A 112,195-nucleotide genomic window follows, 5' to 3' on the forward strand; every position below is an offset into this window, starting at 1 on the left:
GTGCGTCTCGATGCAGCAGGCGCTACGGTCAGCGGGAAAGCGGGATTCGAACAGGGCGAACAGGTTGGCGTTCATGGCGAGGGTCGAACGAAAGGCTAAGAAAACGAAGCAAGCGAGATGGGAAGCAGTGCCGGCGGCGCGCCCTACTCCCCGCGGAATTGCGGTGGCCGCCGTGCGAGGAAGGCGGCGACGCCTTCCGCGTGGTCCGCGCCTTCGGCATAGGCGAAATGCGCGTCCAGTTCCGCCGGTGACAGCGGCGCCGGCGACGGCGCCAGCCGGTGGATGGTGGCCTTGTTGATACGCGCCGCGGCAGGCGCCCCGGCGGCGATGCGGCGCACCGCGGCGTCGACCTCGGCGGCCAGCGCGCCAGGTTCGACCACGCGCGTCAGCAGGCCCTTTTCCCGCGCCTCGGCGGCGTCGAAGACGCGGCCCTCGAGCAGGATCTCCAGCGTCGCGGCGCGGCCCGCCAGCGTCAGCAGGCCTTGCAGCTCGCCGGGCGCCATCGGGAAGCCCAGCCGGTTGATCGGCACGCCGAAGCGGCTATCCGACGCAGCGATGCGCAGGTCGCAATGGCAGGCAATTTCCAGCCCGCCGCCGACGCAGACGCCTTCGATCATCGCCACGGTGGGATGCGCGCAGTGCGCTACCGCCGCCAGCGCGGGTGCGATGGTGGCCATGTGGTAGTGGCGCACCGCGACGGCGTCGCCGCGCTCCGCGGGAAACTCGGCAATGTCGGCGCCGGCGGCAAAATTGCCGTCGGCGCCGCGCACCACCACGCAGCGCAGCGAGGTATCGGCCGACAACCGCGCAAAGCCCGCCGCCAGCTCGCGCCACATCTGCGCGGAAATGGCGTTGAGCTTGCCGGCGTGCGACAGCGTTACGGTGGCGGTGGTGCCCTGCGTGGCAAAGCGCACGGTGCCGCTCATGGGCGCTTCCCCTGGCTACGGATCGGCATTGGCATGGCCTTGCGTCAGTCGATCTTGGCGCCGGACTGCTGCACCACCTGGGCCCAGCGACGGATCTCGGCATGCTGGAACTGGCCGAACTGTTCCGGCGTGAATGCCGGGGTCTCGGAGCCGTTGTTAAGCCAGACTTGCTTGAGCTCCGGCGTGTTCAGCGCCTTCTCGGTCTCGGTGTAGAGGCGGTCGACGATGTCCTTGGGCGTGCCCTTGGGCACCCACATCGCGTACCACGTGGAGACGTCATAGTTGGGCACGCCGGCCTCGGCCGCGGTCGGCACGTTGGGGAAGGCGGCCGAGCGCTTGCTCGAAGCCACTGCCAGCGCCTTGATGCGGCCGGCGCGGATATGCTGCGCCGATGAACCCAGGCCATCGAACATCAGGTCGACCTGGCCTGCGATCAGGTCGGACAGTGCCGGGCCGGCGCCCTTGTAAGGGATATGGGTGATGAAGGTCTTGGTCTGGAGCTTGAACAGCTCGCCCGCCAGGTGGTGCGACGAGCCATTGCCGGCCGAGCCGTAGTTCAGCTTGCCGGGGTTGGCCTTGGCGTAGGCAATCAGCTCCTGCAGCGTATTGGCCTTGACGCGGTTGGGATTGACCACCACCACCTGCGGCGGCTGGGCGATCACCGTGACCGGGATGAAATCCTTCTCGATGTCGTAGTCCAGCTTCTTGTAGAACGACGGCGCGATGGCGTGGTGGGCGCCGCCGATGAACACCGTGTAGCCGTCCGGCGCGGCCTTGGCCGCAATGCTGGCGCCGACCGTGCCGCCGGCGCCGCCGCGGTTGTCGATCACGAACTGCTTGCCTAGCTGCTTGGACAGCTGCGCGGTCAGCGGGCGCGCGAAGGCGTCGGTGCCGCCGCCGGCGGGGAACGGCACGATCACGGTGACCGGCTTGGACGGCCAGGTATCGGCATGCGCGGCGGGGACGGCGAGCATGGCACCGGCACTGATGCCGGCCACGCCGAGGGCCATGCCGGCTGCGCGCGCGCAGGCGGCCAGGCTGAACTGACGACGATTCATCTTTGTCTCCTCTCTCTTCTGGAAAGTCAATCCGGTGGCCGCGCGCCGCCGGGGGCGCTGCGCGGCTGGCTTTGCTTCTACGACATGGTTCCCGACAAAACGACGCGGCGCGCGCGGCGCCGCGGGTGCGCGGGCGATTCCCGTGACCGGACCAGGGTCACAGCAGCTTCCCGACGCTACGGCTGATGCGCGGGTTGCCCGCGCCCAGGCGTGCCAGATTGTCATCCAGCGCCTCGGGCACGTAAAGGTAATTGACCATCATGCCGCAGCTCTGGCTGCGGCCCTTGCGCGACAGGTCGGCGCCCCAGTTGAGCCGCTCCACGCAAGCACCGTTGCCCAGGTGGAAACGCGCTACCGGATCGGCCGGCATCGACTGGCTGCGTTCGCGCACCAGGAAATGCGCGGCCAGCGTCAGCGCGGTGTCGCGCACCACCGCATCGGCGGCGTCGGGCGCCAGCGCCTCGAGCCACGCGGCGCCGTCGGCGGGTGCGTTGCCGTGCCGCTCGCTCCAGCGCGCCAGCCGCTTGTCGCCCAGCATGCGCGCCACGGCGTCGCCGTCCTGCTTGCGCAGCCAGTCGGCAAACCCGGGAATCGGCGACAGCGTGGCGAACTGCTTCACCTTCGGGAACTCGCGCTGCACTTCCTCGATCACGCGCTTGAGCAGGAAGTTGCCGAAGCTGACGCCGCGCAGCCCCGCCTGCGTATTGCTGATCGAATAGAAGATCGCCCACTTGACGCGGCGCAGGTCTTCCAGCGGCGCGGCTTCGTCCAGCAGGGTGTGGACGTCGGCAGCCATCTCGGGGGCAAAGGCCACCTCGACAAAGATCAGCGGCTCGCGCGGGATGCGCGGGTGGAAGAAGGCGTAGCAGCGGCGGTCGGAATCCAGCCGGTTGCGCAGGTCGGTCCACGAGGCGATCTCGTGCACCGCCTCGTAGCGAATCAGCTTTTCCAGCAGCGACGCGGGCGAGTCCCAGGTGATCGGCTGCAGTTCGAGCAGGCCGACATCGAACCAGTTGGAGAACAACGCCTCGAGGTCTTCGTCTAGCGGACGCAGCCCGGGCATGCGGCGCTGCCAGCGCAGCATGTCGGCACGCAGCTGGATCAGGAAATGCAGGCCGCACGCACTGTTGCCGCGCTGGCCATGCAGCGCCGCCAGCCGCTTGAAGAAGCGGATGCGGGCGTTGGACTGGGCCTGGCCCGGACCCGCCTGCGCGCGGCCGGCGCGCGCACCCTTGTCGCCATCGGCCGCGGCCGCCTCGCCGCTGCTGCTGGCCACCTCGGCCAGCACTGCCAGCATGCCGCGCCGCGTGGCTTCGCCGGCGGCTTCGTATTCGGCCTGCCAGGCCTGCGCGGCGGCATTGGCGGCGCCGTCGGTCAGGCGCGCATCGAAGCACAGGCGCAGCTGCTCGCGCTGGCGGCGCGCCACGCGCGCCGCCAGCGGCGCCTCGCCATCGACCGGCGTGGCGGCCTTGGCATCGCTGGCATTGGCCTTGGCGTCGCCATCACCCTTGCGCCCCCACCAGCGGCCCAGCCGCGACAGGATATTGGAGCCCGACGGCTCGCTCTCGCCCAGCGGCGCGCTGATCTTCTGGTCACCCGTGTCGAAGGAGTTCATGCGGTACCTGCCTTGGTGCATCGATCGGAACGTGGGGGAAAAATTCGGACTGGCATAGCGCGCTCGGGAGCTAATCTTCCGCGCCCGCCACGTGCAAGGCCGGCGGCGCGCGCACGGCCTTTACGTCTTCCGCGATCGCGGCGCCGCCGGCATCGAGCGCCTGCAGCGCGGCGCGCTGGCGCAGCAAATGGGTCTTCATCATGGCTTCCGCGCCTTCCGGGTCGCGCGCCTTGAGCGCGGCAAACACGGTCAGGTGCTCGGCGCAGGATTCCTGGATCCGCCCCGGCAGCTTCAGGCTCTTGTGGCGCGACAGCCGCAGCACCTTGCGCAGGTCGCTGATCAGCCCGGTCAGCCAGCGGTTGCCCGCCAGCCGCTGGATCGCTTCATGGATCTGCGCGTTGGTCTCGTAGTAGGCGTCGATATCGCCGGCCTGCGCATAACGGGCCAGGTCGGCGTGCAGGCCGTCGAGCGCGTCGAGGTCGGCGCGCGTGGCGTTGCGGGCCGCTTCATAGGCGCAACGCCCTTCCAGCAGGGCCATCAGCGGGAAGATCTCGTCCAGGTCCTGCTCGGACAGTTCATTGACGAAACAGCCGCGGCGCGGCTCCAGCCGCACCAGGCCCTCGGCGGCGAGGACTTTGAGCGCCTCGCGCAGCGGGGTGCGCGAGATGCCCAGCGTTTCGGCCATCGCGCTTTCATCGATCCATGCGCCGGGTACCAGCGTATGCGCGTCGATCATGGCGCGCAGCCGGTCTGCCACTTCCAGGTACAGCGCCTGCTGGACGATGCGCATGCCATCTCCTGTATCTCGCGGACCAACGGGCGTGTGCCCTCAGGTCATAATTCATAATTATGGATTAGGGCGCGAACGATACAAGGAATTTCGATGCTGCACCGCAAGGTTCGGCATGCAGGGCAACTGAGGGATGCGGGAATGAGGTGCGGCGGGCGTTCCTTGCCTCCCCGCAAGGAACGCCCGCGCCTGAAAGAACTGCTAGTACCGCTTGATCATCGCGGGCGGACACGAATGCATCCGCCGCGTGGGTCCATGGATTGACCTGGCGCTGGCCCTGCGCCACCCCTGTTGCAAACGCGCTAAGCGCGTGGATTTTCCCGTGCCCTTTCATCCGTGCAGCGCGGCTAACGCAACTCGACCCCAAAAGCCGTACTCCCCCCTGGGCACTGCCGTGGCGGCTGTGGCTCGCCGCTCATCTTGTAACAAGAATACTAGCGATTTACGTGCCAATCGGGCTAAGCCCTTGATTTTATGGATGGCACTGGCTCGAAATTTGTTACAGGACGAGATCAGTGTAACAGAATGTTTCTGAAGTGTTACGAGGGTTTTCCATGGTGAGGACCTTGCGGCATAGGCCGAGCGCAAGCTCCGATGCAATTTGTGCCGTCGGCGGTATTTATCGGTGTCAAAATGTGAGGCCGTCGCCGCAATTGCCCTGGGTGGCATCGTTGCGATTTTGAAACAGCGCCGGCCACCGCGATTTTCTCGCTGGTTTCCCTGTATCAATCGCACATCCCTGGAGTTCACGCCATGCAAGCTGGCAGCAGCGATTTCACACTGGCCCCCGCCCGGGCAGAACCGACAACACCCGCCGGCCCGCGCGCGGCCCCACTGCGGCCGCTCGGTCTTCGCTTCACCGGGTCGGGCTCCGAGTATTTCCGTATCTGGATCGTCAATGCGCTGCTGACCATCGTTACCTTCGGCGTCTATTCGGCCTGGGCCAAGGTGCGCACGCTGCAGTATTTCTATCGCAATACTCAGCTGGACGGCGCCAGCTTCGACTACCACGGCAAGCCCTCGACCATCCTGAAAGGCCGTGCCATCGTGTTTGCGCTGGTGCTTGCCTTCCAGTTTGCCTCGACCTTCTCGCCCTTCCTGGCGCTGGCGATGCTGCTGGTGCTGCTGGCGGTGTTCCCGTTGTTGCTGGTGCGCTCGCTGCGGTTCCGCATGGCCAACTCCAGCTACCGCGGCCTGCGTTTCGCCTTCACCGGCGGCGATGCCGCGGCCTACCAGGTGTTTGTGCTGTGGCCGCTCGCGGCGGTGGCCACGCTGGGCTTGCTCGGGCCGGTGGCGCACCAGCGCTTCAAGCGCTACCAGCACAACCACACCCGCTTCGGCACCGCACCGTTCGGCTTCCACGCCGGTGCGGGCGATTTCTACCGCGCCTATCTGCGTGCCTTCGGCGTGGTGCTGGCGGCCACGCTGGTGGCGGCCGTGGCCGGCTTCGTGATGGCGCCGGGCATCGGCAATTTCGGCGCGGCGGCGCTGCTTGGCTTAGGCATCGCCGGCTTCTACCTGGGCATGCTGGCGGTCAGTCCCTACCTGAGGGCGCGGCTGCAGAACGTGGTGTGGAGCCACACCACGCTGGCGCCGCACGCCTTCCGCAGCGAGGTGGGGGCCGCCCGCCTGATCTTTATCTTCGTCACCAACCTGATTGCCACCGTGCTGACACTCGGCCTGTTCCTGCCGTTCGCGCGCGTGCGCACCGCGCGCTACCGGCTGCAATGCGTGACCATGCTGACGGCCGGCTCCCTCGACAGTTTCGTCGCCGGCGAGGTCCAGCAGGTGGGGGCACTGGGAGACGCGGCGGTAGACTGGTACGACATCGACATCGCGCTCTGACGCGCCATGATCCCGGTCACCTTCTTCGACGGCCGCTCGTCACGCGCGCATCCGGCCACGCTGGCGGTGGAAGCGCAGCAAGCCGTGCTGCGCGACGCCGACGGCGCTGAACTGCGGCGCGCGCCGCTGTCGCAGCTGCGCGTGTCGGAACGCGTGCGGCGCGCGCCCCGGCTGGTCACGTTTGATGACGGCGCCTTCTGCGAGGTCACGGACCATGCCGCCTTCGACCGCCTGCTGGCCGCCACCGGCCACCGCGACGGCCTGGTGGCGCGCGCGCAGAACAGCTGGCGCCTGGCCGGCCTTGCCGTGGCGGCGCTGGTGGCGCTGCTGGTGCTGGGCTACTACATCTTGCTGCCGTGGGGCGCGGGCATGATGGCACGCGCGGTGCCACCCGACCTCGAGGCCCGGCTCGGCCAGTTGACGCTGGCGAGCCTGGACAACGGCATGGTCGGCCCGACCCAGCTGCCGGCCGCCGAGCAGGCGCGCATCCGTGCCAGCTTTGCGGCCCTGCGGCGCCCGCGCGACGCCGCACACGACTACCGGATCGAATTCCGCCAGGGCGGCGAAATCGGCGCCAATGCGCTGGCCTTGCCGGGCGGCACCATCATCGTCACCGACGAGCTGGTGCGCCTGGCGGGCACGGGTCCAGGCCTGATGGGGGTGCTGGCCCATGAAGCGGGCCACGTCGCGCGACGCCACGGGCTGCAGCAGGTGATCCAGGGGTCGGCACTGGCCGCGCTGTCGGCCTATCTGTTCGGCGATATCTCGTCGGTGCTGGCAGGAGTCCCCGCCGCCATGCTGACCTTGCGCTATTCACGCGACCACGAGCGCGAGGCCGACGCCTATGCCATCGACATCATGCAGCGCAACGGCCTGCCCCCGGCGGCGCTGGCCGACGTGCTGGTGGCACTGGAACAACGCGCAGCCAAGCCGGCCGACGCGCAGGCGGGACGTAGCGAAGAGTTCCTGTCGACGCATCCGCACACCCAGGCGCGCATCGACGCGCTGCGCCGCGCCGACAAGTAGCTGGGCTCAGGCCGCCGGCTGCGGCGCGCCGGCGCCAGGCTGGCGGCGGTAGGCCCAGATCACCATGGCAATGCCCGCCAGGATCATCGGCAGGCTCAGCCACTGCCCCATCGACAGCTTCAGCGCCAGCAGGCCCAGGAAGTTGTCGGGCTCGCGCGCGAATTCCGCGGCGAAGCGGAACGCGCCGTAGCCGATCAGGAAGACGCCCGACACCGCCCCCATCGGGCGCGGCTTGCGCGCGAACAGCCACAGGATGATGAACAGCGCCACGCCCTCGCCGGCAAACTGGTAAAGCTGCGACGGATGGCGCGGGATGTTGTCGCCGGCCTGCGGGAAGATCATGCCCCATGGCAGGTCGGTGGCGCGGCCCCACAGCTCGCCGTTGATGAAGTTGCCGATGCGCCCGGCCGCCAGCCCGCAGGGGATCATCGGCGCGATGAAGTCGGTCACTTCCATCCAGTGGCGCCGGCGCAGCCTGCCGAACAGCCACATGGCCACCACCACCCCGAGGAAGCCGCCATGGAAGGCCATGCCACCTTCCCATACCTTGAAGATCTCCAGCGGATGCGACAGGTAGTAGGAAGGCTTGTAGAACAGCACGTAGCCCAGCCGCCCGCCCAGGATCACGCCCAGCACACCGAAGAACAGCATGTCGTCCAGGTCGCGCGTGGTCCAGCCCTTGGCGGCGATGTGCGGCTGGCGGATGCGCAGGCGCCCGAACCACAGGAACATGACGAACCCGGCCAGGTACATCAGCCCGTACCAGCGGATCGCAAGCGGGCCCAGATGGATGGCAACCGGGTCGAACTGGGGATGAATCAGCATGTTGGCGTGAATGGTGGTTGTGAAGGTCGCGACTGGATTCAGCCAGACCAGGCCAGGTTCGACGTCCGGGTGCGGCGAAGGTTGCACCGCGACGCCGGCACCAGGCCCGCGCGCGCATCGTAGCCCGTAATGATGTCACAAAACCCCACCCGCCTCGGCGGCCAGCCCACCAGCCTGGGGCGCGATCACGGCCGAATAATCCATTTGACACACTAAAACGCAGGCGTCATTCTTGGCCCGCAACATCGCCTGCCATGCCGTTGCGTGGCGGCATAGAACGAAAATTCCGGAGACTCCACCATGGCATTCAACAAGCGCTCCCGGCATATCACGCAAGGCGTGGCGCGTTCCCCCAACCGCTCGATGTACTACGCGCTCGGCTACCAGAAGGAAGACTTCGACAAGCCGATGGTGGGCATCGCCAACGGCCATTCGACCATCACGCCGTGTAACGCCGGCCTGCAGCGCCTGGCCGACGCGGCCATCGACGCGATACGGGCCGCTGGCGCCAACCCGCAGGTGTTTGGTACCCCCACCATCTCGGACGGCATGTCGATGGGCACCGAGGGCATGAAGTACTCGCTGATCTCCCGCGAAGTCATCGCCGACTGCATCGAGACCGCGGCCCAGGGCCAGTGGATGGATGGCGTGGTAGTGATCGGCGGCTGCGACAAGAACATGCCGGGCGGCATGATCGCGCTGGCGCGCACCAACGTGCCGGGCATCTACGTCTATGGCGGCACCATCAGGCCGGGCCACTGGAAGGGCAAGGACCTGACCATCGTGTCGTCGTTCGAGGCCGTCGGCGAGTTCACCGCAGGGCGCATGAGCGAGGAAGACTTCGAAGGGGTGGAACGGAACGCCTGCCCGTCCACCGGCTCGTGCGGCGGCATGTACACCGCCAACACCATGAGCTCTTCGTTCGAGGCGCTGGGCATGTCGCTGCTGTACTCGTCGACCATGGCCAACCCGGACCAGGAAAAGGTCGACAGCGCCGCCGAATCGGCGCGCGTGCTGGTCGAGGCCGTCAAGCGGGATCTGAAGCCGCGCGACATCATCACGCGCCGCTCGATCGAAAACGCAGTGGCGCTGATCATGGCCACCGGCGGCTCGACCAACGCGGTGCTGCACTACCTGGCAATCGCGCATGCCGCCGAAGTGGAATGGACCATCGACGACTTCGAGCGCATCCGCCGCAAGGTGCCGGTGATCTGCAACCTGAAGCCCTCGGGCCAGTACGTGGCCACCGACCTGCACCGCGCCGGCGGCATCCCGCAGGTCATGAAGATCCTGCTCAAGGCGGGCCTCTTGCATGGTGATTGCCTGACCATCACCGGCCGCACGCTGGCTGAAGAGCTGGAGAGCGTGCCCGACACCCCACGCGCCGACCAGGACGTGATCCTGCCCATCGAACAGGCGCTCTACGCCGAGGGCCACCTGGCCATCCTGAAGGGCAACCTGGCCGAAGAAGGCGCGGTGGCCAAGATCAGCGGCCTGAAGAACCCGGTGATCACCGGCCCGGCGCGGGTGTTCGAGGACGAGCAGAGCGCGATGGACGCCATCCTGGCCGACCGGATCAACGCCGGGGACATCCTGGTGCTGCGCTACCTGGGGCCCAAGGGCGGTCCCGGCATGCCGGAAATGCTGGCGCCAACCTCGGCCATCATCGGCAAGGGGCTGGGCGAGTCGGTCGGCTTCATCACCGACGGCCGCTTCTCGGGTGGCACCTGGGGCATGGTGGTCGGCCACGTCGCGCCCGAAGCTTACGTGGGCGGCACCATCGCGCTGGTGCAGGAAGGCGACTCGATCACCATCGACGCGCACCAGTTGCTGCTGCAGCTGAACGTGCCGGACGAAGAACTGGCCAGGCGCCGCGCCGGCTGGAAGGCGCCGGCACCGCGCTATACGCGCGGGGTGCTGGCGAAGTTTGCGCGACTGGCGTCGACGGCGAGCAAGGGGGCGGTGACGGACTGATCAGGGAAGCGGTGGATGGCGAAAAGCCTGCGCGAGCCGCAGGCTTTTTTGTTGACTCGCGGCTTATAGCCAGGCCACCTGTTTTCTCCCCTCTCCCTCTGGGAGAGGGGAGAAAACCGCAGGTGCAGGACGGGGCAAGGGCTTGCTTCAATGCCCGTCCGGCGCCTTCTCCATCTCTTCCAGCGTCGCATCCAGCCACTCCACCAGCCGCGCTTCCAGCGACTGGGTCAGCTCGCTGGCCAGCTGCGCCGTCAGCGGTGCCAGCCGCGCTTGCAGCGTGGCTTCGGTGTGGGCCGCGACCACCTGCGGCCATTCGGTGCGAAAGCGCATCATCACGCGGCTCAGCAGTTCCGTGCGCACGGCGCGCAGGTCGTCCTCGCCGGCGTCCGTGGCTGGGGCCGGTTCCGCGTCGGGCTGGGCCGTCGCCAGCGCGTCGTCGAGCGCGGCGTCGCCGGTATCGCCCACCTGCATCACCAGCCCGGCATCGTCCATGCCGAAGGTGTCGATCACGCCATCGTCGGCCGTGGCGCCCGCTGGCGCCGGCGCCACGCTGTCGGCATCCGGCAACTCCACGACTTCCGTCAGCAGCGGGATGCTGTCGTGCGGTTCCGGCCGCGGGATCACCCGCGAAGTGGTGCGTTCGCTCATGCGGCGTCTCCCTTGGGCTGGCCGATGTCGTGGTGCGTCAGCGGATAGCCGCGTTCGCGGTAAAAGCGATAGCGCTGCCGGCCGGCCTCGCGCGCGCCCTCGCCCGCGCCCACTACCTCGATCAGCCGCTCGAAGCTGGCGAACTGCGCCGGGGCTTCGTCAGCCAGGTTGATCAGCAGCTGGTGGTGCGGCACGCCGGCGGTGGTGGCGGCGAGCAAGATCGGCGTGACCGCCGCGTTCGGGCTTTCCAGCCCGCAATGCGGCAGGAAATCCAGCGCGGAGAAGGTCCACAGGCGCGCGTCCAGGTCGGCCAGCTGCGCCGGCGCGCCGTGGATCACCACCTTCTGCCCGGCGCCGTAGGCCTTGCGGACCAGGCGGCAGACATAGCCGAGCATGTCCGGCACGTTGCTGTGGAAGTCGATGCGCGTCATGGACGGTTGCTGCTCCTTGCCGTTGGCGCCGCGCTCAGGCGGCGCGGTCCATCAGGAACTGCGTCAGCAGCGGCACCGGACGGCCGGTGGCGCCCTTGGCCGCGCCGCTCTTCCAGGCGGTGCCGGCGATGTCCAGGTGGGCCCAGTCGTACTTCTCGGTGAAGCGCGCCAGGAAGCAGGCCGCGGTGACGCTGCCGGCCGGGCGGCCGCCGATATTGCCCATGTCGGCAAAGTTGGACTTGAGCTGGTCCTGGTATTCGTCGTCCAGCGGCATGCGCCAGGCGGTGTCCATGGCGCGGCGGCCGGCCTGCAGCAGCGCGTCGGCAAGCGCGTCGGAGCGCGCGTACAGGCCGCTGTTGACGTGGCCGAGCGCGATGATGCAGGCGCCGGTCAGCGTGGCGACGTCGATCACCGCGGCCGGCTTGAAGCGCTCGACATAGGTCAGCGCATCGCACAGGATCAGGCGGCCTTCGGCGTCGGTGTTGAGGATTTCGATGGTCTGGCCCGACATGCTGGTGACCACGTCGCCCGGCTTGGTGGCGATGCCGCTGGGCATGTTCTCGCAAGTGGGGACCACCGCGACGACATTGAGCTTCAGCCCCATCTCGGCCACGGCCTGGATCGTGCCCAGCACCGAGGCGGCGCCGCACATGTCGTACTTCATCTCGTCCATGCCCTCGCCCGGCTTGAGCGAGATGCCGCCGGTATCGAAGGTGATGCCCTTGCCTACCAGCACCACCGGCGCCTGCTTGGCGCCGGCGCCGTCATAGCGCAGCACGATGAACTGGGGCGGTTCCTCGCTGCCCTTGGTCACGGCCAGGAATGCGCCCATGTTCAGGGCCTCGATCTGCTTGCGCCCGAGGATCTCGGCCTTGAGCTTATGGCGCTTGGCGATGCTGCGCGCGGTGTTGGCCAGGTAGGTCGGGGTGCAGATATTGGACGGCAGGTTGCCGAGGTCGCGCGTCAGCTCCATGCCGTTGGCGATGGCGGTGCCGCGCACCGCGGCCTGCGTCGCGGCGCGGGCGTCGCCGCTGTCGACCGCGATCACGACCTTGCGCAGCGATGCCTTGTCGTTGCCATTGGGCTTGCCGCTGGCGGCATTCTGGGCGTTGGCGCGCTTGAGCCCCGGATGGCGCTCCAGCAGGCGGTAGCCGGCCTCGCGCACCAGCGTGATGGTAGTGATCACGGCCCAGGCCACGTCGCGCTGCAGCGGCGCCTGTTGCGCCAGACACCACAAGGCCGAGGTCGCGCGCGTGGACGACAAGGCACGCACCGCGGCGCGCACGGCATCGGCAAAGGCCTTGTCCGAGAACTCGGCTTCCTTGCCCAGGCCCACCAGCAGCACGCGTGCGGCGCCCACGCCGGCCACTTCATGCAGCATCAGCTGCGTGCCGCGCTTGCCCTCGAAGTCGCCCTGCTTGACCAGCCGTGCCACCAAGCCCTTGGTGGCCACATCCAGGGCCTTGGCCACGCCGCCCAGGTTCTGGCCTTCGAACAGGCCGACCACCAGGCAGTCGGTCTTGGTCGCCAGGAAACCATTTTGGCCGGCTTTGCTCAAATCCAGGGCTTTTGTGCTAAATTCCATCGCGCTTCCTTCCAGGGGCTCGTTAGACACGAAAGCCTCCATTATCCGCGATTTTTACCCCGCGACCTGCCGCCGCTGATACGCCCCGGTCACGTTGACAGCACGCTGTGCCGTCAGCCAGCTGTTCTGCCAGGCACCTCGCACGGCACATCGCCCGCTCCGGCCGGCAGCCCGGAACCGAACCCGCATGATCCTTCAACAAGCCCTGCGACGCGAGCTTGCCTACACCGCCGGGGCGGTGTTCCTGGTGATGCTGACCTTCATGCTCACCTCGCTCGTGATCCGCATCCTGGGGATGGCCGCCAACGGCAAGGCCAGCCCCAACGACGTGCTGATGCTGATCGGCCTGGCCACCATCGGCTACCTGTCGATCCTGCTGTCGGCGACCCTCTTCATTTCCACCCTGATCGTGCTGACGCGCTGGTACAAGGATTCGGAAATGGTGGTGTGGTTCTCGGCCGGCATCTCGCTGCGCGACCTGGTCAAGCCGGTGCTGCAGTTCGCCGCGCCCTTCATCGTGCTGGCGCTGCTGCTGGGCATGTTCGCCTGGCCGTGGGCCAACCAGCAGAGTGCGCTGTTCCGTGACCGCTTCGAGCAGCGCGGGGTGATGTCGATGATCGCCGCCGGACGCTTCATCGAGCCGGCCAAGGCCAACTACGTGCTGTTCATCGAGGGCATCGACGCCGACATGAAGCATGCGCGCAATGTCTTCGTCGCCAATGCCGAAGCCAACAAGATCGGCGTGGCGCTGGCGCACCAGGGCCAGTTCGAGACCATGCCCAACGGCGACCGCCTGGTGGTGATGGAGCACGGCCGGCGCTATTCCGGCACGCCCGGCCAGATCGACTACCGCATCGTCGAGTTCGAGCGCTATGCGGTCAAGATCGACAACAAGCCGCCCGAGTCCGAGGCCAGCCTGCCGCCCAAGAGCCGCGACACCATCGACCTGACCCGCAATCCCACGCGCGAGAACCTGGGCGAGCTGGTGTGGCGCATCTCCCTGCCGATCCTGGCCTTCAACTTCGTCATGATCGCGATCCCGCTGGCCTATGTGAACCCGCGCCTGGGCCGCTACACGCCGCTGGTGTTCGCGGTGCTGATCTACCTGACCTACAGCAACCTGATCAACCTGTCGCAGTCCTGGGTACGCAATGGCTCGATCCCGTTCTGGCTGGCCTGGTGGCCGATCCACCTGACGGTGTTCCTGGGGGCGCTGCTGCTGTTCCGCTATCGCCAGAACCGCAGCCTCGGCGGCTGGCGCGCCGTGTTCGGCATGCGCGGGCGCGATAGCCAGGCACGCGCTGCAACCGGAGGCCGGGCATGAGGATCCTGCGCGTCTATGAGCGCTATTTCGGCCGGCTGGTGTATGGCGTGTTCGCCTTCATCCTGTTCGCGGTGCTGTCGCTGTTCGTGTTCTTCGACATGCTCAACGAGCTGGAGAACGTCAACGCCCAGTACACGTCGCTGATCGCGCTGTTCCACGTCCTGCTGCAAGCGCCCACGCGGGTGTACGAGGTGCTGCCGATCGCGGTGCTGATCAGCGCCATCTACGTGTTCTCGCAGCTGGCCAGCCAGTCCGAGTACACCATCTTCCGCGTGGCCGGGCTGAACACGCGCCAGGCGCTGTTCTCGCTGTTCAAGCTGGCGGTGCCGCTGGCGCTGGTGACCTTTATCTTCGGCGAGTTCATCGGCCCGCGCGCCGAGCAATATGCGCAGAAGGTCAAGCTGGAAGCGATCGGCGCCACGGTGTCTGCGGGGTTCCGCTCGGGGGTCTGGGTCAAGGACCGCGACAAAAATGACGACGCCGGTGGCGAGATCACCCGCTTCGTCAATGTGGCGGGGCTGCGGCCGGACCAGACCATCACCGGCATCACCATGTATGAGTTCGACCCGCAATACCGGCTGCGCGTGATCCGCGTGGCGCAGGAGGGGCGCTACCAGGGCGGCCAGTCATGGGAGCTGCAGAACGTCAGCGAGACCCGTTTCGTCGAACTGTCGCCGCAAGCGCAGGGCCCGCAGCCGGCGGCCCCCGCCGCGCGCGACGCGCTGGCGCCGGACTTCCGCGCCGAGCAGGTCAAGTTCCCACGCGTGGCCATGCACTCCGAACTGACGCCGCAGATCCTGTCAGTGCTGCTGGTCACGCCGGAGCGGATGTCGACGCTGGACCTGTTCCGCTATATCCGCCACCTGCGCGACAACAAGCAGGACACGCAGCGCTACGAGATCGCGTTCTGGAAAAAGGTGATCTACCCGCTGACGCTGTTCGTGATGGTGGCGCTGGCGCTGCCGTTCGCCTACCTGCACGCACGCGCCGGCGCGGTCGGGGTGAAGGTGTTCGGCGGCATCATGCTGGGGCTGTCGTTCCACCTGTCGAATACGCTGTTCTCGCACGTCGGCCTGCTGCATACGTGGCCGCCGATCATCTCGGCGCTGGTGCCGGGCACGCTCTACCTGATGGTGGCGCTGCTGGCGTTGCGTTGGGTGGACCGGCACTGAGAACGGCCATGGCAACGTGCAATCGCGCCCTGGTTCTGTTTGCGCATGGCGCACGCGATGCGCGCTGGCGCGAGCCGTTCGAGCGGCTGCAACAGAAGCTGGCGGCTGCCCTGCCCGGCTGCGACGTGCGGCTGGCGTTCCTGGAGCTGATGTCACCGCTGCTGCCCGATGCGCTGGCCGAACTCGCCGCGCGTGGCGTGGCCGAGGTCACGGTGGTGCCGGTGTTCTTCGGCCAGGGCGGCCATATCCGGCGCGACCTGCCTGCCCTGATTGACCAGTGCCGGCAGGCGCATCCCGGCCTGCGCATCGATTGCGCGGCCGCGGTGGGCGAGTCGGATGCGGTGCTGGAGGCGATTGCGGCTTATTGCGTGGCGTCGTTGCCTGGAGCTGCGCCGGAGGGCTGAAGTCCCTGCAACATCAAGGAAAAAAACCCCGTGCCGGAGTATCCGCCACGGGGTTATTTTTTTGCAAGGCATCGATTACGGCTGGTGTGCTCCCCTCTCCCGCTTGCGGGAGAGGGATTGGGGGAGAGGGAAGAAGAACCTCAGGCGGCGCGCGGCGTGCGCACTTCCGTGACGCCAGCATCCTCCCGCGGCGCTTCGGTCGCGCGTGCGGCCAGCGCGGCGCCGATCATCAGCAGGCTGGGCTGCACCGGATCGATCCACTCCGCCGCTTCCCCGGCCGCCATCTGGCCGAGCGTGAACTCGCGGCTGCGCTGGCGCGGCGTGGTGGCGGCTTCCACCACCCATGCCGGCGTCGATGCGGGCTTGCCATGCGCGATCAGCTGCGCGGCAATTGACGCAGCCTGGTCGCGGCCCATGTAGTAGACCAGCGTATCGGCCTTCACCGCGGCTTCGATATCGGCCGAACCCTCGCCGTCCGCCGCCTTGGCCTGCGTGGCAAACGCCACGCTGCGCGACACGCCACGCTTGGTCAGCGGCTTGCCGATGGCCGACGCGGCCGCCAGCGCGGCGGTGATGCCGGGCACCACTTCATACTCGATGCCGGCCGCTTCCAGTGCCTGCAGTTCTTCGTCGGCACGGCCGAACAGCATCGGGTCGCCGCCTTTCAGGCGCACCACGCGTTCGTACTTGCTGGCCAGGTCGACGATCTGGCGGTTGATGAACAGCTGCGCGGTGGAGCGCTGGCCGCAGCGCTTGCCGACTTCGACCAGCTCCGCCTGCGGACACCAGGCCAGCATCTCCGGCGCCACCAGCGCATCATGCAGCACCACCTGGGCTTCGCCCAAAAGCCGTGCACCACGCACCGTAATGAGGTCGGCCGCACCGGGGCCTGCCCCGATCAGGGTCACCTTGCCGTAAGCCTTCTGCGCCTGCTTGTCCATCTGCTGCCCCTTCCTGTCAGTTACCGATCAGGAGAACGCACGGATCATGCCTGCCGCGACCGTGTGGTTGGTGGCTTCGTCGATCAGCACGAAGGCGCCGGTGGCCGGATTGTCGCCGTAGGCATCGCACACGATCGGCTTCTGCAGCGAGATCTGTACCGAACCGATGTCGTTCAGGCGGATGTCGTGGCGGCCGGTCTCGTGCGACAGCGTGTGCACGTCCAGCACGCGCTCCACCGCCGACACGCGCGCGAACACGCTGGCCGTGGTGTGCTTGAGCACGTACTTGCGCGACGGGTTCAGCGACTCGTCGTCGAACCAGCACAGGTCGGCCTGCAGCTTCTTGGCGGAAGCCGCGGTCGCATCCGCGGCGACGAACATGTCACCGCGTGATACATCGACGTCCTCGTCCAGGCGCACGGTGACGGTATCGCCGACGTTGGCCGATTCGGCAGCGCCGTTGGGCGTCAGCACTTCAGCCACTACCGCTTCGCGGTTGGCGGGCAGCACGCGCAGCTTCTGGCCGACGCGCACGGTGCCGGCTTCCACGCGGCCGGCATAGCCGCGGAAATCATCCGACTGCGAGCCGTCCTGGCGGATCACCAGCTGCACCGGGAAGCGCAGCGCGGCGTCGTCCTCGGGTGCGGCTTCTTCCACCGGCAGGTCTTCCAGCAGTGGCAGCAGCGGCTCGCCCTGGTACCACGGCATGGCGTCGCTCTCGTGCACGATATTGTCGCCGCGCAGCGCCGAGACCGGCACGTAGCGCACGTCCTTCAGGCCCAGCTGTTCGGCCAGCTCGGCGTAGGCGGTGCGGATCTCGTTGAAGGTCCGCTCGCTGTAGTCGACCAGGTCCATCTTGTTGACGGCGACGATCACGTGCCGGATCTCCAGCAGCTTGAGGATCGCCGAATGGCGCTTGGTCTGCGCCAGCAGTTCGGCGCGACCGTCCGTGACAGTCACGCGGGTGGCATCGACCAGCACGATGGCCGCGTCGGCGGTCGACGCGCCGGTGACCATGTTGCGCGTGTACTGCTCGTGGCCCGGCGTATCCGCGATGATGAACTTGCGGCGCGCGGTCGAGAAGTAACGGTAGGCCACGTCGATGGTGATGCCCTGCTCGCGCTCGGCTTCGAGGCCGTCGGTCAGCAGCGAGAAGTCGATCTGCTCGCCGGCGGTGCGCTTGTTCTTGGCGTTGGCCAGCGCGGTCAGCTGGTCGGACAGCACCGCCTTGCTGTCATACAGCAGGCGGCCGATCAGCGTGCTCTTGCCGTCGTCGACGGAGCCGGCGGTGATGAAGCGCAGCAGGCCTTGATGGGTTGCTTGGTGAGTCATGTTGAATTCCTTTGCTGCGTCCGGGATCAGAAATAGCCTTCTTTCTTCCGGCGTTCCATCGAGGCTTCGCTGGTCTGGTCGTCCATGCGGGTGGCGCCGCGCTCGGTGATCTCGGTCACCGCGGTCTCGGCAATGATCGCTTCGGGCGAATCGGCAACGCTGGCCACCGGGCAGGTGCAGCTGATGTCGCCCACGGTCCGGAAGCGCACCGACAGCACTTCGCTGACGTCGCCGTCCTGCTTGGGCGTGATCGGCGTGACCGGCACCAGCAGACCGTTCTTGCGCACCACTTCGCGCTGGTGCGCGTAGTAGATCGGCGGCAGCGCCAGGTTTTCGCGAGCGATGTACTGCCACACGTCCAGTTCGGTCCAGTTCGAGATCGGGAACACGCGCATCTGCTCGCCCTGCGCCATGCGGGCGTTATACAGGGTCCACAACTCGGGGCGCTGCGCCTTCGGGTCCCACTGGCCGAACTCGTCGCGGAACGAGAAGATGCGCTCCTTGGCACGGGCCTTCTCTTCGTCGCGGCGGGCGCCGCCCATCAGCGCGTCGAACTTGTGCGCCTCGATGGTTTCCAGCAGCGTCACGGCCTGCGCGGCGTTGCGCGAATCGGTGTCCTTGCGCAGGCGCACGGTGCCGCGCTTGATCGAGTCTTCCACATGGCCGACCACCAGGCGCGCGCCCAGTTCGGCCACGCGCTGGTCGCGGAACGCGATCACTTCCGGGTAGTTGTGGCCGGTGTCGATATGCACCAGCGGGAACGGCAGCTCGATCTTGCGGTCGCCCAGGCGGAACGCCTTCAGCGCCAGGTGCAGCATCACGATCGAATCCTTGCCGCCGGAGAACAGCAGCGCCGGGTTGCGGCACTCGGCCACCACCTCGCGGATGATGTAGATCGATTCCGCTTCCAGGCGGTCGAGATGGTCGTTCTGTACCTGCAACAGGTGGGCCACGCTACTGGTGGCTTCTGCGATGTCGTTCATGATGCCCATTTTGTTCCGGCCTCAATGCTTGATGTTCTGTTCGTGGAGCCCGCACTCTTTCGAGTCCTTGCTCTCCCACCACCAGCGCCCCGCGCGCACATCCTCGCCCGCGCGCACGGCACGCGTACAGGGCTCGCAGCCGATGCTGGGATAGCCCTTGGCATGCAGGTCGTTGACCGGCACGTTGTGGCGCTTCAGGTAGGCCCACACCTCGGCCTCGCTCCAGTCCGCCAGCGGGTTGAACTTGGGGATGCCGCGGGCTTCGTCGAGTTCCTCGAACGGCAGCTCGGCGCGCGTCACGGCCTGCTCGCGGCGCTGGCCGGTCATCCAGGCGTCGGCGTGCGACAGCGCGCGGTTCAGCGGCTCGACCTTGCGGATGCCGCAGCACGACTTGCGCGCGTCGATGCTGTCGTAGAAGCCGTTCAGCCCGTGCTTCTTCAGGTAGTTATCGACGGCCTCGGCGTCCGGCGTGTACTGCTCGATGCTGTAGCCGTAGTGCGCCTGCACCTTGTCCAGCACTGCCAGGGTCTCGGCGTGCAGCCGTCCGGTCTGCAGCGTGAACACGCGGATGCCGGCACGCACGGCTTCGCTGCCGCGCAGGATCGCGTCGGTCAGCACCATGTCCTCGGCGGCCAGGCTCGAGGCAAAGCGCGCACGGAAGAAGCGCGCGGCAATGCCGGCCAGGCGCTCGCCCAGCTCGCGCTCTTTCTGCGCCAGCGCCTCGACGCTGCCGGTGTACTGCGGCGCCACCCACAGCGCGGGCGGGCGCAGGCCCGACACCGCGCCAGAGCTGGCCTCCGCCACCACCGGGATCTCGTTGAGCACCGCGCTCATGCCGTTTCCTTCGCCTGCGCGCCAACCTCGGCTCGCGCGCGGCGGAACAGCGGCAGCGGCTCGTCCACCGACGCCTGGTAGGTCACGGTGAACTCGGTGAAGCCCTTGATGGCGTCGTCGATGTTCTTGTCGGCGCGCACCGCGAAGGCGTCGAAGCCGCAGCGCTTCATGAAGTTGAGCTGGTCGCGCAGCACGTCGCCGATAGCGCGTAGCTGGCCTTGCCACTGGTAGCGGGTGCGCAGCAGGTACGCCGTGGAGAAGCCGCGGCCATCGCGGAACACCGGGAAGTCCACCGCCACCAGCGACACGCGGTCGAAGTACGCGGCGGCGTCGCCCGGCTCGTCTTCCGGGGCCAGCCATACGCCGGTGCGGGCGACGTCGCGGCCCGCCAGCAGCGCTTCGTTGGCCTGCCACACCGACAGCGGGAACAGCACCGCGTCCTGGCTTTGCGCCGCGGCGGCGATCTGCTCGTCGGTCAGCGCTTGTTCCGCGGTGCCGCGCAGCACGGTCCAGGCGTCATCGACGATAACGGGGGTCACGTTGGCGCCGTCGCGTTGCAGTTGAATGATCTTTGCCATGTTCAGTCTCCGGTCCTCAGGCTTCGGCGCGCTCGCGCGGCTGCTTGTCTGCATACACGCGCTCCTTGAACGGGGCGATGCCGATGCGGGACAGGGTTTCGATAAAGCGCTCGTCCTCGATGCGGTTGGCAACGAAGGTGTCGATGATGCGGCTCACCACGTCGGGCATTTCCTCGGCGCTGAACGACGGGCCGATTACCTTGCCCAGCGCGGTCTGGTTGCCCTGCGCGCCGCCCAGCGTGACTTGGTACCACTCGGAGCCGTCCTTGTCGACGCCCAGCACGCCGATATTGCCGACGTGGTGGTGGCCGCAGGCGTTGATGCAGCCCGAGATGTTCAGCGAGATCTCGCCGAGGTCATAGACGTAGTCGAGATCGTCGAAGCGGTCCTGGATCGCCTGCGCAATCGGGATCGACTTGGCATTGGCCAGCGAGCAGAAATCGCCGCCCGGGCAAGCGATGATGTCAGTCAGCAGGCCGATGTTCGGGGTGGCCAGGCCGGCCTTCTTCGCCAGCTGCCACAGCGCGTACAGATCCTGCTTTTTCACGTCCGGCAGCACCAGGTTCTGCTCGTGCGCCACGCGCAGCTCGCCGAAGCCGAACTGGTCGGCCAGGCCGGCCACGGTTTCCATCTGCGCGTCGGTGGCATCCCCCGGCGGCGACACCAGGCCCGGCTTGGTCGACAGCGTCACCGCGGCGTAGCCCGGCACCTTGTGGCCGTGCACGCTGCGGCTGACCCAGCGCGCGAAGGCCTTGTCCTCGAGCAGGTGCTTCTCGTACGAGGCGTCGGTGTCGGCCAGCTTTTCATAGGCCGGCGGCGTGAAGTACTGTGCCACGCGGTCGAACTCGGCCTGCGTCAGCGTGGCCGGGCCGTCCTTGCTGTGCTGCCATTCTTCCTCGACTTCCTGCGCGAACTTTTCCGCGCCGATCGCCTTCACCAGGATCTTGATGCGGGCCTTGTACTTGTTGTCGCGGCGGCCATAGCGGTTGTACACGCGGATGGCCGACTCGATGTAGGTCAGCATGTGCTGCCACGGCAGGTCGTCCTTGATGATCGTGCCCAGGATCGGCGTGCGGCCCAGGCCGCCGCCGGCCAGGATGCGCAGGCGCACTTCGCCGTCGGCATTCTTGTAGGCGTAGACGCCGATGTCGTGCATCTGCACCACCGCGCGGTCGTCGGCCGAAGCCGAGATCGCGATCTTGAACTTGCGCGGCAGGAAGGCAAATTCCGGCTGGAAGGTGCTCCACTGGCGCAGCAGCTCGGCCAGTACGCGCGGGTCCACCGACTCGTCCGGCGCGACGCCGGCAAAGTGGTCGGTGGTGATGTTGCGCACGCAGTTGCCCGAGGTCTGGATGGCGTGCATCTCGACGCTGGCCAGCTCGGCCAGCACGTCGGGCACGCGCTCCAGCTCCATCCAGTTGTACTGGATGTTCTGGCGGGTCGAGAAATGGCCGTAGCCGCGGTCGTATTCGCGCGCGATATGGGCCAGCTTGCGCATCTGCTTCGACGACAGCAGGCCGTACGGAATCGCCACGCGCAGCATGTAAGCGTGGCGCTGCATGTACAGGCCGTTCTGCAGCCGCAGCGGCAGGAATTCTTCCTCGGTCAGTTCGTCCGACAGGCGGCGGCGCACCTGGTCACGGAACTGGGCGACGCGCTCGGCGACGATGCGCTGGTCATATTGGTCGTACTGATACATGGCGGGGTCCGTTCAGTATTCGTTGAATTCAGGAGACGAGCTTGATGGCGACGAGCGTCAGCGTGGTCGCCAGGGCGGCGCGCACCAGCCGCTCGGGCAGCGCCCGCGACAGTTGCGCGCCCAGCCAGATGCCGGGGATCGAACCCACCAGCAGCGCCAGCAGCAAAGTCCAGTTGACCGTGCCAAGCCACACGTGGCCCAGCCCGGCCAGCGCCGTCAACGGGACGGCGTAGGCGATATCGGTGCCGGCCACTTCGGCCGGCTTCATATGGGGATACAGCAGCAGGATCAGCGTCGCGCCGACCGCGCCGGCACCGATCGACGAGACCGTGACCAGCACGCCGATCACCGCGCCGACCACGACGGTGGCGATGACCTGCTTGCGGCCGTGCAGCTGGAAGCGCGGATTGCGTTCCAGCCAGGCCAGCATCTGCCTACGGAACAGCAGCGACAATACGGTCAGCAACACCGACACGCCGATGGTCACGCGGATCGCATGCAGCCACTGCGCGTTGAGCTCGCCGGCGCTTTTCAGCACCAGGATGGCGGCCACGGCCGCCGGCAGGCTGCCGATGCAGAGCCGCCGCACCACCTGCCACTGCACGTGGCCGTGGGCGCGATGCGCGATGGTGCCAAAACCCTTGGTGATGGCCGCGAAGGCCAGGTCGGTGCCGACCGCGGTGGCCGGCGAGAAGCCGAACAGCAGCGTCAGCAGCGGCGTCATCAGCGAGCCCCCTCCCACGCCGGTCAGTCCGACGAGGACGCCTACAAACAAACCGGAAACGGTATAGGCCAGGGACATGGGGACTCGGTGGGGCCCTGCCTGTGAGGCTCGCATCACAATCCGGGGGCTGCGAGCGGACGCACTGAGGGCAGGACGTTCATTAACAAAGTTCGAGAATCGTAATAAACTGGCCTCATACCTCAAACTAATAAGAAGTTGTTTGTTTATACGATGCGAGTTATATGAACCTGCACCAGTTTCGCTTCGTGCGCGAGGCCGTCCGCCAGAACTACAACCTGACCGAAGCCGCCAAAGCGCTCTACACGTCACAACCCGGCGTGTCCAAGGCCATCATTGAGCTAGAAGAAGAGCTGGGTGTGGACATCTTCACGCGCCACGGCAAGCGCATTCGCAGCCTGACGGAGCCGGGCCGGCGCATTCTCGGCTCCGTTGAGAAAATCCTGCAGGAGGTTGAGAGCCTGAAGCGGGTCGGCATGGACTATGCCGCACAGGACCAGGGCAACTTCACCATTGCCACCACGCATACGCAGGCACGCTATGCGCTGCCGCGGGTGATTGGCGAGTTCACCAAGCGCTACCCCAAGGTCCGGCTGTCGATCCAGCAAGGCAACCCGTCGCAGATCGCCGACATGCTGCTGCATGACCACGCCGATATCGGCATCGCCACGGAAGGCATCACCGACGATAAAAACCTGGTGTCGCTGCCGGGCTACCAGTGGACGCATATGGTGATCACGCCACCCGACCATCCGCTGCTGGACAAGAAGCACCTGGCGCTGGAAGACCTGATGGGCTACCCGCTGATCACCTACGACCCGAATTTCGCCGGCCGGCCCAAGATCGACAAGGCCTTCGAGCTGCGCCACCTGAAGCCGGACATCGTGCTCGAGGCGATCGATGCCGACGTGATCAAGACCTATGTGGAGATCGGCCTGGGCGTGGGCATCGTCGCCGGCGTGGCCTATGATGCCGAGCGCGACCGCAACCTGCGCGGAATTTCAGCCGGGCACCTGTTCGGCAGCAATGTGACGCACCTGGCGGTCAAGCAAGGCGCCTACCTGCGCAGCTTTGTCTACACCTTTATCGAGCTGTTCTCCCCGACGCTAAACCGCAAGCTGGTCGAACAGGCCATGTCGGGCGAGCACGAAGCCTACGAACTCTGAGCGCGGCAGCCCGCCGCCTCGCTATATAAGAAAGCAGGACCCACTATGCATTCCCTATCCGTCACGCCGCGCCGGCCGGAGGCGCTGTGAGCGAACCCATGAACGAACCCATGAGCGAAGCCCCCAGCGAACTGCCCCGCATCCACTGGACCGAGGACGGCACCGAGCGCAGCGCCGCCTGGCGCTCCGAGGCCGGCAACCCGCCGCCGCGCCGCGTGGTGGTCGCCGACGACACCACCAGCGCCGACACCGCCTACCGGCTCGCCTGCGAAGGCACGGCGCTGCTTTGGCGCGGCGACTTCCAGAACGCGCGCCAGCTGCTCAACGCCATGGCGCGGCGCACCGAGCGCAAACCCAAGAAGGCAAGCCGGCCGGGCCACAAGGCCAAGGACGCGCCTGGGTCCGTCACCGAGGCCTTCCACCTGCACCGGCTGGCACAGTCGCAGCGCGCCCGCACGCTCGGCATGCTGCTGCTGCCGTTCGAGGCCGACCACAGCGTGCCGCTGCGCCGCGCGCCCGATGTGCGCGAAGCCTGCGAACAGGTCTACGGCGCGGCGGGCGAGCCCTATGTGGCCTCGCTGCGCGAACTGCTGGGCATGATCGGCGCTTTCGAATGGCGTAGGAAGGGCGTGGAGATCGCCGCGCTGGAAGACCGCATCCACCCGTGGTACGGCGTGTTCTCGCCGGTGCGCGGCGAGTACGTCGACCTGGTCGCGGCCGAACCGCTGCCGGCCACGACGCTGGCCTTCGATATCGGCACCGGCACCGGCGTGCTGGCCGCGGTGCTGGCCCGCCGCGGCGTGCAGCGCGTGGTGGCCACCGACCAGGACCCGCGCGCGCTGGCCTGCGCGCGTGAGAACATCGCCCAGCTGGGCTACGCCGCTCAAGTCGAGGTGGTCGAGGCCGACCTCTTCCCCCCCGGGCGCGCACCGCTGGTGGTATGCAACCCGCCATGGGTGCCGGCACGACCAAGTTCGCCCGTCGAGCGCGCCGTGTATGACCCCGACAGCGCCATGCTGCGCGGCTTCCTGCAAGGGCTGGCCGACCACCTGGAACCCGGCGGCGAAGGCTGGCTGCTTCTATCCGACCTCGCCGAGCACCTGGGCCTGCGCCAGCGCGGCGAACTGACGGGCTGGATCGAAGCCGCCGGCCTGAAGGTGCTGGGTCGCTCCGACATCCGCCCGCGCCACCCGCGCGCGGCAGATGCCGCCGACCCATTGCACGCGGCGCGCTCCGCCGAAATGACCTCGCTCTGGCGCCTGGGCGTACGCTAAAGCCGCTGCGGCGGGACAGGGGTGCCCCGCCCGCCGAGTTCGGCTATCCTTTCCGTCACATATAAGAACGGAGGAGACGATGCTGAAACTGCCCCTGTGCCCCCTGCTGCTTGCCGGCGCACTGCTTTTCGCCGGCGCCGCGCAGGCCGACATCCGCGTCGGCATCGATGTCTCCACCACCGGGCCGGCCGCCTCGATCGGCATCCCGTCCAAGAACACCGTGCTGATGTGGCCGCAAACGCTGGGCGGGCAGAAGGCGCACTACATCATCCTCGACGACGGCACCGACCCGGCCGCCGCGGTGCGCAACGTGCGCAAGCTGATCTCCGAGGAAAAGGTCGACGTGATCGTCGGCCCCAACATCACGCCCACCGCCATCGCCGCGCTCGACGCCGTAGCCGAGGGCGAAACCCCGATGGTGGCGCTGGCGGCCTCGGCCGCCATTGTCGAGCCGCAGTCCGACGCCAAGCGCCGCTGGGCCTTCAAGATGCCGCAGAACGACTCGCACATGGCCACCGTGCTGACCGAGTACATGAGCAACCACGGCGTCAGGACGGTCGGCTTTATCGGCTTTGCCGACGCCTACGGCGAAAGCTGGTGGCGCGAGTTTTCGAAGCTGGCCGAAGTCCGCAAGCTCAAGGTCGTCGCCAGCGAGCGCTTCTCGCGCAACGACACCTCGGTCACCGGGCAGGTGCTCAAGCTGATGGCGGCCAACCCCGACGCGATCCTGGTCGCCGGCGCCGGCACCCCCTCGGTGCTGCCGCAGAAAACGCTGGGCGAGCGCGGCTACAAGGGCAAGGTCTACCAGACCCACGGCATCGCCACCTGGGATTTCCTGCGCATGGGCGGCAAGGACGTGGAAGGCACGCTGTTCCCGACCGGTCCGGTAGTGGTTGCGCGCCAGCTGCCCGAGAGCCACCCGGTGCGCAAGGTGGCGCTGGACTTCGTCAACCGCTACGAGGCCAGGTACGGCGCCGACAGCGTGACGCAGTTCGCCGGCGATGCCTGGGGCGCGTGGATGCTGCTCGACGACGCCGCCCGCCGCGCGCTGAAGCGCGGGGCCCAGCCCGGCACGCGCGAGTTCCGCTCGGCCATGCGCGACGCGCTGGAAACCACCACCAATCTCACCATCCCCAACGGCGTGATGAACCTGAACCCGAAAGACCATCAGGGCTTCGACCAGCGTTCGCGCGTGATGGGGGTGATCCGCAACGGCAAGTTCGCCTATGCGGGCGACCAGTAGCCCGCCGCATCAACGCATCAACAAAGGAAGCATTGGCATGAGCACCACTCCCACCCCCGTCACCGTCGCCTTCATCGGCCTGGGCGCCATGGGCTCGCACATGGTGCGCCACCTGCTGGGCGCCGGCCACACCGTGCGCGCGTTCGTGCGCCGCCCGGAGGCCGCGGAGGCCGCACGCGCGCTGGGGGCAGAACCGTTCTTCACCCCGGCCGAGGCGGCGCGCGGGGCCAGCGTCGTCTTCACCAACGTGACCTCGTCCGAAGACGTGCGCGAGGTGCTGCTGGGCGCGCAGGGCGTGATCCATGGGGCCGCCCCCGGCACCATTTGCGTGGACCACAGCACCATCTCGCCCATCGTCACACGCGAGATCGCCGCGGCGCTGGCCGCGCGCGGCATCGAGGCGCTGGACTGCCCGGTGTCGGGCGGCACCATGGGCGCCGAGGCCGGCACGCTGACCATCATGGTCGGCGGCAAGCCCGAGATGCTCGAGCGCGTGCGGCCGCTGCTGCAGCGGCTGGGCCAGACCATCACCCATATCGGCGACCACGGCGCGGGCCAGGTCGCCAAGCTGTGCAACCAGATCGCCCAGGTGGTCAATATCGAAGGCATTGCCGAGGCCATGCGCTTCGCCGCCGCACAGAATGTCGACACCGGCCGCGTGTTCGAGGCCATGGCCACCGGCATGGCCGGCAGCCGCATGCTCGACCTGATGGGCCCCAAGATGGTGGCGCGCAACTTTGCCGCCGGCATCGAGGCGCGGCTGCACGACAAAGACTTCGGGCTGGCGCGCGATATCGCCGAGGAAATCGGCCTGGAGCTGCCGGCGATGCAGGCCACGTCGGCGCAACTGCGCGCGCTGATGGCCAAGGGCTGGGGCAAGGACGATACCTCGTCGCTGCTGCGCGTGCTGGAAGGTTGAAGCTCTGGCGCGCGGTGGCTGCTTAGCGCTCCATCAGCCGCAGCACCGCGCGCGTGAGTGCGCCGTCCGCACGGGTCAGGCTGTCCAGTACGTTGAAGTGATGGCAATCCGGCAGCACCAGGTCGCTCGCCGCCGGATGCGCGACCTTGGCCGGCCACGCCGCGCGGATCAGCGCATGCTGCCGATGGTACTCGGCGGCCTCCAGCTCACCCACCGCGATCGCCAGCGGCGCATCGGTGGCCGGCGCCATGTACGCGGGCGACAGCCGCGCGACATCGTCTTCCGAGAAGCGCAGGTCGCACTGCAAAAAGGCCGCGCGCCGCAGCGGCTCCATGTCGTACAGCCCGCTCACCGAGAGCCCGCCCCGGACCAGGCCGGCGGGCAGGTCCGCCCCCAATTGCGGCCAGCGCGCGGCCATCAGCATCGCCACGAGATGGCCGCCGACGGAGTGCCCGGCCACGAACATCCGGTTCGGGTCATGGCCCAGCCGGTCCGCCTGCCGGTACAGCCAGGCGACGCTGCGCAGCACCTGCCGCACGATCTCCGGCACCGTCGCCGTCGGCACCAGCGTGTAGTTGACCACCGCCACCGACACGCCCAGCGCTGGCAGCGCGCTCGCGACGAAGCTGTGGTCGTGCTTGTCCAGGGCGCGGTAATAGCCGCCGTGGACAAATACCAGCAGCGGCGGCAGGGCCCCGTTGGCGCGTTGCGCGGGGAAATAGTCCAGCGTCTCGCCCTGCGCATGGCGCGAGTCCTCGCCGGCATAGCTCAGGTCCGCCAGAAAGGGGCCGCGTGCGCGTACCTGCGCCGACCACTGCGCCCAGCGCGCCAGATGCGCCGGGTTGTCCGGCACATTGGCGCGGTTGTTGTACTCACGGTCATAGAAGGCCGGATCCTGCGAAGGCAGGCTGGCAAGGCACGCAAGCAAGTGCGGGTCGGTCATGGCGGTCTGGGGTGCGGTCGGGGATGCCGTCCGTGCGGCCGGGAGCGGCAAGGCTGGCCGCCATGCTACCGGATTTGCGCGGCGGCCAAAGCCCGCGTCTGCGGTTGTCCGGCGGCGCGATTTCCGGCATAATCCCCGGCTCAGCCAGGCGCCGGTTCCGGCGCCCCACACCTGCCCGGGTGGTGAAACAGGTAGACGCAGGGGACTCAAAATCCCCCGCCGCAAGGCGTGTCGGTTCGAGTCCGACCCCGGGCACCATCTCCAGATCCCCCAAAAGTCCGCGCCCCGGCTCCGCGAGTGCACGGCAAGCCTCGTCGCCCCCCGCATCAGGCCACATTTGACCGCGCCAGCCTGTGCCGCGATCCGCGCCCCTGTCGGACTGCGTCCACTGGCACGCCGCCGCCGCGCTTCCTATCCTATGGCATTGCCTTCGACCGGAGCCCGACATGAAACAACCACGCTTTCCACTTGCCGCCCTCGCCCTTTGCGCCCTCGCCGGTTCCGCGCTGCTGGCCGGCTGTGCCGGCGCCAACATGGAAAGCCTGACCCAGGCCGGCGGCAGCCTGTTCACCGCCGCGACCCTGTCGGACAGCAACGTCAAGACGCTGTCTGACCAGTCCTGTGCCGAGATGGACAAGAAGAACACCATCGCGGCGCCAGACAGCACCTACGCCCGGCGCCTGGCCACCGTGATGAGCGGCCTGGGCAATACCGGGCTGCCGCTCGACGCCAAGGTCTACATGACCAAGGACATCAATGCCTGGGCCATGGCCAACGGTTGCGTGCGGGTCTACAGCGGACTGATGGACCTGTTGAGCGACGACGAGGTGCGTGGCGTGGTTGGCCATGAGATCGGCCATGTGGCGCTGGGCCACACCAAGGCGGCGATGCAGGTAGCCTACACCGCGGCCGCGGCGCGCGGGTTGCTGGGGTCGACCGGCATCGCCTCGCTGACGGCGCTGTCGTCGTCGCAGGTCGGCGCGCTGGCCGAGCAGTTCGTCAATGCGCAGTTCTCGCAGCGCCAGGAGTCCGCGGCAGACGATTATTCCTTTGACCTGCTGACCAGGAATGGCGCCAACCGCCAGGCGCTGGCGTCCGCGTTCCGCAAGATGTCGACGCTCGACGGCGGGCAATCGAGCATGCTGAGTTCGCACCCGGGCTCGCTTGAGCGCGCCAAGCATATCGAGGCGCGCCTCGCCGGCGGGCGCTGAGACCGGCGCATTCGCTGTTGCCGCCGCACCCGTCCGGGTGAGGCGGTTCTTCCCTGCGCCGGGTGCGCATTCACGCGTCGCCCACCGCCGCGTCACACCGCACGCGCAAAGTTGACGGCGTTTAATTCGCCGACAAAACCTTTCAGTACGCCCGCCCCAACGCGGCAGAGATAATCCCCTACGCCGCCTCGACATGGCCGCTGCGGATTACCACGCGCGACATGCGTGCCGCTCCCCCCGCTGCGCGCCCCCGTCGTCGCCATGGCAGTGAGGCCGTGACCGCCTTCATGCGAAGGGACAGCCGGCCCCGCCAGCTCATGGAGAGAGACGAGCCCACTGCCCCACGCAGCCGTGCCCAGCGCCCCCACGCATCGGATGCAACAGCTGCCCCAACCCGCCTCACTCGCTTCACTCGCTTCAGGAGCCTTCGATGGATTGGTTGCACGAGATTTTCCAGAAGTCGCCCGAATCCGCACTGTTCCTTGCCCTGTCGGTCGGCTACGCGATCGGCAAGATCACCTTCGGGCGCTTCCAGCTGGGCGGCGTGGCCGGCTCGCTGCTTGCCGCGGTGGTGATCAGCCAGGTCGGGGTCGAGATCGACAACGGCGTCAAGGCGGTGATGTTCGCGGTCTTCATCTATGCGGTGGGCTATGAAAGCGGGCCACAGTTCTTCAACTCGCTGAACCGCAGCTCGTTGCGCGAGATAGCCATGGCGGTGTTCATGGCGGTATGCGGGCTGGTCACGGTGGTGGTGCTGGCCAAGCTGTTCCATCTCGACAAGGGCCTGGCCGCGGGCCTGGCCGCCGGCGGCATGACGCAGTCGGCCATCATCGGCACGGCGGGGGACGCCATTACCAAGCTGGGCCTGCCGCCCGACCAGGTCAAGACGATGCAGGCCAACGTGGCGGTCGGCTATGCGGTGACCTATGTGTTCGGCTCGCTCGGCGCGATCATCGTGTGCGTCAACATCTTGCCGCGCTTCATGAAATCGGACCTGAAGACCGATGCCAAGAAGGTCGAGGCCCAGCTCAACGGCGGCCTGCCGCAGTATGGCCCGGGCCAGCGCGGCGCACTGGCGCGCGTGGTCGGCCGGCTGTATCGCGTCAACGATGCTTCCGGCCAGACCGTCGCGCAGCTGGAGCTGGGCGGCGAGGACCTGGTGACCGTCGAAAAGGTGCAGCGCGCCGGCAAGCAGCTCGAGGTGACGCAAGACCTGGTGCTGCAGCATGATGACCTGGTGCTGCTGGTTGGCCGCCGCGATGCGATGGTGCCGACGGCGGCGCAGATCGGCGAGGAAGTGGCCGATGCCGACGGCATGGGCGCGGTGATGCAGTCGCGCAACGTGGTGTTTACCGCCAAGGGCATGAACAACAAGACCGTGGCGGAGATCGTCGACATGGTCGGGCGCGACATGCGCCACGGCGTCTATATCGAGCGCATCGAGCGCTACGACCACCCGCTGCCGCTGCTGCCCGACCTGAAACTGCAGCACGGCGACATCATCACCATCTACGGCACCCCGGCCGACACCAGGCGCGCGGCGCAGACGGCCGGCTATGAACTGGTCCCCAGCGAAAAGACGGACTTCGTCTACTTCGGCGCCGGCGTGCTGGTGGGCCTGCTGGTGGGCCTGCTGGTGTGGCGCGTCGGCTCGATTCCGCTGACGCTGGGCGCCGGCGGCGGCGCGCTGCTGTCCGGGCTGGTGTTCGGCTGGGCGCGCTCCAAGCACAAGATGTTCGGCGCCATGCCGACCGCCGCGTGCCAGCTGCTGAAAGACTTCGGCCTGGCCGCGTTCGTCGCCATCGTCGGCATCAATTCCGGCCTGCAGGCCGTGACCACGCTGCGCCAGAGCGGCCTGACCATCTTTATCCTGGGCGCGGTGGTGACGCTGCTGCCGCTGTTCCTGACCATGCTGTTCGGCCGCTACGTGCTGAAGTACGACAACGCCGCGGTGCTGGCCGGCGCGCTGTCGGGCTCGCGCAGCGCCAACCCGGCCTTCGGCGGCATTCTCGACAAGGCCGAAAGCCCGGTGCCGACGGTGCCGTTCGCCATCACCTATGCACTGGCCAACGTGTTGCTGACGCTGCTGGGACCCCTGGTGGTGGGCCTGGTCTAGCGTTCCTCTTTGCCTCTCCGCTGCTGCGCGGGCCATGCCACTGGTGTTGGCCCGCCAACCAACCGACAAGCGTCTACACAGGAGCAAGCCATGAGCAAGTTCGATATCTCCAAGCTGTCCAGCCTCTCGCCGTTCGAACTGAAGGATGAACTGATCAAGCTGGCCAGCAGCGACGCCGAGCGCCTGATGCTCAATGCCGGCCGCGGCAACCCCAATTTCCTGGCGACGGTGCCGCGCCACGGCTTCTGGCAGCTGGGCCTGTTCGCGATGCGCGAATCGGAGCGCTCGTTCTCGTACATGCCGGAGGGCGTCGGCGGTTTTCCGCGCCGCGAAGGGATCGAAGAGCGCTTCGACCTGTTCGCGCGCGAATTTGCCGACACCCCGGGGGTGAAGTTCCTCGCCGGCGCGGTTTCGTACGTGCGCGACCAGCTCGGCCTGAGCGCGGGCGACTTCCTGTATGAGATGTGCGAAGGCATCCTGGCCTGCAACTATCCGGTGCCCGACCGCATGCTCAGGCTGTCGGAAACCATCGTCAGCCAGTACATCCGCAAGGAGATGATCGGCAATCACCCGTTCATTGGCGAGTTCGACCTGTTCGCGGTGGAAGGCGGCACCGCCGCCATGACCTACCTGTTCAACACCATCCGCGAGAACCACCTGCTCAAGGCCGGCGACACCATCGCGCTGGGCATGCCGATCTTCACCCCGTATATCGAAATCCCGGAACTGAACGACTACCAGCTGGTGGAGCTGTCGGTCGACGCCGATCCTGATTCGCGCTGGCAGTATTCGAAAGCGCAGCTGGACAAGCTGCGCGACCCCAAGGTCAAGGCCTTCTTCCTGGTCAACCCGAGCAATCCGCCTTCGGTGCGCATGAGCGACGAGAGCCTGGAATACCTGGCCTCGATCGTCGAGGCGCGCCCTGACCTGATCATCCTGACCGACGATGTCTATGGCACGTTCGCCGACAACTTCGTCTCGCTGTTCGCGATGTGCCCGCGCAACACCATCCTGGTGTATTCCTTCTCGAAGTACTTCGGTGCGACCGGCTGGCGCCTGGGCGTGATCGCCACCCACCGCGACAATATCTTCGACCTGCAGATCGGCAAGCTGCCGGAAGCCACCCGCCAGGATCTGAACAAGCGCTACAGCTCGATCACCACCGAACCGCAGAAGCTGAAGTTCATCGACCGCCTGGTCGCCGACAGCCGCACCGTGGCGCTGAACCACACCGCCGGCCTGTCGACACCGCAGCAGGTGCAGATGGTGCTGTTCTCGCTGTTCTCGCTGATGGATACGCCGGACGACTACAAGAATGCGATGAAGCGGCTGATCCGCAGCCGCAAGGCCGCGCTGTACCGCGAGATCGGCATAGCGCCGGACGCGGACGATCCCAACGCCGTCGACTACTACACGCTGCTCGATCTCGAACAGCTCGGCGGCAAGGCGATCGGGCCCGACTTCGTCAAATGGGTGCTGAATTCGGTCGAGCCCAACGAGCTGCTGTTCCAGCTGGCCGACGAGGCCGGCGTGGTGCTGCTGCCGGGCCGCGGCTTCGGCACCCGCCATCCATCCGGCCGGGTCTCGCTGGCCAACCTGAACGAAGCGGACTACGCCAAGATCGGACGCTCGATCCGCAAGCTGTTCGAGACGTATGTGGAGAAATACAACGAGGTCACCGGCAGCAAGGTGAGCAAGAACGTGGTGAAGAAGTAGGCCTGCGCCAGGCCTGACACGGAGCCCGGCATCGCGCCGGGCTTTTTTTCTTCCTGCCGGTCCTCAACGGGATTCGACAAACCCCAGCACCGTGGCCAGCATGCCGCGCAGCGCCGGCTGCAGCGCCGTCGCCAGCGCCTCGTCGTAGGCGAACGGATAGACCTCGCTCATGTAGGCGCACTGCGACAGCTCCAGCTGCACCGCATGCACACCGTCGGCCGGCTTGCCGTATTGCCGGGTGATGTAGCCACCCTTGAAGCGGCCGTTGAGCACGGCGGTGAGGCCCGGCACCGCACTGGCCTGCTCCAGCAGCTGGCTGGCCAGCGCGGCGTCGCAGCTGTCGCCGTTGGCGGTGCCGAGGTTGAAGTCGGGCAGCTTGCCGTCGAAGAAGCGCGGCAGCACTGAACGGATCGAATGCGCGTCCCACAGCGCGACCGTGCCGTGCGCGGCCTTCAGGCGTGCCAGCTCGGCGGCCAGCGCCTGGTGGTACGGGTGCCAGATCGCGTCGCGGCGCGCGGCGATTTCCGCGTCGTCGGGACCGTTGCCGTCGGCATAGAGCCGGGTCTTGTCGAAGGTATCGACCGGGCACAGGCCGGTGGTGTCCTGGCCCGGATACAGGTTGGCGTTGTCGGGCGGGCGGTTCAGGTCGACCACATAGCGCGAGTGCGTGGCCACCAGCACCGACGCGCCCAATTCGCGGGCGAAATCGTACAGGCGTTCCAGGTGCCAGTCGGTATCGGGCACGGTGCGGGCTTCGGCGGTCAGCCGCTGCGAGACGGATGCCGGCAGATGCGTGCCGACATGCGGCATCGATACCAGCAGCGGGCGCGTGCCCCGGTGCAGGGTGAAGGCAGGGGTATCGGTGGAAAAGGACATGGTGTTTGCGATGCAGTGGGCGTGTGCCCGGTTTCAGTCGGCCAGCAGGCTGGCGCGCGCCGCGATGAACAGGCGTCCGGCGTCCGCCTGCAGCGGATGCGCGCCATGCTGCACGCGGCTGCGGCCGGCGGTGCGGACTTCCGCTAGTGTCTCATGGCCATGGCAGGCAAACACGTGCGTGGCCAGCGCCTGGGGCCCGTCGAGCCCCGCCAGCGTCGGATGCGCGCCGTCCAGCACGACGAAGTCGGCCAGCTGGCCCGCTGCCAGTCCGGCCACCGCGCGGGCCGAGGCGCGCGCGCCGCCGGCCACCGCTTCCAGGTACAGGCGGTCCGCCACCTGCACGTGCGTGTCGGACGCCAGCACGTTGCGCCGCTGCAGCGCCAGCCGCTGCCCGTACTCGAACAACCGCAGCTCTTCCGCCACGCTGACGCTGGCATGGCTGTCCGAGCCGATGCCCCATGCGCCCTGCTGCGCCAGGTAGGGCGCGGCCTCGAACACGCCGTCGCCCAGGTTGGCCTCGGTGGTCGGGCAGATGCCGGCCACCGCGCCGCTGTGGGCGAGGCGCCGGCGCTCGTCCCAGTCCATATGGGTGGCGTGCACCAGGCACCAGCGCGCATCGACTTCGACATGGTCGAACAGCCACGTCACCGGGCGCGTGCCGGACCATGCGATGCAGTCGTCGACCTCTTTCTGCTGCTCGGCGATATGGATATGGACGGGCGCCTGCACGTCGATGGCCCGCAATCCCGCCAGCGCATGCAACAGGCTGGCTTCCGGTACCGCGCGCAGCGAATGCGGCGCCAGCCCGAGGCGCGCGCCGGACTGCGCGCACGCGGGGCGCAGCCGTTCCAGCAGCTTCAGCATCGCATCGGTATCGTGCAGGAAGCGCCGCTGCTCCGCCAGCGGCGGCTTGCCGCCAAAGCCCGCGGCCTGGTACAGCACCGGCAGCAGCGTCATGCCGATACCGGTGCGCTGCGCCGCGCGCAGCAGCCGCAGCGACATCTCGGCGGCGTCCGCGTACGGCCTGCCGCCCTCGTCATGATGCACGTAGTGGAACTCGCACACGCTGGTGTAGCCCGCGCGCAGCATCTCGATATAGAGCTGGGTGGCGACCGCCTCCAGCGTGTCTGGCGAGAGCCGCTGCGCGAAGCGGTACATCAGCGTGCGCCAGCTCCAGAACGAATCGGCGCCGGCCGGATCGTCGCCCTGCGGACGGCTGCGGAATTCCGTCAGGCCGGCAAAGCCGCGCTGGAACGCATGCGAATGCAGGTTGGGCATGCCCGGCACCACCGGGCCTGCCGCCTGCGGCACGCCGGCGGCAGGCGCCGCACCCGGCTGCACGGCGGTGAAGCGGCCGGCCTCGTCCCAGGCCAGCAGCACATCGCGGGCCCAGCCGTCCGGCAGCAGCGCAAACGGTGCAAACAGTTGCCCGCTCATGACGTGACCCCTTCGCAGGCGTGGACACGCCCCTGGCGCACCACCGTCGCGACCGGATTGCGGCCGAACCAGTACGCCAGCTCGGCCGGCGAATCGATGCGCCACAGCGCGAAATCGGCACCGCGCCCCGTCGCCAGCCGCCCATGGCGATCGGCGGCGCCCAGCGCGCGCGCCGCGTGCGCGGTCACGCCGGCCAGCGCTTCCGGCACCGTCAGCCGAAACTGCGTGCAGGCCATATTCATCATCAGCAGCAGCGAAGTCACCGGCGAGGTGCCGGGGTTGTGGTCGGTAGAGATCGCCATCGGCACGCCGTACTGCCGCAGCAGCGCGATCGGCGGCAGGTTGGTGTCGCGCAGGAAGTAGTAGGCCCCCGGCAGCAGCACCGCCACCGTGCCGGCTTCGGCCATCGCGGCCACGCCGGCCTCGTCGAGGTGCTCGAGATGGTCGGCCGAGAGCGCGCGGTGGCGTGCCGCCAGCGCGGCGCCGCCGAGGTTGCTCAACTGCTCCGCATGCAGCTTGACGCGCAGGCCGTGGCGCGCGGCGGCGTCGAACACCCGCTCCGTCTGCGCGATCGAGAAACCGATCGACTCGCAGAAGGCATCGACGGCATCGACCAGGCCTTCGCCGGCCAGCGCCGGCAGCATGGTGTTGCAGACCAGGTCGATATAGTCGTCGGCACGGCCCGCGTATTCCGGCGGCAACGCGTGCGCGCCGAGAAAGGTGGTGTAGACCGCAACCCCGAAGTGCTCGCCCAGCCGGCGTGCCACGCGCAATTGCTTGCGTTCGGCTTCCAGGTTCAGCCCGTAGCCGGACTTGATCTCGATCGCGGTAACGCCCTCGGCAAGCAGCGGCTGCAGGCGCGCCGCGGCCTGCGCGAACAGCGTGTCTTCGTCGGCGGCGCGCGTGGCGCGCACCGTCGAGACAATGCCGCCGCCGGCGCGCGCGATCTCTTCATAGCCCGCGCCGGCCAGGCGCATGGCGAATTCGTCGGCGCGCTGGCCGCCATAGACCAGGTGCGTATGGCAATCGACCAGCCCCGGCGTGATCCAGGCTCCGTTGGCGTCATGGCTCGGTGCGCCGCGCCAGGCCTCGGGCAGGTCCGCCGCTGCGCCCAGCCAGGCGATACGTCCACGCTCGACCACCAGCGCGGCATCGCGAATTGCCTGCGCGGGATCGGCATCCGGCAGCAGGTGGCAGTTGTGCCAAACGCCATCCGCGCTGGGGGCTGGCGGCAAGGAAGTCGGTGTCATTGACCAGGCTCCATGTCGAGGGTGACGCACAGGCACAGGGCCGCATCACCGGCAGGTTCGAAGGCCAGCGTCGCTGCCGCGCCGTCCGCGCGCAGCAGCGCGCCTTCGCCCGCTTGCAGCCGCATGGCGGCGTCCTTTGCCTGCCAGGCACCCCTGACGGCCAGCAGGCACAGCGCATGGCTGTCGGTGCTGGCGGCAAACGCCGCGTGGAACGCGTCGACGCGCGCGCGGCAATGGCCGCGCCGCGTCATCACGTTGAAGTCGCGCGTGGCGCCGCCGAGCAGCGCCGCCTGCAGGCTGGTATCGCCGGAGAAGGCGAACGGCTCGCCGACGCGTTCCAGGCGATGGCTAAAGCTGCCGTCGTCCGCGCACAGCGTCACGCCGGCGCCGTCCAGCAGTACGATCTGGCGGTCGATGCCCGGGAACGCCGAAAACGGGCCGTCGCGTTCGATGTCGGCCACGCTCAGGCGCCAGATAAAGTCGTCCATGCCGGCGGCCGGCGGCCACACCGCGATCTCGCGCGTGTTGCCGCCGCCGTTCTTCCAGCGCGTGGGCGCGATGTCGGCCAGCGCGAATGGTTGAGATGGCGCCGGGCTCATGCGCCCTTCACCATCGGCAGGTCCAGGCCCTTCTCGTGCGCGCACTCGATGGCGAGCGCGTAGCCCGCATCGGCATGGCGCATCACGCCGGTGGCCGGATCGTTCCACAGCACGCGCTCGATGCGCTTCGCCGCCGCGTCGGTGCCATCGCACACGATCACTACCCCGGCGTGCTGCGAGAACCCCATGCCGACGCCGCCGCCGTGGTGCAGGCTGACCCAGGTGGCGCCGCCGGCGGTGTTCAGCAGCGCGTTCAGCAGCGGCCAGTCGGACACCGCGTCGGAGCCGTCGCGCATCGCTTCGGTCTCGCGGTTCGGCGACGCCACCGAGCCGCAGTCCAGGTGGTCCCGGCCGATCACTACCGGCGCCTTCAGCTCGCCCGACTTCACCATCTCGTTGAAGGCCAGCCCGGCGCGGTGGCGCTCGTCCAGGCCAACCCAGCAGATCCGCGCCGGCAGGCCCTGGAAGGCGATGCGGTCGTGCGCCATGTCGAGCCAGCGGTGCAGGGACTTGTCCTCGGGGAACAGTTCCTTCATCTTGGCGTCGGTCTTGTAGATATCTTCCGGATCGCCCGACAGCGCGACCCAGCGGAACGGGCCCTTGCCGCGGCAGAACAGCGGGCGGATATAGGCCGGCACGAAGCCGGGGAAATCGAAGGCGTTCTGCACGCCTTCGTCAAACGCAACCTGGCGGATGTTGTTGCCGTAGTCGACCGTCGGCACGCCCATCTTCTGGAAGTCGAGCATGGCCTGCACGTGCCTGACGATCGACGGACGCGCGGCGGCCTCGACCGACTTGGGCTCGTGCTGGCGCGCATGCTCCCACTGCGCAACCGTCCAGCCTTGCGGCAGGTAGCCGTTGACGAGGTCGTGCGCCGAGGTCTGGTCGGTGACGATATCCGGGCGCATGCCGCCGGCCTGCGCGCGCTTGGCCAGCTCCGGCACGATGTCAGCGGCGTTGCCGAGCAGGCCCACCGAAATCGCTTCCTTCTTCCGGGTGGCCTCGGCGATCATCGCCAGCGCCTCGTCCAGCGTGGTGGCCTTCTTGTCGAGATAGCGCGTGCGCAGACGGAAGTCGATGCGCGATTCCTGGCACTCGATCGCCAGCACGCAAGCGCCGGCCAGCACGCCCGCCAGCGGCTGCGCGCCGCCCATGCCGCCCAGGCCCGCGGTCAGGATCCACTTGCCCGACAGGTCGCCGTTGTAGTGCTGGCGGCCGGCCTCGACAAAGGTCTCGTAGGTGCCCTGCACGATGCCCTGCGTGCCGATGTAGATCCACGAGCCAGCGGTCATCTGGCCGTACATCATCAGCCCGGCGCGGTCCAGTTCGTTGAACTTGTCCCAGTTGGCCCAGTGCGGCACCAGGTTGGAATTGGCGATCAGCACGCGCGGCGCATCGGCATGGGTGCGAAACACGCCCACCGGCTTGCCCGACTGCACCAGCAGCGACTCGTCTTCACCGAGGCGGCGCAGGCTGTCGAGGATGGCGTCGAAGCATTCCCAGTTGCGCGCGGCCTTGCCGATGCCGCCGTACACCACCAGGTCCTGCGGGCGCTCGGCCACGTCGGGATCGAGGTTGTTCTGGATCATGCGGTAGGCGGCTTCGATCAGCCAGTTCTTGCAGTGCAGCTGGGTGCCGCGCGGGGCGCGGATCTCGCGCTGGCCGCGCTGGAGGGCTTGGGGTTCGGGAGCGTTCATCGGTTGTTCTCCTTTGGGATGGCGCTTGTGGCGCGATCGGTTTCTGTTGCCACTTGATGCGTGATGGCGAGTGGATGCGCTGGCCCTCTCCCCCGCCCCTCTCCCGCAGGCGGGAGAGGGGAGACACCAGGCAGCACCTGAAAGGCCGCCGGTTTGCTCCGCGCTCCCGCGCGTGGGAGAGGGGCCGGGGGAGAGGCCCGGCGCGTCAACCAGCGTTGGTCGGCAAGATTGCCCGAACCGCCGCAGGCCACCCGGCCCCCGCATCGCCCTGCACCACCCACTGCTTCATCGCCTCGATATCCGGCGCCAGGTAGCGGTCGCCTTCGACAAAATCCACCCGCGCGCGGATACGTGCCAGTTCCTGCTCGACCAGCGGCGACGACTTCAGCGGCCGGTGGAACTCGATGCCCTGCGCCGCGGCCATGGCCTCGATGCCGACCACCACCGCGGTATTGGCCGCCATCTCGCCCAGGCGGCGCGCGCCGTAGGTGGCCATCGACACATGGTCTTCCTGGTTGGCCGAGGTCGGCAGGCTGTCGACGCTGGACGGATGCGCCAGCGCTTTGTTTTCCGAGGCCAGCGCGGCGGCCGTCACCTGCGCGATCATGAAGCCCGAGTTCAAACCCCCGTCGCGCACCAGGAACGGCGGCAGGCCCGACAGCCCGGTATCGAGCAGCAGCGCCAGCCGGCGCTCGGAGATCGCGCCGATCTCGGCGATCGCCAGCGCGATGATGTCGGCGGCAAAGGCCACAGGCTCGGCGTGGAAGTTGCCGCCGGAGACCACGTCGCCCTGCGCCGAAAACACCAGCGGGTTGTCGGAGGCCGCATTGGCCTCGATCTGCAGGATGCGCGCGGCGTGCTGCAGGTTGTCCAGACACGCGCCCATCACCTGCGGCTGGCAGCGGATCGAATACGGGTCCTGCACGCGGCCGCAGGCCTTGTGCGAGTCGACGATCTCGCTGCCGTCCAGCATCGCGCGCACCGCGCCGGCCACGGCGATCTGGCCGGCCTGGCCGCGGGCGGCATGGATGCGCGCGTCGAACGGCTTGACTGAGCCCTTGATGGCCTCGAGCGACAACGCGCCCGCAACCAGGCCGGCGGCAAACGCGTCTTCGGCGGCGAACAGGCCCGCCAGCGCCAGCGCGGTCGACACCTGGGTGCCATTGAGCAGCGCCAGGCCTTCCTTCGGGCCCAGTTCGAACGCCTGCAAGCCGGCATGGGCCAAGCCCTCGGCGGCGGGAACGCGCTTGCCGCCGACCAGCACCTCGCCCACGCCAATCAGCGTGCACGACATATGCGCCAGCGGCGCCAGGTCGCCCGAAGCGCCCACCGAGCCCTTGGCCGGGATGCAGGGCGTCACGCCGTGATTGACCAGCGCCAGCAGTGCCGCGATCAGTTCGGGACGCACGCCGGAATGGCCGCGCGCCAGGCTGACCGCCTTGGTGGCCAGGATCAGCCGCACCGTATCCTCGGCCAGGTCCGGGCCGGTGCCCACGCTGTGCGACAGCACCAGGTTGCGCTGCAGTTGCGCCAGCTTGTCGTTGGGGATGCGCGTCTGCGCCAGCTTGCCGAAGCCGGTGTTGATGCCATAGACCACGGCGTCGGCGTCGATGATGTCCTGCACCGTGGCCTGCGCGGCGCGAACGCCCGCCCAGGCCGATTCGGCCATGGCCAGACGCACCTCGCCGCGGTAGATGCGGCGCAGGTCGGCCAGCGTGACTTGGCCCGGCTGCAGTGTCAGCAGCGGACGGTTGGCTTGGTCATGTGGGCTCGCAGTCATTTGTATGTTCCTGTCTATACAGCTTAGATAAAAATCTGGATCGTCAGGCGGATTCTTGTGGAATCAGCCGAAAGCGGGATTGCCGTCGGCGCGGAAGCGGCTGCCGAGGCGGTAGCGGTTGCCCGGATGCAGGCAGCGCACAAAGGTCACCGGCACGCCGTTGGTCCAGGTGCGGCGCGTCAGCATCAGGCAAGCCTGCGTCGGCGGCATTTCCAACTGGGCGGCTTGTTCCGGAGTGGCGGCAATGGCGTCGACCACATGTTCGACCTGGTCGTAGGGCACATGGCGCAGCAGGTATTCGCCGGGCTGGGTCGCGCTGAAATCCTGGCTGATGAAGTCCGGCGCCACGCGCGGGTTGACGTAGCGGTCTTCCAACTGCACCGGCACGCCGTCCTCGCGATGCACGCAGACCGAGTGGAACACCGACTCGCCGGTGCGCAGCTCCAGCGCCGCGGCCACCTCGATCGAGGCCGAGACGCGCTCCACCAGGATCACGTCGCAGGCATAGTCATGCCCGCGCATGCGGATCTCGTCCTGCAGGTTGACCACCGACAGCAGCGTAGACTGCGGCTTGTGCTCGGCGACAAAGGTGCCCACGCCGGCCACGCGCACCACCCGGCCCTGCTCCTGCAGCTCGCGCAGCGCCCGGTTCACGGTCATGCGCGATACGCCGAAGCGGTTCACCAGCTCCTGCTCCGACGGCACCCGGTCGCCCGGCTGCCACGCGCCGCTCTGGATCTGGCGGGCGATGTACTCCTTCACCTGCTGGTAGAGCGCGGTGGGAGAGGCAGAAGCGGAAGTCGGGGTGCCGGCGGCGTGGTTCATAAGGTCTTAGTGCTCGGCCGCGGCCATCGCCTCGGCGCGGATTTCCTCGGTCAGCCGCGCCTTGAGCGCGGAGAACTCCGGCGTAGTCTTGATCGTGTAATGGCGCGGGTGCGGAAAATCGACCGCGATCTCGCTCTTGATCCGACCCGGCCTGGCGGAGAACACCGCCACCCGGTTGGCCATGAAGATGGCCTCGTCGATATCGTGGGTCACGAATAATACCGTCTTGCGCGACGCCTCCCAGATGCCCAGCAGCAGCTCCTGCATCAGCACGCGGGTCTGGTTGTCGAGCGCGCCGAAGGGCTCGTCGAGCAGCAGGATCTTGGGGTCGTTGGCCAGCGCGCGCGCGATCGCGGTGCGCTGCTGCATGCCGCCGGACAGCTGCTTGGGGAAATGGTGCTCGAAGCCGCGCAGCCCCACGCGCTGGATAAAGAAGTCGCTGCGCTCCTTCTGCTCGGCCGCGCTCATGCCGCGCTCGCGCAGGCCGAAGCGCACGTTCTGCTCGATCGTCAGCCACGGGAACAGCGTGTACGACTGGAACACCATGCCGCGGTCGGCGCCGGGCGCGAACACCGGCTGGCCGTCAAGCAGCACGCGCCCGCTGGTCGGGGTGTCGAGCCCCGCGACGATGCGCAGCAGCGTGGACTTGCCGCAGCCCGACGGGCCCAGAATGGTGACGAAGTCGTTGTCGCGCACTTCGAAATCGACCGGCTGCAATGCCAGCGTCTGGCCGCCGCGCGGGTTGGAGAAGGTCCGCGAGACCTGCTGGATGGACAGTGCGCTCATTGGATCGAACTCCACGGGAACAGGCGCTGGTTGGCGCGCTTGAAGACAAGGTCCGAGACCAGGCCGATGCAGCCGATCACGATGATGCCGAAGATGATCTGGCCGGTATTGAGCAGCGCCTGGCTGTCGGTGATCATGTGCCCGATGCCCGACGACGAGCCGATCAGTTCGGCCACGATCACGTAGGTCCAGGCCCAGCCCAGTACCAGCCGCAGGATCTCGGCGATTTCCGGCGCCGCGCCCGGGATCAGCACGCGCCGCACGATGCCGGCGCTGTTGGCGCCCAGCGTGTACGCGGCCTCGACCAGGTCCTTGCGCGCACCGCCGACCGCCACCGCCACCATCAGCACGATCTGGAAGAACGAGCCGATGAAGATCACCAGCAGCTTCTGGGTCTCGCCGATGCCGGCCCACAGGATCAGCAGCGGGATGAAGGCCGACGCCGGCAGGTAGCGGCAGAACGAGACAAAGGGCTCGAAGAAGGCCTCGGCCGCCTTGTACGCGCCCATGAAGATGCCCAGCGGCACCGCCAGCACCGCGGCCAGCACGAAGCCGCCGACCACGCGCCACACGGTCATGCCGATGTCGCCGATGAAGTTGTACTCGGTGAACAGGGTCAGGCCTTCCCTGGCCATCGTCATCGGGTCGGCCAGGAACGTGCGCGGCACGAAGCCGCCCAGCGTCACCACCGCCCAGATGCCGAAGAACAGCACGAAGAAGGACAGGCCCAGCATCCAGCGGGTGTTGGGCGCCACCGGCACCAGCGGTGCCAGCCAGGGATGGCGCCGGCGCACCGGCGCGTCCCCGGCGGCGGGGGCCGCCACGGCGGCAGCCGGGGCGGGTGAACCAATACGGGCTTGCGTCATGACGTCACGCCTCCTGAGAACTGCCGGGTTACTTGAGGAAACGTGCGTCGTACAGCTTGGTCACGTCCGGCACCTGGCGGATCACGCCGATGTCCAGCAGCACCGCGGCCGCTTCCTTGCTGAAGCTGGCGAGCTCGCCTTCAAAAAACTTCTTGTTGGCCTCGCGGTCCTGCCAGCGCAGGTAGGCGGATGACTTGGCGAACTGCTCGCCGGTCTGCTTGACCGCCGCGCCCATGATGTCGTTGGCCTTGGCCGGCTCCTTGCGGATCATCTCGAGCGCCTCGAAGTAGCTGTCGACCAGCGCCTGCGCGGCCTTGGGATTGTCCTTGAGCCACTTGGGCGCGCAGCCGAGCGTGTCGGTCACCATCGGATAGTCGAGCGTGGTCGCCAGGATCTTGCCCTTGTCCGGGTTCTGGCGCACCGTCGACAGGTACGGCTCATAGGTCATGGCGCCGTCGTTCTGCCCCGCCACGAAGGCTTGCGCGGCGGCTTGCGGCGACAGCGTGGTGGTTTTCACGTCCTTGAGCGACATGCCGTTCTTCTTCAGCATCCAGGCCAGGCCAAAGTACGGCGCGGTGCCCGGCGCATCGACGCCGATGGTCTTGCCCTTCAGGTCGGCAAAGGTCTTCACGTCGGTGCGCACGGCCAGGCCGTCGGCGCCGTAGGACTTGTCGAGCTGCACGATCTGGGTGATGGGCACGCCATTGGCGTTCCAGGCCACATGGGTTTCGACGGTGGTCGCCGCGCACTGGATCGCGCCGGAGGCCAGCGCCAGGTGGCGGTCCTTCTGCGGGATCATCTTGATGTCGACGTCGACACCGTGCTTCTTGAAGATGCCGGCCTTGTCGGCCAGTGTCAGCGGCGCGAAACCGGTCCAGCCGCTCATGCCCAGCGTCACCGGAGTGTTATCCGCCTGCGCCGCACCGGCTCCCAATGCCGCCATCAGCATCGCCGCCTGCACTGCCATCCGACCGCGAAACCTGCCTGGATTCCTCATCTGTACGCTCCTTTGGTGTGTCCGTCGACGGCGGGCCATGCATGTGGCCGCACTCGTTTTCGGGCATTAAACAATGCCTGTATATACAAGTCAACGTAGGGCTTCCACCAAGCAACCGGGCGGATAAATACTACGAAATGCGCCATACATCACGCCATCACCACTGGATGGGCACCATTCCAGGCACGCGGGCACCAGCCCGGCGCACAAAAAGTGTTGCTGTATAGACAGGAATCTGACGACGCACTTGGGCAGCAAACCCCATGCCACGGTCGCGTGGCAGCCCGCGGGAAGTTCAGGCGTCGAAGAAGGCGTTGACGGTGGGATATCGCAGCCGCAGCCGCAGTTCGCGCTTGAGCCGGCGGTTGTCGAGCCGGCGCGACTCGCTCATGAAGCTGAGCAGGGTCTTGTCGATCACCTGGAGCGCCTCGGGGCGGGTAATGCGTGGCGGACGCGGCAGCCCGCGGCGCTCGGCGACAAGGTCGAAATAGTCGGCCATGCGCAGTTCGGTATCGTCGCTGGCATGGACCACGCGCTGCGGGCGGCCGCGGAACAGCGCAGCCACCATGATGCGCGCGAGGTCGTCGGCATGGATGTGGCTGGTGTAGACGTCGTCTTGCGGCGCCAGCGCGGGCGTGCCGCGCCGCAGCCGGGCCACCGGCAGGCGGTCTTCGGCGTAGATGCCCGGGATGCGCACCACGCTGGCGCGCCAGCCGGCATCGCGGCCGAACCTGCGCACCGCCTGCTCGGCGGCGACGCGGCGGCGCGCGCGCGCGGTCTGGGGTCGCACTGCATGGAATTCGGCCACGCGCGCGCCCTGGCGGTCGCCGTAGACGCCGGTGGTGCTGGCGTAGACAAACGCAGCGCGGGGCAGGGTACGGTCGGGTAGAATGGCGGGCTCGCCGGGAAGCATGCCGGCAGCCGTGCTGGCACGGCGCCAGGCCGTCCGGCGCAATGCGGCGAGCAATGCACGCGTGCGCGGATCGCCTTCGCCCTGCCCGGGTGGCGGCGCCAGGTCCAGCACCCGCGTGGCCAGCCCGCGCAGCCGTGCCAGCGTGGCCGGCCGGTCCAGGTCCGCCACCAGCGGCACCGCGCCGGCGGCACGCAGTTCGGCGCGGCGCGCCGGCTGCGAGGTCACGGCGAAGACCCGCATGCGCGACGACAGGATACGCAGGCAGCGCGTCCCCACATCCCCGCAGCCTACGATCAGCAGGCGCGGGCGGCCCAGCCGGCGCGACGGCACCGGCAGCCGCGGAAATTGTGGGGGGCGCGCAGGCTGCTGCTTCGACAGAATTTGGCTCATAGACCGATTATGGCTTATCAAGTAACCGTCATGCCCAGCGGCCACAAGTTTGAAGTGGCCACGGACGAAACCATCCTCGGCGCGGCCCTGCGCCACAGCATCGGGCTGCCCTACGGCTGCAAGAACGGCGCCTGCGGTTCGTGCAAGGGCCGCGTGCTCGAAGGCACCATCGTGCAGGGCGACCATGCCCCTTCGGCCCTGACTGCTCAGGAAAAGACCGAGGGCCGCGCGCTGTTCTGCTGCGCCAACGCCGCCTCGGACATCACCATCGAATGCCGCGAAGTCCACGGCGCGGGCGACATCCCGATCAAGAAGGTGCCGTGCCGCGTGACCTCGCTCGAGCGCCTGGCCGACGACGTGATCGCGATCAAGCTGCAGTTGCCCGCCACCGAGCGCATGCAATACCTGGCCGGCCAGTACGTGGAATTCCTGCTGCGCGACGGCAAGCGCCGCAGCTATTCGATCGCCACGCCGCCGCACGAGGACGGCCCGATCGAACTGCATATCCGCCATATGCCCGGCGGCGCGTTTACCGATTACGTGTTCGGCGCCAAGGAAGGCCAGCCGGCCATGAAGGAACGCGACATCCTGCGCTTCGAAGGCCCGCTGGGCAGCTTCTTCCTGCGCGAGGAGTCCGACGCCCCGATCATCCTGCTGGCCTCCGGCACCGGCTTCGCCCCCATCAAGGCCATCGTCGAGCACGCCGCCTACACCGGCATCACGCGCCCGATGACGCTGTACTGGGGCGGTCGCCGGCCCAAGGACCTGTACATGCACGCGCTCGCCGAGCAGTGGGCGCGCGACCTGCCCAACTTCAAGTACGTGCCGGTGGTCTCCGACGCGCTGCCCGAAGACAACTGGCAGGGCCGCACCGGCTTCGTCCACCAGGCCGTGATTGCAGATCACCCCGACCTGTCTGGCCACGAGGTCTACGCCTGCGGTGCGCCGGTGATGATCAACGCCGCGCGCGGCGACTTCACGCGCCAGTGCCAGCTGCATGAAGACGCGTTTTTCGCCGACTCGTTCACCTCCGAGGCCGACATGCACGCGGCCACGCCCGCGGCCTGAGGGCCGTCGGCGCGCCGTTCCGCCAGCGCAACAGTGCCCGGGCCCGCCAAAATTCGTTTTGACACCCGGGCCCATGCGCCTTATATTTGCCCGCATGCACACGACCTTCAACCGACGCCGCAGCTTCCGTACGTCGCTCCCCGCTGGGGTGCCGCGCGGCTGACCGTCGACTGCGTCTGTTCATGTCAACGAGCCACGGGCAACCCCCGTGGCTTTTTGTTTTTGTTCTCGTTGCGTCTTTCGCGCCCGTCCGTCCATCGTTACACGCCGACCCCTGGAGTCCGCCATGGCATTTGCTGAGTATCCCGTCCAATCCCTGATGTACATCACCAACCGGCCCGAGCTCGTGTTCACCGAGGGCAAGGGCTCCTGGCTGACGGATCACAACGGCAAGCGCTACCTGGACTTCGTGCAGGGCTGGGCGGTGAACTGCCTGGGCCATTCCAACCCGGGCATGATCGACGCACTGGTGGCGCAGTCGAAGAAGATCATCAACCCGAGCCCGGCCTTCTACAACGAGCCGATGCTCAAGCTGGCCCGGCAGCTGACCGACCACAGCTGCTTCGACAAGGTCTTCTTCGCCAACAGCGGCGCCGAGGCCAACGAAGGCGCGATCAAGCTGGCGCGCAAATGGGGCCGCAAGCACAAGGATGGGGCCTACGAGATCATCACCATGGACCACAGCTTCCATGGCCGCACGCTCGCCACCATGAGCGCATCGGGCAAGGCCGGCTGGGACACCATCTTCGCGCCGCAGGTGCCGGGTTTCCCCAAGGCCGAACTGAACGACCTGGCCTCGGTGGAAAAGCTGATCACCGACAAGACCGTCGGCATCATGCTCGAGCCGGTGCAGGGCGAAGGCGGCGTGATCCCGGCCACGCGCGAATTCATGCAGGGCCTGCGCGCGCTCGCCGACAAGCACAAGCTGCTGTTCATCGTCGATGAAGTGCAGGCCGGCTGCGGCCGCTGCGGCACGCTGTTCGCCTATGAGCTGTCGGGCGTGGAGCCGGACATCATGACGCTGGGCAAGGGCATCGGCGGCGGCGTGCCGCTGTCGGCGCTGCTGTGCAAGGCCGAGGTCGCCAGCTTCGAAGCCGGCGACCAGGGCGGCACCTACAACGGCAACCCGCTCATGACCGCGGTGGGCAGCGCGGTGATCGAGCAGCTGACCGCCCCCGGCTTCCTCGAGGACGTCAAGGCCAAGGGCGAATACCTGAAGGAGCAGCTGCTGGCGCTGTCGGGCGAGTTCGGCCTCGAGGGCGAACGTGGCGAAGGCCTGCTGCGTGCGCTGCTGCTGGGCAAGGACATCGGCCCGCAACTGGTGGAGGAAGCGCGCGACATGGCCCCGCAAGGCCTGCTGCTGAACGCGCCGCGCGCCAACCTGCTGCGCTTCATGCCGGCGCTGAACGTAACGCGCGAAGAGATCGACCAGATGATCGGCATGCTGCGCACGCTGCTGAAGAAGCTGGGCTGAGCCTTCCGGCAACGCCTGAAAGAGGCCTCGTTTGCGCGAGCCTTCAGATTACTGACAAAGCAACCATCCCGCCGGGCTGCTCCCCTCTCCCGCCTGCGGGAGAGGGGCCGGGGGAGAGGGCAGGAGCATCCATGAAGTGAAGTGCGTCGGTACTGCCAGCGCCTGCCCTCTCCCCCACCCCTCTCCCATAAATGGGAGAGGGGAGACAACACGCGCAGGGCAGACTATGTCAGGAGCAAAAAAGCCTCGCTTGCGCGAGGCTTTTTTGCTCTGCGGCGGGCGCTACGCCGCTTACTCCCCCAGGTACGCTGCCCGCACCTTCGGATCATCCAGCATCTGGCTGGCCTCGCCGCTCATGGTGATCAGGCCGGACTCCATCACGTAGCCGCGGTGCGCGGCCTGCAGCGCCAGGCGCGCGTTCTGCTCGACCAGCAGCACGGTCACCCCCTGCGCCGAGATGTCGCGCACGACCTCGAAGATCTTCTCCACCATGATCGGCGACAGACCCATCGACGGTTCGTCCAGCAGCAAAACCTTGGGCTGGCTCATCAGCGCGCGCGCCATCGCCAGCATCTGCTGCTCGCCGCCGGACATGGTGCCCGCCAGCTGGTTGGCGCGCTCCTTCAGGCGCGGGAAGATGCCGAACATGCGCTCGACGTCGGCCTTGATGCCGGCCTCGTCGTTGCGCGTGTAGGCGCCCATCTGCAGGTTCTCGGTGATGGTCATGCGCGCAAATACGCCGCGGCCTTCCGGCACCATCGCCAAACCCTGCTTGAGCAGCGCGTAGCTGGGCACGCCCTTGATCGACTTGCCCATGTACTCCACGTCGCCGCCGGCCCAGCCCTGCAGGCCGGTGATGGCCTTCATGGTGGTGGTCTTGCCGGCACCGTTGGCGCCGATCAGCGTGACGAGCTCGCCGTCCCGGATTTCCAGGTCGATGCCCTTGACGGCCTGGATGCCGCCGTAGGCAACCTTCAGGCCGGAGATCTTCAGTACTGTCTGTTTCATTGCAGGCTGATTCATTACGTCCGCTCCCGCCATCAGTGCGCCGAGGTGCCGAGGTAAGCCTCGATCACGGCGGGGTTGTTCTGCACCTCGTGCGGCAGGCCCTGGGCAATCACCTTGCCGTAGTCCAGCACCGTCATGCGGTTGCAAAGCCCCATCACCAGCTTCACGTCGTGCTCGATCAGCAGGATGGTCTTGCCGTCGTTCTTGATCTTGTCGAGCAGGCCGCGCAGCTCGACCTTCTCGGTCGCGTTCATGCCCGCGGCCGGTTCGTCCAGTGCCAGCAGCTTGGGCTCGGTCGCCAGCGCCCGGGCGATCTCCAGCCGGCGCTGGTGGCCGTACGACAGGTTGCGCGCGGTGAAGTTGGCGTATTTGCCGATGCCGACGTAGTCGAGCAGGTCATGCGCCATGTCTTCGATACCGTCTTCCTCGCGCCGCACCGAGGGCGGGCGGAAGATCGCGCCGAACACGCCGGCCTTGGAGCGCACGTGGCGCCCGACCATCACGTTCTCGAGCGCGGTCATGTCGCCGAACAGCCGGATATTCTGGAACGTGCGCGCGATGCCGGCCTTGGCCACCTCATGCACGGCGGTCGGCTGGTAGGGCTTGCCGCCCAGCACGAACTCGCCCGAATCCGGCGTGTACAGGCCGGTGATCACGTTGAAGAAGGTGGTCTTGCCGGCGCCGTTGGGGCCGATCAGTCCATAGATCTCGCCCGGCTTGATCTGCAGGCCTACGTCGGACAGTGCCTGCAGCCCGCCGAAACGCTTGTTGACCCCCTGCACCGACAGGAGGAAATCGTTGTTGCTCATGTCTTCCTCCGGTTTACAGACGGCCGATATTGCCCGCGCGGCGCACCACCGGGCGGTCTTCCTTGCGCGGCGACGGCCAGATGCCTGACGGGCGGTACAGCATCACGCCGACCAGGGCCAGGCCGAACAGCAGCTGGCGCAGCACCTCGGCATCGACGATCACATGGCCGAACAGGCCGGTCTGCATCGGCTCGGCGACCACGCGCAGCAGTTCCTGGAAACCCACCAGCAGCACGCCGCCCAGGATCACGCCCGGAATATGGCCCATGCCGCCCAGCACCACGATCGCCAGCACGTAGATCGACTCCCACAGCGTGAACGATTCCGGGGAGACGAAGCCCTGGAACGCACCGAACACCGCACCCGATGCACCGCCGAACGACGCGCCCATGGCAAAGGCCAGCAGCTTGATGTTGCGGGTGTTGATGCCCATCGCCTTGGCGGCGATCTCGTCTTCGCGGATGGCCACGAAAGCGCGGCCGATGCGCGAGTTCTGCAGCCGCAGGCTCACGAACACGATCACGATGACCAGGAACACCAGCAGGTAGTAGTACATGAACACCGGCGTGAACTTGAGCCCGAAGATCTCGTGCGACTTGGAGAAATCGAAGCCGAAGATATGCACCGGGTCGACCGCGGTAATGCCCTTGGGACCGTTGGTGATGTTGACCGGACGGTCCAGGTTGTTCATGAAGATCCGGACGATCTCGCCGAAGCCCAGCGTCACGATGGCCAGGTAGTCGCCGCGCAGCTTGAGCGTTGGCGCCCCGAGCAGCACGCCGAACGTGGCGGCTACCAGGATCGCGATCGGCAACACGAACCACATCGACAAATGGATGCCAGTGGGGAACAACTGGTGGATCCACTCGAACTGGTTCGCCAGATGCGGCGAGCCGAGCAGCGCCATCAGGTAGGCGCCCACCGCGTAGAACGCGATATAGCCCAGGTCAAGCAGGCCGGCAAAGCCGACCACGATGTTCAGGCCCAGCGCCAGCATGATGTACAGCAGCGCAAAGTCCAGCACGCGGACCCAGTAGTTGCCGCCCATGGTCTGGACGAAGAACGGTGCGCACAGGGCGATCACCAGGAAGCCAAGCAGTGCCGCCAGGGTCTTGGCCGGCACCTTCGATGGCGCCGCGACGGCAGCCGTGGATGGAATCGGAGTATTCATGGATTCGCTCTCCTCAGGCGCGATCCGCCACGCGTTCGCCCATGATGCCGGACGGACGGAAGACGAGCACGGTGATCAGCACGATAAAGGCAAAGACGTCCTGGTAGTTCGAACCGAAGACGCCGTTGGTCAGGTCGCCGATATAGCCGGCGCCGAGCGCTTCGATCAGGCCCAGCAGCATGCCGCCGACCATGGCGCCAGCCAGGTTGCCGATGCCGCCCAGCACCGCGGCGGTAAACGCCTTCAGGCCGGGGATGAAGCCCATGTAGAAGTGGGCATTGCCGTAGTTGGTGGCCATCATCACGCCGGCCAGCGCGGCCAGCGTGGCGCCGATCATGAAGGTGGCGGAAATGACGAAATTGGGGTTCACGCCCATCAGGCCGGCCACCTTCTGGTTCTCGGCGGTGGCGCGCATGGCGCGGCCGAGCTTGGTGCGGTTGACCAGGGCCAGCAGGCCGGACATCACCATCACGGCCATGCCGATGATGACCATTTCCTTGCCAGTGATGGTGGCGCCGGTCGAGCCGATGTCGATCGGGCTGGACGGCAGCAGCTGCGGGAACGTCAGCGGGTTGCGCGACCAGATCAGCATGCCCATGGTCTGCAGGATGATGGAAACCCCGATCGCGGTGATCAGCGGTGCCAGCCGTGGCGCATTGCGCAAGGGCCGGTAGGCGATCCGCTCGATCGAATAGGACAGGATCGCGCAGACCGGCATGGCGATCAGCGTGGCGATCACCAGCGTCAGCCATTCAGGCAGGCCGGGGGCGAATTTCTGCAATCCGAGGATGGCTGACAGGGCGGTCAGCGCGCCGATCATCAGCACGTCGCCGTGGGCGAAGTTGATGATGCCGAGAATACCGTAGACCATGGTGTAGCCCAGTGCGATCAGCGCATAAATACTGCCGAGCACCAGACCGTTCACGATCTGCTGGATAAAGATATCCATGAAAACTCCTGCTTCAGTCCCGGACCTTACGGCATGGTGTGGATGCCGGGGGGACCCTGGTGTGTGATGGGTAACGTTGCGGTGGTTGCTTTGCTGGTGAGCGGCCTGCCCTGCTCCATCCATGGTAAGGATGCTTCTACATTAGGCCAGGCTAAAAAGAACGGCACCGCAAAATACTCACGGTGCCGTTCGGATGGGCCGGTAAGCCCAGGTTACATCTTCACGACGTCGAGGACGGACTTCTTCTTGTCCTTGTACTCGTACAGCGTGATGGTGCCTTCCTTCATGTCGCCCTTCTCGTCGAAGGCGATATTGCCGATCACACCCTTGTAGTTGGTCTTGGGCATTTCGGCCAGGATGGCAGCCGGTTCGGTCGAGTTGGCGCGTTTCATGGCATCGACGATGACCATCACGGCGTCGTACGTGAACGGTGCGTAGATCTGCACCGGGGCGTTGAAGCGAGCCTGGTAGCGCTTGTCAAAGTCGGCACCGGTCTCCATCTTCGACAGCGCCAGGCCTGCCTCCGAGCAGATGATGTTGGTCACGGCATCGCCGGCCAGCTCGGCCACCTTGTCGGTGCAGACGCCGTCGCCGCCAACGATCTTGGCGCCGATGCCCAGTTCCTTGGCCTGCTTGGCGAACGGGCCGCCGGTGGCGTCCATGCCGCCGTACATGATGACGTCCGGCTTCTTGCCCTTGATCTTGGTCAGGATGGCCTTGAAGTCGGTGGCCTTGTCGTTGGTGGCCTCACGCGCGACCACGTTCACGCCGGAAGCCTTGGCGGTCTTCTCGAACTCGTCGGCCAGGCCCTTGCCGTAGGCAGTGGCATCGTCGACGATGGCCACGCTCTTGGCGTGCAGGGTCTTGGCGGCGTAGTTGGCCAGCGCCGGGCCCTGCTGGGCGTCGGTGGCGACCACGCGGTAGGTGGTCTTGAAGCCTTGCTTGGTGTAGTCCGGGTTGGTCGACGACGGCGAGATCTGCACGATGCCGGCGTCGCTGTAGATCTTCGAGGCAGGAATCGACACGCCCGAGTTCAGGTGGCCGACCACGGCGACGACCTTGGCGTCGACCAGCTTCTGCGCCACGGCGGTGCCGGTCTTGGGATCGGCCGCATCGTCTTCGCCGACCAGTTCCAGCTTGACCTTCTTGCCGCCGATCTCCAGGCCCTTCTTGTTGACTTCTTCCACGGCCAGGCGGGCGCCGTTTTCGTTGTCCTTGCCAAGGTGCGCGATGCCGCCGGTCAGCGGGGCCGCGTGGCCGATCTTGACGACGGTTTCGCCGCCGCCGGCTGCCGGCGCTGCGGGAGCCGCTGCTGCCGGCGCCGAAGAGGCCGTATCCGCCGGCTTTTCTTCCTTCTTGCCGCAAGCTGCGACCAGCGCCACTGCGGCCGCGATCGGCAGAATCTTGGCAAACGTGATTTGCATGAGTGATCTCCTAGGATTCACAAAAACAGGGATTTGCAACGCCGCCCGGACGTTTCCCTGGACCGCCTTTGTTTAGTTTCAATTTGAAACGCGCGCATTGTATCCCCTTTCCAAGTCGATGCAATACGCGACGCAACATCCTTGACGATTTACCGTTCATTTAAGCTAGGGAATTTCCCCAATGCACAGATTGCGGCAATTCCCGCTCACATGACGCTGCCGCCCCTCCTTCTTACAAGAACCGTGCCTGCACCGCCCCAGGCGGCAAAGAAGCATCGCCGGCACCACCTATAATGCACCTTTATTAATTAGGTGTTCCATTTAAATCGCGTGGCGCTTCGCTCTAATGTGCAGAATGTAGCGCCGCACCATAATAGGGAAAACCCCAGCTTCGGGGATTACCCTGATTAGCCCACCGGCACGAATCGCGGGCGCGCCGGCACCGGCGGCGGGCATTATCCCCAGCCTGGGAGACGCCAGAAACAAAAAGGGCGCCGCAACAGCGGCGCCCTTTATCAGGCAGGCCTTCAAGCGGCGGGCCACGCCCGCAACGCGCTCAGGCGGCTGCACTGGTGGGCAGCAAGCCACGCGGCAGCGGGAACGCCATGTTTTCCTCGATGCCCTCGAGCGGACGCACCTGGCGCGCACCGAGTTCGCGCAGGCGCTCGACGATGGACTGGGCCAGCGCCTCGGGCGCCGAGGCTCCGGCGGTCAGGCCGATGCGTCGCTTGCCGGCGATCCACTCCGGCCGCACCTGCTCGGGCGCGTCCACCATGTAGGCCGGCACGCCCAGGCGCTCGGCCAGCTCGCGCAGGCGGTTGGAGTTGGAACTGTTGGGACTCCCCACCACGATCACCACTTCCACCTGCGGCGCCATGAACTTCACCGCGTCCTGGCGGTTTTGCGTGGCATAGCAGATGTCCTGCTTCTTGGGCTCGCGGATGTCCGGGAAGCGGGCCTTGAGCGCGGCCACGATCTCGCGGGTCTCGTCCACCGACAGCGTGGTCTGGGTGACGTACGCCAGCCGCGACGGATCGGCGATCTGCAGCGTCTGGACATCGCCGACCGACTCCACCAGCACCATGCCGCCGTTGGCCTGGCCCATCGTGCCTTCGACTTCCGGGTGGCCGCGATGGCCGATCATCACGATCTCGCAGCCCTGCGCGCGCAGCTTGCTCACTTCCACGTGCACCTTGGTCACCAGCGGGCAGGTGGCATCGAAGACGTGCAGCCCGCGCCGGGCGGCGTCTTCGCGCACTTCGCGCGACACGCCATGAGCGCTGAAGATGACGGTGGCGCCGGCGGGCACCTCGTCGAGCTCGCCCACGAACACCGCGCCCTTGCGGCGCAGGTCGGCCACCACATAGGCGTTGTGGACGATTTCGTGGCGGACGTAGATGGGCGCGCCGAAGCGCTCGAGCGCGCGCTCGACGATCTCGATGGCGCGGTCCACGCCGGCGCAGAAGCCGCGTGGCTGGGCCATCAGGATTTCTGCGGCGGATGCGGGGGTCAGGTCAGGCATGCGGCGGTATCCGGACAGGTTCGACGTGGCAACGGTTCAGAGAATGCCGATCAGCTGCACGTCGAACAGGATGGTCTGCCCGGCCAGCGGATGGTTGAAGTCGAACAACGCGGCGGTCTCGCCGATCTCCTTGAGCACGCCGGCGTACTTGCCGCCGCCGGGCGCGTTGAACTCGACCAGATCGCCAGGGCTGTAGTCCTCTTCGAACGAACTGTTCTCGCGCAGCGTGGTCAGCGACACCCACTGCAGCAGATCGGTGTTGCGGGGGCCGAAGGCCTGCTCCGGCGCCAGGCGGTAGGTCATGCGCTCGCCTTCGGGCATGCCCAGCAGCGCCTGCTCAAGCGTCGGCGCGAACTGGCCCTGCCCCAGCAGCAGCGTGGCGGGCTTCTCCTCGAACGTGCTGACGACCTCGGTGCCGTTCTCGAGCGCGAGGCTGTAGTGCAGGGTCAGGAAGGAGTCGGCCTGGACAGTCTTGCGGCCAGCCGTGCCGCCGTCGGCTTCCGACGCGAAAGTTTGCAAATTCATGGGTGATCAACCAGGGGAGGGTAGGAGCAGGCCATTGCTGGCCCACTCCCCCCTAAGAACCGTACGTGCGGGTTTCCCCGCATACGGCTCAAGCCTTCACAAAAATACCATCAAATCGATGACACCGGCTTAACAACAGAAAGCCCTTGGTTATGCACTTGGACGTGACAGTTCGGATGCAGCAGCACGCGGTTCCTCAGACCATCGGAGCCCCCGCGTACGCGGTACTCGATGTGGTGGTCATGCCACCCAGTGTCCTTGGTCATCTTGCACTGACACAGAGCACACAAGCCCCGCTGGGACATGTACAGTTTGATCCACTGCTTTCGGTGCGCCATGCTGTCAAGCAGCCGCTCCTGTCGCAATGCTTCACCATACACCTCCTGCGCCGGATCAAAGGGGTTGTAATCCCCTCTGACCTTCTTGTGCCTTTGGATGGGCGTGCTCGCGAGCGAGTACAACTCAACCCATACCTCACTATCGACATCTTTCACTACTGTGGTGCCAAACACCCAGCTGCGCTGACCGACTGAGCCGAAGTACTTCTTCCGCACCCAATCCGCCTTCTTGCCTGGATGTCGCCGCTTGGCCCACCGCCATAGGGCACGAAATATGTCATGCCCCAAACGGTTGAAAGCCGCCTTTGCCACTACGGCGCGGTGGTACTGCGCCCAACCTCGTAGCATCGGGTTCAGCAGTCGAATCAGCTCTGACTGCTTCACCGTCTTGTTGGCACTGATGACATCCTTCACCTTGCGGTAGAACGTCTGCACGTTCTTCCTGCTCGGCTTGATGAGCAGCGTTCCGGAGTACTTCCGGAAGTTCCACCCTAGAAAGTCAAAGCCGTCGGCTATGTTTACGATCCGCGTCTTCTCCGTTGATAGCGTCAGCCCTCGTACCGCTAGGAACTGCTCCACCCACGGCTTCACCTCGTTTTGTAGGATCTCAGGCGTAGTGCCCGTGATCACGAAGTCGTCCGCATAGCGCACAACATTCACCTTCAGCTTCCGCGTTTTGGCGACCCCCAGCTTCTTCTCGAAGGAAGCAGCCAGTTGTCGTTCCAACCCGTTCAGCGCCACGTTTGCCAGAGTCGGGGAGATGATTCCTCCCTGCGGTGTTCCGGCTTCGGTCGCCTGAAACTGGCCCTGAAATATCACGCCAGCCTTCAGCCACTTGCGGAGGATGGCTCGGTCCATCGGGACATTGCGCTCCAGCCAGTCGTGACTGATGTGGTCAAAGCAACCTTTGATATCCGCCTCCAGAATCCATTGGGCTGAGTGCCCTCTGGACAGGTTGACGAACAGCTGTGACATGGCATCCGCCGTGGAACGATTGATCCGGAACCCATAAGAATTCGGATCGCTCGTCCCTTCGGACACCGGCTCCAGCGCCAGCAGGTGCAAGGCCTGCATGGCTCGATCCAACATGGTCGGAATGCCTAGTGGGCGCTCCTTCCCGTTGGCCTTGGGAATAAAGACCCGCCGCAATGGCAATGGCCTGTACCCTCGGCGCTTCAACCGTCCGATGGCTTCCCACCGGACTTCAGGCGAGTCCCACAGTTCGCGATCGACGCCTGCCGTTCGCTTACCTTGGTTCTCCGTCACTCGCTTTACCGCCGATGCCTTGGCGGAAAACGAGCGGGTCAGAGACCGTTGCAAGGCTTTCACCCTGCGCCAGTCCCCTTCCTGTGTTGCCTTCGCAATTCGAATCTGCATTGCCCGGACGTTCCGTTCCACTTGGCGCCAATTGATGGCATCCCAGCGTTGCGGTGCGCCGGAGAGCGCAGATTCATCCTCACGGATAAATGCTTCCATGCTGCTCTCCTATCTTGAGGTCTTCCCCCCAAAACGCAGAGACAACATGCCCCCTGAGGGGCATATTGCCCCTCAGGGGAAGAAATTTCGGTTTCAAGCGGGTTAGCCAGTCGTCCTGCGACGAAAGACCAGTTGGAAGTCTGCCCGCTTTCGCGTGAGGTGATGTTTCAACCCCTATCCGAATCATTACAACCCGGCGTTCGCTTCCTCCAACCTCCCATACCCGCACAGCCAACAGCGTTCCTTACGGTCCGCCTGCCTGAGCCGCACTGCGCCCCGGGCAGCCATACGGGCTTACCACGTTCCCTGCACGCTACAAGACCGGGTTAGGGTCTGCCTCTTCGCCGATGGTCAAGTGACGACGTGCTCCGAATGTCCAGCGGAGCAACCGACCAAATACCGTTTTGGTTAGTGCCTGTCAGCAGCTTTGGCACCGCAATACTCACGACGTTTATCAGCAGTTCACTTCCGTTACCCATACCAGTCAGCCTAGCTCCTCGACCCCATGGCTGCTCGGAGTCTCTACCAGAAGACCTCACGGTCCTCTGGCACCCTTACGGGGGCTACATTGTCAGGAGAGCTTCATACCCCACCGTTACCAGTGACGCATGTCTCCCTAGGCTACTGCTAGTCGCATAGCAGGTTCTCTATCAAAGCGCCCTCGCGGACGTATTTGACCGAACCATAGCGTGCAGAGCTTTCGCTCCGCCTGAACCCTACCTGCCGGTCCAACTGGACCGGAAATGCAAATGCTCCGCCTTGTGGGCAGAAAACATTCGCCCACTTGGCGTTTGGTGGCCAACGTGGCCACGTTCAAACTTGATGCCTGACTTCGGCATGTAAAGCCATTGCCCTCTCGTAGAGAGTGGACAAGCCACGCCCGAGAGCGTGGTTCGCGCCTTTGGGCGGGCACTGGCTGGTAAGCCAGTACTGCAAGCAACGCTTCTCAGACAACTCTGAAAAGTGAGCAGGCGCTAGCGGCGTAAGCTATGGTGGGCTTCGTTTCACTAGCATGCGGGAGTACTCTCCCAGGGTCGATGCGTCTAACGTGACGCGGACGGACACGAGTGTGCGTGTCGCACGAACAACCCGTATTGTATTCGACTGGCCCCTAGCCCGCCGCCCCAGGGCCACAGGCCCCTGTTCCTGACGCGACTACTCTGGATGCCCATGACCATTGCCAAATGGCCCGCCTGCGAGCGGCCCCGCGAAAAACTGCTGGAATGCGGCGCTGCCGCCCTGTCCGATGCCGAATTGCTGGCCGTTTTGCTGCGCGTGGGCGCGGCCGGCAAAAGTGCCGTGGACCTGGCACGCGAGCTGCTGCACCGCTTCGGCTCGCTGACCGCCCTGTTCGCGGCCGAGGGGCACGCCCTGACCGGCGTCCGTGGCATGGGCGCCGCAAAGTTCGCCCAGCTGCAGGCCATCCCGAAACTGGCCCGGCGCGCGCTGGCCGAGTCGCTGCGGCTCCCCGCCGGCTTCAACTCGCCGGAGTCGGTGCGCGGCTACCTGCGCCTGACTCTGGCACCGCTGCAGCATGAGGTCTTCATGTGCCTGTTCCTGGATCCCGGCAACCGCATGCTTGCCAGCGAAGAGTTGTTCCGCGGCACGCTGACGCGGACCTCGGTCTATCCGCGCGAGGTGGCACGCCAGGCCCTGGCGCATAATGCGGCCGGCATCATCGTCGCCCACAACCATCCGCGCGGCACCACCGAGCCCAGCCAGAGCGACATCCACTTGACGCGCGAACTGGCGCGCACGCTCGACCTGATCGATGTGCGGCTGCTCGACCACTTCATCGTGGCGGGGCACGAAATCCGCTCGCTGGCGGAATCCTGCGAGCGCCTGCCGGGGCTGTGACGCCTACGCCACGACTGAACCGGAGAGCAACACCCGGCTGTGGCGGAGCACAGAAAGCATTGATTCGCCGGGGGAATCCGGTCTATAATGCCCGTTTTGCTGAAGTCTCAACCGCTGCAGTCCGGGCCCGCGCGCCTTTTGTTGATCTGTTGCGAACATTGTCCACGAATAGAAGATTTAGGAGTGCTTCATGGCACGCGTCTGTCAAGTGACCGGGAAAGCGCCGATGGTCGGCAACAACGTTTCCCACGCAAACAACAAGACCAAGCGCCGTTTTCTGCCCAACCTGCAGAATCGTCGTTTCTTCGTTGAATCCGAAAACCGCTGGGTGAGCCTGCGCGTCTCGAACGCCGGCCTGCGCCTGATCGACAAGAAAGGCATCGACTCCGTGCTCGCCGACCTGCGCGCACGCGGCGAAGTCTAATTAGGAGTACATCATGGCAAGCAAGGGCGGCCGCGACAAGATCAAGCTGGAATCGACCGCAGGTACGGGTCACTTCTACACCACCACCAAGAACAAGCGCACCATGCCGGAAAAGATGGAGATCATGAAGTTCGATCCCGTCGCCCGCAAGCACGTCGCTTACAAGGAAACCAAGATCAAGTAATTGATCCGGTATCCCGCCAGAAAGCCCCGCCCTGCCGCGGGGCTTTTTGTTGCCCGGCGATTTCACTTCGGGCCCGCGTACTGATGCACGGGATGGTGCGCCGGGTGTAGACTTTGCCGTTTCCCCTATCTGCCAAGCGCCCTGCCGGCGCTCTCCTTGCACCATGAATTTCGACGTCGCCATCGTCGGCAGCGGCCTGGCCGGCCTTACGGTCGCATTGCAACTGGCCGACACCCATCGGGTGGCCATCCTCAGCAAGCGCGCCATGACGCAAGGCGCCAGTGACTGGGCGCAAGGCGGCATCGCCGCGGTGCTGGACTCGGGCGACAGCCACGACGAGCATACCCAGGACACGCTCGTTGCCGGTGCGGGGCTGTGCGACGAAGACGCCACGCGCTTTATCGTGGAGCACGGGCGCGAGGCGATCCAGTGGCTGATCGACCGCGGCGTGCCGTTCACCCGCGATGCCCAGGCCGAACTGGGCTTCCACCTGACGCGCGAAGGCGGCCATAGCCGCCGGCGCATCATCCACGCCGCCGACGCCACTGGCCATGCCGTGGTCAGCACGCTGCTGCAGCAGGCCACGCAGCACCCGAACATCACCATCCTGGAAGACCACTTCGCGATCGACCTGATCACTTCGCGCAAGATGGGGCTGCCGGACAACCGCTGCTACGGCCTTTACGTGCTGGACGACCGCACCGGGGCCGTGCACACCCTCACCGCCACGCACACCGTGCTGGCCGCGGGCGGCGCGGGCAAGGTCTATCTTTACACCACCAACCCGGACACGGCCACCGGCGACGGCATTGCCATGGCTTGGCGCGCGGGCTGCCGGGTGTCGAACATGGAGTTCATCCAGTTCCACCCGACCTGCCTGTACCACCCCTACGCCAAGTCCTTCCTGATCTCCGAAGCGGTGCGCGGCGAAGGCGGGCTGCTCAAGCTGCCCGACGGCACGCGCTTCATGCCCGAGCACGATGAGCGCGCCGAACTGGCCCCGCGCGACGTGGTCGCGCGCGCGATCGATTTCGAAATGAAGAAGCGCGGGCTGGATTGCGTCTATCTCGATATCACGCACCAGCCTGAAGCCTTCCTGAAAGAACACTTCCCGACCATCCATGCGCGCTGCCTGGAACTCGGCATCGATATCACGCGCGAGCCCATCCCGGTGGTGCCGGCCGCGCACTACACCTGCGGTGGCGTGGTCACGGACACCATGGGCCGTACCGATATCGGCAACCTCTACGCCGTGGGCGAGACCGCCTGCACCGGCCTGCACGGCGCCAACCGGCTGGCTTCGAACTCGCTGCTCGAATGCATGGTGATCGGCCGCGCCGCCGCGGAAGACATCGCAGCGAAGGACAAGGCCGGCGCGCCCAATATCGCGCTGCCAGCGTGGGACGAGAGCCGCGTGTCGGATGCCGACGAAGAAGTCGTGGTGTCCCACAACTGGGACGAGTTGCGTCGCATGATGTGGAATTACGTCGGCATCGTGCGCACCAGCAAGCGCCTCGAACGCGCGCAGCACCGCATCGTGCTGCTGCGCGAGGAGATTGCCGAGTATTACGCCAACTTCCGCGTCACGCGCGATTTGCTGGAACTGCGCAACCTGGTGGAGGTAGCCTCGCTGATCGTCGACAGCGCCTACTCGCGCCATGAAAGCCGCGGCCTGCATTTCAGCCGGGACTATCCGGATTCGTTGCCGAAAGCGCTGCCGACGGTCATGCAGCCGCCTGCAGTTCGCAAGCGCTGAGCCGCCAATCTGCCGACAGGGTGCTCCCTCTCCCGCTTGCGGGAGAGGGAAACAAGCCTTCAGGCAATGATCCGCAGCGAGTAATCCGTCGCGCGCACGTCCTTGGTCAGCGCGCCAACCGAGATCCGGTCGACGCCGGTCTCGGCGAAGGAGCGGATGGTCTCGGCGTTGACGCCGCCCGACACTTCCAGCAGCGCCCTTCCCTGGTTGATCTTCACTGCGTCCTGCATCATCGGCACGGTGAAGTTGTCGATCAGCACCGACTTCGCCCCGGCAGCCAAGGCTTGTTCCAGCTCAGCCAGGGACTCTACCTCGATCTGCACCGACGCCTGCGTATCGAGCGCCAGCGCCGCCCGCATCGCCGCGCCGATGCTGCCGGCCGCGGCGATATGGTTTTCCTTGATCAGGATGCCGTCATACAGCGCCAGCCGCTGGTTCTCGCCACCGCCGATACGGACCGCGTACTTCTGCGCCAGGCGCAGGCCGGGCAGCGTCTTGCGGGTATCGAGCACGCGCGCACGGGTGCCGGCGATCAGGTCGGCATAGCGACGCGTGGCGGTCGCCACGCCGGACAACAATTGCAGGAAATTCAGCGACGGCCGCTCGGCGGTCAGCAGCGCGCGGGCCGGGCCCGTGATCTCGCACACCAGCGAGTCCGGCGCCATGCGGTCGCCTTCCTGCTGCAGCCAGCGCACTGCCAGGGCCGGGTCCACCGCGCGCATGCAGGCATCGAACCACGGCTGGCCGCACAGCACCGCCGACTCGCGCACGATCACGCGCGCGAGCGCGGCCTTGTCCGCGGGCACCAGCAGGCCGGTCAGGTCGCCGCTGCCGACATCCTCTGCGATGGCAGCCTGCACGTTGGCCTGCAGCGCTGCCTGCAGCGCCGGGCCGTAGCTATCGAAAATCGGGTTCACGCTCATGCCGGGCCAATCCCCTGGAACAGCGCCTGCTCTTTGGCCAGGTCGGCCGACGGACGCAAATTGCGCTTCTGCGCGGCAGCGAAGTCCAGCATGCGGTCGATGCAAGTGACCGCCTGGCGGCCGATCACGGGGTCGACATGGACCTCGTTGCGCCCGGTTTCCAGCACCTCGGCCAGGTTGGTCAGCGCGTTCATCGCCATCCACGGGCAATGCGCGCAGCTCTTGCAGGTGGCGCTGTTGCCGGCCGTGGGCGCCTCGATGAAGCGCTTGCCCGGCGCCGCCATGCGCATCTTGTGCAGGATGCCGTTGTCGGTGGCGACGATGAATTCGGTCGCGTCCAGCTTCTGCGCGGCCTCGATCAGCTGCGAGGTGGAGCCGACCACATCGGCCTGCGCCACCACGTTCTCCGGCGATTCCGGATGCACCAGGATCTTGGCGTTGGGAAATTCACGGCGCAGCAGGTCCAGCTCGATGCCCTTGAACTCGTCGTGCACCAGGCACGACCCCTGCCACAGCAGCATGTCGGCACCGGTCTGCTTCTGGATATAGCTGCCCAGGTGCTTGTCCGGTGCCCACAGGATCTTCTTGCCCTGCGCATGCAGGTGCTCGACGATCTTCAGGCCGATGCTCGAGGTCACCATCCAGTCGGCGCGCGCCTTCACGGCGGCGCTGGTGTTGGCGTAGACCACCACGGTGCGATCCGGATGCGCATCGCAGAAGGCGGCGAATTCGTCGGCCGGGCAACCCAGGTCGAGCGAGCAGGTCGCGTCCAGGTCCGGCATCAGCACGGTCTTCTCGGGGCTGAGGATCTTGGCGGTTTCGCCCATGAAGCGCACGCCGGCCACCACCAGCGTCCTGGCTTCGTGGTCGCGGCCGAAACGCGCCATTTCGAGGGAGTCGGAAACACAGCCGCCGGTTTCTTCGGCGAGGTCCTGCAGGTCGGCGTCGACGTAGTAGTGCGCCACCAGCACCGCATTGCGCTCCTTCAGCAAGCGGCGGATACGCGCCTTCAGCGACTGGCGTTCATCAGGCGACAGCACCGGCGGCACCTTGGCCCAGGCATGGGCCACGCAACTGGCGCCTGCGGCGTTTTCGGCATCCATCAGGTTCGGCTTCTCGAACTCGACGGTCTTGATCGATTGTGGGGTCATCTCCGGGTACTCCTCTAGACCTCCGCCAACAGGGTGCGGCCGGCCAGAACATGGGGGAGTTTATCTAAAACAAAAGCCCCGCCATGGGCGGGGCTTTGTCAAACCATACGGCGCGGCCGAATTGTATCAGGCGTAGCGGCGCAGGCGCAGCGAGAAATCATGCAGCGCCTGGATACCGCTGGCCTCGGCACGGTGGCACCAGGCCTGCAGCTGCTGCAGCAGCTGCTCGCGCGTCAGGTTGGAACGGCCCCAGATGGCGGCCAGTTCACGGCGCATTTCGACAAAAGTCTGCAGCGCCTTGTTGTGCTCGACGATGCTCGCCAGCTGCTCGCGCTGCTGCGCGGCCAGCTTGGTTTCCTCGCGGTGGAACCACTTGCCGGCGGGCTTGAAGCTGCGGTATTCAGCCACGCGCCCTTCCTTGAGCTTTTCCAGCTCCTGGCGGAACGCGCCCTTGACGGCCTTGGCGTAGCGCGCCATTACGTCATAGCGGTTGGCGATGATGGCCTCCAGCGTGTTGTGGTCGACCGGACGGGCTTCCACCAGGCGCGCCTTGGGCGGGGTCTTCTTGACCTTGGCCAGGCCGACCGCCTGCATCGCGCGGATATAGCCCCAGCCCACGTCGAACTCATACCACTTGATCGAAAACTTGGCCGAGGTCGGATACGTGTGATGGTTGTTGTGCAGCTCTTCGCCGCCGATGATCAGGCCCCACGGCGACACGTTGGTCGATGCGTCCTCGCAATCGTAGTTGCGGTAGCCCCACCAGTGGCCCAGGCCGTTGATGACGCCGGCGGCATGGATCGGGATCCACAGCATCTGCACCGCCCACACGGTCATGCCGATCACGCCGAACAGCGCCAGGTCGATGATCAGCATCAGGCCGACGCCCTGCCAGCCGAAGCGCGAGTACACGTTGCGCTCGATCCAGTCGTTGGGGCAGCCATGGCCGAACTTGGCAACGGTTTCCTTGTTCTTGGCCTCGGCGCGATACAGTTCGGCGCCTTCCAGCAGCACCTTGCGGATGCCGCGGGTCTGCGGGCTGTGCGGATCGTCTTCGGTTTCGCACTTGGCGTGGTGCTTGCGATGGATGGCGGTCCACTCGCGCGTGACCATGCCCGTGGTCAGCCACAGCCAGAAGCGGAAGAAGTGCTGCGCGATGGGGTGCAGGTCCAGCGACCGGTGCGCCATGCAGCGGTGCAGGAAGATGGTGACGCCGGCGATCGTGATATGCGTCATCACGAGCGTGTAGATGACGATCTCCCACCAGGTCCAGTTGGCAAGGCCATTGGCGGCCCAGTCAAGAATAGTGTCGAACAAACTGTTCTCCGTCGGTTAAACATGGACTTTCCCGTGCAAGCCGGCTCGGCCGGTACACACAACGCGCAGAAAAAATAGCTGCGAATCAGTTGATTGCGATAGCTGTCTGGCGCTTGCCACAGGACCCCTCCGGGCTCCCCAGGGCAGGCAAGTCTGGCGCCGCCCGTGGCTAGCGGCTCGTGAATCGAGCCAGGTACGAGCCGCTGCAATCTGGCGGCTGTCTGATGTCGGAGCGGGATGCCTCAACCCGCGACAACCCGGTATTCTACAGGATCGCAAAGGGCGCAAGCATACGCTATTTCCCGGATTTGGACGGGCCGCAACGGTTTTCGTTCCATGGGTGCTGAATCCGCCGCTCATCCGGCTGGTAGCGTGCCGAGGCACTCAGGATACGTTGGCGGCCTCTGACAACCGGTTCGCCGTCGGCGCACCAGGGCCCCACAACGGGGCCTCATGCATCACACGCAACTCGCGCTGCGGGTATGGGATGGAGATGCCGTGCTCGCGCAGCGTGCGCCAGATGGCGCGGTTCATCGCCGACTGCACCCCGAGCTTGCCGTTTTGCGGATCGGCCACAAAGACCGCGACTTCATACTCGATGCCGCTGTCGGCGAACAGCACCAGGAAGGCGGCCGGCTCCGGATCAGGCAACACGCGCGGCAGGTCGCGCACGCACGCCGTCAGCAGGGCGATCACGGTTTCCGGATCGGCACCGTAGTCGGCCTGCACGCGCGTCGCCACGCGCACATTGGTATTCGAAAACGAATGGTTCTGCACCGACTGTGCCACCAGTTGCTCGTTCGGCACCAGTGTCTCGCCATCGCCATTGCGCACCACGGTATAGCGGGTACGGATCTGCGACACGATGCCGGTGTACTTGTCCACCGTGATCTGGTCGCCCAGCTTGACCGAGCGGTCCAGCAGGATGATGAAGCCCGAGATGTAATTGCTGGCGATCTTCTGCAGCCCCAGCCCCAGGCCCACGCCGAGTGCACCGCCGAATACCGACAGCACGGTCAGGTCGATGCCCACCAGCGACAGGCTCAGCAGCAGCGACACCAGCAGCAGCAAGGCCTTGGAAATCCGCGTCAGCACCACTTTCAGGTTGCCGTCGAGGTTGGCCGAACGCATCAGCCGCTCTTCCAGCCACGAACCGAACCACAGCGCCACCAGCACCGTCAGCAGGATCCAGACCACCGCCATCAGGGTCTCGGCGACGCTGATCTTCTGCTTGCCGCCAATGGAGAAGCGCACGCTCTCCATCCAGCCCACCACGTCGCCCAGCACACCCAGCACATACAGCGCCATGCCGACCCAGACCAGCGTGGTCAGCACCTTTTCCACCAGCAGCAGCATGCCGTGCAGCTGGCCGCTGCCCGACATCACGCGGCGCAGCACGTAGAAGGTGAAATTCAGCGCTGTGATGCCGAACAGCGGCACCAGCGCCAGCCGCAGCACGCTGACCGGGATCAGCGGGGCCAGCGCAAAGCGGGCCACCAGCACCAGCGCCCAGCCGGCGAGCGGAAACATCGCGCGCTCCAGGCTGGCGGCGGCAAAGCGCACGGAGAAGCTGGAACCTTCGTAGCGCGCCTCCAGCCGCCGCACCACGAAGCGCGCCAGCGGCCACGCCACCGCCAGGCAACCGGCCAGCACCAGCAATTGCCAGAAAAAGCCGGGACCGCCGGCATCGCGGATCAGGTCGTCCAGCATCTTGCCGAACATCGAATGCGAGGCTTTCAGGTCCTTCAGGCCGCCGAGGTCGGGCAGGGTTTCACCGTTCATGGTGGAGCTTCAGTGTGGGCCGCCCGCACGCGTGGCGGGCGGCGCGGCGAGGAACCGCAATCAGCTGGTGCGCTCCAGCACCGCGGCAAAGAAGCCATCGGTCTGGTGCAGGTGCGGGTACAAGGCAAACATGCCGTTGTCCGGCAGTCCCGTCACTTCGATCTTCTGCTCGGCCAGCACTTCGGCGGCCGGCACCAGGCGGAAGTTGGGGTGCGCCGCGAGGAAGTCGCGCACGATCTGTTCGTTCTCGGCTTCCAGCACGCTGCAGGTCGCGTAAACTACCCGCCCGCCGCCCTTCACCAGCCGCGCCGCGGAGTCCAGGATCGCGCTCTGCTTGGCGGTCAGTTCCAGCACCGACTCCGGCGATTGCCGCCATTTCAGGTCGGGATTGCGGCGCAGCGTGCCCAGGCCGCTGCAAGGGGCGTCCACCAGCACGCGGTCGGCCTTGCCGGCCAGGCGCTTGATCTTGGCGTCGCGCTCCGAATCGATCAGCACCGGATGGACGTTGGACAGGCCGCTGCGCGCCAGCCGCGGCTTCAGGTTGGCCAGGCGCTTTTCCGAGACGTCAAAGGCATAGAGCCGGCCGGTCGAGCGCATTGCCGCGCCCAGCGCCAGGGTCTTGCCGCCCGCGCCGGCGCAGAAGTCGACCACCATCTCGCCGCGCTTGGGCGCGACCAGGTTGCACAGCAGCTGGCTGCCTTCGTCCTGCACCTCGACCAGGCCATTGACGAAGATCGGCAGCTGGTTCAGCGCCGGCTTGCCAGCCATGCGGATGCCGGCCGGCGCCATCGGCGTCGGTTCGGCGCCGAGGCCTGCGGCCTGCAGCTCGGCCAGCGCGGCCTCGCGGCTGGTCTTGGCCAGGTTGACGCGCAGGTCCAGCGGCGCCGGGCGCAGCCAGGCGTCGCCCAGGGCCGCGGCAAAGGCCTCGCCATGCTGGCGCACCAGTTCGTCGTACAGCCACTCGGGCAGGTTGGCGCGCACGCGGGGCGCCAGGCTGGCACGCTCGATGGTGGTCAGGCGGTCCAGCCATTCGGCTTCATCGGGATACAGGAACGGCGACAGCGTATCGCGGCCCAGCGTCGCCGCCAGCCCCAGCAGCGCCAGGCGGCGCGAGGCCGGCCCCGTGCCGCTCTCGGCAAACTGCGCGAACTCGACGCGCCGGCGCAGCACCGCGTAGATCGCTTCGGCAATGATGCCGCGCTCGCGGTGGCCAAGCTTGGCGTTTTCGCGGAAGTAGTAGCTGACCACCGCATCGGCGGGACGCGCGAACAGCATGACCTTGCCCAGCAGGCGATCGATATGCTGGATATGGGTGGCATGCAGCCCGCCATGCGTGCGCACCGGGGCGCCGTTGGCGTTGGGCGACTTGCGGATCGGGCTGCCCTTGCCCTTGCTGCGCGCGGGGGCGCGGCCCTCGCCGCGCGGGGAACGGTTGCCTGCCTGGGTACGGCTCATGCCTCGACTCCTGCCGCCGGGGTTGCGGCGGAGATGGCCATCAGCAATTGCGGTTCGGCCGGGTTGATAACGTTGACAACGCCGTTCTGGAGCTGCAGCCGGTCCTCGACGAACCACTGCACGGCGCGGGGGTAAATCACGTGCTCGCACGCAAGCAGGCGCTCGGCCAGGGTAGCGGGCGTGTCCGCCGGCTGCACGTCGAGTGCGGCCTGGATCACGATCGGCCCATGATCCAGCTCCGGCGTCACGAAATGCACGGTGGCGCCATGCAGCTTGACGCCGGCATCCAGCGCCTGCTGGTGGGTGTTCAGGCCGGGGAAGCAGGGCAGCAGCGACGGATGGATGTTTAGCAGCCGGCCCGCGTAGCGGTCGACAAAGCCGGGCGTGAGTATACGCATGAAACCCGCCAGCACCACCAGGTCGGGGGCGTGCGCGTCGATGGCCTCGGCCAGCGCCGCGTCGAATGCGGCCCGGTCAGGGTGCTGGCGGTGGTCCACCACGCCGGTTTCAATGCCTTGCTGGCGCGCAAACTGCAAGCCCGGGGCGTCCGGCCGGTTCGACAGGACCGCCGCCACGCGGGCGGGCCAGCCGCCGCCTGCGCAGGCCCGGACGATGGCTTCCATGTTGGAGCCTCGCCCGGAAATCAAGATGACAATTTTTTTCATCGCGCAATTCTACCAAGGCGAGGGGCTAAACTCCGGTAAAGCCAAACCAGTACGTGCTTAATTCACGAGATCCGGACAGGCGCCAAACCGGGCACCTGTGGTAGCGAAGCCGTATCACCCGATTGACGGATTGTGACGCTTCGCCCCCTCTGCTAGAGTGGGCCCCACGTCCACGCGCCATTCCTGTGCATGACACAGGTCCTCTGCAGAGGTGACAACAAGGACGAAACGGGTAAATTGAACGGGAATTCGCATGTCGAACGCTGCACCGACGTTGTTGGTGGTCGATGATCATCCTATGGCCTTGTCAGGGACCACCGCCTTCCTGGCCGAAGTCATGCCGGATGTGGCAGTCCATGCCGCCGGCAGCGCCCGCGAGGCCCTGGCCAGCCTGCAGCAAGGCTTGCGCCCGGATATCGTGCTGCTCGATATCTGGCTGAACGACGGTACCGGCTTCGATGCCATGCAGACGTTCAAGACCGTGATCCCGGGCGCGCGCTTTATCTTCATGTCGGCCGAGGCCACCCCTGAAATCGTCGGCCGGGCCCGTGCGCTGTCGGCGTGCGGCTTCGTCGGCAAGCACCTGGATGCCAATGCCTTCACCGCCGCGGTGCGCAAGGTTCTGGCCGGTGACACCGCCTTCCCCACCGATGAAGCCCTTAACGGGCGCGCGCAGTCGTTCGGCCCGGCCCACGGCATTCCGGTCACGCCCGCCGAACTGGGCCTGACGCCGCGCCAGGGCTCGGTGCTGGCGCTGGTGCTGGAAGGCCTGCCGAACAAGGTGATCGCGCGGCGGCTCGGGCTGACCGAGAACACCGTCAAGGAACACGTGTCCGCCATCCTGCAGCGGCTGGGCGTGCGCACCCGCATGCAGGTGATGTCGCGCATGGAACGGTTCCGGCTGCGCCAGTAAGGCGAGCCACCGCCCTCACTGCTGGGCTGCGGCCGCCCCTTAGGCCGGCCGCAGCCAGCGCCGCAGCAGCATCCGCAGCGAGGCCGGATCCACCGGCTTGGGCAGCACGAAATAGCCCGCCTCTTCCGCCGCCGCCAGCGCGGCTGACTTCAAATCCCCCGTCAGCAATGCGCTGCGCGCCTGCGGTTGCGTATTCTGCCAGCGCTCGAGCAAGTCCAGGCCATTCTCGCTGCCCGGCAGACGCAGGTCGCAGAAGATGATGTCCGGGCGCAGGCCCTGGGCAAACAGCTTGTCGGCCTCGGCGCCATGCGCGGCGCAGGCCACGCGGATGCCCCAGGCCTCCATCAGCGCAATCCAGGCCTTGCGGATCTGGCTGTCGTCGTCGACCACAAGGACCGTGCCCTGCAGGCGATCGGGCTTGGCTTCCTCGGCCTGCGCCATGGCGCGCATCTCGCGCACGTTGGCCACGGTCTCGGCCGGCACCGGCGCCAGCGCGAACCAGAACACCGATCCCTTGCCCGGCACCGAGCGCACGCCATAGGTGCCCCGCATCAGCCGCACGCATTCCTTGAAGATCGCGAGCCCCAGGCCCAGACCCTGCGACGGATCGCGCTGCGGGTTATGGACCTGGTAGTACGGCGAGAAGATGTCCGGCAGATGCTCGGGCGTGACGCCGGCGCCAGTGTCCCAGACTTCCAGCCGCACGTTCTTGCGACGCTGGCGCGCGGTCACCAGCACGCCGCCGCGCTGGGTGTAGCGCAGCGCGTTCTGCACCAGGTTGAACAGGGCCCGGCGCAGCAGCACCGGCTCGGCCATCGCGTACAGCTCGTCGGGCACGCGCGGGGTCAAGGTCAGCCCGCTTTCGCGCGCATCGGCGGCAAACTGGCTCATCACATCGCGGATCAGTGCGCCCAGTTCGCAAGGCTCCAGCGTGGGCAGCACCTTGCGCCCTTCCAGCTTGGACAAGTCCAGCAGCGAGCGGAACAACAGGTCGATGGTCTGGGTGCCCGCCGCCACCTGCTCCACCAACGGATGCAGCGCGCTCGACTGGTTGCGCGCGCGCAGCGCCTCGACCAGCATCACCAGCGCATGCACCGGTTGGCGCAAGTCATGGCTGGCCGCGGCCAGGAAGCGCGACTTCTCTTCGCTGGCATGCAGCGCCCGCTCTTTTTCGTCCTGGAACTGCTTGGCCAGGCGCCGGCTGTCGCCCTCCAGCTGGATCGCGCGCACCAGCGTGAGCTGCAGGTTGAAGGCGTGGCGCGACAGCATCAGCGCGTAGATCGCCAACAGGCCCTGCACATAGGCGCCATGGCCCGGGAAGGCGAATTCCGCCATCAGCAGGTTTGGCACCAGGATCGGCACGCCGGCGTAGATCAGATTCGACGGCACCGGTGCCTGCGATACCGCGCCGCCGGCAAGCACCCCGAGCGTCAGCAGGTACAGCACGCTGGAGAACACCGGCGAGCCTGTATACAAATGCAGCAGCGCCGAACTGCCCCAGGTCACGCCGGTCAGGAAAGCGACCGCGCGCATGTTGTTCCACCACTTGCGCGTGTGCGCGGAACGGCTCATCAAGGCGTGGTCGCGCTGGTAGCCAATGTAAAACCACAGCCCGCCGGCCGTCAGCACCAGCATCACCGCGCACCAGCCCAGCAGCGCGGCGCGGCTGACGTCGTTCCAGAAGCCGATGGTGGTCAGCGCGGGCAGCAGCACCGAGGAGACGATCGCGGTCGGCGCATTCTTGTGCACGATCGCCATCAGCTTGGCGCGCGTTTCGACGTCGAGTTCGGCGCTCGACTGAGGCAGGCCCCGGGGCAGGAGCCGCGAAAAGAACCGATAGGTCAGCGCTTTCAACTGGGAATCAGGAATGGGCGAAGATCGGGCACGCCGCGCGGCGACGCCTGCGTCAGGCCTGTAGTGGGCTATCGCAGTGGCCACCGCAGTGAGCCAAAGTGGCGCCTATCATGCCGCCTTTTGTGGCATAGCGCCATGGCGGGAGGGCCGGTTGCGGCACAAAAGCCGCAGCGCGGGCGCGAGCCCGGGCCGGCGGCAGCGGCAAGCCGACCCATTCGCCTTATAATGCTCGCTTTACCCGAATCCCTTCCCGCCGTCCCCGTGAAAGTCTTCCGCGGCCTGCCCAACGCCGAGAGCCGGGCGCCCTGCGCGCTCACCATCGGCAATTTCGACGGTGTGCATCGCGGCCACCAGTCGCTGCTCGCGCGTGCGCGCGCGGCGGCGGACGCGCGCGGTCTGCCGCTGTGCGTGATGACTTTCGAGCCGCATCCGCGCGAGTTCTTCACGCCTGACAAGGCCCCCACCCGCATCGCACTGCTGCGCGACAAGCTGGAAAGCCTGCGCCGCAACGGCGTGGACCGCGTGGTGGTGGAACATTTCAACGCCCACTTTGCCGGCCAGTCGCCGCAGGAATTCGTCGAGAACGTGCTTTGGCACGGCCTGCATACCCGCTGGCTGCTGGTCGGGGACGATTTCCGCTTCGGCGCCAAACGCGCCGGCGACTTTGCCTACCTGCAGGAAGCCGGGCGCCGCTACGGGTTCGATGTCGAGCAGATGGGCTCGGTGTCCGAGGGCGGCATCCGCATCTCCAGCTCGGCGGTGCGCCAGGCGCTGGCCGAGGGCGACCTCGAGCACGCGCGACGCCTGCTCGGGCACGGCTACGCCATCAGCGGCCACGTGATCCACGGCCGCAAGCTGGGCCGCGACCTCGGCTTCCCGACGCTGAACCTGCGCATTTCGCACAAGCGGCCCGCCGTCAGCGGCATCTTCGTGGTGCAGGTGCACGGCATCGCCGACCAGCCGCTGCCCGGCGTGGCCAGCATCGGCGTGCGGCCGACCATCGAGGACGCCGGCCGGGTGCTGCTGGAAGTTCACCTGTTCGATTTCAATGAAAGCCTGTACGGCAAGCTGGTGCGGGTCGAATTCATGAAGAAGCTGCGCGACGAGGCGCGCTTCGACTCCCTCGACGAACTCACCGCCGCGATCGCCAAGGACAGCGCCGATGCGCGCGCCTTCTTCGGCCTGACGGCGCCCGGCGCCGCGGTGGAAGGCATCGGCAGCCGCGATTTCGCCACCTCGGCCACCGACCGAATTAGGTAGCGGCCGGCGCCCCGCACCCCGCTGCGCGGGCCCGGTTCGCACCCCGCCTGCCCCAGTCTTTACGCGCGCCCGCCGCCCAGCGCCGGCCGCGCGCCAACCGAATTGCCCTGAGAATCGAAATGTCTGACGACAAACGCGCCAAGCCCGAGAAGAACAAGTATCCCGTCAACCTGCTCGACACGCCCTTCCCGATGCGTGGCGACCTGCCCAAGCGCGAGCCGCAATGGGTCAAGCAGTGGCAAGACAAGCAGCTCTACAAAAAGATCCGCGCGGCGCGCAAGGGCGCGAAGAAGTTCGTGCTGCACGACGGCCCCCCCTACGCCAACGGCGATATCCATATCGGCCACGCCGTCAACAAGGTGCTCAAGGATATGATCATCAAGGCGCGCGGCCTGACCGGGCTGGACGCCGTCTACGTGCCGGGCTGGGACTGCCACGGCATGCCGATCGAGATCCAGATCGAAAAGAAGTTCGGCAAGGGCCTGCCGGTGCAGGAAGTCCAGGCCAAGGCACGCGCCTATGCCACCGAGCAGATCCAGCGGCAGAGGGTGGACTTCGAGCGCCTGGGCGTGCTCGGCGACTGGGACCACCCGTACCTGACCATGAACTACAGCAACGAGGCGGATGAGTTGCGCGCGCTCGGCAAGATCATGGAAAAGGGCTATGTGTTCCGCGGGCTGAAGCCGGTGAACTGGTGCTTCGACTGCGGCTCGGCGCTGGCCGAGGCCGAAGTCGAATACAAGGACAAGGTCGACCTGTCGATCGACGTGGGCTTCCCGTTCGCCGAGACCGACAAGCTGGCACACGCGTTCAAGGTGCCGGTCGAGCAGATCAACGCCAAGCCCGGCTGGATCGTGATCTGGACCACCACGCCGTGGACCATCCCGAGCAACCAGGCTCTGAACGTGCACCCCGAGGTGGAATACGCGCTGGTCGATACCCCGCGCGGCCACCTGATCCTGGCTACCGAACGCGTCGAAGAGCAGTTGAAGATCTACGGCCTCCAAGGCGAGGTGGTGGCCACCACCACCGGCGCGGCCCTGTCGGAAATCCGCTTCCACCATCCCCTGGCCAGGATGGAGTCGGGTTATGACCGCCTCTCCCCCATCTACCTGGGCGACTACGTCACCACCGACACCGGCTCGGGCATCGTGCACTCGGCGCCGGCCTATGGCGTGGAAGACTTCCAGTCGTGCAAGGCGCATGGCATGCCGGATTCGGACATCATCAGCCCGGTGATGGGCAACGGCGTCTACGCCGCCACGCTGCCGCTGTTTGGCGGACTGTCGATCTGGGACGCCAACCCCAAGATCGTCGAGACACTGCAGGCCTCGGGCAACCTTTTCAATTCGCACAAGTACACCCACAGCTACATGCACTGCTGGCGCCACAAGACGCCAATCATCTACCGCGCCACCTCGCAGTGGTTCGCGGGCATGGACGTGGATCCGGCGGAAGAAAACGGCAAGCCCGTTGCCACGCTGCGCGAGACCGCGCTGGCCGGCATCGACGCCACCGAGTTCTACCCGGCCTGGGGCAAGCAGCGCCTGCACAACATGATCGCCAACCGGCCGGACTGGACGCTGTCGCGCCAGCGCCAGTGGGGCGTGCCGATGGCATTTTTCGTGCACAAGGAAACCGGCGCGCTGCATCCGCGCACGCCTGAACTGCTGGAAGCGATCGCCAAGCGCGTCGAGCAACACGGCATCGAAGCCTGGCAGACGCTGGATCCGGTCGAGTTGCTGGGCGACGAGGCCAGCCAGTACGAGAAGAACCGCGACACGCTCGACGTCTGGTTCGATTCCGGCACCACGCACTGGACCGTAATCCGCGGCTCGCACCGCGACGACCTGTACGACCCGAGCGCCGACCAGCCCGACGGCCGCCTGGCCGACCTGTACCTGGAAGGCTCGGACCAGCACCGCGGCTGGTTCCACTCGTCGCTGCTGACCGCCTCGATGCTATATGGCAAGCCGCCCTACAAGGCGCTGCTGACGCACGGCTTCACCGTCGACGGCGAAGGCCGCAAGATGTCCAAGTCGATCGGCAATACCGTGTCGCCGCAGGACATCTCGAACAAGATGGGCGCGGAGATCATCCGCCTGTGGGTGGCGTCGACCGATTACTCCGGCGAGCTGTCGATCTCGGACGAGATCCTCAAGCGCGTGGTGGAAGGCTATCGCCGCATCCGCAATACGCTGCGCTTCCTGCTGTCCAACCTGTCCGACTACGACCATGGCAAGCACGCGCTGCCGGCCGCCGAGTGGCTGGAGATCGACCGCTACGCCGTGGCGCTGACCGCGCAGCTGCAGAAGGAAGTGCTGTCGCACTACGACGCATACGAATTCCACCCGGTGGTGGCCAAGCTGCAGACCTTCTGCTCCGAGGACCTGGGCGGCTTCTACCTCGACGTGCTGAAGGACCGCCTGTACACCACCGCGCCGGACTCCAAGGCCCGCCGCGCGGCGCAGAACGCGCTGTATCACATCACCCAGGCGATGCTGCACTGGATGGCGCCATTCCTGTCGTTTACCGCCGAGGAAGCGTGGCAGATCTTTGCCCATGGCACCGCGCACACCGACACTATCTTCACCAGCACCTACTACGCCGTGCCGGAAGTCGACGACGCCGACGACCTGCTGCAGAAATGGCATACGCTGCGCGAGGTGCGCGCCGAGGTCACCCGGCAGCTGGAAGCGGTGCGCGTGGAAGGCGAGATCGGCTCGTCGCTGCAGGCGGAGCTGACGATCCAGGCCGGCGGCCCGGTGCTGGACGCCCTGCAAAGCCTTGGCGACGACCTGCGCTTCGTGCTGCTGACCTCGTCGGCCAAGGTCGCGCCCGCGCCCGAGGCCGGCGACCTGCTGGTCACGGTGACGCCGTCGGCGCATGCCAAGTGCGAGCGCTGCTGGCACTACCGCGCCGACGTCGGCCACAACCCCGACCATCCCACTCTCTGCGGCCGCTGCAACAGCAACCTGTTCGGCGCCGGCGAACACAGGAGCCATGCCTGATGGCATCGACCACGTCCCGTTCGGCGCGCCCGGCGCGCCGCAACAACAAGGCCGCCCGCAGCACCACACCGCTGCTGTGGATGGCCTTTGCGCTGCTGGTGGTGCTGCTCGACCAGTTCTTCAAGATCGTGATCGTGCGCAGCTTCAGCTACGGCGAATCGCGCCCGGTGACCGGCTTCTTCAACCTGGTGCTGGTCTACAACAAGGGCGCGGCATTCAGCTTCCTGGCCGATGCCGGCGGCTGGCAGCGCTGGTTCTTCACCGGGCTGGGCGTGGTGGTGGGCGCGTTTATCGTCTGGCTGCTGTACCGCCATACCGGCCAGCGGCTGTTCTGCTTCGCCGTGTCGCTGATCCTGGGCGGCGCGGTGGGCAACGTGATCGACCGCGTGGTTTACGGCCACGTGATCGATTTCCTGGATTTCTATGTGCGCAATTACCATTGGCCGGCTTTCAACGTGGCCGACTGCGCCATCACGGTCGGCGCGGTGCTGCTGATCGTGGATGAGCTGCGGCGGGTGCGCAAGCACTGAGCGGCGCGCCGGTATCCCTTCCTTTCCCTCCCCAGCCAGGTTCCTCACCATGGATTTGCGCGGCAAGCACATCGTTCTCGGCCTGACCGGCGGCATCGCCTGCTACAAGTCGGCCGAGCTGGTCCGGCTGCTGACCAAGGCCGGCGCCACCGTGCAGGTGGCGATGACCGAGGCGGCGACGCACTTCATTACGCCGGTGACGATGCAGGCGCTGTCCGGCCGGCCGGTCTTCACGTCGCAGTGGGATGCCCGCATCGACAACAACATGGCGCATATCGACCTCTCGCGCGAGGCCGACGCCATCGTCATCGCTCCCGCCTCGACCGACTTTATGGCGCGCCTGGCCAACGGCCTGTGCGACGACCTGCTAAGCACGCTGTGCGTCGCGCGCGACTGCCCGCTGCTGGTGGCGCCGGCGATGAACCGGCAAATGTGGGCCGCCCCCGCCACCCAGCGTAACGCCGCGCAACTGCGCGCCGACGGCGTGGTGATCCTGGGCCCCGGCAGCGGCGACCAGGCCTGCGGCGAAGTCGGCGACGGCCGCATGCTGGAGCCCGAGGAGCTGCTCGACGACATCATCGCCTTCTTCCAGCCCAAGCCGCTTCAAGGCAAGCGCATGCTGATCACCGCCGGCCCGACCTTCGAGGCGATCGACCCGGTGCGCGGCATCACCAACTTGTCCTCAGGCAAGATGGGCTTCTCGATCGCGCGCGCCGCGCGCGAAGCGGGGGCCGAAGTACTGCTGGTGGTCGGCCCTACCGGCCTGCCAACCCCGCGCGGCGTGATGCGCACCGACGTGCGCAGTGCACAACAGATGCACGACGCGGTGATGGCACAGCTGGCCGGTGTGGATGTCTTTGTCGCCGTGGCCGCGGTGGCGGACTGGCGCCCTGCCGAGGTCGCGCAGCAGAAGCTGAAGAAGGCCAACGATACCGATACGCCGACACTGCAGTTCGTGCAGAACCCTGACATCCTGGCCGCGGTCGCGGCCCGCACCAATGCGCCCTACTGCGTCGGCTTTGCCGCCGAAAGCGAGAACCTGGAGCAGTACGGCGAGCAGAAGCGCCAGCGCAAGGGCGTGCCGCTGCTGGTGGGCAATATCGGCCACCACACGTTCGGGCTGGATGACAACGAGATCGTGCTGTTCGACGCCGCCGGCATGACGCGGCTGCCGCGCGCCGACAAGCTGTCGCTGGCACGGCAGTTGGTGGCGGCCATCGGCCAGCGCCTGCCCGGGCCCGCGCGCCCCTGATTGTTGAAACCAATTCTCCCGATACCGCTTATGACCCAGCCTCTGAACCCGACCGTCGAAATCAAGGTCCTCGATGCCCGCCTGAACGAATGGGGCTTGCCCGCCTACCAGAGCGAGATGGCTGCCGCGATCGACCTGCACGCCTGCGTCGACGCGCCCGTCGCGATCGCGCCGGGAACGGCCGCGCAGCTGGTGCCCGCCGGCATCGCCGTGCACATGGGCAATCCGTACATGGCCGCGACCATCGTGCCGCGCTCCGGACTGGGCCACAAGAAGGGCCTGGTGCTGGGCAATTCCATCGGTGTCATCGATGCCGACTACCAGGGCCAGATCATGGTCAGCGTCTGGAACCGCAACGCACCGGGCACCGAGCCGATCGTGATCCAGCCGGGCGAGCGCATTGCGCAGATGATGTTCGTGCCGGTGCTGCGGCCGGTATTCTCGACGGTTGAAGCATTCAGCCAGGACAGCGAACGCGGCGCGGGCGGCTTTGGCTCGACCGGCGTGCATCACGCCAAGGCCAGCGCCTGATCGGCTGTCTGCCTCGGCATCAAGCACTGGCGCCCCGCGGGGCGCCAGTTTGCATTTCAGCCCCGCTGCTCGAACAGCAAGGCCACGCCGCTGGCGGCATCGGCCGGCACCAGCGTCTCGCGGGGGCCCAGGTCGTAGCTCGGCACACCCTGCTCGCGCCAGCCGGCGCGCGCCGCCGCCAGGTCATCGGTGCGCAGCCGGATCGCCGCATAGCCCGGACCTTCGCGTCGGATATGCGCGGTGCCGGTAGCCGACGCCAGCGCCTGCGGCGTGCTGAGGACCAGCGTGGCATCGTCCAGCGCCAGGCTGCTGACATGTTCGCTCAACTGCGTCAGTTCGCCGCCGGTCAATTCCGCATAGGCGCGCGCGGCGGCGTCGACCAGGGCCGGGGCCACCACCAGGAACATGGTTGCAATGCTCTGCGCGCCGTTGGCATGGCGCGTCCATTCGGGTCGCCACAGCAGCTCCGGGGTGCGGTGTTCGCAGACGAAGTAGCGCGCGCCCGGGGCGTCGTCGAGCGCGGTCACGCGGAATGTGGCCGGATGCTCGCTGCCATCGTCCAGGCGCACCGGGCGCGAAAACTCGATCGGGTCCGAGGTATGCCAGCCGGCCGCGCGCAACCGCGCCGCGGTGGCAAAGGCATCGGCGCTCTTGCACGACATCGCCGCACAGCCGCCGCCGCGCGCCTGGGTGTCCCAGTAATACTGCCGGCTGGGATTGGGCGCGGTCACGTGCAACAACTCGAGGTAGTCCCGCTGCAGCATGATGCAGTGGTTCTGCGAGCCCAGCGTGTGGTAGCCACGCGGCGTCAGTGTAAAGCCGAGCCGCTGCCAGGCCTGCGCCCCGGCATCGAGGTCGGGGCACACCACCACGGCGTGGTCGAACATTTCTGCTTGCGTTGCCATTGGCATCCCCCCGGTACCACGGCGCGCGGCGGCGCCGGACTGGCTCATTCGAACTGGATATTGGCCTTGCGCGCCACCGCCTGCCATTTGTCATGCTCGCGGCGCACCAGGTTGCCGAGTTCGGCGGGGCTGCCGCCGACGATTTCGAAGCCTTGCGCGGCCAGCGCCTCGACCACGCGCGGCTGGCGCAGCGATTCGACCAGCGCGTCATGGATGCGCGCAACCGTCGCCGCCGGCAGGTCGGCCGGACCGAACACGCCGATCCACGAATACGCCTCGAAACCCTTGATGCCCTGCTCGGCCACCGTGGGCACCTGCGGCAGCTGGCGCAGGCGGCTGGTGCCGGTCACGCCCAGCACCTTGATCGTGCGCGCGGCCACGTGCGCCTGCACCGCGGCGTAGCTGCTGAAGAAGATATCGACCTCATTGGACAGCACTGCCTGCACAGCCGGACCGCCGCCCTTGTAGGGCACGTGCAGCATATGCACGCCGGCCTCGGTGGCCAGCGCCTCGGCCGCGAGCTGGTTCAGGCTGCCAATGCCCGACGACGCAAAACGCACGCCGTCGTGCCTCGCCTTGGCCAGCACCACCAGCTCACGCAGGTTCGACGCCGGCAGCGCCGGGTTGGCCGCGATCACCAGCGGAAAGCGCACCAGCTGCGAGATTGGCGTGAAATCGCGGAAGGTGTCGTAGGGCAGCTGCTTGTAGGCAAACGGGTTGATCGCATGCGTGTCGAACGCCATCAGCAGCGTATTGCCGTCGGGTCGGGCGCGCGCCACGCTGCTCGAGGCGATCAGCCCGCCGGCGCCGGGCTTGTTGTCCACCACCACGGTCTGCCCCAACGCCGCCTTCAGTGCGGGCTGCAGCTGGCGCGCGACAATGTCAACGCTGCCACCCGGCGGGAACGGCAGCACCAGCGCGATCGGGCGATTGCCCGCCGCGCCATCGGCGGCACCCGCGGCGGCGGCATGGAGCAGCGGGCCCGGCAAGGCGCCCAACGGCAGGATCTTGAGCAGCAGGCGGCGGCGCCGCGTGCGTTCGGCAGAGGACATCAGGGTTTTCAGGTGAGGCGTTCAGGCGGCCGGGACAAAAGAAACAGGGCGGCCGTCCGGCCGCCCTGCTATTTTGCCCGATGATCGACCCCGTTGCAGGCAACGCGGCCGATCATCGCTCAGGCTTCTGCGCGCTGTTCTTCGGGGGCCTCGGGCGGTTCGGGCTCGATCTCGGAGAAATCGAGCTTGATCTGGTCTTGTTCGTCCAGATCGACCACCACCTTGCCGCCGGAGACCAGGCGGCCGAACAGCAGCTCGTCGGCCAGCGCCTTGCGGATCAAGTCCTGGATCAGACGCTGCATCGGACGCGCCCCCATCAGCGGATCGAAGCCCTTGTGCGCCAGGAACTTGCGCAGCTTCTCGCTGAAGCTGGCTTCCACCTTCTTCTCGTGCAGTTGCTCTTCGAGCTGCATCAGGAACTTGTCGACCACGCGCAGGATGATTTCCTCGTCGAGCGAGCGGAAGCTGATGGTGGCATCCAGCCGGTTGCGGAACTCCGGCGTGAACATGCGCTTGATGTCAGCCATCTCGTCGCCCTGCTCGCGTGAGCTGGTGAAGCCGATGGTGGCGCGGTTCATGGTCTCCGCTCCCGCATTGGTGGTCATGATGATGATCACGTTGCGGAAGTCGGCGCGCCGGCCGTTGTTGTCGGTCAGCGAACCATGGTCCATCACCTGCAGCAGGATATTGAAGATATCCGGATGCGCTTTCTCGATTTCATCCAGCAGCAGCACGCAGTGCGGCTTCTTGGTGACAGCCTCGGTCAGCAGGCCGCCCTGGTCAAAGCCGACGTATCCCGGCGGCGCGCCGATCAGGCGGCTCACCGCGTGGCGTTCCATGTATTCCGACATGTCGAAGCGCAGCAGCTCGATGCCCATGATGAAGGCCAGCTGCTTGGCGACCTCGGTCTTGCCCACGCCGGTGGGGCCCGAGAACAGGAACGAGCCGATCGGCTTGTCGGTCTTGCCGAGGCCCGCGCGCGACATCTTGATCGCCGAGGCCAGCGCCTCGATTGCCGGGTCCTGGCCGAACACCACCGACTTCAGGTCGCGTTCCAGCGTCTGCAGCTTGCTGCGGTCGTCCTGGTTGACGCTCTGCGGCGGAATGCGCGCGATGCGCGAGACGATGTCCTCGATCTCGCCCTTGCCGATGGTCTTCTTCTGCTTGGACTTCGGCAGGATGCGCTGCGCCGCGCCGGCTTCGTCGATCACGTCGATCGCCTTGTCCGGCAGGTGGCGGTCGGTGATGAAGCGCGCGGACAGCTCGGCCGCGGCGGTCAGCGCCGACGATGCGTACTTGACGCCGTGGTGCTCCTCGAAGCGCGACTTCAGCCCGCGCAGGATCTGCACGGTCTGGTCCACCGACGGCTCGACCACGTCGATCTTCTGGAAGCGCCGCGACAGCGCCGCGTCCTTCTCGAAGATGCCGCGGTATTCCGTGAAGGTGGTCGCGCCGATGCACTTGAGCTGGCCCGACGACAACGCCGGCTTGAGCAGGTTGCTGGCGTCCAGCGTCCCGCCCGAGGCGGCGCCCGCGCCGATCAGCGTGTGGATCTCGTCGATGAACAGGATCGCGTTCGGATTGTCCTTGAGCGACTTCAACACGCCCTTCAGGCGCTGCTCGAAATCACCGCGGTACTTGGTGCCGGCCAGCAGCGCGCCCATGTCGAGCGAGTAGACGGTGGCCTTTTCCAGGATGTCCGGGACTTCGTTCTTGGTGATGCGCCAGGCCAGGCCCTCGGCGATGGCGGTCTTGCCGACGCCGGCTTCGCCCACCAGCAGCGGGTTGTTCTTGCGCCGGCGGCACAGCACCTGGACCACGCGCTCGACTTCGCTCTCGCGGCCGATCAGCGGATCGATCTTGCCGGCCTTGGCCAGCGTGTTCAGGTTCTGCGTGTATTGCTCGAGCGGGCTTTCCTTGCCATCGCCGCCCTCGCCCTCGCCGGCCGCATCGCCATGCTTGGCGGGCTCGGACTGGTCCTTGCGGATGCCGTGGCTGATGAAATTGACCACGTCCAGGCGCGTCACGCCCTGCTGCTGCAGGTAATAAACGGCGTGCGAATCCTTCTCGCCGAAAATCGCGACCAGCACGTTGGCACCGGTGACTTCCTTCTTGCCGTTGGAAGTCGACTGGACGTGCATGATGGCGCGCTGGATCACGCGCTGGAAACCCAGTGTGGGCTGGGTATCGACCTCGTCGGTACCCGGCACCACCGGCGTGTTGTCCGCGATGAAGTTCTTAAGGCTGGTGCGCAGGTCCTCAATATTGGCCGCGCAGGCGCGCAAGACTTCAGCTGCCGTGGGATTGTCGAGCAATGCCAGCAGCAGATGCTCCACGGTAATGAACTCGTGGCGTGCCTGCCTGGCTTCGACAAAAGCCATATGCAGGCTCACTTCCAATTCTTGCGCAATCATGCTTCCTCCATCACGCACTGCAGGGGGTGCCCCGCCTGCCGCGCGTGCGTTGACACCAGCTCGACCTTAGTCGCCGCGATATCCCTGGTGTAGATACCGCAGACGCCCTTTCCTTCCCGGTGCACGGTGAGCATGATCTGCGTCGCCGTTTCCCGGTCCCTGCTGAAATACTGCTGCAGGATCATCACGACAAACTCCATCGGAGTGTAGTCGTCGTTCAGCAGCACCACCTTGAACATGGCAGGCGGTTTCAGCGCCTGCTCTTTCCGCTCCAGGATGGTGCCTGCTTCGCGTTGTGGGACATTCGCAAGCCGTGTAGCCATGGCTTTATTCTAACCCTTACTCGCAACTCTGCAATTTGGGGAAAAGGCGGTGGATTCAAGAGTCCGGCCACCGGTTTTCCGTGGTGAATGGGAGCGGATGGTCCCGCGGAAGGCCTTGCAAGGCACGTCGCGGCACCGGCCCAAAAGCCGGGCCGCCGGCCGCCAATTCCTGGCAACGGTAACACCGGGCGCCGTCCTGTTCCTGCCACACCCTTCTGGCAGTGGGGAATCCGCCAGCTTGACAGGGTCCGGCTTTGCCAGAAAAATCGGTCGCACACCCACCGAAGGCCAACGAGCCAAAGCAACAGCCAAGGCGGGTGATCCGTGAGCAGGGAGGCCCACGGCCCGCGGCGGCGAGTCAGCACTCAGACTGGCCGCCGCACGATAGCACCTCGCCGCGCGTCATCGCCGGCCGCATTTCAGCACGCGGCCAGCCATGGCGCCGCAGTCCGTGCCGTCCGGCTAGCAAGCTTCCCCGCTTGAAAAATCTGCTATTTCGTTGGGGGAGTATATGGCAAGCGGTATCGTCAAATGGTTCAATGACGCCAAGGGATTCGGGTTCATCAAGCCGGACGAGGGTGAAGAAGAACTGTTTGCGCACTTTTCGGCTATCCAGATGGCGGGCTTCAAGACGCTGAAGGAAGGCCAGCGCGTCTCGTTCGAGGTGGTCCAGGGCCCGAAGGGCAAGCAAGCCACCAATATCCAGGACGCCAGCTAAAGCGCGCCGCGACCGCATCCCCGGCCGCAGAGCCACCGGAGCGGTCAACAGGGTGTGGGGGATTCCCCCGGGACGGGAACCGATGCCAGCGCCCCGCTGGCCGCCAAGGCGGCGCAGCGGGCACCGGCTCGCATCAGCTGCACGCATACCCGATGGAAAGCCCGGCCTGGCGCCGGGCTTTCTGGTTTTTGGCCAGGCTTCCGGCCATCGTGCGCCCGCGTCGCGGACGGTTCATGCCCAGCCGTCGATTTTCAGGCCGCTGGCCTGTTCGGCCTCTTCCTTGGTGACCTTGCGCACAGTTTGGCCGAAGGTCCAGACATGGCCTTCCAGGTCGCGGGCAGTGTAGGTCCGGTCGCCATAGAACTCGTCCTGCGGCTCGCGCAGGATCACGGCGCCGGCGGCCCGGGCGCGCGCGCAATGCTGGTCGAGTCCGTCCGGCACATGCACATGCACGGTCTGTGTATTCTTGCCCCCGATCGATGCCGGGCTGGCGGTAAAGTCGGCCCACTCGCTGCCGACCATCAGGTAGCTGTCGCCGAAACGCATTTCGGAATGCACCAACTGTCCTTGCTGGTCGCGGATCACCATGACCCGCTCGAACCCGAACGCCCGCTCCAGCCAGTCCAGCGCCGCTAGCGGATCCTTGTAGAAGAGTGCCGCGCCAAAGGCGGTGCGGCGGAAGGGATCGTCCATGCCAGTCTCCCCGGGCGGGATGCCCGTCGAACCCTGACGTTCTAGCCAACGCCGCGGCAGCCGGCAAGAAAAAACCCCGGTGCCGGGTGTCCGGTACCGGGGCTCTGCTGACAGTTCGCCCGCTGCAGCGGGAGTCTGCGCTTACATATTGTCGATCATCACCTGACCGAAGCCCGAGCATGAGACCTGGGTCGCGCCTTCCAGCAGGCGGGCGAAATCATAGGTGACCTTTTTGGACAGGATCGACTTCTCCATCGAAGCAATGATCAGGTCGGCGGCCTCGGTCCAGCCCATGTGGCGCAGCATCATTTCAGCCGACAGGATTTCCGAACCGGGGTTGACATAATCCTTGCCGGCGTACTTCGGCGCGGTGCCGTGGGTGGCCTCGAACATGGCCACCGAGTCCGACATGTTGGCGCCCGGCGCGATGCCGATGCCGCCAACCTGCGCCGCCAGCGCGTCCGAAACGTAGTCGCCATTCAGGTTCAGCGTGGCGATCACCGAGTATTCGGCCGGGCGCAGCAGGATCTGCTGCAGGAAGGCATCGGCGATGGCGTCCTTGACCACGATGTCCTTGCCGGTCTTCGGGTTCTTGAACTTGCACCACGGGCCGCCATCGACCAGTTCGGCGCCGAATTCCTTCTGCGCCAGCTCATAGCCCCAGTCGCGGAAGCCACCTTCGGTGAACTTCATGATGTTGCCCTTGTGCACCAGCGTCACCGACGGCTTGTCGTTGTCGATCGCGTACTGGATCGCCTTGCGCACCAGCCGCTCGGTGCCCTCGCGTGACACCGGCTTGACGCCGATGCCCGAGGTGGCCGGGAAGCGGATCTTCTTCACGCCCATCTCGTCCTGCAGGAACTTGATGAGTTTTTTCGCCTGCTCGCTTTCCGCGGCCCATTCGATGCCGGCGTAGATGTCTTCCGAGTTCTCGCGGAAGATCACCATATCGGTCTTTTCCGGCTCGCGCACTGGCGAGGGCACGCCCTTGAAGTAGCGTACCGGGCGCAGGCAGACATAGAGATCCAGTTGCTGGCGCAGCGCCACGTTGAGCGAGCGAATGCCGCCGCCGACCGGCGTGGTCAGCGGACCCTTGATCGACACCACGTATTCCTTCAGCACGTCCAGGGTTTCATCCGGCAGCCATACGTCCGGGCCGTAGACCTTGGTCGACTTTTCGCCGGCGTAGATCTCCATCCAGGCAATCTTGCGCTTGCCGCCGTAGGCCTTGGCCACGGCTGCATCGACCACCTTGATCATCACCGGCGTAATGTCGAGGCCCGTACCGTCGCCTTCGATGTAAGGAATGATCGGATTGTCCGGGACATTCAGCGAAAAGTCCTGGTTGACCGTGATCTTTTCGCCTGCCGGAACCTTGATGTGTTGGTACATGACGTCTCCAGTACGGAACGGTTGGGACTGCCGCCGGCTCGTGGCCGGGCAGCGAGATTCGGGGAGATGGCGCTGTGCATTGTAGCGGGCCGGGATGCCCGTCCATACTGCCTTGCATCATGCCGGCGCCACGCCTGATCGTGTTCAGTCTTATATAAGACACAAGACTAATTTTATATTATGCAGCAATTTTTCATCATCCGCCAATCGGGCCGGACCCCGATCCAGCCGGCAACCAGCGCCCCGCTGCGGCATACTTGCGCCCCATGACCCTGATTGCCCTGAACAAGCCGTTTGGCACCATGAGCCAGTTCTCGGAACACCCGACGCGGCCGACCTTGTCGTCGTGCGTGTCCGTGCCGGGCGTCTATCCGGCCGGGCGGCTCGATGCCGACAGCGAGGGGCTGCTGCTGCTGACCGACGATGGCGCGCTGCAGGCACGCATCGCCGACCCGCGCCACAAGCTGGAAAAAACCTATCTCGCGCAGGTCGAAGGCGTTCCCGATGCCGGCGCCCTGGCCCGCTTGCGCGCCGGCGTGGACCTGGGCGATTACGTGACCCGGCCGGCTGCGGTACGCGCCATCGACGCCCCGGACTGGCTGTGGCCCCGCCACCCGCCGGTGCGCTTCCGCGCCGCCATCCCGACGGCATGGCTGGAGCTGAAGATCCGCGAGGGCAAGAACCGCCAAGTGCGCCGCATGACAGCAGCAGTCGGATTCCCGACGCTGCGGCTGGTCCGCGTGGCAGTCGGTCCGCTGGACCTGCGCACCCTCGGGCTGGGGCCGGGGGAAAGCTGCGAGGTGCCCCTCGCCGCAGCGGGGCTTGCGCCGATGATGTCCGTCGGCCGCCAGGCAGGGCTTAGCCCTTATGTCTCGAAGAACAGACAGGCGAACGGAATCAAGCGGCGCTTACGTTACAAAACTTAACGAATGTCGCGTCAACGCAGGCAGCAGCGACACCGTTCTTATCGGGGACACGTCCATCCACGCGTCACAACTTTCCGACTGTTCTTATCCTTCGAGGTAATACGCCATGAAAAAACTGATCGCTGCCCTGGTTGTTGGCCTGTTTGCCACCGGCGCCTTCGCCCAGGCCGCGGCGCCTGCCGCTGCCGACCCCGCAGCGCCCGCGGCTACCAAGCAAGCCCCGAAGAAGACCACCAAGAAAAAGGTCAGCCACAAGAAGCACACCAAGAAGAAGGAAGCCGCTCCTGCCGCCACCCCGGCCGCTTAACCGGCGCGGATGTCCCCGCCGGCCCTGTGCCGGCACTAGAAGAAGGCAGGCCGCCATACCGGCGCCTGCCTTTTTTGTTGCGCGCCGATGGTTGCATGCTGATTTCGCCCCGCGTGACCGTCGCGCGGGCAACGTGCGTTATGCTTGCGGCTGCCCACGCCGTGCCATCCCTGACAGACCATCATGCCCTTGCCGCTGAAAAGCCTGACCTCAAGCTGCTGCTTACTGGTTGCCGCACTGTCGGCAGCAGTTGCCAACGCACAAGGCGCAATGCCCGTGGTGCCGCTGACAGCCGGCATGTATGCGATCCAGGCCGAGGTGGCTGCAACGCCCGCCGCGCGCGAGCAAGGCCTGATGTATCGGAAATCGATGGCGCCCAATGCCGGCATGCTCTTTGTGTTCGAGCAGAAGGCGGGTCATTGCTTCTGGATGCGCAATACCGAACTGCCGCTGTCGATCGCGTTCCTCGCTGACGACGGCACCATCGTCAATATCGAAGACATGGCGCCGCGCACCGAGAGCAACCATTGCCCGAAGACGGTGATCCGCTATGCGCTGGAAATGAACCAGGGATGGTTTGCGCAGAAAGGCATCAAGGCCGGCGCGAAAATCGGGGGTTTGCCGCAGCCGCGCTGAACGGCGGCTGCAGGGCGCCGGCAGGCAAGCCGGCGCGGGCAACACTAGTCGCGGAAGTTGTTGAAGTCCAGCGGTGCCTCGGACACATCCTTGCGCAGCAGGGCGATCACGTTCTGCAGGTCGTCGCGCTTGGTGCCCGAGACGCGCACCGCGTCGCCCTGGATGCTGGCCTGCACCTTGATCTTGCTGTCCTTGATCATGCGCACGATCTTCTTGGAGAGATCGCCGGTCACGCCCTTCTTGATGGTGATCACCTGCTTGACCTTGTCGCCGCTGATCTTGTCGATCTTGCCGTAATCCAGGAAACGCACGTCCACGTTGCGCTTGGCCATCTTGCTGATCAGCACATCCTTGACCTGGTCCAGCTTGAAATTATCGTCGGCAAAGGCGGTCAACTCGTTTTCCTTGTGCTCGACCCGCGCGTCCGAGCCCTTGAAATCGAAGCGCGTTGAGATTTCCTTGTTGGCCTGCTCGACGGCGTTCTTCACCTCGACCATATTCGCTTCGCACACTACGTCAAACGACGGCATTGCATTCTCCTTGTGATCCGTATGCCCGGAAGCCGGCCGCGCACGGCGCCTTCCGTATAATCCAGCCTACCTCGCAGTTCCGGCTTGCCTGCGCACCAGCGGCGGCCGCGTCACCTTTCCCTTGCATGGCAGATTTCCACGAATTCTATCCCCTGCGTCGCCACAATACATTCGGATTCGATGCGCGCGCGCGCTTTGCGGTGCCTGTGCGCAGCGAGGCCGACCTGAGCGCCGCCCTGGCTGACCCGCGCGCCGAAGGCCTGCCGCTGGTGGTGCTGGGCGGCGGCAGCAATGTCGTGCTGACCGGCGACCTCGACGCACTGGTGCTCCTGATGGAAATCCCCGGCTACCAGGCCGAAGCCACCAGCGACGGCGGCGATGCCTGGCTGGTCACCGCCGGTGCGGGCGAAAACTGGAACGCGCTGGTCAACCGCACCATCGCCGACGGCATGCCGGGCCTGGAAAACCTGGCGCTGATCCCGGGCACCGCCGGCGCGGCACCGATTCAGAACATCGGCGCCTATGGGGTGGAACTGCGCGAGCGCTTTGCCGGCGTGCGCGCCTATGATCGGCAGGCCGGCCGCTTCGTCTGGCTGGATCTGCCAGCCTGCGACTTCGCCTATCGCGACAGCCTGTTCAAGCGCTCGGGCGCCGGGCGCTACATCATTACCGCGGTCACGCTGCGCCTGCCCAAGGCATGGCAACCGGTGCTGTCCTACGGCGAACTGGCGCGGGAACTGGACGGCCAGGCGGCGCCGACCGCGGCCACGATCCGCGACGCCGTGGTGGCGATCCGCTCGCGCAAGCTGCCCGATCCGGCGCAGCTGGGTAACGCCGGCAGCTTCTTCAAGAATCCGCTGGTGAGCGCGACCCAGCGCGAAGCTCTGCTGCAAGCCCATCCGGATCTGGTCAGCTATGCGCAGCCGGACGGCACATACAAGCTGGCGGCGGGCTGGCTGATCGACCGCTGCGGTTTCAAAGGCCTGACCGACGGGCCGGTGGGCGTCTATGGCAAGCAGGCACTGGTGCTGGTGCACCACGGCGGGGGCACCGGCGCGATGCTGCTGGCGCTGGCCAACCGCATCGCCGATACCGTGCAGGCGCGCTACGGCGTGCGCATCGAGCCCGAGCCGGTGGTGCTGTAAGTCTGACGGGCCAGCCTGGCTGGCCCGGCCGCGTCTGTCACGCGAAGTGGCAGACGTAGTCCAGCGTCTCCAGCACCTCGATGTCGAAGCTGCTGTTGCCCGGCACGTTGAACTGCTGGCCGGCGCCGTAGGTCTGCCAGTCTTCCGCGCCGGCCAGGCGCACGCGGCAGCTGCCGGCATTGATTTCCATGATTTCCGGCGCGCCGGTGTTGAAGGTCAGCGCCGCCGGGAAAATCACGCCCAGCGTCTTGCGGGTGCCGTCCGGGAACAGCACGGTGTGGCTCACGCACTTGCCGTCGAAATACAGGTTGGCTTTCTTGACGACCGATACGTTGTCGAACTGGCTCACTTCCATCTCCTTCACTGTCTTGAATCAGACGTAAAAAGAGGGGCCGTGGCGGCCCCTCCTCTGTCCACTCCGCGCTGGCTCAGTAGCGGCCGCAGAGCAGGTATTCCATCAGCGCCTTCTGCACGTGCAGGCGGTTTTCCGCCTCGTCCCAGACCACGCTCTTGGGGCCATCGATCACCGCGGCCTCGACTTCCTCGCCGCGGTGCGCCGGCAGGCAATGCATGAAGAGCGCGTCGGCCTCGGCGCGGTCCATCATCGCGGTGGTGACCATCCAGTCCTTGAAGGCGCGCTTGCGGGCGTCGTTCTCGGCCTCGAAGCCCATGCTGGTCCACACGTCGGTGGTGACCAGGCTGGCGCCCTGGCAGGCCGCCAGCGGGTCGTCGAAGACCTTGACCAGGCTGGCGGCGGACGCCGGGACCATGGCCGGATCCAGCTGGTAGCCAGGCGGCGCCGAGAAATGGAAGGTGAAGCCCAGGCGCTCGGCGGCCTGGATCCAGGTGTACGCCATGTTGTTGGCGTCGCCGATCCATGCGACGGTCTTGCCGCGGATGCTGCCGCGCTGCTCGATATAGGTGAAGACGTCGGCCAGCACCTGGCACGGGTGGTATTCATTGGTCAGGCCGTTGATCACCGGCACGCGCGAATGCGCGGCGAAGCGATCGATGATCTCCTGGCCGAAGGTGCGGATCATGATGATGTCGACCATGCGCGAGATCACCTGTGCCGCATCCTCGATCGGCTCGCCGCGGCCCAGCTGCGAGTCACGCGTGTTGAGGAACACCGCATGGCCGCCCAGCTGGTGGATGCCGGCTTCGAACGACAAGCGCGTACGCGTGGAATTCTTCTCGAAGATCATGGCCAGCGTGCGGTCGTGCAGCGGGTGCCAGGTCTCGTAGTTCTTGAACTTGGCCTTCAGGATCCGCGCGCGGTCCAGCAGGTACTCGTACTCTTCGGGAGTGAAGTCGCTGAACTGGAGGTAATGCTTGATCGGGGTTGAGCTCATAAAACAAAGAAGGCGGCTCGGTGGGGACGCGCCATCACGAACTGTGACCTACTGTTCATGACCCAAGCGCGTCGCGGAGCCGCCTTTTCGCGTCGCATACGCAATTTAACTGCAAGGATCATAAGGGATTATTTCTGCTTTGGCGAGCCCGGATCAACCCGGCCGCGGCTTCCCGCACGGTTGCGCTGACAGCTTCCTGACAGGATTTCGCCCTTATGCGCAACTCTTATATAAGATATAATACTGGCTGATTCACGCGGGGCCCGGCATACCCATGCCAGTGCCCGCCGCCGGCATCAAAAGTGCCCCTGCAGGACACCGACGCCCCGCCTTCCGGCTGGAACCCGCGCGAACCAATCGCGTCCCGGCCGCGTCAAACGGGCGCCCGGTCCAGCGGGCTTACCGTCGAGTCATCCGCCTCACCCGCAGTGTCCAGCCTCATGAACCCCAACGTTCGCGAATACTTTATCCAAGGCATTACCAAGGAAGGCAAGACCTTCCGCCCGAGCGACTGGGCTGAACGACTGTGCGGCGTGATGGCGCAGTTCCGCCCCGAAGGCGACAGCGGCGATCCGCGCCTGACCTACTCGCCTTATGTGCGGCCGATCTTTGCGGGCAACGTCAAATGCGTGGTGGTGGACGTGCGCTTGCGCGACATCGAACCCAAGGCGCTGGACTTCGTGCTGAACTTTGCCCGCGACAACAACCTCCAGCTGGTGGAAGCCTGCTCGCTCGAATAAGCCCGGCGGCACGGCGCCGGAAAAGCAAAAAAGCTCGTCGGATGACGAGCTTTTTTGTTGGCGCATGCGCCGGTGCTGGGCCGCCTGGGGCGGCCCGGGCAGCTATCAGGCAGCCATCGACTTGATGGCAGCCGACAGGCGCGACTTGTGACGCGCAGCCTTGTTCTTGTGCACGATCTTCTTGTCGGCGATGCTGTCGATCACGGCTTGCGAGTTCTTGAAGATCTCGGCGGCAGCGGCCTTGTCGCCAGCGTCGATAGCCTTGCGGACGGCCTTGACGGCGGTGCGCAGACGCGAACGCAGGCTGGAGTTGTGAGCGTTCTGGGCAACGGCCTGGCGGGCGCGCTTGCGAGCTTGTGCGGAATTTGCCATGTAAAAATATCCTGAATTCAGATGCGTGCCGCGGGGGACACAACAATTAAGTCATATCGAGCGACCCGGGATGCACTGACACACGAATCCGGAACGCAACTGTCCTTGTGAATCGGCGATTATACACAGATGCCGCCGCACAAGGCAAGACGCCAGGGACTTTGCCGGCGCAGGGGCCGGGCTCAGGGGGCGATCCGTATAATATGCGCCACATTGTGCCGGAGGCACGTGGCGCGCCGGCAACTTTATTGGCCAGGCCGCGTCTCAGCGACTCCCGGCCCACAGTGCCTCGGCACCGATCCACCGTCCCGCACACCCGTCCGCATCTTGAACCTGCTCAAAGCGCTCGCCACCATCAGCAGCCTGACGATGCTCTCACGCGTCACTGGCCTGGTGCGCGAGATCCTGATCGCCCGCGCCTTTGGCGCGTCGGACATGACCGACGCATTCAACGTGGCCTTCCGCATCCCCAACCTGCTGCGCCGCATCTTTGGCGAAGGCGCGTTCTCGCAAGCCTTCGTGCCGATCCTGGGCGAGTACCACACCAAGCGCGGCGACGCGCCGACCAAGGCGCTGGTCGACGCCGTCGCCACGGTGATGACATGGGTGCTGATGGGCGTGTCGCTGCTGGGCGTGATCGGCGCCCCGCTGGTGATGACGGTGGTCGCCACAGGTTTCCGCGGCCAGGCCGATACCTATGCCGCGGCGGTGTTCATGACGCGGGTGATGTTCCCGTATATCGGCCTGATCTCGCTGGTGGCACTGGCGTCCGGCATCCTCAATACGTGGCGCAAGTTCGCGGTGCCGGCCTTCACGCCGGTGCTGCTCAACCTGTGCCTGATCGTGGCGGCGCTCTTCGTTGGTCCCCATATGGACCAGCCGATCTACGCGCAGGCGTGGGGGGTGCTGGTCGGCGGCGTGCTGCAATTGGCGATCCAGGTGCCGGCACTGCGGCGCCTGGGGGTAATGCCGCGCATCCGCTTCAACCTGCGCGCGGCGTGGTCGGATCCGGGCGTGCGCCGCATCCTGCGCCAGATGGGGCCGGCGCTGCTGGCCGTGTCGGTGGCGCAGGTCAGCCAGATCATCAATACCAATATCGCCTCGCGGCTTGCGGCGGGCAGTGTGTCGTACCTGACCTATGCCGACCGGCTGATGGAATTCCCCACCGCGCTGCTGGGCGTCGCGCTGGGGACGATTTTGCTGCCGAGCCTGTCCAAGGCCAACGCCTCGGGCGACCATGCCGAGTACTCGAGCCTGCTCGACTGGGGCCTGCGCCTGACCTTCCTGCTGGCCGTGCCCTGCGCGGTGGGGCTGTTCGTGTTTGGCGCGCCGCTGACCGCGGTGCTGTTCAACTACGGCAAGTTCGACGCCCATGCGGTCGAGATGACGCGCCAGGCGCTGGTCTCGTACGGCGTGGGCCTGATGGGACTGATTTCGATCAAGATCTTGGCGCCGGGCTTCTATGCGCGCCAGGATATCCGCACGCCGGTCAAGATCGCGCTGCTGGTCCTGGTGATCACGCAGGCTTGCAACTATGCGTTCGTGCCCTGGCTCGGCCATGCGGGGCTGGCGCTGTCGATCAGCGCGGGCGCCACCCTCAATGCCCTGCTGCTGTTCTTCGGCCTGCGCCGCCGAGGCCTGTACCGTCCCGCGCCGGGCTGGTGGCTGTTCCTGGCGCAGCTGAGCGCATCGGTCCTGCTGCTGTCCGGCATGCTGCTCTGGTTCGCGCGCAACTTCGACTGGATCGGGCTGGGCGCGACGCCGCTGCTGCGCATCGCACTGCTGGCTTCGTGCCTGGTACTTGCAGCGGTGGTCTACTTCGGTACACTGTGGCTCATGGGACTGCGCTACTCTGCCTTCAGGCGCCGGGCCGGCTGATGGGCCTGCGGAATGCGCCAACGCCGGCTGAATGGCCGGCAATGGTGACCCCCGCTGCGCACGGTGCCGGCGGCTGCACCGGGAAACCGACATGACATCCACCAAAGTCCTGGATTATTTCGCCAGCCTCGTGGCCGACGAAAACGGCATCCCGCTGACCGAGACCGCGCTGTCCGTCGCGCAGGATGCCTACCCCGATTTGGACCTGCAGGGCGAACTGGCGGCGCTGGACGTGCTGGCGTTGCGCCTGAAGCGCAGGATCGCCGAAGGCACCCCCGCGATCCAGCGGCTGCGGCTGCTGAACCATTTCTTCTTTCGCGATCTCGGCTTCGGCGCGAACGCCAACGACTACTACGACCCCGACAACTCCTACCTGAACGTGGTGCTGCGCCAGCGCCGCGGCATCCCGATCTCGCTGGCGGTGCTACACATGGAGCTGGGCCAGCAGATCGGCCTGCCGCTCAAGGGGGTGTCGTTCCCTAACCATTTCCTGCTGCGGATGACGATCCCGGCCGGGGAAGTGATACTGGACCCGCTCACCGGCGAGACCCTGTCGAAGGAACAGCTGCAGGAAATGCTGGACCCATACCTGGAGCGCGAGGGCATCAGCGACGCCAGCCAGGTGCCGCTGGGCCTGTTCCTGCGCGCGGCGAGCCACCGCGAGATCATCGCGCGCATGCTGCGCAACCTGAAGGCGATCTATCTGCAGGAGTCGCGCTGGCAGCGGCTGCTGGCAGTGCAGAACCGGCTGGTGATCCTGCTGCCGGGGTCGATCGAAGAAGTGCGCGACCGCGGCCTGGCTTATGCCAACCTGGAGTGCTTCCGCCCCGCGCTGGCTGACCTGGAAGCCTATGTCCAGGCGCGCCCCGACGCCGCCGATATCGGCCAGATCCGCGAACGCATGCCGGCGCTGCGGATGATGAGCCGCAGCCTCAGCTGAGGCGGCTCAATTGAGCCGCCTCAGCGCTCCACCCGCGTGGGACGGCGGCGGTTGCCGCGCACCAGTTTCCACAGGCCGCCCAGCACCAGCGGCACCACGGCCGCGCCGATGCCGGCCAGCACGATCAGGTTCAGGTACTGGCGGATGAACGGCAGGTTGCCGAAGAAGTAGCCGGCAAAGACCAGGCCAACCACCCAGGCCACGGCGCCGACCACGTTGAACATCTGGAAGCGCGCGAAGGTCATTTGCGACACCCCGGCCACGAACGGCGCGAAGGTGCGCACGATCGGCACGAAGCGCGCCATCACCAGCGTCTTGCCGCCGTGCCGCTCATAGAAGTCATGGGTGCGGCGCAACGCATCCTGGTCCAGGAAGCGCCACTGGTGGTCGAATACCTTGGGCCCGATCCAGCTTCCCACCAGGTAGTTGACGGTATTGCCGGAGATGGCCGCCACCAGCAGCAGGCCGATCAGTGCCCATTCATTCATGGCCCCGGTCGCGCAGAAGGCGCCCGCGATAAACAGCAGCGAGTCGCCCGGTAGGAACGGCAGGACCACCAGCCCGGTCTCGGCGAAAACAATCAGGAACAGGATGGCATAGACCCAGTGGCCGTACTGGTCGATGACCGTGCCGAGGTATTTGTCGACATGCACCAGCATGTCGATGAGCTGCAAAGCGAGATCCAAGTCTTTCCCCGTGTGGTGTATTGACTGTTTCGTTTCCATGCGGCGCCGGTGTCCCAGCCACGCCGCCATGGCCTGAATCATACAAGAGCGGCCGCGCCTTTCCCTCACCTGGGCAACCCGTCTGCGTGGGGGAACGTCCACGTATAATCGGCGGATGCCAGCCTCTCCTTCCAGCACCGCCTTGCGCACCACCCAGCAACCGCGCCCGATCCGGCCCCTGCCGGACCAGCTCATCAGCCAGATCGCCGCGGGCGAAGTGGTGGAACGGCCGGCGTCGGTGGTCAAGGAACTGCTGGAAAACGCGCTCGATGCCGGCGCCACGCAGCTTGGCATCCGGCTCGAGGAAGGCGGCGTGCGGCGCATTGTCATCACCGACAACGGCTGCGGGATTCCTGCCGCCGAACTGCCGGTGGCGCTGATGCGGCACGCCACCAGCAAGATCGCATCGCTCGACGAACTCGAATCGGTGCTGACGCTGGGCTTCCGCGGCGAGGCCCTGGCCTCGATCGCTTCAGTATCGCAGCTGTCGCTGACCAGCCGCACCGCGGCCGATGCGCATGCGACTCAGGTCAGCGCCGATTCGGGTACGGTGCAGCCGGCTTCCGGCGGCGTCGGCACCACCGTCGACGTGCAGCACCTCTACTTCAACACGCCGGCGCGCAGAAAGTTCCTCAAAACGGAACAAACCGAGCTGGGCCACTGCCTGGAAATGGTCCGGCGGGTGGCGCTGGCACGGCCGGACGTGACCGTCTCGGTGCACCATAACGGCAAGCCGCTGGAGCACTGGAATGCCGGCGACGTCGCGACCCGTACGGCGCAGGTGCTGGGCACCGACTTCGCCCGGGCCCGGCTGGCGCTGGACGAGCACGCCGACACCCTGAGCCTGTATGGCTTTGCCGGGCTGCCCACCGCCTCGCGCGGACGGCCGGACCAGCAGTACTTCTTTGTCAACGGCCGTTTCGTGCGCGACAAGCTGCTCAACCATGCGGTGCGCAGCGCTTACCAGGACGTGTTGCACGGGGACCGCTTCCCGTCCTATGTGCTGTGCCTGGACCTGCCGCCGGAGATGGTCGACGTCAACGTCCACCCGTCCAAGATCGAGGTACGTTTCCGCGAATCTCGCGCGGTGCACCAGTTTGTCTACCATGCGGTGCAGCGCTGCCTGGCGCGCCAGGCCGGCGCCAACGGCGACAGCCTGCATACCGATGCCGACGGCGTGATCACGCTGCCGCCCGGCGCCGCGCCGACAGCCGGCGCAACCGGGCCGGCCGCCGGCGGCGCGGGCCAATGGATCAACTATTCGGCGGCACGGCAGACCGAACTGGGCATTGCCCAGCCGCGCCAGGCGTACCTGGGCATGGTGCGCGAAGCCACGGCACCGGCGCCACGCCCGTACGGCACGCAGGGGACGGCTTCCGGCGGTTGGACCGGCGCGTCGGCGCAACCGCCGGCATGGCTGGCCGACGCCCAGGCCGCGCGCGCCGGGGATCCGCCCGGCCTGCTGGACCGGCTGCCGCCGGTTGCGGCAATTGCCGATGCCGAACCCCAAGCCGGCGCTGCCGACGAACACCCGCTCGGCTATGCCATCGCCCAATTGCACGGCATCTACGTGCTGGCGCAGAACGCGCGCGGACTGGTGCTGGTCGACATGCATGCGGCGCACGAGCGCATCCTCTATGAGCAGATCAAGGCCGGACTCGACGCGCGCGACCTGGCCGTGCAGCCGCTGCTGATCCCCGTCACGCTGCCCGCCAGCCCGGTCGAGATCGGCGTCGCCGAAGAACACCAGGAGACGCTGACGCTGCTGGGCTTCGATATCGCCCCGGTGTCGCCGACCACGCTGGCGGTGCGGGCGGTGCCGGTGCTGCTGCAGCAGGCAGACGCCGAGGCGCTGGCGCGTGACGTGCTGCGCGACCTGCATGCCTACGGCGGCTCGCGCGTGCTGGCCGAGCGCCGCAACGAACTGCTCGCCACCCTGGCCTGCCATAGCGCGGTGCGCGCCAACCGCAAGCTCACCGTCGAGGAAATGAACGCGCTGTTGCGCCAGATGGAGCACACCGAGCGCGCCGACCAGTGCAACCACGGCCGGCCCACCTGGGTGCAGCTGAGCGTGGCCGAGCTCGACCGGCTGTTCCTGCGCGGGCAATAAGCCGCGCGCCTCCTGGATTCAAGGCTTGTCGATGTCCGCCGTCCCCCACCATTCCGCCGCGCATCCGCCGGTAATCTGCCTGCTCGGCCCCACCGCGTCGGGCAAGACCGCCGCCGCGCTGGCGCTGGCGGCCGACGCGCCGGTGGAGATCATCAGCCTGGACTCGGCGCTGGTGTACCGCGAGATGGATATCGGCACCGCCAAGCCCACGCGCGAAGAACTGGCCGTGGCGCCGCACCACCTGATCGACATCATCGACCCGGCCGACAGCTACTCGGCCGCGCAGTTTGTCGGCGATGCCGAACGGCTGATCGGGCAGATCCGCGCGCGCGGCCATGTGCCGCTGATCGTGGGCGGCACCATGCTGTATTACAAGGCGCTGACGCAGGGCCTCAACGACCTGCCGCAAGCCGACGCCGCGCTGCGCGCCGAGCTGGACCAGCTGGCCGCCGAACGCGGCTGGCCGGCGCTGCATGCAATGCTGGCCGAGGTCGACCCGGTCACCGCGGCCCGGCTCGCCCCCAATGACGCGCAGCGCATCCAGCGCGCACTGGAAATCCATCGGCTCTCCGGCCAGCCGATGTCGGCGCTGCTGGCGCGCCAGGCCGAGGGCCGTACCTTTGCCGGCGCGGCCGACCAGCGCTACCGCGTGATCGCGCTCGAGCCCTCCGACCGGCTGAAGCTGCATGCCCGCATCGCGCAGCGCTATGACGCCATGCTGGCCCACGGCTTTATCGACGAGGTCGAGCGGCTGCGCGCGCGCGGCGACCTCCATCCCGGGCTGCCTTCGATCCGCTGTGTTGGCTACCGGCAGGTGTGGGAGTACCTGGACGGCGACGCCGACTTTGCCACCATGCGCGAGCGCGGCATCGCCGCCACGCGCCAGCTGTGCAAGCGCCAGCTGACCTGGCTGCGCAGCACGCCCGAGCGGCTGGTGGTCGATTGCCTGGCGCCCGATTATGTCGACCAGGTGCGCAAGCTGGCGGACTTCGGGCACTAAGCCAGCACGCGGCTGGCTTGGCGAGTGACGGACGGGCGATAATTCCGAATCCCTGCTCTCCGGAAAACCGACCCGAATGTCCAAGCCTGCCTTCACGCTACGCCCCGCCACCGCCGCCGACAGCGAAACGCTGTTCAACCTGATCCTGGCGCTGGCCGAGTACGAAAAACTGACGCATATCGTCGAAGCCACGCCGCAGAAGATCGAGGCCGCGCTGTTCGGCGCGAAGCCGCAGGCCGAGGCCGTGCTGGTCGAAGTCGATGCCGAAGCGGGGCGCAAGGCGGTCGGCTTTGCCCTCTTCTTCCATAATTTCTCGACCTTCCTTGCCAAGCCCGGTCTGTACCTGGAAGACCTGTATGTCGATCCAGCGTGGCGCGGCCAAGGCCTGGGCAAGACTTTGCTCAAGCACCTGGCGGCACTGGCGCTCGAGCGTGGCTGCGGCCGCTTCGAATGGTCGGTGCTGGACTGGAACCAGCCGTCGATCGATTTCTACCAGGCCATGGGCGCCGATGTGCTGCCCGACTGGCGCATCTGCCGCGTGACCGGCGCCGCCCTGGACAAGCTGGGCGCGAAGTAACGCAGCAACGGGTGCACCGGCGGGTCCACCGGCGGTGTTATACACTTGATATCGAACCGCCATACAATGACGGCACCAACTGTCTTTTTTCCGGACCGCGCCAACCGCCATGCCTCGCACCAAAGCCGCACCGCCCGCACAGCCCACCGACGGTATCGCTGACGCCGAGGCGGACGGCGCGCGCGGCGCATCGGTCGACGAAATTGCGGATCGCATCCTGACCGCGATCTGGGAGCACCGCCTGCCGCCGGGCACCAAGCTGGTGGAAGAAAAGCTGGGCGGCGTGTTCGGCGTCAGCCGCACCAAGGTGCGCCTTGCCTTCGCCAAGCTGGCGCACGAGGGCGTGCTGACCGTCCACCCCAACCGGGGCACCTTCGTCTCGAGTCCGAGCGTGGCCGAAGCGCGCCAGGTGTTGCATTCGCGTCATCTGCTGGAGCCGGCGCTGGTGCATGACCTCGCCGGCGTGATTGGCGCCCCGGGTGTGCGCGCACTGCGCGAGACCACGCGGCAGGAAGCACAGGCGCGCGACAGCAACGACCGGCGCGCCATCATCCGGCTGTCGGGCGAGTTCCACTGCAAGCTGGCCGAGATGACGGGCAACCAGTACCTGGGCAAGTACATGCGCGAACTGTGCTCGCTGACCTGCCTGATCATCGCGCTCTATGACGCGCCGGGCGTGCCGTCGTGCCCGCACCATGAGCACGACGATATCGTCGATGCGCTCGAAGCCGGCGACGGCGAACGCGCCGCGCGGCTGATGCGCGAGCACCTCGGCCACGTCGAAAGCACGTTGCGGCTGGAATTGCCCGCGGAAGAAAAGGTAGACCTGGAAGCGGTGTTCGCCGCGGTCTGAGCCGCGGCGTTACCGTAGGGGGAAATGCGGCTTAGCGGTGCTCGATGCGCGCGGCCAGCGCCGCGGGCAAACCCAGCGTGGGCTTGGCATCGGGCCGGCGGAACGTGCCCGCGGTGGCCTTGCGCGGCTGCAGCGCGACCAGCGCCTCGGCCTGCTTGACGGCGGCCGCCATCTGGTCGACCACCGGCACCGCAATGCGGTCGCGCACCCGCGCGGCCAGGCCGGCCAGCGGCGCGCCGGCCAGGATCACCACATCGGCCTCGTCCTCCGCCACGGCGCGGTTGGCCAGCTCCACCAGCACCGCTTCTTTCTCTTCCTGCACGTCCGACACCGAGGCAAAGCTGCCGTCGAGCATGCGGATGCCGGCCAGCCGGCCGCGCAGGCCGTGCATGTCCACGCATTCCTCATACCAGGGGCCCAGCGCCCGCGCAAAGGTAACGATGGCAAAGCGCCGCCCCAGCATGCATGCCGACAGCATCGCGGCCTCGGCCATGCCCACCACGGGCAGGTCGAACAGTTCGCGCGCGCCCATCAGGCCGGGATCGCCAAACGCGGCGATGACCGCCGCGTCGAACTGGCCGTGATGCTCGGCCAGCATTTCCAGCGCGATGGCGCCGCCGATCTGCGCCTCGGCGCGGGTGGCGATATACGGCACGCCGCGGCTGGCGGTCAGCGGCACCAGCTCGGTGCCGGGCGCGGCGGCTTCGGTGGCCGCGGCCATCAGGCGCGCGGTGATGCCTTCGCTGGTGTTGGGATTGAGAACGAGGATTCGCATATTCGATATCAGGCAGGGTTGAGCAAGGACGCCAGCACGCTTTCGGCCAGCTTTGCGGCCGCCAGCACATTGCGGTCGGCACCGCGCGGGCCGGCGATCTGCAGGCCCACCGGCAGGCCGTCGCGGCCGCTGCCGCAAGGCACCGAAATGGCCGGCGCCAGCGCATGGTTGAAGAAGGGCGTGAACACCGCGTGGGCGCGCGGCTCCACCGCGACGCCGCCGATCCGCTCCGGCCCCAGCCGGTCGTTGCGCCAGGCCACGCACGGCGTGGTCGGGCACAGCAGCAGGTCATAGCGGGTGAAGAAGCCGGCCAGCGCCAGCGCGATCTGGCGGCTGGCCTCGCGGGCGCCCGCCACCTCGGCGCCCGTCCACGCCAGGCCACGCTCGATCTGGCGCGCGACGTCGACATCGAACTGGTCCGGGTCGCGGCGCCAGGCGTCGCCATAGAGATGGGCCAAACCGACATGCTGCAGCGGCATCAGGGCGGCCTCGTCGGCGCCCTGCGGCCATGCCGGATCGGCACGTTCAACGCTTAGCCCGGCGGCCTGCAGCCGGGCCACGGCGTGCTCGAACGCCTGCGCGACGTCGTCGTCGACCGGCGTGTCCAGCCCCAGGCGCGGGCTGACCGCGATCTTCAGCGTATGCAGCGGCCGCGCGGCGCTTAGTGAAAAGCCCAGCGTATCGGGATCGCGCGGATCGGTGCCGGCCAGCGCCTCGAACATCAGCTCGGCATCGGCGACGGTGCGCGTGATCGGCGCCATCACCTGGATGCCGTTGAAGGCGTGCGGGAAGCCGATCGCATCGGGAATCGCGCCGTAGGAAGGCTTGAAGCCCACCACGCCGGCATGCGCGGGCGGGCGCCGGCTGGAGCCGCCGCCATCGGTGCCCAGCGCCAGCGGCGCCATGCCGGCCGCCACCGCCACCGCGCAGCCGCCCGACGAACCGCCCGCGGTCAGCGTGGCATCGAGCGGATGGCGGGTCAGGCCGTAAACCTTGTTGGTGGTCAGCCCCTTGCAGGCGAACTCAGAGGTGTTGCCCATGCCGAGCACGATCGCGCCGGCCCGGCGCAGGCGCTCGACCGCGATCGCGTCAGCGGGCGCGATGAAGTCGCGGTACAGCTGCGAGCCCTGCGTCACGCGCCGGCCCCGGCACCAGATCACGTCCTTGACGATCACCGGCACGCCTGCCAGCAGCGGCCGCTCGCCCTGCGCCAGGCGCGCGCGCAACTGCGCGAGATCGGCATCGACCAGTTCCTGGCGTTGCTCGAAGACCGCGTTGAGCTGGTCGTTGCGCGCCGCGATGCGGGACTGGAAGGCCGCGGCCACCTCGGCAGGGTCGAGGCGCCTGGCGGCGACGCGGGCGGCGATGGTGGCGGCGTCCAGGCGGTTGGTCAGTTCCATGTCAACAGTGTCGGTCAAGGCGTCAGTCATGCAAGGCGGTGGTTACAGGCTGCCGCCCGAGGTGCGGTAGCGCGGCCGCGCCATCTCCGGCAGCCCGCACGGCAGGAACTCGCCGTGGCCCGCCTCGGCCATCACCTCGCCCTCGTGCGCCACCACCTTGCCGCGCACCAGCGTGGTCACCGGCCAGCCGGTCACGCGCAGGCCTTCATACGGCGTGTAGTCGACGGCATGGTGCAGGTCGGTGTTGCGGATCGTCACTTCGCGGCGCGGATCCCAGATCGCCAGGTCGGCATCGGCGCCGATGGCGATGGTGCCCTTGCGCGGATGCAGGCCATAGAGCTTGGCCGGATTGGTCGAGGTCAGCGCGACGAACTGGTTGACCGAGATGCGGCCGCCCACCACGCCTGCCGAGAACAGCAGCGGCAGCCGCGTCTCCAGTCCGGGGATGCCGTTGGGGATGTACTGGAACGGAACTTCCTGGCCGCCGGGCTTCTTGCCCTGCGCGTCTTCGTAGCGGAACGGTGCATGGTCGGACGAGAAGATAGTGAAGAGGCCGTCGGCCAGGCCGTCCCAGATCACCTGCTGGTTGCTGCGGTCGCGCGGCGGCGGGCTGCACACGCACTTGGCGCCGTGGTAGCCGGGCTGGTCGAGGTCTTCGGCGGTCAGGAACAGGTACTGCGGGCAGGTCTCGGCAAAGATTTTCATGCCGCGGTTGCGCGCCCAGCGGATCTGCTCCACCGCCTCCTTGCCCGAGACATGGACGATCAGGATCGGCACGTCGACCAGTTCGGAGAAGGTGATGGCGCGGTGGGTGGCCTCGCGCTCGATCGCCATCGGCCGCGCCAGCGCGTGGAATTTCGGCGCGGTATTGCCCGCCGCCTCCAGCTTCTCGGTGAGCCAGGCGATGCAGTCCGAGTTCTCGGCATGCACCATCACCAGCGCGCCTTCCTGGCGCGCCACCGACAGCACCTCGAGGATCTCGCGATCGTTCAGCTTGAGGTCGTCATAGGTCATGTAGATCTTGAACGACGAATAGCCTTCGCGGATCAGGCCCGGCAACTCGTCGTTCAGCACGGCCTCGGTGGGGTCGGCCACGATCAGGTGGAAAGCGTAGTCGACCACGGCCTGGCCGCCGGCGCGCCGGTGGTAATCGGCAACCGCCGCGCGCAGCGAGTGGCCTTTCTCCTGCGCGGCAAACGGGATCACGGTGGTAGTGCCGCCGCACGCCGCCGAGACCGAGCCGGTGCGGAAGTCGTCCGCCATCCGCAAGCCGTCCGGCATCGGCTGGTCCAGGTGGCAGTGCGCATCGACGCCGCCCGGCAGCACCAGCTTGCCGCTGGCGTCGATGGTCTGCACCGCCTCGCCCAGGTCGTGGCCAAGCTGCACGATGCGGCCGCCGGCGATGCCGATATCGCACTGCATGGTGTCGCTGGCGGTCACCACGGTGCCGTTGCGGATGATGAGGTCGAACTGTTTCACGGTACGGTTTTTTTCAGGAAGACAAGGGAGAGTCCGGCGCTTCAGCGGTCAGCGTCGGAGAGATGCATGCGTGCGGTCTCGCGGGCCGCGAATGCCGCCACCGCGATCAGCGCGCAGACTGCCGCCAGGTAGAGCGCCACCGGCATGGTGCTGCCGAAGCGGTCGAGCAGGCCCACTGCGATCAGCGGGGCCAGCGCGCCGCCGAACACGCCGGCGAACTGGAAGCCGAGCGAGGCGCCGGTGACGCGCACCCGGGTAGCGAACAGCTCAGGCAGGAACGACGCCAGCGGCGAGAACATGAACGAGACCAGCACCATGCCGACGAACGAGGCCAGCATGATCAGCGCCGGGCTGCCGGTCTTGATCAGCGCGAAGAAGGCAAAGGCCCACACCGCGCCACCGATGCCGCCGATCATCAGCACCGGACGGCGACCGACGCGGTCCGCCAGCAGGCCGGCGATGGGAATGAACAGGATCTGCGCCAGCGCGCCCAGCAGCACGGCATTGAGCGCGATGCTCTTGGGCAGGCCCAGCTTGGTCGGCACGAAGTACAGCAGGAACAGCGTGAACACGTAGAAGGCGATGTCGCCGCCCAGCCGTGCGCCGAAGGCGATCAGCAGCTGCTTCTTGTAGTTGCGCAGCACTTCCATGATCGGCGCGCGGGCTTCGGCATGCGATTCCTCCAGCTTCTCGAACATGCCGGATTCACGGACGTTGGAGCGGATATAGAGTCCGACCCCGACCAGCAGCGCCGACAGCAGGAACGGCACGCGCCAGCCCCAACTGAGGAAGGCTTCTTCCGAGACCTGCCAGGTCACCAGCGCGAACACGCCGTTGGCCAGCAGCAGGCCGATCGGCGCCGCCAGCTGCACCAGGCTGCCGAGCATGCCGCGCCGCTTACCTTCGGGATCAAGCTCATTCACCATGATCGCCGCCCCGCCCCACTCGCCGCCCAGCGCCAGGCCCTGCACCACGCGCAGCAGCACCAGCAGCAGCGGCGCCAGCGCGCCGGCCGCGGCATAGGTCGGCAACAGGCCGATGCCGAAGGTGGCCAGGCCCATCATCAGCAAGGTGATGATCAGGATGGACTTGCGGCCCATCTTGTCGCCGAAGTGGCCGAAGATTGCCGCCCCCAGCGGCCGCGCCACGAAGGCCACGCCATAGCTGGCAAAGGACAGCAGCGTCGCGGTCAGCGGATCGCTCTGCGGGAAGAACAGCTTGGGGAAGACCAGCGCGGCGGCCGATCCGTAGATGAAGTGGTCGTAGAACTCGAGCGTGGTGCCGGCCAGGCTGGCCCCGGCGACGCGCGCGACTGACTGTTTCCGGGTCGACGCGCCGTTGTCGGCGGCGTCGATGCTGACTGCTTGCATGGTTGGATCCTCCAATGGTCCCTGGCCCGCCCTGGTGCACCGGTAGCCGGCGTCGGATTCAGGCGTTGTCTCCGGACGCCGCATGCTTGTGCGGCGTCTTTGCTCAGTACATTAGGCCATAAACCGCCATACAATCAAGCAAAATATTGTTTGTCAGATATGGTGTATGTGCATGCTGGACGTTGGTGCAATGCACTAAGGCGGGTCCTGCCACAACATGGCGGCGGGGGCTCGGGTAAACACCTAAGCACCGTATCCGGCCAAGCGGGCACAAAAAAACGGCGCATGCCCGAAGGCATGCGCCGTTTTCTGTATCGAAGCGGAGGTTGCGTCAGATCACGATGGTCTGGGCCTCGCCTTCGGCCCGCTCGCGGATCTCACCGATCTGCCACACGGCTTCACCGGCAGCCTGCAAGTGCCGGATGGCTCGTTCGGCGTCTTCCTTGGCAACGATCACGACCATCCCGATGCCGCAATTGAACACCCGGTGCATTTCGTCGTCCGCCACGCGGCCCTGCTGCTGCAGCCACTGGAACAGCGGCGGCAGCGTCCAGGCATCGCGATGCAGCACCGCCGTGACGTCCTGCCCCAGCACGCGCGGCACGTTTTCGGTCAGGCCGCCGCCGGTGATGTGGGCCATGCCCTTGACCGGCAGCGTTTCGATCAGCGACAGCAGCGGCTTCACGTAGATCCGGGTCGGCGCCATGATGGCGTCCTGCAGGCGCTGGCCGTGGAAGTCGGCGTTCAGGTCCGGCTTGGCCACCTCGATGATCTTGCGCACCAGCGAGTAGCCGTTGGAATGCGCGCCCGACGAGGCCAGGCCCAGCACCACGTCGCCCGGGGTGATGGTGCTGCCGTCGATGATTTTCTTCTTTTCGACCGCGCCGACGGCGAAGCCGGCCAGGTCGTATTCGCCGTCCGGGTACATGCTGGGCATTTCAGCGGTCTCGCCGCCGATCAGCGCGCAGCCGGCCAGTTCGCAGCCGCGGGCGATGCCTTGGATCACGGTGGCGGCGGTGTCGACGTCGAGCTTGCCGCAGGCGAAGTAATCGAGGAAGAACAGTGGCTCGGCGCCCTGTACCAGGATGTCGTTGACGCTCATCGCGACCAGGTCCTGGCCGACGGTGTCATGGCGATTCAGCTGGAAGGCAAGCTTGAGCTTGGTGCCGACGCCGTCGGTGCCCGACACCAGCACCGGCTCCTGGAATTTCTTCGACAGTTCGAACAGCGCACCGAACCCGCCGATGCCCGCCATCACGCCCTCGCGCATGGTGCGCTTGGCGAACGGCTTGATGCGGTCGACCAGCGCGTCGCCGGCATCGATGTCAACACCGGCGTCGCGGTAGGAAAGGCCTGCCTGGCCGGCGGTCGGGGATGCGCTCATGGGAACCTGCTTGTCCTGGAGGAAATAAAGTGAGGAATTCGGCGCTCGGGCCACCGCCGCTTCCGTCGCTTGGCATCGGAAGGCGGGCGCGAGTCCAGTAGAATCGCAATTTTAACGGATAGAGGCCCCCTGCTTCCAGTTTCCGGCGAGACCGCGCCGCGAAGCGCGCTGCCGCCCTCCCCCCAACCATTGATGAATGCCCCGCTGCTGAACCAAGAGGCCAAGCGCATCCTGCTCTGGATCGTCGTGGCGGTCGCGCTGTTCGCCGCCATTATCGCGCTGGCGCCGGTGCTGACACCGTTCCTCTTCGCGTTCATCTTTGCTTATATCCTGAACCCCGGCGTGGACTGGCTGCAACGCCGCCGCGTGCCGCGCGCGGTCGGCGTAACGCTGATGATCCTGCTGCTGACGGTGATCTGCGTGATGCTGGCGCTGCTGCTGATCGCGGTGCTCCAGCGCGAGATACCGCAGGTGCGCGAGCAGTTGCCGATCCTGCTGAAGAAGCTCAATTCGGTGGTGTCCCCGCGGCTGGCCGAGTTCGGCGTGCGCGTGCGCTTCGACTTCCCCGGCCTGCGCAATATGCTGTCGGACCGCTTCGCGGCCAGCCCGGAAGACCTCCTGGTGGTGCTGCTGAACTACGTCAAGGTATCGGGCTCGGCGCTGATCACGGTGGCGGGCATCGTCTTTATCGTGCCCATCGTCATGTTCTACCTGATGATGGACTGGCATATGGTGATGCGCCGCATCGAGGGCGTGGTGCCGCGCCGCTGGGTGCCCAAGGTGCGCGAGCTGAGCAACGAGACCGACGCGCTGCTGTCGCAATACCTGCGCGGCCAGATCCTGGTGATGGTGATCCTGGCGGCAATCTATTCGATCGGGCTGACCATCGCCGGCTTCGATATCGGCGTGCCGGTCGGGGTCTTCACCGGGTTGGCGGTGTTTATCCCGTATATTGGCTTCGGCGTCGGGCTGGTGATGGCGGTGCTGGCCGCGCTGCTGCAGTTCGGCAACTGGTACGGGCTGGCCGCGGTGGCGGTAGTCTATGGCTTCGGCCAGTTCATCGAAAGCTTCTACCTGACGCCAAGGCTGGTGGGCGAGCGCATCGGCCTGCACCCGCTGGTGGTGATCTTCGCGCTGCTCGCCTTCGGCCAGCTGTTCGGCTTCTTCGGCGTGCTGCTGGCGCTGCCGACCTGCGCGGTGCTTCTGGTGGGCGCGCGCCAGCTGCGTCGGGTTTACGTGACCAGCGACCTGTACCGAAAATAACGGCTGCCGCGCGCCGCCCCGCTCACGAACCTAGCCCGAAGTTAGCCATACGTCATGTCCCCGCGTCCCAAGCAACTGTCGCTCGAGCTGGGCAGCCCGCCGCCTTCGACTTTCGAGAATTTCGTGGTCGCGTCCAACCGCGAGGCGCTGCAGCGGCTGCGCGAGCTGCCGCCCGCGCTCGCGCAGGAGCACGCCAGCGACCGCCTGATCTACCTGTGGGGCGAGGTAGGCTGCGGCCGCACCCACCTGCTGCATGCAGTGTGCGAGGCCGGGCCGCAGCACGGCATCCGCTGCCGCTACCTGAGCCCGCACCACCCGCTTTCCGATTTCCTGTTCGACCCCTGGTGCCAGCTGTACACCGTCGATGACGTCGAACTGCTCGACGAAGCACGCCAGATCGCGGTGTTCTCGCTCTACAACGAGGTGCGCGCCCACGTGCGCACGGCGCTGGTGGTGGCCGGCGGCCTGGCGCCGCGGGCGATGCCGGTGCGCGAAGACCTGCGCACGCGCCTGGGCTGGGGCCTGGTGTACCAGGTCGCGCCATTGTCCGACGACGACAAGAAGGCCGCCGTGCTGCATGCGGCACGCGAGCGCGGCCTGCAGCTGTCGCCCGAGATCACGCACTGGCTGGTAACACGGCATTACCGCGACATGCCCAGCCTGATGGCGCTGCTGGACGCGCTCGACACCTACTCGCTCGAACGCAAGCGGCCGGTCACGCTGCCGCTGCTGCGCGAGATGTTCGCCGAATTCCGGGATTAGGCGGCGGCCCGGCCCGCACGCTCCCCGCCCCCCATCCTGCCTTCAGGTAAAATCGCCGCCCATGAATCTGGCACTCTTTGACCTCGACCACACCCTGATCCCGACCGACAGCGACCATGAATGGGGCCGCTTCCTGGTCCGCCTGGGCGTCGTCGACGAGGTAATCTACCGGCAGAAGAACGACGAGTTCTACGGCCACTACAAGGCCGGCACGCTCGACATCCAGGCCTTCCTGCGCTTTGCGCTGGCGCCGCTGGCGGCCAACCCGCGCGACCGGCTCGATGCCATGCGGGTGCGCTTCATGCACGAGGTGATCGACCCGGTGATCACGCCACAGGCGCGCGCGCTGGTCTACAAGCACCTCGAAGCCGGCGACCTGTGCGCGGTGGTCACCGCCACCAACAGCTTCGTCACCGCGCCGATCGCCGCGGCCTTCGGCATCAAGCACCTGATCGCGACCGAACCGGCCACCGTCGACGGCAAGCCCGGCAGCCAGTTCACCGGCGAGGTCGAGGGCGTGCCCAGCTTCCGCGAAGGCAAGATCACCCGCGTCGAATCCTGGCTCAAGGCCCAGGGCGCGGGCTGGGACAATTTCGAGACCACCACCTTCTACAGCGACTCGGCCAACGACCTGCCCCTGCTGGAGAAGGTCTCCGAGCCGATCGCCACCAACCCGGACGATCGCCTGCGCCACCACGCCGCCGCGGCAGGCTGGCGCATCATGGATCTGTTCTGACGTGATCAAGAAGCTCATTACCCGGCTGCTGGGCAAACCCGGCCCCAAGCAGCGCCGTACCGGCCGCGCCCATACGCCGCGCATCGTCGGCGCCGACGAACACCAGATCGACCCGTCGCTGCTGTCGCGCAATGCGGTCAAGGTCACCTCTACGCTGCAGCAGGCCGGCTACCAGGCCTACATCGTGGGCGGCGCCGTGCGCGACCTGCTGCTCGGCATCAAGCCCAAGGACTTCGACGTCGCCACCAACGCCACACCCGACCAGGTGCAGGCGCTGTTCCGCCGCTCGCGCATCATCGGCCGCCGCTTCCAGATCGTGCACGTGACCTTCTACGGCGGGCGCGAGCAGGAAATCATCGAGGTCTCGACCTTCCGCGCGCTGGTCGACGCCATCGCCAGCGAAACCCTGCCGGAAGGCCGGCGCCTGAAGCGTGCCGAACTCGACAGCAAGACCCATGCTATCGATGCCTCGGGCCGCGTGCTGCGCGACAACGTGTGGGGCTCGCAGGCCGAAGACGCGGAACGCCGCGACTTCACCATCAACGCGATGTACTACGACCCGGCCGCGCAGACCGTGCATGACTACCATCACGGCATGGAAGACATCCGCGCGCGCACGCTGCGCATGATCGGCGACCCGGTCACGCGCTACCGCGAAGACCCGATCCGGATGCTGCGCGTGGTGCGCTTTGCCGCCAAGACCGGTTTCGACATCGACGAGGCTACGCGCGAGCCGATCGCCGGGCTGGCCGAGCTGATCCACAACGTGCCGAGCGCGCGCCTGTTCGACGAGATGCTCAAGCTGCTGATGTCCGGCCACGCCTGGGCCTCGCTGCAGGAGCTGCGCAAGGCCGGCCTGCACCAGGGCCTGCTGCCGCTGCTGGACGTGGCGCTGGAACAGCCCATGGGCCAGCGCTTCGTGCAGCTGGCGCTGGACAACACCGACCGCCGCGTGCAGGCCGGCAAGCCGGTGTCACCGGGCTTCCTGTTCGCCGCGCTGCTGTGGCACCACGTGCTGCAGCGCTGGAACAAGCTGCGCGACGAAGGCGAGCACGCCATCGCCGCGCTCAACACCGCCATGGACATGGTGCTGGAAAAGCAGACCGGCCAGCTCGCGATCCAGCGCCGCTTTGTCACCGACATGCGCGATATCTGGGGCATGCAGCCGCGCTTCGAGAAGCGCGTGGGCCGCATGCCGTTCCGGCTGCTGGAGTCGCCGCGCTTCCGCGCCGGCTTCGACTTCCTGCAGCTGCGCTGCCAGTCGGGCGAACTGCCCGAGGAACTGTCCGCGTGGTGGCAGGACTTCCAGGACGCCGACCCGGGCGAGCGCGAAGACCTGATCGATGCGGTGCGCGGCGCGCGCGGTGCCGGTGGCCATGGCGGCCATGGCGGCCATGGCGACCAGGCCGGCCAGGGCAGCGAGGGCGAAGGCCCGGCCCGCAAAAAGCGCCGCCGGCGCGGTCCGCGGAAATCGGATAAAGTGTCCTCCCGGAGCGATACGGACGCGGGCGAGGCAGCACATGCCGGCCCCGGCCAGCCGGAGGAAACTTAAATGACGCTTGCCTTCATCGGCATCGGGGCCAACCTGGGGGACGCCCGCCAGGCCATCAAGGACGCCATCGTGTGCCTGGCCCAGCAGGTCGGCATCACGGTGCTGGCGCGCTCGTCGCTCTATCGCACCGCCCCGGTCGATGCCGGCGGCGACGACTACTACAACGCGGTGGTCAAGGTGCAGACCTCGTTCACCGCGGCGCAGCTGCTGCGCATCTGCCACCACATCGAAGACCAGTTCGGCCGCGAGCGCCCGTTCCGCAACGCGCCGCGCACGCTGGACCTGGACCTGCTGCTGTTCGGCGACGAACAGCATGACCACGAGCACCTGACCGTGCCGCACCCGCGCCTGACCGAACGCGCCTTCACGCTGGTGCCGCTGCTGGAGCTGGATGCCGCGCTGGCGATCCCGGGGCGCGGCCGCGCCGCCGACTACCTGGCCGGCGTGGGCGCGCAGCGCATCGAGAAGGTCTCGACCTGCAAGTGCCTGCGCATGCAGGCCGCCGCCGGCAAGACGGGCGATGGCGGTACGCCCGGCTAGGCCCGCCCGGCAGCGCCCGCGGCGCTGCGATTCTCCACACTGACGCCCGGAACGCCATGCTCGATCACCTGCGCCGCATTGTCGTCGAAGGCCCCGTCGGATCGGGCAAGACTTCGCTGGCCCAGCGCCTGGCGCGCACGCTGCAGGCGCAGGAACTGCCCGACAGCGCCCGCCGCAGCCCATTCCTCGAGCCGTTCTACCGCGACCCCGCGCGCCATGCGCTGGCGTTGCAGCTGTGGTGCCTGACCCAGCGCGCCACGCAGCTGCAGCAGTGGCAAGCCGGCGTTGCCGCCGGCCAGCGCATGATCACCAACTTCCTGATCGCCAGGGACCGGCTGCATGCCGCGCTGACCCTGTCCGAAGACGAACTGGCGCTGTACGACGCCATCGCCGGGCGGCTGGCGCTGCCGCCGCAGCGCGCCGACCTGGTGATCGTGCTGCAGGCCACCCCGTCGCTGCTGCGCGAGCGCATCGTGCGCCGCGGCGAGCCGGGCGAGGCCGGCATCGATGAACACTACCTGCAGCGCCTGGCTGGCGCCTATGGCGAATTGTTCCACCGCTACGACGACGCCCCGGTGCTGGTGGTCGACACCGCCCATTTCAATCCGGTGGACAATGACGACGATTTCCGTACACTACTGTCGCGCATTGAAAACATGCGCGGCCGCAAGGCCTTCCTCAATCTCGCCGCGCCCTGACAGGCCTCGCCTGCCAGACACAACACAATAACGACGGCTGTCGTTGCCGTGCGGGCAGCCCTCCCGGCACCGGCAAGGCCGTCCTACACGGGCACTGCCATGAGCTACCTCCTCGATCCCTCCCGCAAGACCATCACGATTCCCAAACTGCAGGCGATGCGTGACGCCGGCGAGAAAATCGCCATGCTGACCGCGTACGACTCCAGCTTCGCCGCGCTGCTCGACTACTGCGGCGTGGAAATGATCCTGGTGGGCGACTCGCTGGGCAATGTGATGCAGGGCC

At 66.8% G+C, this 112,195-nt stretch carries 104 protein-coding genes and 1 tRNA gene (2 of these 105 running past the window's edge); 45 read left to right on the forward strand and 60 right to left on the reverse strand.

Annotation, left to right across the window (positions count from 1 at the left end; all coding sequences use genetic code 11):
* The 5 genes from E5S69_RS16615 to E5S69_RS16635 form a co-directional block, all read right to left on the reverse strand.
* Positions 1 to 75 carry the start of a malonate--CoA ligase gene (locus E5S69_RS16615; RefSeq protein WP_171515756.1) on the reverse strand. The gene continues 1,479 nt to the left of window position 1, outside the view, so only the first 75 of its 1,554 coding nucleotides appear in the window; it begins with the start codon at positions 73 to 75; its stop codon lies off the left edge, out of view.
* 68 nt (positions 76 to 143) lie between these two features.
* Positions 144 to 926, reverse strand: coding sequence for an enoyl-CoA hydratase/isomerase family protein (locus tag E5S69_RS16620; protein WP_171515757.1), 783 nt, complete (start codon positions 924 to 926; stop codon positions 144 to 146).
* Positions 927 to 970: 44 nt separating this feature from the next.
* Complete coding sequence (locus E5S69_RS16625; protein ID WP_171515758.1) at positions 971 to 1,984, reverse strand: Bug family tripartite tricarboxylate transporter substrate binding protein; 1,014 nt, start codon at positions 1,982 to 1,984, stop codon at positions 971 to 973.
* 157 nt (positions 1,985 to 2,141) lie between these two features.
* Positions 2,142 to 3,599 carry a malonyl-CoA decarboxylase domain-containing protein gene (locus E5S69_RS16630; RefSeq protein ID WP_171515759.1) on the reverse strand — a complete coding sequence of 486 codons (1,458 nt, stop codon included), beginning with the start codon at positions 3,597 to 3,599 and terminating at the stop codon, positions 2,142 to 2,144.
* Between the two features lie 70 nt (positions 3,600 to 3,669).
* Entirely contained in the window at positions 3,670 to 4,389 is a 720-nt protein-coding gene (locus E5S69_RS16635; protein WP_171515760.1) for a GntR family transcriptional regulator, read from the reverse strand.
* Positions 4,390 to 5,142: 753 nt separating this feature from the next.
* Here E5S69_RS16635 and E5S69_RS16640 point away from each other — a divergent pair.
* The gene (locus tag E5S69_RS16640) at positions 5,143 to 6,234 is read left to right on the forward strand and encodes a YjgN family protein (protein ID WP_171515761.1); all 1,092 of its coding nucleotides are present in this window, start codon (positions 5,143 to 5,145) and stop codon (positions 6,232 to 6,234) included.
* 6 nt (positions 6,235 to 6,240) lie between these two features.
* Positions 6,241 to 7,260 (forward strand): M48 family metallopeptidase, encoded by a 1,020-nt coding sequence (locus tag E5S69_RS16645; protein ID WP_171515762.1) that lies wholly within the window; start codon positions 6,241 to 6,243, stop codon positions 7,258 to 7,260.
* A 6-nt stretch (positions 7,261 to 7,266) separates the two neighbouring features.
* On the opposite strand, the gene lgt is transcribed toward E5S69_RS16645, so the two are convergent.
* Complete coding sequence (gene lgt, locus E5S69_RS16650; RefSeq protein ID WP_116357238.1) at positions 7,267 to 8,085, reverse strand: prolipoprotein diacylglyceryl transferase; 819 nt, start codon at positions 8,083 to 8,085, stop codon at positions 7,267 to 7,269.
* A gap of 300 nt (positions 8,086 to 8,385) precedes the next feature.
* Here lgt and ilvD point away from each other — a divergent pair, with 300 nt between their 5' ends.
* On the forward strand, positions 8,386 to 10,059 hold the full coding sequence (ilvD, locus tag E5S69_RS16655; RefSeq protein WP_171515763.1) for a dihydroxy-acid dehydratase: 1,674 nt from the start codon (positions 8,386 to 8,388) through the stop codon (positions 10,057 to 10,059).
* A gap of 147 nt (positions 10,060 to 10,206) precedes the next feature.
* Here ilvD and E5S69_RS16660 read toward each other — a convergent pair whose 3' ends face one another.
* From E5S69_RS16660 to E5S69_RS16670, 3 genes are read right to left on the reverse strand one after another with little or no spacing between them, the layout of a single operon-like run.
* The gene (locus E5S69_RS16660; RefSeq protein WP_171515764.1) at positions 10,207 to 10,707 is read right to left on the reverse strand and encodes a hypothetical protein; all 501 of its coding nucleotides are present in this window, start codon (positions 10,705 to 10,707) and stop codon (positions 10,207 to 10,209) included.
* The gene (locus E5S69_RS16665) at positions 10,704 to 11,138 is read right to left on the reverse strand and encodes a DNA polymerase III subunit chi (protein WP_171515765.1); all 435 of its coding nucleotides are present in this window, start codon (positions 11,136 to 11,138) and stop codon (positions 10,704 to 10,706) included. The genes E5S69_RS16660 and E5S69_RS16665 overlap by 4 nt, the downstream gene beginning before the upstream one ends.
* Positions 11,139 to 11,172: 34 nt before the next feature.
* Positions 11,173 to 12,723 (reverse strand): leucyl aminopeptidase, encoded by a 1,551-nt coding sequence (locus E5S69_RS16670; protein ID WP_171515766.1) that lies wholly within the window; start codon positions 12,721 to 12,723, stop codon positions 11,173 to 11,175.
* 187 nt (positions 12,724 to 12,910) lie between these two features.
* On the opposite strand from E5S69_RS16670, the gene lptF reads away from it, so the two are divergent.
* Genes lptF through E5S69_RS16685 form a run of 3 tightly spaced genes read left to right on the forward strand, consistent with a single transcriptional unit; the run spans position 12,911 to position 15,623 of the window.
* Positions 12,911 to 14,047, forward strand: a complete 1,137-nt coding sequence (lptF, locus tag E5S69_RS16675; RefSeq protein ID WP_171515767.1) for an LPS export ABC transporter permease LptF — start codon at positions 12,911 to 12,913, stop codon at positions 14,045 to 14,047.
* Positions 14,044 to 15,219, forward strand: a complete 1,176-nt coding sequence (gene lptG / locus E5S69_RS16680; RefSeq protein ID WP_171515768.1) for an LPS export ABC transporter permease LptG — start codon at positions 14,044 to 14,046, stop codon at positions 15,217 to 15,219. Before lptF ends, lptG begins: the two co-directional genes overlap by 4 nt.
* A gap of 8 nt (positions 15,220 to 15,227) precedes the next feature.
* A complete protein-coding gene (locus E5S69_RS16685) occupies positions 15,228 to 15,623 on the forward strand; it encodes a sirohydrochlorin chelatase (protein WP_171515769.1) in 396 nt (131 codons plus the stop codon).
* Positions 15,624 to 15,763: 140 nt separating this feature from the next.
* Here the strand turns inward: E5S69_RS16685 and cobA are convergent, their stop codons facing one another.
* Genes cobA through E5S69_RS16720 form a run of 7 tightly spaced genes read right to left on the reverse strand, consistent with a single transcriptional unit; the run spans position 15,764 to position 22,792 of the window.
* Positions 15,764 to 16,564: a uroporphyrinogen-III C-methyltransferase gene (gene cobA, locus E5S69_RS16690; RefSeq protein WP_171515770.1), complete on the reverse strand. Its 801-nt coding sequence runs from the start codon at positions 16,562 to 16,564 to the stop codon at positions 15,764 to 15,766.
* Positions 16,565 to 16,591: 27 nt separating this feature from the next.
* The gene (locus E5S69_RS16695; protein WP_171515771.1) at positions 16,592 to 17,896 is read right to left on the reverse strand and encodes a sulfate adenylyltransferase subunit 1; all 1,305 of its coding nucleotides are present in this window, start codon (positions 17,894 to 17,896) and stop codon (positions 16,592 to 16,594) included.
* Positions 17,897 to 17,922: 26 nt separating this feature from the next.
* Positions 17,923 to 18,888 (reverse strand): sulfate adenylyltransferase subunit CysD, encoded by a 966-nt coding sequence (cysD, locus tag E5S69_RS16700; RefSeq protein ID WP_171515772.1) that lies wholly within the window; start codon positions 18,886 to 18,888, stop codon positions 17,923 to 17,925.
* Between the two features lie 12 nt (positions 18,889 to 18,900).
* The gene (locus E5S69_RS16705; protein WP_171515773.1) at positions 18,901 to 19,713 is read right to left on the reverse strand and encodes a phosphoadenylyl-sulfate reductase; all 813 of its coding nucleotides are present in this window, start codon (positions 19,711 to 19,713) and stop codon (positions 18,901 to 18,903) included.
* On the reverse strand, positions 19,710 to 20,291 hold the full coding sequence (locus tag E5S69_RS16710; RefSeq protein ID WP_171515774.1) for a DUF934 domain-containing protein: 582 nt from the start codon (positions 20,289 to 20,291) through the stop codon (positions 19,710 to 19,712). The genes E5S69_RS16705 and E5S69_RS16710 overlap by 4 nt, the downstream gene beginning before the upstream one ends.
* Before the next feature lie 16 nt (positions 20,292 to 20,307).
* On the reverse strand, positions 20,308 to 21,990 hold the full coding sequence (locus E5S69_RS16715; protein WP_171515775.1) for a nitrite/sulfite reductase: 1,683 nt from the start codon (positions 21,988 to 21,990) through the stop codon (positions 20,308 to 20,310).
* Positions 21,991 to 22,018: 28 nt separating this feature from the next.
* Complete coding sequence (locus E5S69_RS16720) at positions 22,019 to 22,792, reverse strand: sulfite exporter TauE/SafE family protein (RefSeq protein WP_171515776.1); 774 nt, start codon at positions 22,790 to 22,792, stop codon at positions 22,019 to 22,021.
* A 164-nt stretch (positions 22,793 to 22,956) separates the two neighbouring features.
* Between E5S69_RS16720 and E5S69_RS16725 the strand changes: the two genes are divergently transcribed.
* From E5S69_RS16725 to E5S69_RS16740, 4 genes are all read left to right on the forward strand, one after another.
* A complete protein-coding gene (locus E5S69_RS16725) occupies positions 22,957 to 23,898 on the forward strand; it encodes a CysB family HTH-type transcriptional regulator (protein WP_171515777.1) in 942 nt (313 codons plus the stop codon).
* 110 nt (positions 23,899 to 24,008) lie between these two features.
* Positions 24,009 to 25,172, forward strand: a complete 1,164-nt coding sequence (locus tag E5S69_RS16730) for a methyltransferase (RefSeq protein ID WP_171515778.1) — start codon at positions 24,009 to 24,011, stop codon at positions 25,170 to 25,172.
* 79 nt (positions 25,173 to 25,251) lie between these two features.
* Positions 25,252 to 26,415, forward strand: a complete 1,164-nt coding sequence (locus E5S69_RS16735) for an ABC transporter substrate-binding protein (protein ID WP_171515779.1) — start codon at positions 25,252 to 25,254, stop codon at positions 26,413 to 26,415.
* A gap of 37 nt (positions 26,416 to 26,452) precedes the next feature.
* Positions 26,453 to 27,334, forward strand: coding sequence for an NAD(P)-dependent oxidoreductase (locus E5S69_RS16740; RefSeq protein ID WP_171515780.1), 882 nt, complete (start codon positions 26,453 to 26,455; stop codon positions 27,332 to 27,334).
* 22 nt (positions 27,335 to 27,356) lie between these two features.
* Here the strand turns inward: E5S69_RS16740 and E5S69_RS16745 are convergent, their stop codons facing one another.
* The gene (locus E5S69_RS16745; protein ID WP_171515781.1) at positions 27,357 to 28,277 is read right to left on the reverse strand and encodes an alpha/beta hydrolase; all 921 of its coding nucleotides are present in this window, start codon (positions 28,275 to 28,277) and stop codon (positions 27,357 to 27,359) included.
* A 173-nt stretch (positions 28,278 to 28,450) separates the two neighbouring features.
* On the opposite strand from E5S69_RS16745, the gene E5S69_RS16750 reads away from it, so the two are divergent.
* From E5S69_RS16750 to E5S69_RS16765, 4 genes are all read left to right on the forward strand, one after another.
* A tRNA-Leu gene (locus E5S69_RS16750) sits at positions 28,451 to 28,535 on the forward strand.
* A gap of 188 nt (positions 28,536 to 28,723) precedes the next feature.
* Positions 28,724 to 29,488, forward strand: coding sequence for a M48 family metallopeptidase (locus E5S69_RS16755; RefSeq protein ID WP_171515782.1), 765 nt, complete (start codon positions 28,724 to 28,726; stop codon positions 29,486 to 29,488).
* A 430-nt stretch (positions 29,489 to 29,918) separates the two neighbouring features.
* The gene (gene aspT, locus E5S69_RS16760; RefSeq protein ID WP_171515783.1) at positions 29,919 to 31,604 is read left to right on the forward strand and encodes an aspartate-alanine antiporter; all 1,686 of its coding nucleotides are present in this window, start codon (positions 29,919 to 29,921) and stop codon (positions 31,602 to 31,604) included.
* A 90-nt stretch (positions 31,605 to 31,694) separates the two neighbouring features.
* Entirely contained in the window at positions 31,695 to 33,320 is a 1,626-nt protein-coding gene (locus E5S69_RS16765; RefSeq protein WP_171515784.1) for a bifunctional aspartate transaminase/aspartate 4-decarboxylase, read from the forward strand.
* A 63-nt stretch (positions 33,321 to 33,383) separates the two neighbouring features.
* Here the strand turns inward: E5S69_RS16765 and hutG are convergent, their stop codons facing one another.
* The 11 genes from hutG to E5S69_RS16820 all read right to left on the reverse strand — a co-directional run bounded on the left by hutG (position 33,384) and on the right by E5S69_RS16820 (position 45,736).
* On the reverse strand, positions 33,384 to 34,196 hold the full coding sequence (gene hutG, locus E5S69_RS16770; RefSeq protein WP_171515785.1) for an N-formylglutamate deformylase: 813 nt from the start codon (positions 34,194 to 34,196) through the stop codon (positions 33,384 to 33,386).
* A 33-nt stretch (positions 34,197 to 34,229) separates the two neighbouring features.
* Positions 34,230 to 35,633, reverse strand: a complete 1,404-nt coding sequence (locus E5S69_RS16775; protein WP_171515786.1) for a formimidoylglutamate deiminase — start codon at positions 35,631 to 35,633, stop codon at positions 34,230 to 34,232.
* Positions 35,630 to 36,883 (reverse strand): imidazolonepropionase, encoded by a 1,254-nt coding sequence (hutI, locus tag E5S69_RS16780; RefSeq protein WP_171515787.1) that lies wholly within the window; start codon positions 36,881 to 36,883, stop codon positions 35,630 to 35,632. The genes E5S69_RS16775 and hutI overlap by 4 nt, the downstream gene beginning before the upstream one ends.
* A complete protein-coding gene (locus E5S69_RS16785; protein ID WP_171515788.1) occupies positions 36,880 to 37,482 on the reverse strand; it encodes a HutD/Ves family protein in 603 nt (200 codons plus the stop codon). Before E5S69_RS16785 ends, hutI begins: the two co-directional genes overlap by 4 nt.
* Positions 37,479 to 39,179: a urocanate hydratase gene (gene hutU, locus E5S69_RS16790; RefSeq protein ID WP_171515789.1), complete on the reverse strand. Its 1,701-nt coding sequence runs from the start codon at positions 39,177 to 39,179 to the stop codon at positions 37,479 to 37,481. Before hutU ends, E5S69_RS16785 begins: the two co-directional genes overlap by 4 nt.
* A gap of 205 nt (positions 39,180 to 39,384) precedes the next feature.
* The gene (hutH, locus tag E5S69_RS16795; RefSeq protein WP_171515790.1) at positions 39,385 to 40,959 is read right to left on the reverse strand and encodes a histidine ammonia-lyase; all 1,575 of its coding nucleotides are present in this window, start codon (positions 40,957 to 40,959) and stop codon (positions 39,385 to 39,387) included.
* 63 nt (positions 40,960 to 41,022) lie between these two features.
* The gene (gene hutC / locus E5S69_RS16800; RefSeq protein ID WP_171515791.1) at positions 41,023 to 41,784 is read right to left on the reverse strand and encodes a histidine utilization repressor; all 762 of its coding nucleotides are present in this window, start codon (positions 41,782 to 41,784) and stop codon (positions 41,023 to 41,025) included.
* Positions 41,785 to 41,790: 6 nt separating this feature from the next.
* Positions 41,791 to 42,570 carry an ABC transporter ATP-binding protein gene (locus E5S69_RS16805; protein ID WP_012353726.1) on the reverse strand — a complete coding sequence of 260 codons (780 nt, stop codon included), beginning with the start codon at positions 42,568 to 42,570 and terminating at the stop codon, positions 41,791 to 41,793.
* Positions 42,567 to 43,436, reverse strand: a complete 870-nt coding sequence (locus tag E5S69_RS16810; protein ID WP_171515792.1) for an ABC transporter permease — start codon at positions 43,434 to 43,436, stop codon at positions 42,567 to 42,569. The genes E5S69_RS16805 and E5S69_RS16810 overlap by 4 nt, the downstream gene beginning before the upstream one ends.
* A 28-nt stretch (positions 43,437 to 43,464) precedes the next feature.
* Positions 43,465 to 44,433 carry an ABC transporter substrate-binding protein gene (locus E5S69_RS16815; protein WP_171515793.1) on the reverse strand — a complete coding sequence of 323 codons (969 nt, stop codon included), beginning with the start codon at positions 44,431 to 44,433 and terminating at the stop codon, positions 43,465 to 43,467.
* A 295-nt stretch (positions 44,434 to 44,728) separates the two neighbouring features.
* Positions 44,729 to 45,736, reverse strand: coding sequence for an NAD-dependent epimerase/dehydratase family protein (locus E5S69_RS16820; protein ID WP_171515794.1), 1,008 nt, complete (start codon positions 45,734 to 45,736; stop codon positions 44,729 to 44,731).
* Positions 45,737 to 45,745: 9 nt separating this feature from the next.
* Between E5S69_RS16820 and E5S69_RS16825 the strand changes: the two genes are divergently transcribed.
* Both E5S69_RS16825 and E5S69_RS16830 read left to right on the forward strand, forming a co-directional pair.
* Positions 45,746 to 46,804, forward strand: coding sequence for a CDP-6-deoxy-delta-3,4-glucoseen reductase (locus tag E5S69_RS16825; protein WP_171515795.1), 1,059 nt, complete (start codon positions 45,746 to 45,748; stop codon positions 46,802 to 46,804).
* A gap of 286 nt (positions 46,805 to 47,090) precedes the next feature.
* Positions 47,091 to 48,278 carry an acetylornithine transaminase gene (locus E5S69_RS16830; RefSeq protein WP_171515796.1) on the forward strand — a complete coding sequence of 396 codons (1,188 nt, stop codon included), beginning with the start codon at positions 47,091 to 47,093 and terminating at the stop codon, positions 48,276 to 48,278.
* Between the two features lie 291 nt (positions 48,279 to 48,569).
* Here the strand turns inward: E5S69_RS16830 and E5S69_RS16835 are convergent, their stop codons facing one another.
* From E5S69_RS16835 to ltrA, 8 genes are all read right to left on the reverse strand, one after another.
* On the reverse strand, positions 48,570 to 49,286 hold the full coding sequence (locus E5S69_RS16835) for an ABC transporter ATP-binding protein (protein WP_116337749.1): 717 nt from the start codon (positions 49,284 to 49,286) through the stop codon (positions 48,570 to 48,572).
* 32 nt (positions 49,287 to 49,318) lie between these two features.
* Complete coding sequence (locus E5S69_RS16840; protein ID WP_171515797.1) at positions 49,319 to 50,095, reverse strand: ABC transporter ATP-binding protein; 777 nt, start codon at positions 50,093 to 50,095, stop codon at positions 49,319 to 49,321.
* A 13-nt stretch (positions 50,096 to 50,108) separates the two neighbouring features.
* Positions 50,109 to 51,266, reverse strand: a complete 1,158-nt coding sequence (locus tag E5S69_RS16845) for an ABC transporter permease subunit (protein ID WP_171515798.1) — start codon at positions 51,264 to 51,266, stop codon at positions 50,109 to 50,111.
* Between the two features lie 13 nt (positions 51,267 to 51,279).
* A complete protein-coding gene (locus E5S69_RS16850; protein ID WP_171515799.1) occupies positions 51,280 to 52,215 on the reverse strand; it encodes a branched-chain amino acid ABC transporter permease in 936 nt (311 codons plus the stop codon).
* A gap of 212 nt (positions 52,216 to 52,427) precedes the next feature.
* A complete protein-coding gene (locus E5S69_RS16855; RefSeq protein ID WP_171515800.1) occupies positions 52,428 to 53,639 on the reverse strand; it encodes a branched-chain amino acid ABC transporter substrate-binding protein in 1,212 nt (403 codons plus the stop codon).
* Between the two features lie 556 nt (positions 53,640 to 54,195).
* Complete coding sequence (gene ispH, locus E5S69_RS16860) at positions 54,196 to 55,161, reverse strand: 4-hydroxy-3-methylbut-2-enyl diphosphate reductase (RefSeq protein WP_171515801.1); 966 nt, start codon at positions 55,159 to 55,161, stop codon at positions 54,196 to 54,198.
* Positions 55,162 to 55,197: 36 nt separating this feature from the next.
* Positions 55,198 to 55,686, reverse strand: a complete 489-nt coding sequence (locus E5S69_RS16865) for an FKBP-type peptidyl-prolyl cis-trans isomerase (protein WP_171515802.1) — start codon at positions 55,684 to 55,686, stop codon at positions 55,198 to 55,200.
* Positions 55,687 to 55,796: 110 nt separating this feature from the next.
* Positions 55,797 to 57,500: a group II intron reverse transcriptase/maturase gene (gene ltrA / locus E5S69_RS16870; RefSeq protein ID WP_171515803.1), complete on the reverse strand. Its 1,704-nt coding sequence runs from the start codon at positions 57,498 to 57,500 to the stop codon at positions 55,797 to 55,799.
* Between the two features lie 1,170 nt (positions 57,501 to 58,670).
* Between ltrA and radC the strand changes: the two genes are divergently transcribed.
* From radC to nadB, 4 genes are all read left to right on the forward strand, one after another.
* Positions 58,671 to 59,357, forward strand: a complete 687-nt coding sequence (gene radC / locus E5S69_RS16875) for a RadC family protein (protein WP_171515804.1) — start codon at positions 58,671 to 58,673, stop codon at positions 59,355 to 59,357.
* A 190-nt stretch (positions 59,358 to 59,547) separates the two neighbouring features.
* Entirely contained in the window at positions 59,548 to 59,781 is a 234-nt protein-coding gene (gene rpmB, locus E5S69_RS16880) for a 50S ribosomal protein L28 (protein WP_006575661.1), read from the forward strand.
* 13 nt (positions 59,782 to 59,794) lie between these two features.
* The gene (rpmG, locus tag E5S69_RS16885; protein WP_010814980.1) at positions 59,795 to 59,965 is read left to right on the forward strand and encodes a 50S ribosomal protein L33; all 171 of its coding nucleotides are present in this window, start codon (positions 59,795 to 59,797) and stop codon (positions 59,963 to 59,965) included.
* Positions 59,966 to 60,128: 163 nt separating this feature from the next.
* Positions 60,129 to 61,721 (forward strand): L-aspartate oxidase, encoded by a 1,593-nt coding sequence (gene nadB / locus E5S69_RS16890; RefSeq protein WP_171515805.1) that lies wholly within the window; start codon positions 60,129 to 60,131, stop codon positions 61,719 to 61,721.
* Between the two features lie 59 nt (positions 61,722 to 61,780).
* Here nadB and nadC read toward each other — a convergent pair whose 3' ends face one another.
* From nadC to purN, 6 genes are all read right to left on the reverse strand, one after another.
* On the reverse strand, positions 61,781 to 62,644 hold the full coding sequence (gene nadC, locus E5S69_RS16895) for a carboxylating nicotinate-nucleotide diphosphorylase (RefSeq protein ID WP_171515806.1): 864 nt from the start codon (positions 62,642 to 62,644) through the stop codon (positions 61,781 to 61,783).
* Complete coding sequence (gene nadA, locus E5S69_RS16900) at positions 62,641 to 63,795, reverse strand: quinolinate synthase NadA (RefSeq protein ID WP_171515807.1); 1,155 nt, start codon at positions 63,793 to 63,795, stop codon at positions 62,641 to 62,643. The genes nadC and nadA overlap by 4 nt, the downstream gene beginning before the upstream one ends.
* Before the next feature lie 126 nt (positions 63,796 to 63,921).
* On the reverse strand, positions 63,922 to 65,112 hold the full coding sequence (locus E5S69_RS16905; protein ID WP_171515808.1) for a DesA family fatty acid desaturase: 1,191 nt from the start codon (positions 65,110 to 65,112) through the stop codon (positions 63,922 to 63,924).
* Between the two features lie 384 nt (positions 65,113 to 65,496).
* On the reverse strand, positions 65,497 to 66,894 hold the full coding sequence (locus tag E5S69_RS16910) for a mechanosensitive ion channel family protein (protein WP_171515809.1): 1,398 nt from the start codon (positions 66,892 to 66,894) through the stop codon (positions 65,497 to 65,499).
* A 60-nt stretch (positions 66,895 to 66,954) separates the two neighbouring features.
* The gene (locus E5S69_RS16915; RefSeq protein ID WP_171515810.1) at positions 66,955 to 68,349 is read right to left on the reverse strand and encodes an RsmB/NOP family class I SAM-dependent RNA methyltransferase; all 1,395 of its coding nucleotides are present in this window, start codon (positions 68,347 to 68,349) and stop codon (positions 66,955 to 66,957) included.
* Positions 68,346 to 69,014 carry a phosphoribosylglycinamide formyltransferase gene (gene purN, locus E5S69_RS16920; protein ID WP_171515811.1) on the reverse strand — a complete coding sequence of 223 codons (669 nt, stop codon included), beginning with the start codon at positions 69,012 to 69,014 and terminating at the stop codon, positions 68,346 to 68,348. Before purN ends, E5S69_RS16915 begins: the two co-directional genes overlap by 4 nt.
* A 253-nt stretch (positions 69,015 to 69,267) precedes the next feature.
* Here purN and E5S69_RS16925 point away from each other — a divergent pair, with 253 nt between their 5' ends.
* A complete protein-coding gene (locus E5S69_RS16925) occupies positions 69,268 to 69,927 on the forward strand; it encodes a response regulator (RefSeq protein ID WP_012353747.1) in 660 nt (219 codons plus the stop codon).
* A 39-nt stretch (positions 69,928 to 69,966) separates the two neighbouring features.
* Here the strand turns inward: E5S69_RS16925 and E5S69_RS16930 are convergent, their stop codons facing one another.
* Entirely contained in the window at positions 69,967 to 71,781 is a 1,815-nt protein-coding gene (locus E5S69_RS16930) for a hybrid sensor histidine kinase/response regulator (protein WP_171515812.1), read from the reverse strand.
* Positions 71,782 to 72,042: 261 nt separating this feature from the next.
* Between E5S69_RS16930 and E5S69_RS16935 the strand changes: the two genes are divergently transcribed.
* From E5S69_RS16935 to dut, 5 genes are all read left to right on the forward strand, one after another.
* Positions 72,043 to 73,041, forward strand: coding sequence for a bifunctional riboflavin kinase/FAD synthetase (locus E5S69_RS16935; RefSeq protein WP_171515813.1), 999 nt, complete (start codon positions 72,043 to 72,045; stop codon positions 73,039 to 73,041).
* A 119-nt stretch (positions 73,042 to 73,160) separates the two neighbouring features.
* Positions 73,161 to 76,052, forward strand: a complete 2,892-nt coding sequence (ileS, locus tag E5S69_RS16940; RefSeq protein WP_171515814.1) for an isoleucine--tRNA ligase — start codon at positions 73,161 to 73,163, stop codon at positions 76,050 to 76,052.
* Positions 76,052 to 76,582 (forward strand): signal peptidase II, encoded by a 531-nt coding sequence (gene lspA / locus E5S69_RS16945; RefSeq protein WP_171515815.1) that lies wholly within the window; start codon positions 76,052 to 76,054, stop codon positions 76,580 to 76,582. The genes ileS and lspA overlap by 1 nt, the downstream gene beginning before the upstream one ends.
* Positions 76,583 to 76,631: 49 nt before the next feature.
* A complete protein-coding gene (coaBC, locus tag E5S69_RS16950; protein WP_171515816.1) occupies positions 76,632 to 77,834 on the forward strand; it encodes a bifunctional phosphopantothenoylcysteine decarboxylase/phosphopantothenate--cysteine ligase CoaBC in 1,203 nt (400 codons plus the stop codon).
* A gap of 30 nt (positions 77,835 to 77,864) precedes the next feature.
* Positions 77,865 to 78,365 carry a dUTP diphosphatase gene (gene dut / locus E5S69_RS16955; protein ID WP_171515817.1) on the forward strand — a complete coding sequence of 167 codons (501 nt, stop codon included), beginning with the start codon at positions 77,865 to 77,867 and terminating at the stop codon, positions 78,363 to 78,365.
* 56 nt (positions 78,366 to 78,421) lie between these two features.
* Here dut and E5S69_RS16960 read toward each other — a convergent pair whose 3' ends face one another.
* From E5S69_RS16960 to clpS, 4 genes are all read right to left on the reverse strand, one after another.
* Positions 78,422 to 79,270: a VOC family protein gene (locus tag E5S69_RS16960; RefSeq protein WP_171515818.1), complete on the reverse strand. Its 849-nt coding sequence runs from the start codon at positions 79,268 to 79,270 to the stop codon at positions 78,422 to 78,424.
* 44 nt (positions 79,271 to 79,314) lie between these two features.
* Entirely contained in the window at positions 79,315 to 80,322 is a 1,008-nt protein-coding gene (locus E5S69_RS16965) for a tripartite tricarboxylate transporter substrate binding protein (RefSeq protein ID WP_171515819.1), read from the reverse strand.
* A gap of 119 nt (positions 80,323 to 80,441) precedes the next feature.
* Positions 80,442 to 82,736: an ATP-dependent Clp protease ATP-binding subunit ClpA gene (clpA, locus tag E5S69_RS16970; protein WP_171515820.1), complete on the reverse strand. Its 2,295-nt coding sequence runs from the start codon at positions 82,734 to 82,736 to the stop codon at positions 80,442 to 80,444.
* Positions 82,733 to 83,059, reverse strand: a complete 327-nt coding sequence (gene clpS, locus E5S69_RS16975) for an ATP-dependent Clp protease adapter ClpS (protein WP_010814998.1) — start codon at positions 83,057 to 83,059, stop codon at positions 82,733 to 82,735. The genes clpA and clpS overlap by 4 nt, the downstream gene beginning before the upstream one ends.
* 511 nt (positions 83,060 to 83,570) lie before the next feature.
* On the opposite strand from clpS, the gene E5S69_RS16980 reads away from it, so the two are divergent.
* Positions 83,571 to 83,777 (forward strand): cold-shock protein, encoded by a 207-nt coding sequence (locus tag E5S69_RS16980; protein WP_012353757.1) that lies wholly within the window; start codon positions 83,571 to 83,573, stop codon positions 83,775 to 83,777.
* Positions 83,778 to 84,008: 231 nt separating this feature from the next.
* Here E5S69_RS16980 and E5S69_RS16985 read toward each other — a convergent pair whose 3' ends face one another.
* Both E5S69_RS16985 and icd read right to left on the reverse strand, forming a co-directional pair.
* Complete coding sequence (locus E5S69_RS16985; RefSeq protein ID WP_171515821.1) at positions 84,009 to 84,470, reverse strand: VOC family protein; 462 nt, start codon at positions 84,468 to 84,470, stop codon at positions 84,009 to 84,011.
* A gap of 141 nt (positions 84,471 to 84,611) precedes the next feature.
* Positions 84,612 to 85,862 (reverse strand): NADP-dependent isocitrate dehydrogenase, encoded by a 1,251-nt coding sequence (gene icd, locus E5S69_RS16990; protein WP_171515822.1) that lies wholly within the window; start codon positions 85,860 to 85,862, stop codon positions 84,612 to 84,614.
* 266 nt (positions 85,863 to 86,128) lie between these two features.
* On the opposite strand from icd, the gene E5S69_RS16995 reads away from it, so the two are divergent.
* Positions 86,129 to 86,788, forward strand: a complete 660-nt coding sequence (locus tag E5S69_RS16995) for a pseudouridine synthase (protein WP_171515823.1) — start codon at positions 86,129 to 86,131, stop codon at positions 86,786 to 86,788.
* Between the two features lie 106 nt (positions 86,789 to 86,894).
* Positions 86,895 to 87,095: a hypothetical protein gene (locus E5S69_RS17000; protein WP_171515824.1), complete on the forward strand. Its 201-nt coding sequence runs from the start codon at positions 86,895 to 86,897 to the stop codon at positions 87,093 to 87,095.
* Between the two features lie 35 nt (positions 87,096 to 87,130).
* Here the strand turns inward: E5S69_RS17000 and E5S69_RS17005 are convergent, their stop codons facing one another.
* On the reverse strand, positions 87,131 to 87,394 hold the full coding sequence (locus tag E5S69_RS17005) for a hypothetical protein (RefSeq protein ID WP_171515666.1): 264 nt from the start codon (positions 87,392 to 87,394) through the stop codon (positions 87,131 to 87,133).
* Between E5S69_RS17005 and E5S69_RS17010 the strand changes: the two genes are divergently transcribed.
* Positions 87,279 to 87,731, forward strand: coding sequence for a DUF192 domain-containing protein (locus E5S69_RS17010; RefSeq protein WP_171515825.1), 453 nt, complete (start codon positions 87,279 to 87,281; stop codon positions 87,729 to 87,731). The genes E5S69_RS17005 and E5S69_RS17010 overlap by 116 nt on opposite strands.
* Positions 87,732 to 87,775: 44 nt before the next feature.
* Here the strand turns inward: E5S69_RS17010 and E5S69_RS17015 are convergent, their stop codons facing one another.
* Complete coding sequence (locus tag E5S69_RS17015) at positions 87,776 to 88,261, reverse strand: YajQ family cyclic di-GMP-binding protein (RefSeq protein ID WP_171515826.1); 486 nt, start codon at positions 88,259 to 88,261, stop codon at positions 87,776 to 87,778.
* Positions 88,262 to 88,386: 125 nt separating this feature from the next.
* On the opposite strand from E5S69_RS17015, the gene murB reads away from it, so the two are divergent.
* Positions 88,387 to 89,406, forward strand: coding sequence for a UDP-N-acetylmuramate dehydrogenase (murB, locus tag E5S69_RS17020; RefSeq protein ID WP_171515827.1), 1,020 nt, complete (start codon positions 88,387 to 88,389; stop codon positions 89,404 to 89,406).
* Between the two features lie 37 nt (positions 89,407 to 89,443).
* Here the strand turns inward: murB and E5S69_RS17025 are convergent, their stop codons facing one another.
* Positions 89,444 to 89,755 carry a pyrimidine/purine nucleoside phosphorylase gene (locus E5S69_RS17025; RefSeq protein ID WP_171515828.1) on the reverse strand — a complete coding sequence of 104 codons (312 nt, stop codon included), beginning with the start codon at positions 89,753 to 89,755 and terminating at the stop codon, positions 89,444 to 89,446.
* 79 nt (positions 89,756 to 89,834) lie between these two features.
* On the reverse strand, positions 89,835 to 90,758 hold the full coding sequence (gene argF / locus E5S69_RS17030; protein ID WP_171515829.1) for an ornithine carbamoyltransferase: 924 nt from the start codon (positions 90,756 to 90,758) through the stop codon (positions 89,835 to 89,837).
* A 440-nt stretch (positions 90,759 to 91,198) separates the two neighbouring features.
* On the opposite strand from argF, the gene E5S69_RS17035 reads away from it, so the two are divergent.
* On the forward strand, positions 91,199 to 91,498 hold the full coding sequence (locus E5S69_RS17035; protein WP_012353767.1) for a DUF3579 domain-containing protein: 300 nt from the start codon (positions 91,199 to 91,201) through the stop codon (positions 91,496 to 91,498).
* A gap of 105 nt (positions 91,499 to 91,603) precedes the next feature.
* Here the strand turns inward: E5S69_RS17035 and rpsT are convergent, their stop codons facing one another.
* On the reverse strand, positions 91,604 to 91,870 hold the full coding sequence (gene rpsT, locus E5S69_RS17040; protein ID WP_010815010.1) for a 30S ribosomal protein S20: 267 nt from the start codon (positions 91,868 to 91,870) through the stop codon (positions 91,604 to 91,606).
* Between the two features lie 327 nt (positions 91,871 to 92,197).
* On the opposite strand from rpsT, the gene murJ reads away from it, so the two are divergent.
* Both murJ and E5S69_RS17050 read left to right on the forward strand, forming a co-directional pair.
* The gene (murJ, locus tag E5S69_RS17045) at positions 92,198 to 93,748 is read left to right on the forward strand and encodes a murein biosynthesis integral membrane protein MurJ (protein ID WP_171515830.1); all 1,551 of its coding nucleotides are present in this window, start codon (positions 92,198 to 92,200) and stop codon (positions 93,746 to 93,748) included.
* 91 nt (positions 93,749 to 93,839) lie between these two features.
* Positions 93,840 to 94,688, forward strand: coding sequence for a SirB1 family protein (locus E5S69_RS17050; protein WP_171515831.1), 849 nt, complete (start codon positions 93,840 to 93,842; stop codon positions 94,686 to 94,688).
* A 20-nt stretch (positions 94,689 to 94,708) separates the two neighbouring features.
* On the opposite strand, the gene E5S69_RS17055 is transcribed toward E5S69_RS17050, so the two are convergent.
* Complete coding sequence (locus E5S69_RS17055) at positions 94,709 to 95,362, reverse strand: VTT domain-containing protein (RefSeq protein WP_035821236.1); 654 nt, start codon at positions 95,360 to 95,362, stop codon at positions 94,709 to 94,711.
* Positions 95,363 to 95,528: 166 nt separating this feature from the next.
* Here E5S69_RS17055 and mutL point away from each other — a divergent pair, with 166 nt between their 5' ends.
* The 4 genes from mutL (at position 95,529) to E5S69_RS17075 (ending at position 99,953) form a co-directional block, all read left to right on the forward strand.
* Entirely contained in the window at positions 95,529 to 97,523 is a 1,995-nt protein-coding gene (gene mutL, locus E5S69_RS17060) for a DNA mismatch repair endonuclease MutL (RefSeq protein WP_171515832.1), read from the forward strand.
* Positions 97,524 to 97,554: 31 nt separating this feature from the next.
* Positions 97,555 to 98,523, forward strand: a complete 969-nt coding sequence (gene miaA, locus E5S69_RS17065; protein WP_171515833.1) for a tRNA (adenosine(37)-N6)-dimethylallyltransferase MiaA — start codon at positions 97,555 to 97,557, stop codon at positions 98,521 to 98,523.
* Positions 98,524 to 98,599: 76 nt separating this feature from the next.
* Entirely contained in the window at positions 98,600 to 99,100 is a 501-nt protein-coding gene (locus E5S69_RS17070; RefSeq protein ID WP_171515834.1) for a GNAT family N-acetyltransferase, read from the forward strand.
* Positions 99,101 to 99,209: 109 nt separating this feature from the next.
* A complete protein-coding gene (locus E5S69_RS17075) occupies positions 99,210 to 99,953 on the forward strand; it encodes a GntR family transcriptional regulator (RefSeq protein WP_171515835.1) in 744 nt (247 codons plus the stop codon).
* 31 nt (positions 99,954 to 99,984) lie between these two features.
* Here E5S69_RS17075 and E5S69_RS17080 read toward each other — a convergent pair whose 3' ends face one another.
* The 5 genes from E5S69_RS17080 to purM all read right to left on the reverse strand — a co-directional run bounded on the left by E5S69_RS17080 (position 99,985) and on the right by purM (position 106,361).
* A complete protein-coding gene (locus E5S69_RS17080; protein ID WP_171515836.1) occupies positions 99,985 to 100,728 on the reverse strand; it encodes an aspartate/glutamate racemase family protein in 744 nt (247 codons plus the stop codon).
* An 8-nt stretch (positions 100,729 to 100,736) separates the two neighbouring features.
* The gene (locus tag E5S69_RS17085; RefSeq protein WP_236901365.1) at positions 100,737 to 102,146 is read right to left on the reverse strand and encodes an amidase; all 1,410 of its coding nucleotides are present in this window, start codon (positions 102,144 to 102,146) and stop codon (positions 100,737 to 100,739) included.
* Positions 102,147 to 102,170: 24 nt separating this feature from the next.
* The gene (gene hydA / locus E5S69_RS17090; protein WP_171515837.1) at positions 102,171 to 103,607 is read right to left on the reverse strand and encodes a dihydropyrimidinase; all 1,437 of its coding nucleotides are present in this window, start codon (positions 103,605 to 103,607) and stop codon (positions 102,171 to 102,173) included.
* Between the two features lie 41 nt (positions 103,608 to 103,648).
* Positions 103,649 to 104,977, reverse strand: a complete 1,329-nt coding sequence (locus E5S69_RS17095) for an MFS transporter (protein WP_171515838.1) — start codon at positions 104,975 to 104,977, stop codon at positions 103,649 to 103,651.
* Between the two features lie 331 nt (positions 104,978 to 105,308).
* Positions 105,309 to 106,361 carry a phosphoribosylformylglycinamidine cyclo-ligase gene (gene purM, locus E5S69_RS17100; RefSeq protein ID WP_171515839.1) on the reverse strand — a complete coding sequence of 351 codons (1,053 nt, stop codon included), beginning with the start codon at positions 106,359 to 106,361 and terminating at the stop codon, positions 105,309 to 105,311.
* 192 nt (positions 106,362 to 106,553) lie between these two features.
* Between purM and E5S69_RS17105 the strand changes: the two genes are divergently transcribed.
* From E5S69_RS17105 to panB, 7 genes are all read left to right on the forward strand, one after another.
* Positions 106,554 to 107,624, forward strand: a complete 1,071-nt coding sequence (locus tag E5S69_RS17105) for an AI-2E family transporter (RefSeq protein ID WP_171515840.1) — start codon at positions 106,554 to 106,556, stop codon at positions 107,622 to 107,624.
* A gap of 54 nt (positions 107,625 to 107,678) precedes the next feature.
* The gene (gene hda / locus E5S69_RS17110) at positions 107,679 to 108,386 is read left to right on the forward strand and encodes a DnaA regulatory inactivator Hda (RefSeq protein ID WP_171515841.1); all 708 of its coding nucleotides are present in this window, start codon (positions 107,679 to 107,681) and stop codon (positions 108,384 to 108,386) included.
* 61 nt (positions 108,387 to 108,447) lie between these two features.
* On the forward strand, positions 108,448 to 109,122 hold the full coding sequence (locus E5S69_RS17115; protein WP_171515842.1) for an HAD family hydrolase: 675 nt from the start codon (positions 108,448 to 108,450) through the stop codon (positions 109,120 to 109,122).
* A gap of 1 nt (position 109,123) precedes the next feature.
* Positions 109,124 to 110,674, forward strand: a complete 1,551-nt coding sequence (gene pcnB, locus E5S69_RS17120) for a polynucleotide adenylyltransferase PcnB (RefSeq protein WP_171515843.1) — start codon at positions 109,124 to 109,126, stop codon at positions 110,672 to 110,674.
* On the forward strand, positions 110,675 to 111,214 hold the full coding sequence (folK, locus tag E5S69_RS17125) for a 2-amino-4-hydroxy-6-hydroxymethyldihydropteridine diphosphokinase (RefSeq protein ID WP_171515844.1): 540 nt from the start codon (positions 110,675 to 110,677) through the stop codon (positions 111,212 to 111,214).
* A 56-nt stretch (positions 111,215 to 111,270) separates the two neighbouring features.
* Positions 111,271 to 111,912, forward strand: a complete 642-nt coding sequence (locus tag E5S69_RS17130; protein ID WP_171515845.1) for a deoxynucleoside kinase — start codon at positions 111,271 to 111,273, stop codon at positions 111,910 to 111,912.
* Between the two features lie 99 nt (positions 111,913 to 112,011).
* On the forward strand, positions 112,012 to 112,195 hold the 5' end (the start) of the coding sequence (gene panB / locus E5S69_RS17135) for a 3-methyl-2-oxobutanoate hydroxymethyltransferase (protein WP_171515846.1). Its footprint extends 638 nt past the window's final position; 184 of the gene's 822 nt are visible here — the first part of the coding sequence; the start codon lies at positions 112,012 to 112,014; its stop codon lies beyond the right edge, outside the window.

Origin of the sequence: Cupriavidus necator (assembly GCF_013141915.1) — a bacterium.
Lineage (GTDB): Bacteria > Pseudomonadota > Gammaproteobacteria > Burkholderiales > Burkholderiaceae > Cupriavidus > Cupriavidus necator_B.

What these genes read in the sequence shown, in the direction of transcription:
- E5S69_RS16630 (WP_171515759.1), bottom strand. Translation starts at nt 3,599, where the DNA reads ATGAACTCCTTCGACACGGGTGACCAGAAGATCAGCGCGCCGCTGGGC.
- E5S69_RS16735 (WP_171515779.1), top strand. Translation starts at nt 25,252, where the DNA reads ATGCTGAAACTGCCCCTGTGCCCCCTGCTGCTTGCCGGCGCACTGCTT.
- E5S69_RS16765 (WP_171515784.1), top strand. Translation starts at nt 31,695, where the DNA reads ATGAGCAAGTTCGATATCTCCAAGCTGTCCAGCCTCTCGCCGTTCGAA.
- nadB (WP_171515805.1), top strand. Translation starts at nt 60,129, where the DNA reads ATGAATTTCGACGTCGCCATCGTCGGCAGCGGCCTGGCCGGCCTTACG.
- E5S69_RS17095 (WP_171515838.1), bottom strand. Translation starts at nt 104,977, where the DNA reads ATGCAAGCAGTCAGCATCGACGCCGCCGACAACGGCGCGTCGACCCGG.
- E5S69_RS16850 (WP_171515799.1), bottom strand. Translation starts at nt 52,215, where the DNA reads ATGGATATCTTTATCCAGCAGATCGTGAACGGTCTGGTGCTCGGCAGT.
- E5S69_RS17115 (WP_171515842.1), top strand. Translation starts at nt 108,448, where the DNA reads ATGAATCTGGCACTCTTTGACCTCGACCACACCCTGATCCCGACCGAC.
- E5S69_RS16985 (WP_171515821.1), bottom strand. Translation starts at nt 84,470, where the DNA reads ATGGACGATCCCTTCCGCCGCACCGCCTTTGGCGCGGCACTCTTCTAC.
- clpA (WP_171515820.1), bottom strand. Translation starts at nt 82,736, where the DNA reads ATGATTGCGCAAGAATTGGAAGTGAGCCTGCATATGGCTTTTGTCGAA.
- cobA (WP_171515770.1), bottom strand. Translation starts at nt 16,564, where the DNA reads ATGGACAAGCAGGCGCAGAAGGCTTACGGCAAGGTGACCCTGATCGGG.
- rpsT (WP_010815010.1), bottom strand. Translation starts at nt 91,870, where the DNA reads ATGGCAAATTCCGCACAAGCTCGCAAGCGCGCCCGCCAGGCCGTTGCC.
- E5S69_RS16730 (WP_171515778.1), top strand. Translation starts at nt 24,009, where the DNA reads ATGAGCGAAGCCCCCAGCGAACTGCCCCGCATCCACTGGACCGAGGAC.
- folK (WP_171515844.1), top strand. Translation starts at nt 110,675, where the DNA reads ATGACGCTTGCCTTCATCGGCATCGGGGCCAACCTGGGGGACGCCCGC.
- argF (WP_171515829.1), bottom strand. Translation starts at nt 90,758, where the DNA reads ATGAGCTCAACCCCGATCAAGCATTACCTCCAGTTCAGCGACTTCACT.
- E5S69_RS17070 (WP_171515834.1), top strand. Translation starts at nt 98,600, where the DNA reads ATGTCCAAGCCTGCCTTCACGCTACGCCCCGCCACCGCCGCCGACAGC.
- E5S69_RS16710 (WP_171515774.1), bottom strand. Translation starts at nt 20,291, where the DNA reads ATGGCAAAGATCATTCAACTGCAACGCGACGGCGCCAACGTGACCCCC.
- E5S69_RS16725 (WP_171515777.1), top strand. Translation starts at nt 22,957, where the DNA reads ATGAACCTGCACCAGTTTCGCTTCGTGCGCGAGGCCGTCCGCCAGAAC.
- E5S69_RS16915 (WP_171515810.1), bottom strand. Translation starts at nt 68,349, where the DNA reads ATGAGCCGTACCCAGGCAGGCAACCGTTCCCCGCGCGGCGAGGGCCGC.
- E5S69_RS16665 (WP_171515765.1), bottom strand. Translation starts at nt 11,138, where the DNA reads ATGACGCGCATCGACTTCCACAGCAACGTGCCGGACATGCTCGGCTAT.
- E5S69_RS16835 (WP_116337749.1), bottom strand. Translation starts at nt 49,286, where the DNA reads ATGAAACAGACAGTACTGAAGATCTCCGGCCTGAAGGTTGCCTACGGC.
- E5S69_RS16685 (WP_171515769.1), top strand. Translation starts at nt 15,228, where the DNA reads ATGGCAACGTGCAATCGCGCCCTGGTTCTGTTTGCGCATGGCGCACGC.
- E5S69_RS16865 (WP_171515802.1), bottom strand. Translation starts at nt 55,686, where the DNA reads ATGAATTTGCAAACTTTCGCGTCGGAAGCCGACGGCGGCACGGCTGGC.
- ileS (WP_171515814.1), top strand. Translation starts at nt 73,161, where the DNA reads ATGTCTGACGACAAACGCGCCAAGCCCGAGAAGAACAAGTATCCCGTC.
- E5S69_RS16995 (WP_171515823.1), top strand. Translation starts at nt 86,129, where the DNA reads ATGACCCTGATTGCCCTGAACAAGCCGTTTGGCACCATGAGCCAGTTC.
- mutL (WP_171515832.1), top strand. Translation starts at nt 95,529, where the DNA reads ATGCCAGCCTCTCCTTCCAGCACCGCCTTGCGCACCACCCAGCAACCG.
- miaA (WP_171515833.1), top strand. Translation starts at nt 97,555, where the DNA reads ATGTCCGCCGTCCCCCACCATTCCGCCGCGCATCCGCCGGTAATCTGC.
- ispH (WP_171515801.1), bottom strand. Translation starts at nt 55,161, where the DNA reads ATGCCTGACCTGACCCCCGCATCCGCCGCAGAAATCCTGATGGCCCAG.
- E5S69_RS16810 (WP_171515792.1), bottom strand. Translation starts at nt 43,436, where the DNA reads ATGACGCAAGCCCGTATTGGTTCACCCGCCCCGGCTGCCGCCGTGGCG.
- E5S69_RS16855 (WP_171515800.1), bottom strand. Translation starts at nt 53,639, where the DNA reads ATGCAAATCACGTTTGCCAAGATTCTGCCGATCGCGGCCGCAGTGGCG.
- hda (WP_171515841.1), top strand. Translation starts at nt 107,679, where the DNA reads ATGTCCCCGCGTCCCAAGCAACTGTCGCTCGAGCTGGGCAGCCCGCCG.
- rpmG (WP_010814980.1), top strand. Translation starts at nt 59,795, where the DNA reads ATGGCAAGCAAGGGCGGCCGCGACAAGATCAAGCTGGAATCGACCGCA.
- E5S69_RS16660 (WP_171515764.1), bottom strand. Translation starts at nt 10,707, where the DNA reads ATGAGCGAACGCACCACTTCGCGGGTGATCCCGCGGCCGGAACCGCAC.
- hutH (WP_171515790.1), bottom strand. Translation starts at nt 40,959, where the DNA reads ATGACTGCGAGCCCACATGACCAAGCCAACCGTCCGCTGCTGACACTG.
- E5S69_RS16925 (WP_012353747.1), top strand. Translation starts at nt 69,268, where the DNA reads ATGTCGAACGCTGCACCGACGTTGTTGGTGGTCGATGATCATCCTATG.
- E5S69_RS16830 (WP_171515796.1), top strand. Translation starts at nt 47,091, where the DNA reads ATGGCATTTGCTGAGTATCCCGTCCAATCCCTGATGTACATCACCAAC.
- nadA (WP_171515807.1), bottom strand. Translation starts at nt 63,795, where the DNA reads ATGACCCCACAATCGATCAAGACCGTCGAGTTCGAGAAGCCGAACCTG.
- E5S69_RS16740 (WP_171515780.1), top strand. Translation starts at nt 26,453, where the DNA reads ATGAGCACCACTCCCACCCCCGTCACCGTCGCCTTCATCGGCCTGGGC.
- E5S69_RS17050 (WP_171515831.1), top strand. Translation starts at nt 93,840, where the DNA reads ATGACATCCACCAAAGTCCTGGATTATTTCGCCAGCCTCGTGGCCGAC.
- E5S69_RS16980 (WP_012353757.1), top strand. Translation starts at nt 83,571, where the DNA reads ATGGCAAGCGGTATCGTCAAATGGTTCAATGACGCCAAGGGATTCGGG.
- coaBC (WP_171515816.1), top strand. Translation starts at nt 76,632, where the DNA reads ATGGATTTGCGCGGCAAGCACATCGTTCTCGGCCTGACCGGCGGCATC.
- E5S69_RS16670 (WP_171515766.1), bottom strand. Translation starts at nt 12,723, where the DNA reads ATGGAATTTAGCACAAAAGCCCTGGATTTGAGCAAAGCCGGCCAAAAT.
- E5S69_RS17005 (WP_171515666.1), bottom strand. Translation starts at nt 87,394, where the DNA reads ATGCCGGCTGTCAGCGGCACCACGGGCATTGCGCCTTGTGCGTTGGCA.
- lptF (WP_171515767.1), top strand. Translation starts at nt 12,911, where the DNA reads ATGATCCTTCAACAAGCCCTGCGACGCGAGCTTGCCTACACCGCCGGG.
- murB (WP_171515827.1), top strand. Translation starts at nt 88,387, where the DNA reads ATGGCAGATTTCCACGAATTCTATCCCCTGCGTCGCCACAATACATTC.
- E5S69_RS16825 (WP_171515795.1), top strand. Translation starts at nt 45,746, where the DNA reads ATGGCTTATCAAGTAACCGTCATGCCCAGCGGCCACAAGTTTGAAGTG.
- lptG (WP_171515768.1), top strand. Translation starts at nt 14,044, where the DNA reads ATGAGGATCCTGCGCGTCTATGAGCGCTATTTCGGCCGGCTGGTGTAT.
- E5S69_RS16620 (WP_171515757.1), bottom strand. Translation starts at nt 926, where the DNA reads ATGAGCGGCACCGTGCGCTTTGCCACGCAGGGCACCACCGCCACCGTA.
- purN (WP_171515811.1), bottom strand. Translation starts at nt 69,014, where the DNA reads ATGAAAAAAATTGTCATCTTGATTTCCGGGCGAGGCTCCAACATGGAA.
- ltrA (WP_171515803.1), bottom strand. Translation starts at nt 57,500, where the DNA reads ATGGAAGCATTTATCCGTGAGGATGAATCTGCGCTCTCCGGCGCACCG.
- hutG (WP_171515785.1), bottom strand. Translation starts at nt 34,196, where the DNA reads ATGTCCTTTTCCACCGATACCCCTGCCTTCACCCTGCACCGGGGCACG.
- radC (WP_171515804.1), top strand. Translation starts at nt 58,671, where the DNA reads ATGACCATTGCCAAATGGCCCGCCTGCGAGCGGCCCCGCGAAAAACTG.
- dut (WP_171515817.1), top strand. Translation starts at nt 77,865, where the DNA reads ATGACCCAGCCTCTGAACCCGACCGTCGAAATCAAGGTCCTCGATGCC.
- E5S69_RS16745 (WP_171515781.1), bottom strand. Translation starts at nt 28,277, where the DNA reads ATGACCGACCCGCACTTGCTTGCGTGCCTTGCCAGCCTGCCTTCGCAG.
- E5S69_RS16785 (WP_171515788.1), bottom strand. Translation starts at nt 37,482, where the DNA reads ATGAGCCCGGCGCCATCTCAACCATTCGCGCTGGCCGACATCGCGCCC.
- E5S69_RS16695 (WP_171515771.1), bottom strand. Translation starts at nt 17,896, where the DNA reads ATGACTCACCAAGCAACCCATCAAGGCCTGCTGCGCTTCATCACCGCC.
- E5S69_RS16635 (WP_171515760.1), bottom strand. Translation starts at nt 4,389, where the DNA reads ATGCGCATCGTCCAGCAGGCGCTGTACCTGGAAGTGGCAGACCGGCTG.
- rpmB (WP_006575661.1), top strand. Translation starts at nt 59,548, where the DNA reads ATGGCACGCGTCTGTCAAGTGACCGGGAAAGCGCCGATGGTCGGCAAC.
- E5S69_RS17130 (WP_171515845.1), top strand. Translation starts at nt 111,271, where the DNA reads ATGCTCGATCACCTGCGCCGCATTGTCGTCGAAGGCCCCGTCGGATCG.
- E5S69_RS16815 (WP_171515793.1), bottom strand. Translation starts at nt 44,433, where the DNA reads ATGAGGAATCCAGGCAGGTTTCGCGGTCGGATGGCAGTGCAGGCGGCG.
- aspT (WP_171515783.1), top strand. Translation starts at nt 29,919, where the DNA reads ATGGATTGGTTGCACGAGATTTTCCAGAAGTCGCCCGAATCCGCACTG.
- E5S69_RS17105 (WP_171515840.1), top strand. Translation starts at nt 106,554, where the DNA reads ATGAATGCCCCGCTGCTGAACCAAGAGGCCAAGCGCATCCTGCTCTGG.
- E5S69_RS16845 (WP_171515798.1), bottom strand. Translation starts at nt 51,266, where the DNA reads ATGAATACTCCGATTCCATCCACGGCTGCCGTCGCGGCGCCATCGAAG.
- E5S69_RS16775 (WP_171515786.1), bottom strand. Translation starts at nt 35,633, where the DNA reads ATGAGCGGGCAACTGTTTGCACCGTTTGCGCTGCTGCCGGACGGCTGG.
- cysD (WP_171515772.1), bottom strand. Translation starts at nt 18,888, where the DNA reads ATGGGCATCATGAACGACATCGCAGAAGCCACCAGTAGCGTGGCCCAC.
- E5S69_RS17035 (WP_012353767.1), top strand. Translation starts at nt 91,199, where the DNA reads ATGAACCCCAACGTTCGCGAATACTTTATCCAAGGCATTACCAAGGAA.
- E5S69_RS16645 (WP_171515762.1), top strand. Translation starts at nt 6,241, where the DNA reads ATGATCCCGGTCACCTTCTTCGACGGCCGCTCGTCACGCGCGCATCCG.
- E5S69_RS16755 (WP_171515782.1), top strand. Translation starts at nt 28,724, where the DNA reads ATGAAACAACCACGCTTTCCACTTGCCGCCCTCGCCCTTTGCGCCCTC.
- E5S69_RS17010 (WP_171515825.1), top strand. Translation starts at nt 87,279, where the DNA reads ATGCCCTTGCCGCTGAAAAGCCTGACCTCAAGCTGCTGCTTACTGGTT.
- E5S69_RS17075 (WP_171515835.1), top strand. Translation starts at nt 99,210, where the DNA reads ATGCCTCGCACCAAAGCCGCACCGCCCGCACAGCCCACCGACGGTATC.
- hutC (WP_171515791.1), bottom strand. Translation starts at nt 41,784, where the DNA reads ATGAACCACGCCGCCGGCACCCCGACTTCCGCTTCTGCCTCTCCCACC.
- E5S69_RS16640 (WP_171515761.1), top strand. Translation starts at nt 5,143, where the DNA reads ATGCAAGCTGGCAGCAGCGATTTCACACTGGCCCCCGCCCGGGCAGAA.
- clpS (WP_010814998.1), bottom strand. Translation starts at nt 83,059, where the DNA reads ATGGCTACACGGCTTGCGAATGTCCCACAACGCGAAGCAGGCACCATC.
- E5S69_RS16705 (WP_171515773.1), bottom strand. Translation starts at nt 19,713, where the DNA reads ATGAGCGCGGTGCTCAACGAGATCCCGGTGGTGGCGGAGGCCAGCTCT.
- E5S69_RS16820 (WP_171515794.1), bottom strand. Translation starts at nt 45,736, where the DNA reads ATGAGCCAAATTCTGTCGAAGCAGCAGCCTGCGCGCCCCCCACAATTT.
- E5S69_RS17000 (WP_171515824.1), top strand. Translation starts at nt 86,895, where the DNA reads ATGAAAAAACTGATCGCTGCCCTGGTTGTTGGCCTGTTTGCCACCGGC.
- ilvD (WP_171515763.1), top strand. Translation starts at nt 8,386, where the DNA reads ATGGCATTCAACAAGCGCTCCCGGCATATCACGCAAGGCGTGGCGCGT.
- E5S69_RS17015 (WP_171515826.1), bottom strand. Translation starts at nt 88,261, where the DNA reads ATGCCGTCGTTTGACGTAGTGTGCGAAGCGAATATGGTCGAGGTGAAG.
- E5S69_RS16715 (WP_171515775.1), bottom strand. Translation starts at nt 21,990, where the DNA reads ATGTATCAGTACGACCAATATGACCAGCGCATCGTCGCCGAGCGCGTC.
- purM (WP_171515839.1), bottom strand. Translation starts at nt 106,361, where the DNA reads ATGAGCGCATCCCCGACCGCCGGCCAGGCAGGCCTTTCCTACCGCGAC.
- icd (WP_171515822.1), bottom strand. Translation starts at nt 85,862, where the DNA reads ATGTACCAACACATCAAGGTTCCGGCAGGCGAAAAGATCACGGTCAAC.
- E5S69_RS16960 (WP_171515818.1), bottom strand. Translation starts at nt 79,270, where the DNA reads ATGGCAACGCAAGCAGAAATGTTCGACCACGCCGTGGTGGTGTGCCCC.
- E5S69_RS16720 (WP_171515776.1), bottom strand. Translation starts at nt 22,792, where the DNA reads ATGTCCCTGGCCTATACCGTTTCCGGTTTGTTTGTAGGCGTCCTCGTC.
- E5S69_RS16625 (WP_171515758.1), bottom strand. Translation starts at nt 1,984, where the DNA reads ATGAATCGTCGTCAGTTCAGCCTGGCCGCCTGCGCGCGCGCAGCCGGC.
- E5S69_RS16840 (WP_171515797.1), bottom strand. Translation starts at nt 50,095, where the DNA reads ATGAGCAACAACGATTTCCTCCTGTCGGTGCAGGGGGTCAACAAGCGT.
- lspA (WP_171515815.1), top strand. Translation starts at nt 76,052, where the DNA reads ATGGCATCGACCACGTCCCGTTCGGCGCGCCCGGCGCGCCGCAACAAC.
- E5S69_RS16910 (WP_171515809.1), bottom strand. Translation starts at nt 66,894, where the DNA reads ATGAACGGTGAAACCCTGCCCGACCTCGGCGGCCTGAAGGACCTGAAA.
- nadC (WP_171515806.1), bottom strand. Translation starts at nt 62,644, where the DNA reads ATGAGCGTGAACCCGATTTTCGATAGCTACGGCCCGGCGCTGCAGGCA.
- E5S69_RS16965 (WP_171515819.1), bottom strand. Translation starts at nt 80,322, where the DNA reads ATGTCCTCTGCCGAACGCACGCGGCGCCGCCGCCTGCTGCTCAAGATC.
- E5S69_RS16805 (WP_012353726.1), bottom strand. Translation starts at nt 42,570, where the DNA reads ATGAGCGCACTGTCCATCCAGCAGGTCTCGCGGACCTTCTCCAACCCG.
- E5S69_RS17080 (WP_171515836.1), bottom strand. Translation starts at nt 100,728, where the DNA reads ATGCGAATCCTCGTTCTCAATCCCAACACCAGCGAAGGCATCACCGCG.
- lgt (WP_116357238.1), bottom strand. Translation starts at nt 8,085, where the DNA reads ATGCTGATTCATCCCCAGTTCGACCCGGTTGCCATCCATCTGGGCCCG.
- hutU (WP_171515789.1), bottom strand. Translation starts at nt 39,179, where the DNA reads ATGAACGCTCCCGAACCCCAAGCCCTCCAGCGCGGCCAGCGCGAGATC.
- hutI (WP_171515787.1), bottom strand. Translation starts at nt 36,883, where the DNA reads ATGACACCGACTTCCTTGCCGCCAGCCCCCAGCGCGGATGGCGTTTGG.